This window comes from Dolomitihabitans soli (assembly GCF_022213955.1).
Classification (GTDB): Bacteria; Actinomycetota; Actinomycetes; order Streptosporangiales; family Streptosporangiaceae; genus Streptosporangium_A; species Streptosporangium_A soli.
Genome location: NZ_JAKNTW010000006.1, coordinates 230686 through 344436, shown reverse-complemented (window position 1 = coordinate 344436; position 113751 = coordinate 230686). Strand labels below are relative to the sequence as shown.

General features: G+C 70.2%; 105 protein-coding genes and 1 tRNA gene (2 of these 106 cut by a window edge). 42 read left to right on the top strand and 64 right to left on the bottom strand.

The window, feature by feature from the left end:
* A protein-coding gene (locus tag MBA17_RS14970) for an FAD:protein FMN transferase (RefSeq protein ID WP_238497048.1) crosses the window boundary here: on the top strand, positions 1-569 show its 3' portion. The gene continues 154 nt to the left of window position 1, outside the view; 569 of the gene's 723 nt are visible here — the last part of the coding sequence; its start codon lies beyond the left edge, outside the window; the stop codon is at positions 567-569.
* Here the strand turns inward: MBA17_RS14970 and MBA17_RS14965 are convergent, their stop codons facing one another.
* A complete protein-coding gene (locus tag MBA17_RS14965; protein WP_238497047.1) occupies positions 570-845 on the bottom strand; it encodes a hypothetical protein in 276 nt (91 codons plus the stop codon).
* A gap of 159 nt (positions 846-1004) precedes the next feature.
* On the opposite strand from MBA17_RS14965, the gene MBA17_RS14960 reads away from it, so the two are divergent.
* Both MBA17_RS14960 and MBA17_RS14955 read left to right on the top strand, forming a co-directional pair.
* Positions 1005-1373 (top strand): phage holin family protein, encoded by a 369-nt coding sequence (locus MBA17_RS14960; RefSeq protein ID WP_238497046.1) that lies wholly within the window; start codon positions 1005-1007, stop codon positions 1371-1373.
* A 4-nt stretch (positions 1374-1377) separates the two neighbouring features.
* The gene (locus tag MBA17_RS14955) at positions 1378-2799 is read left to right on the top strand and encodes an aromatic amino acid lyase (RefSeq protein WP_238497045.1); all 1422 of its coding nucleotides are present in this window, start codon (positions 1378-1380) and stop codon (positions 2797-2799) included.
* Between the two features lie 272 nt (positions 2800-3071).
* Here the strand turns inward: MBA17_RS14955 and MBA17_RS14950 are convergent, their stop codons facing one another.
* Positions 3072-4082 (bottom strand): LacI family DNA-binding transcriptional regulator, encoded by a 1011-nt coding sequence (locus tag MBA17_RS14950; RefSeq protein WP_238497044.1) that lies wholly within the window; start codon positions 4080-4082, stop codon positions 3072-3074.
* Positions 4083-4294: 212 nt separating this feature from the next.
* Between MBA17_RS14950 and MBA17_RS14945 the strand changes: the two genes are divergently transcribed.
* From MBA17_RS14945 to MBA17_RS14935, 3 genes are all read left to right on the top strand, one after another.
* Positions 4295-5194 carry an amidohydrolase family protein gene (locus MBA17_RS14945; RefSeq protein WP_238497043.1) on the top strand — a complete coding sequence of 300 codons (900 nt, stop codon included), beginning with the start codon at positions 4295-4297 and terminating at the stop codon, positions 5192-5194.
* 14 nt (positions 5195-5208) lie between these two features.
* On the top strand, positions 5209-5769 hold the full coding sequence (locus tag MBA17_RS14940) for a cysteine dioxygenase (protein ID WP_238497042.1): 561 nt from the start codon (positions 5209-5211) through the stop codon (positions 5767-5769).
* A 188-nt stretch (positions 5770-5957) separates the two neighbouring features.
* Entirely contained in the window at positions 5958-8258 is a 2301-nt protein-coding gene (locus MBA17_RS14935) for an RICIN domain-containing protein (protein WP_238497041.1), read from the top strand.
* Between the two features lie 33 nt (positions 8259-8291).
* On the opposite strand, the gene MBA17_RS14930 is transcribed toward MBA17_RS14935, so the two are convergent.
* From MBA17_RS14930 to MBA17_RS14915, 4 genes are all read right to left on the bottom strand, one after another.
* Positions 8292-9404 (bottom strand): glycerophosphodiester phosphodiesterase, encoded by a 1113-nt coding sequence (locus MBA17_RS14930; protein WP_238497040.1) that lies wholly within the window; start codon positions 9402-9404, stop codon positions 8292-8294.
* Between the two features lie 29 nt (positions 9405-9433).
* On the bottom strand, positions 9434-10201 hold the full coding sequence (locus tag MBA17_RS14925; RefSeq protein ID WP_238497039.1) for a (2Fe-2S)-binding protein: 768 nt from the start codon (positions 10199-10201) through the stop codon (positions 9434-9436).
* Between the two features lie 140 nt (positions 10202-10341).
* Complete coding sequence (locus MBA17_RS14920) at positions 10342-11568, bottom strand: CynX/NimT family MFS transporter (protein WP_238497038.1); 1227 nt, start codon at positions 11566-11568, stop codon at positions 10342-10344.
* A gap of 397 nt (positions 11569-11965) precedes the next feature.
* A complete protein-coding gene (locus MBA17_RS14915; RefSeq protein WP_238497037.1) occupies positions 11966-13429 on the bottom strand; it encodes a benzaldehyde dehydrogenase in 1464 nt (487 codons plus the stop codon).
* 209 nt (positions 13430-13638) lie between these two features.
* On the opposite strand from MBA17_RS14915, the gene MBA17_RS14910 reads away from it, so the two are divergent.
* The 6 genes from MBA17_RS14910 to MBA17_RS14885 all read left to right on the top strand — a co-directional run bounded on the left by MBA17_RS14910 (position 13639) and on the right by MBA17_RS14885 (position 19523).
* Positions 13639-14817 (top strand): thiolase family protein, encoded by a 1179-nt coding sequence (locus tag MBA17_RS14910; RefSeq protein ID WP_238497036.1) that lies wholly within the window; start codon positions 13639-13641, stop codon positions 14815-14817.
* A 249-nt stretch (positions 14818-15066) separates the two neighbouring features.
* The gene (gene pcaB / locus MBA17_RS14905; RefSeq protein ID WP_238497035.1) at positions 15067-16395 is read left to right on the top strand and encodes a 3-carboxy-cis,cis-muconate cycloisomerase; all 1329 of its coding nucleotides are present in this window, start codon (positions 15067-15069) and stop codon (positions 16393-16395) included.
* Between the two features lie 56 nt (positions 16396-16451).
* Positions 16452-17210, top strand: a complete 759-nt coding sequence (gene pcaD / locus MBA17_RS14900) for a 3-oxoadipate enol-lactonase (protein ID WP_238497034.1) — start codon at positions 16452-16454, stop codon at positions 17208-17210.
* Between the two features lie 3 nt (positions 17211-17213).
* Positions 17214-17657, top strand: a complete 444-nt coding sequence (pcaC, locus tag MBA17_RS14895) for a 4-carboxymuconolactone decarboxylase (RefSeq protein ID WP_238497033.1) — start codon at positions 17214-17216, stop codon at positions 17655-17657.
* Positions 17650-18435, top strand: coding sequence for an IclR family transcriptional regulator domain-containing protein (locus MBA17_RS14890; protein ID WP_238497032.1), 786 nt, complete (start codon positions 17650-17652; stop codon positions 18433-18435). Before pcaC ends, MBA17_RS14890 begins: the two co-directional genes overlap by 8 nt.
* Positions 18436-18518: 83 nt before the next feature.
* Complete coding sequence (locus tag MBA17_RS14885; protein WP_238497031.1) at positions 18519-19523, top strand: LacI family DNA-binding transcriptional regulator; 1005 nt, start codon at positions 18519-18521, stop codon at positions 19521-19523.
* 286 nt (positions 19524-19809) lie between these two features.
* Here MBA17_RS14885 and MBA17_RS14880 read toward each other — a convergent pair whose 3' ends face one another.
* On the bottom strand, positions 19810-21396 hold the full coding sequence (locus MBA17_RS14880) for an MFS transporter (protein ID WP_455432766.1): 1587 nt from the start codon (positions 21394-21396) through the stop codon (positions 19810-19812).
* Positions 21397-21453: 57 nt separating this feature from the next.
* Here MBA17_RS14880 and MBA17_RS14875 point away from each other — a divergent pair, with 57 nt between their 5' ends.
* Positions 21454-21849, top strand: coding sequence for a MerR family transcriptional regulator (locus MBA17_RS14875; protein WP_238497030.1), 396 nt, complete (start codon positions 21454-21456; stop codon positions 21847-21849).
* Between the two features lie 195 nt (positions 21850-22044).
* On the opposite strand, the gene MBA17_RS14870 is transcribed toward MBA17_RS14875, so the two are convergent.
* Entirely contained in the window at positions 22045-23337 is a 1293-nt protein-coding gene (locus MBA17_RS14870; RefSeq protein WP_238497029.1) for an MFS transporter, read from the bottom strand.
* A gap of 82 nt (positions 23338-23419) precedes the next feature.
* Between MBA17_RS14870 and MBA17_RS14865 the strand changes: the two genes are divergently transcribed.
* Positions 23420-24403: a winged helix-turn-helix domain-containing protein gene (locus MBA17_RS14865; RefSeq protein WP_238497028.1), complete on the top strand. Its 984-nt coding sequence runs from the start codon at positions 23420-23422 to the stop codon at positions 24401-24403.
* 29 nt (positions 24404-24432) lie between these two features.
* Here MBA17_RS14865 and MBA17_RS14860 read toward each other — a convergent pair whose 3' ends face one another.
* The 3 genes from MBA17_RS14860 to MBA17_RS14850 form a co-directional block, all read right to left on the bottom strand.
* A complete protein-coding gene (locus tag MBA17_RS14860; protein ID WP_238497027.1) occupies positions 24433-25224 on the bottom strand; it encodes a glycerophosphodiester phosphodiesterase in 792 nt (263 codons plus the stop codon).
* A gap of 388 nt (positions 25225-25612) precedes the next feature.
* A complete protein-coding gene (locus MBA17_RS14855; RefSeq protein WP_238497026.1) occupies positions 25613-26491 on the bottom strand; it encodes a glycerophosphodiester phosphodiesterase in 879 nt (292 codons plus the stop codon).
* A 308-nt stretch (positions 26492-26799) separates the two neighbouring features.
* Positions 26800-28263, bottom strand: a complete 1464-nt coding sequence (locus MBA17_RS14850; protein ID WP_238497025.1) for a glycosyl hydrolase — start codon at positions 28261-28263, stop codon at positions 26800-26802.
* 314 nt (positions 28264-28577) lie between these two features.
* On the opposite strand from MBA17_RS14850, the gene MBA17_RS14845 reads away from it, so the two are divergent.
* Complete coding sequence (locus MBA17_RS14845; protein ID WP_238497024.1) at positions 28578-29027, top strand: SRPBCC family protein; 450 nt, start codon at positions 28578-28580, stop codon at positions 29025-29027.
* A 234-nt stretch (positions 29028-29261) separates the two neighbouring features.
* On the opposite strand, the gene MBA17_RS14840 is transcribed toward MBA17_RS14845, so the two are convergent.
* From MBA17_RS14840 to MBA17_RS14830, 3 genes are all read right to left on the bottom strand, one after another.
* Positions 29262-30119: a carbohydrate ABC transporter permease gene (locus MBA17_RS14840; protein WP_238497023.1), complete on the bottom strand. Its 858-nt coding sequence runs from the start codon at positions 30117-30119 to the stop codon at positions 29262-29264.
* Positions 30119-31003, bottom strand: coding sequence for a carbohydrate ABC transporter permease (locus MBA17_RS14835; protein WP_238497022.1), 885 nt, complete (start codon positions 31001-31003; stop codon positions 30119-30121). The genes MBA17_RS14840 and MBA17_RS14835 overlap by 1 nt, the downstream gene beginning before the upstream one ends.
* Positions 31004-31064: 61 nt before the next feature.
* A complete protein-coding gene (locus tag MBA17_RS14830; protein WP_238497021.1) occupies positions 31065-32354 on the bottom strand; it encodes an ABC transporter substrate-binding protein in 1290 nt (429 codons plus the stop codon).
* A 373-nt stretch (positions 32355-32727) separates the two neighbouring features.
* Between MBA17_RS14830 and MBA17_RS14825 the strand changes: the two genes are divergently transcribed.
* Positions 32728-33213 (top strand): hypothetical protein, encoded by a 486-nt coding sequence (locus MBA17_RS14825; RefSeq protein ID WP_238497020.1) that lies wholly within the window; start codon positions 32728-32730, stop codon positions 33211-33213.
* Positions 33213-33641: a hypothetical protein gene (locus tag MBA17_RS14820; RefSeq protein ID WP_238497019.1), complete on the top strand. Its 429-nt coding sequence runs from the start codon at positions 33213-33215 to the stop codon at positions 33639-33641. The genes MBA17_RS14825 and MBA17_RS14820 overlap by 1 nt, the downstream gene beginning before the upstream one ends.
* Before the next feature lie 91 nt (positions 33642-33732).
* Here the strand turns inward: MBA17_RS14820 and MBA17_RS14815 are convergent, their stop codons facing one another.
* Positions 33733-35652: an ATP-binding protein gene (locus MBA17_RS14815; RefSeq protein WP_238497018.1), complete on the bottom strand. Its 1920-nt coding sequence runs from the start codon at positions 35650-35652 to the stop codon at positions 33733-33735.
* 125 nt (positions 35653-35777) lie between these two features.
* Between MBA17_RS14815 and MBA17_RS14810 the strand changes: the two genes are divergently transcribed.
* A complete protein-coding gene (locus MBA17_RS14810) occupies positions 35778-37667 on the top strand; it encodes an ABC transporter ATP-binding protein (RefSeq protein ID WP_238497017.1) in 1890 nt (629 codons plus the stop codon).
* A gap of 302 nt (positions 37668-37969) precedes the next feature.
* Here MBA17_RS14810 and MBA17_RS14805 read toward each other — a convergent pair whose 3' ends face one another.
* Together MBA17_RS14805 and MBA17_RS14800 are read right to left on the bottom strand one after the other, a co-directional pair.
* Positions 37970-39427 (bottom strand): peptidoglycan D,D-transpeptidase FtsI family protein, encoded by a 1458-nt coding sequence (locus MBA17_RS14805; protein ID WP_238497016.1) that lies wholly within the window; start codon positions 39425-39427, stop codon positions 37970-37972.
* An 83-nt stretch (positions 39428-39510) separates the two neighbouring features.
* Entirely contained in the window at positions 39511-39891 is a 381-nt protein-coding gene (locus tag MBA17_RS14800; protein ID WP_238497015.1) for a MerR family transcriptional regulator, read from the bottom strand.
* Positions 39892-40256: 365 nt separating this feature from the next.
* Between MBA17_RS14800 and MBA17_RS14795 the strand changes: the two genes are divergently transcribed.
* Positions 40257-41195 carry an aldo/keto reductase gene (locus MBA17_RS14795; protein WP_238497014.1) on the top strand — a complete coding sequence of 313 codons (939 nt, stop codon included), beginning with the start codon at positions 40257-40259 and terminating at the stop codon, positions 41193-41195.
* Between the two features lie 52 nt (positions 41196-41247).
* Here MBA17_RS14795 and MBA17_RS14790 read toward each other — a convergent pair whose 3' ends face one another.
* Entirely contained in the window at positions 41248-41898 is a 651-nt protein-coding gene (locus MBA17_RS14790) for a TetR/AcrR family transcriptional regulator (protein WP_238497013.1), read from the bottom strand.
* A 370-nt stretch (positions 41899-42268) separates the two neighbouring features.
* Complete coding sequence (locus MBA17_RS14785) at positions 42269-43183, bottom strand: coiled-coil domain-containing protein (protein WP_238497012.1); 915 nt, start codon at positions 43181-43183, stop codon at positions 42269-42271.
* A 391-nt stretch (positions 43184-43574) separates the two neighbouring features.
* Here MBA17_RS14785 and MBA17_RS14780 point away from each other — a divergent pair, with 391 nt between their 5' ends.
* Positions 43575-45011, top strand: a complete 1437-nt coding sequence (locus tag MBA17_RS14780; protein ID WP_238497011.1) for an aldehyde dehydrogenase — start codon at positions 43575-43577, stop codon at positions 45009-45011.
* A gap of 337 nt (positions 45012-45348) precedes the next feature.
* Here the strand turns inward: MBA17_RS14780 and pta are convergent, their stop codons facing one another.
* Together pta and MBA17_RS14770 are read right to left on the bottom strand one after the other, a co-directional pair.
* A complete protein-coding gene (gene pta / locus MBA17_RS14775; protein ID WP_238497010.1) occupies positions 45349-47352 on the bottom strand; it encodes a phosphate acetyltransferase in 2004 nt (667 codons plus the stop codon).
* A gap of 68 nt (positions 47353-47420) precedes the next feature.
* The gene (locus MBA17_RS14770) at positions 47421-48182 is read right to left on the bottom strand and encodes an alpha/beta hydrolase (protein ID WP_238497009.1); all 762 of its coding nucleotides are present in this window, start codon (positions 48180-48182) and stop codon (positions 47421-47423) included.
* Between the two features lie 109 nt (positions 48183-48291).
* On the opposite strand from MBA17_RS14770, the gene typA reads away from it, so the two are divergent.
* Entirely contained in the window at positions 48292-50145 is a 1854-nt protein-coding gene (typA, locus tag MBA17_RS14765; RefSeq protein WP_238497008.1) for a translational GTPase TypA, read from the top strand.
* Positions 50146-50260: 115 nt separating this feature from the next.
* Positions 50261-50887 carry a DUF6879 family protein gene (locus tag MBA17_RS14760; RefSeq protein WP_238497007.1) on the top strand — a complete coding sequence of 209 codons (627 nt, stop codon included), beginning with the start codon at positions 50261-50263 and terminating at the stop codon, positions 50885-50887.
* Positions 50888-51001: 114 nt separating this feature from the next.
* Here MBA17_RS14760 and MBA17_RS14755 read toward each other — a convergent pair whose 3' ends face one another.
* Both MBA17_RS14755 and rfbH read right to left on the bottom strand, forming a co-directional pair.
* Positions 51002-52318 carry a nucleotide disphospho-sugar-binding domain-containing protein gene (locus MBA17_RS14755; RefSeq protein ID WP_238497006.1) on the bottom strand — a complete coding sequence of 439 codons (1317 nt, stop codon included), beginning with the start codon at positions 52316-52318 and terminating at the stop codon, positions 51002-51004.
* 43 nt (positions 52319-52361) lie between these two features.
* A complete protein-coding gene (rfbH, locus tag MBA17_RS14750; RefSeq protein WP_238497005.1) occupies positions 52362-53666 on the bottom strand; it encodes a lipopolysaccharide biosynthesis protein RfbH in 1305 nt (434 codons plus the stop codon).
* Positions 53667-54083: 417 nt separating this feature from the next.
* On the opposite strand from rfbH, the gene MBA17_RS14745 reads away from it, so the two are divergent.
* Both MBA17_RS14745 and MBA17_RS14740 read left to right on the top strand, forming a co-directional pair.
* Entirely contained in the window at positions 54084-55430 is a 1347-nt protein-coding gene (locus MBA17_RS14745) for a nucleotide sugar dehydrogenase (protein WP_238497004.1), read from the top strand.
* 489 nt (positions 55431-55919) lie between these two features.
* Positions 55920-56996, top strand: coding sequence for an NAD-dependent epimerase/dehydratase family protein (locus tag MBA17_RS14740; protein ID WP_238497003.1), 1077 nt, complete (start codon positions 55920-55922; stop codon positions 56994-56996).
* Between the two features lie 61 nt (positions 56997-57057).
* Here MBA17_RS14740 and MBA17_RS14735 read toward each other — a convergent pair whose 3' ends face one another.
* The 8 genes from MBA17_RS14735 to MBA17_RS14700 form a co-directional block, all read right to left on the bottom strand.
* Complete coding sequence (locus MBA17_RS14735) at positions 57058-58305, bottom strand: cytochrome P450 family protein (protein ID WP_238497002.1); 1248 nt, start codon at positions 58303-58305, stop codon at positions 57058-57060.
* 292 nt (positions 58306-58597) lie between these two features.
* Complete coding sequence (locus tag MBA17_RS14730) at positions 58598-60259, bottom strand: MFS transporter (protein WP_238497001.1); 1662 nt, start codon at positions 60257-60259, stop codon at positions 58598-58600.
* A 238-nt stretch (positions 60260-60497) separates the two neighbouring features.
* Positions 60498-61649 carry an acyltransferase family protein gene (locus tag MBA17_RS14725; RefSeq protein WP_274385409.1) on the bottom strand — a complete coding sequence of 384 codons (1152 nt, stop codon included), beginning with the start codon at positions 61647-61649 and terminating at the stop codon, positions 60498-60500.
* Between the two features lie 198 nt (positions 61650-61847).
* A complete protein-coding gene (locus MBA17_RS14720; protein ID WP_238496999.1) occupies positions 61848-63068 on the bottom strand; it encodes a methyltransferase domain-containing protein in 1221 nt (406 codons plus the stop codon).
* Between the two features lie 80 nt (positions 63069-63148).
* Complete coding sequence (locus MBA17_RS14715; protein WP_238496998.1) at positions 63149-63583, bottom strand: class I SAM-dependent methyltransferase; 435 nt, start codon at positions 63581-63583, stop codon at positions 63149-63151.
* A 99-nt stretch (positions 63584-63682) separates the two neighbouring features.
* Complete coding sequence (locus MBA17_RS14710; RefSeq protein ID WP_238496997.1) at positions 63683-64126, bottom strand: SRPBCC family protein; 444 nt, start codon at positions 64124-64126, stop codon at positions 63683-63685.
* A gap of 334 nt (positions 64127-64460) precedes the next feature.
* Positions 64461-65333, bottom strand: a complete 873-nt coding sequence (locus MBA17_RS14705; RefSeq protein WP_238496996.1) for a polysaccharide deacetylase family protein — start codon at positions 65331-65333, stop codon at positions 64461-64463.
* Positions 65334-65367: 34 nt separating this feature from the next.
* Positions 65368-65673, bottom strand: coding sequence for a hypothetical protein (locus tag MBA17_RS14700; protein ID WP_238496995.1), 306 nt, complete (start codon positions 65671-65673; stop codon positions 65368-65370).
* A gap of 114 nt (positions 65674-65787) precedes the next feature.
* Between MBA17_RS14700 and MBA17_RS14695 the strand changes: the two genes are divergently transcribed.
* Positions 65788-66552, top strand: a complete 765-nt coding sequence (locus MBA17_RS14695; protein ID WP_238496994.1) for a MerR family transcriptional regulator — start codon at positions 65788-65790, stop codon at positions 66550-66552.
* On the top strand, positions 66552-67403 hold the full coding sequence (locus tag MBA17_RS14690) for a hypothetical protein (RefSeq protein ID WP_238496993.1): 852 nt from the start codon (positions 66552-66554) through the stop codon (positions 67401-67403). Before MBA17_RS14695 ends, MBA17_RS14690 begins: the two co-directional genes overlap by 1 nt.
* Here MBA17_RS14690 and MBA17_RS14685 read toward each other — a convergent pair.
* A complete protein-coding gene (locus MBA17_RS14685; RefSeq protein ID WP_238496992.1) occupies positions 67400-67975 on the bottom strand; it encodes a helix-turn-helix domain-containing protein in 576 nt (191 codons plus the stop codon). The two genes, MBA17_RS14690 and MBA17_RS14685, sit on opposite strands and share 4 nt — an antisense overlap.
* 84 nt (positions 67976-68059) lie before the next feature.
* On the opposite strand from MBA17_RS14685, the gene MBA17_RS14680 reads away from it, so the two are divergent.
* Positions 68060-68896 carry an EamA family transporter gene (locus MBA17_RS14680; RefSeq protein WP_238496991.1) on the top strand — a complete coding sequence of 279 codons (837 nt, stop codon included), beginning with the start codon at positions 68060-68062 and terminating at the stop codon, positions 68894-68896.
* Between the two features lie 40 nt (positions 68897-68936).
* A complete protein-coding gene (locus MBA17_RS14675; protein WP_238496990.1) occupies positions 68937-69887 on the top strand; it encodes an anti-sigma factor RsbA family regulatory protein in 951 nt (316 codons plus the stop codon).
* Between the two features lie 142 nt (positions 69888-70029).
* On the opposite strand, the gene MBA17_RS14670 is transcribed toward MBA17_RS14675, so the two are convergent.
* Entirely contained in the window at positions 70030-70629 is a 600-nt protein-coding gene (locus tag MBA17_RS14670; protein WP_274385406.1) for a sigma-70 family RNA polymerase sigma factor, read from the bottom strand.
* Between the two features lie 277 nt (positions 70630-70906).
* Between MBA17_RS14670 and cds1 the strand changes: the two genes are divergently transcribed.
* Positions 70907-71980, top strand: a complete 1074-nt coding sequence (gene cds1 / locus MBA17_RS14665) for an L-cysteine desulfhydrase Cds1 (RefSeq protein WP_238496989.1) — start codon at positions 70907-70909, stop codon at positions 71978-71980.
* 605 nt (positions 71981-72585) lie between these two features.
* Positions 72586-74532, top strand: coding sequence for an ABC-F family ATP-binding cassette domain-containing protein (locus MBA17_RS14660; protein ID WP_238496988.1), 1947 nt, complete (start codon positions 72586-72588; stop codon positions 74530-74532).
* A gap of 261 nt (positions 74533-74793) precedes the next feature.
* Here MBA17_RS14660 and MBA17_RS14655 read toward each other — a convergent pair whose 3' ends face one another.
* Positions 74794-75795 carry an ABC transporter substrate-binding protein gene (locus MBA17_RS14655; protein WP_238496987.1) on the bottom strand — a complete coding sequence of 334 codons (1002 nt, stop codon included), beginning with the start codon at positions 75793-75795 and terminating at the stop codon, positions 74794-74796.
* Between the two features lie 102 nt (positions 75796-75897).
* Between MBA17_RS14655 and MBA17_RS14650 the strand changes: the two genes are divergently transcribed.
* Genes MBA17_RS14650 through MBA17_RS14640 form a run of 3 tightly spaced genes read left to right on the top strand, consistent with a single transcriptional unit; the run spans position 75898 to position 78802 of the window.
* Positions 75898-76944, top strand: a complete 1047-nt coding sequence (locus MBA17_RS14650; RefSeq protein WP_238496986.1) for a FecCD family ABC transporter permease — start codon at positions 75898-75900, stop codon at positions 76942-76944.
* On the top strand, positions 76941-78008 hold the full coding sequence (locus MBA17_RS14645) for a FecCD family ABC transporter permease (protein ID WP_238496985.1): 1068 nt from the start codon (positions 76941-76943) through the stop codon (positions 78006-78008). The genes MBA17_RS14650 and MBA17_RS14645 overlap by 4 nt, the downstream gene beginning before the upstream one ends.
* Positions 78005-78802 carry an ABC transporter ATP-binding protein gene (locus MBA17_RS14640; protein WP_238496984.1) on the top strand — a complete coding sequence of 266 codons (798 nt, stop codon included), beginning with the start codon at positions 78005-78007 and terminating at the stop codon, positions 78800-78802. The genes MBA17_RS14645 and MBA17_RS14640 overlap by 4 nt, the downstream gene beginning before the upstream one ends.
* Before the next feature lie 40 nt (positions 78803-78842).
* On the opposite strand, the gene MBA17_RS14635 is transcribed toward MBA17_RS14640, so the two are convergent.
* The 14 genes from MBA17_RS14635 to MBA17_RS14570 form a co-directional block, all read right to left on the bottom strand.
* On the bottom strand, positions 78843-79163 hold the full coding sequence (locus tag MBA17_RS14635; RefSeq protein WP_238496983.1) for an ArsR/SmtB family transcription factor: 321 nt from the start codon (positions 79161-79163) through the stop codon (positions 78843-78845).
* 187 nt (positions 79164-79350) lie between these two features.
* Positions 79351-80304, bottom strand: coding sequence for a serine hydrolase (locus MBA17_RS14630; RefSeq protein ID WP_238496982.1), 954 nt, complete (start codon positions 80302-80304; stop codon positions 79351-79353).
* Between the two features lie 128 nt (positions 80305-80432).
* A complete protein-coding gene (ftsY, locus tag MBA17_RS14625) occupies positions 80433-81605 on the bottom strand; it encodes a signal recognition particle-docking protein FtsY (RefSeq protein ID WP_238496981.1) in 1173 nt (390 codons plus the stop codon).
* Positions 81606-81655: 50 nt separating this feature from the next.
* Entirely contained in the window at positions 81656-85330 is a 3675-nt protein-coding gene (smc, locus tag MBA17_RS14620) for a chromosome segregation protein SMC (RefSeq protein WP_238496980.1), read from the bottom strand.
* Positions 85331-85501: 171 nt separating this feature from the next.
* On the bottom strand, positions 85502-85696 hold the full coding sequence (locus MBA17_RS14615) for a hypothetical protein (RefSeq protein WP_238496979.1): 195 nt from the start codon (positions 85694-85696) through the stop codon (positions 85502-85504).
* 189 nt (positions 85697-85885) lie between these two features.
* Positions 85886-86164 carry an acylphosphatase gene (locus tag MBA17_RS14610; RefSeq protein ID WP_238496978.1) on the bottom strand — a complete coding sequence of 93 codons (279 nt, stop codon included), beginning with the start codon at positions 86162-86164 and terminating at the stop codon, positions 85886-85888.
* Positions 86161-87024: a bifunctional DNA-formamidopyrimidine glycosylase/DNA-(apurinic or apyrimidinic site) lyase gene (mutM, locus tag MBA17_RS14605; protein WP_238496977.1), complete on the bottom strand. Its 864-nt coding sequence runs from the start codon at positions 87022-87024 to the stop codon at positions 86161-86163. Before mutM ends, MBA17_RS14610 begins: the two co-directional genes overlap by 4 nt.
* A gap of 3 nt (positions 87025-87027) precedes the next feature.
* Positions 87028-87765, bottom strand: a complete 738-nt coding sequence (gene rnc, locus MBA17_RS14600) for a ribonuclease III (RefSeq protein ID WP_238496976.1) — start codon at positions 87763-87765, stop codon at positions 87028-87030.
* 232 nt (positions 87766-87997) lie between these two features.
* Complete coding sequence (gene rpmF / locus MBA17_RS14595) at positions 87998-88177, bottom strand: 50S ribosomal protein L32 (protein WP_238496975.1); 180 nt, start codon at positions 88175-88177, stop codon at positions 87998-88000.
* A 1-nt stretch (position 88178) separates the two neighbouring features.
* On the bottom strand, positions 88179-88733 hold the full coding sequence (locus MBA17_RS14590) for a YceD family protein (protein WP_238496974.1): 555 nt from the start codon (positions 88731-88733) through the stop codon (positions 88179-88181).
* A 71-nt stretch (positions 88734-88804) separates the two neighbouring features.
* Positions 88805-89281 (bottom strand): pantetheine-phosphate adenylyltransferase, encoded by a 477-nt coding sequence (coaD, locus tag MBA17_RS14585; RefSeq protein WP_238496973.1) that lies wholly within the window; start codon positions 89279-89281, stop codon positions 88805-88807.
* Positions 89282-89297: 16 nt separating this feature from the next.
* Entirely contained in the window at positions 89298-89864 is a 567-nt protein-coding gene (gene rsmD, locus MBA17_RS14580) for a 16S rRNA (guanine(966)-N(2))-methyltransferase RsmD (protein WP_238496972.1), read from the bottom strand.
* A gap of 329 nt (positions 89865-90193) precedes the next feature.
* Entirely contained in the window at positions 90194-92368 is a 2175-nt protein-coding gene (recG, locus tag MBA17_RS14575; RefSeq protein ID WP_455432765.1) for an ATP-dependent DNA helicase RecG, read from the bottom strand.
* 33 nt (positions 92369-92401) lie between these two features.
* A complete protein-coding gene (locus MBA17_RS14570; protein ID WP_238496970.1) occupies positions 92402-94216 on the bottom strand; it encodes a DAK2 domain-containing protein in 1815 nt (604 codons plus the stop codon).
* 197 nt (positions 94217-94413) lie between these two features.
* Between MBA17_RS14570 and rpmB the strand changes: the two genes are divergently transcribed.
* The 3 genes from rpmB to MBA17_RS14555 all read left to right on the top strand — a co-directional run bounded on the left by rpmB (position 94414) and on the right by MBA17_RS14555 (position 95529).
* Positions 94414-94599 (top strand): 50S ribosomal protein L28, encoded by a 186-nt coding sequence (rpmB, locus tag MBA17_RS14565; protein WP_238496969.1) that lies wholly within the window; start codon positions 94414-94416, stop codon positions 94597-94599.
* Between the two features lie 187 nt (positions 94600-94786).
* Entirely contained in the window at positions 94787-95098 is a 312-nt protein-coding gene (locus MBA17_RS14560; RefSeq protein ID WP_238496968.1) for a ribbon-helix-helix domain-containing protein, read from the top strand.
* Positions 95095-95529: a hypothetical protein gene (locus tag MBA17_RS14555; RefSeq protein ID WP_238496967.1), complete on the top strand. Its 435-nt coding sequence runs from the start codon at positions 95095-95097 to the stop codon at positions 95527-95529. The genes MBA17_RS14560 and MBA17_RS14555 overlap by 4 nt, the downstream gene beginning before the upstream one ends.
* A 250-nt stretch (positions 95530-95779) precedes the next feature.
* Here MBA17_RS14555 and thiD read toward each other — a convergent pair whose 3' ends face one another.
* The 3 genes from thiD to MBA17_RS14540 form a co-directional block, all read right to left on the bottom strand.
* Positions 95780-96595: a bifunctional hydroxymethylpyrimidine kinase/phosphomethylpyrimidine kinase gene (thiD, locus tag MBA17_RS14550; RefSeq protein WP_238496966.1), complete on the bottom strand. Its 816-nt coding sequence runs from the start codon at positions 96593-96595 to the stop codon at positions 95780-95782.
* Between the two features lie 60 nt (positions 96596-96655).
* A complete protein-coding gene (locus MBA17_RS14545; RefSeq protein ID WP_238496965.1) occupies positions 96656-98452 on the bottom strand; it encodes a hypothetical protein in 1797 nt (598 codons plus the stop codon).
* A 97-nt stretch (positions 98453-98549) separates the two neighbouring features.
* The gene (locus MBA17_RS14540; protein ID WP_455432771.1) at positions 98550-99512 is read right to left on the bottom strand and encodes a thiamine-phosphate kinase; all 963 of its coding nucleotides are present in this window, start codon (positions 99510-99512) and stop codon (positions 98550-98552) included.
* Positions 99513-99593: 81 nt separating this feature from the next.
* Here MBA17_RS14540 and MBA17_RS14535 point away from each other — a divergent pair, with 81 nt between their 5' ends.
* Entirely contained in the window at positions 99594-99827 is a 234-nt protein-coding gene (locus MBA17_RS14535) for an Lrp/AsnC family transcriptional regulator (RefSeq protein ID WP_238496964.1), read from the top strand.
* Between the two features lie 12 nt (positions 99828-99839).
* Positions 99840-100265 (top strand): DUF3515 domain-containing protein, encoded by a 426-nt coding sequence (locus MBA17_RS14530; RefSeq protein WP_238496963.1) that lies wholly within the window; start codon positions 99840-99842, stop codon positions 100263-100265.
* A gap of 74 nt (positions 100266-100339) precedes the next feature.
* Here the strand turns inward: MBA17_RS14530 and MBA17_RS14525 are convergent, their stop codons facing one another.
* The 3 genes from MBA17_RS14525 to MBA17_RS14515 form a co-directional block, all read right to left on the bottom strand.
* Positions 100340-101437 carry a D-alanine--D-alanine ligase family protein gene (locus MBA17_RS14525; protein WP_238496962.1) on the bottom strand — a complete coding sequence of 366 codons (1098 nt, stop codon included), beginning with the start codon at positions 101435-101437 and terminating at the stop codon, positions 100340-100342.
* Positions 101438-101687: 250 nt separating this feature from the next.
* Complete coding sequence (locus tag MBA17_RS14520; RefSeq protein WP_238496961.1) at positions 101688-102695, bottom strand: NAD(P)H-dependent glycerol-3-phosphate dehydrogenase; 1008 nt, start codon at positions 102693-102695, stop codon at positions 101688-101690.
* A gap of 20 nt (positions 102696-102715) precedes the next feature.
* Positions 102716-103444 (bottom strand): lysophospholipid acyltransferase family protein, encoded by a 729-nt coding sequence (locus MBA17_RS14515; RefSeq protein ID WP_238496960.1) that lies wholly within the window; start codon positions 103442-103444, stop codon positions 102716-102718.
* A 56-nt stretch (positions 103445-103500) separates the two neighbouring features.
* Here MBA17_RS14515 and cofC point away from each other — a divergent pair, with 56 nt between their 5' ends.
* Together cofC and MBA17_RS14505 are read left to right on the top strand one after the other, a co-directional pair.
* Positions 103501-104169: a 2-phospho-L-lactate guanylyltransferase gene (cofC, locus tag MBA17_RS14510; protein ID WP_238496959.1), complete on the top strand. Its 669-nt coding sequence runs from the start codon at positions 103501-103503 to the stop codon at positions 104167-104169.
* A 122-nt stretch (positions 104170-104291) separates the two neighbouring features.
* Entirely contained in the window at positions 104292-104501 is a 210-nt protein-coding gene (locus tag MBA17_RS14505) for a hypothetical protein (protein ID WP_238496958.1), read from the top strand.
* 43 nt (positions 104502-104544) lie between these two features.
* On the opposite strand, the gene MBA17_RS14500 is transcribed toward MBA17_RS14505, so the two are convergent.
* From MBA17_RS14500 to leuC, 4 genes are all read right to left on the bottom strand, one after another.
* Entirely contained in the window at positions 104545-104844 is a 300-nt protein-coding gene (locus tag MBA17_RS14500; RefSeq protein WP_238496957.1) for an HU family DNA-binding protein, read from the bottom strand.
* A gap of 97 nt (positions 104845-104941) precedes the next feature.
* Positions 104942-105202 (bottom strand): SCO5555 family protein, encoded by a 261-nt coding sequence (locus MBA17_RS14495; RefSeq protein WP_238496956.1) that lies wholly within the window; start codon positions 105200-105202, stop codon positions 104942-104944.
* Positions 105181-105768, bottom strand: a complete 588-nt coding sequence (gene leuD / locus MBA17_RS14490) for a 3-isopropylmalate dehydratase small subunit (RefSeq protein ID WP_238496955.1) — start codon at positions 105766-105768, stop codon at positions 105181-105183. Before leuD ends, MBA17_RS14495 begins: the two co-directional genes overlap by 22 nt.
* 12 nt (positions 105769-105780) lie before the next feature.
* Positions 105781-107166: a 3-isopropylmalate dehydratase large subunit gene (leuC, locus tag MBA17_RS14485; protein ID WP_238496954.1), complete on the bottom strand. Its 1386-nt coding sequence runs from the start codon at positions 107164-107166 to the stop codon at positions 105781-105783.
* 58 nt (positions 107167-107224) lie between these two features.
* On the opposite strand from leuC, the gene MBA17_RS14480 reads away from it, so the two are divergent.
* Together MBA17_RS14480 and MBA17_RS14475 are read left to right on the top strand one after the other, a co-directional pair.
* Positions 107225-107941 (top strand): IclR family transcriptional regulator, encoded by a 717-nt coding sequence (locus tag MBA17_RS14480; RefSeq protein WP_238496953.1) that lies wholly within the window; start codon positions 107225-107227, stop codon positions 107939-107941.
* A 98-nt stretch (positions 107942-108039) separates the two neighbouring features.
* Positions 108040-109764 carry a hypothetical protein gene (locus MBA17_RS14475; RefSeq protein ID WP_238496952.1) on the top strand — a complete coding sequence of 575 codons (1725 nt, stop codon included), beginning with the start codon at positions 108040-108042 and terminating at the stop codon, positions 109762-109764.
* Here the strand turns inward: MBA17_RS14475 and MBA17_RS14470 are convergent.
* From MBA17_RS14470 to MBA17_RS14445, 6 genes are all read right to left on the bottom strand, one after another.
* On the bottom strand, positions 109761-110762 hold the full coding sequence (locus MBA17_RS14470) for a redoxin domain-containing protein (protein WP_238496951.1): 1002 nt from the start codon (positions 110760-110762) through the stop codon (positions 109761-109763). The two genes, MBA17_RS14475 and MBA17_RS14470, sit on opposite strands and share 4 nt — an antisense overlap.
* Before the next feature lie 157 nt (positions 110763-110919).
* A tRNA-Glu gene (locus MBA17_RS14465) sits at positions 110920-110995 on the bottom strand.
* Between the two features lie 131 nt (positions 110996-111126).
* Positions 111127-111756, bottom strand: a complete 630-nt coding sequence (locus tag MBA17_RS14460; RefSeq protein WP_238496950.1) for a response regulator — start codon at positions 111754-111756, stop codon at positions 111127-111129.
* The gene (locus MBA17_RS14455) at positions 111753-112955 is read right to left on the bottom strand and encodes a sensor histidine kinase (RefSeq protein WP_238496949.1); all 1203 of its coding nucleotides are present in this window, start codon (positions 112953-112955) and stop codon (positions 111753-111755) included. Before MBA17_RS14455 ends, MBA17_RS14460 begins: the two co-directional genes overlap by 4 nt.
* Before the next feature lie 4 nt (positions 112956-112959).
* A complete protein-coding gene (locus MBA17_RS14450; protein ID WP_238496948.1) occupies positions 112960-113676 on the bottom strand; it encodes an ABC transporter permease in 717 nt (238 codons plus the stop codon).
* On the bottom strand, positions 113673-113751 hold the 3' end of the coding sequence (locus MBA17_RS14445) for an ABC transporter ATP-binding protein (RefSeq protein WP_238496947.1). It continues 827 nt past the right edge of the window; 79 of the gene's 906 nt are visible here — the last part of the coding sequence; the start codon falls outside the window, past its right edge — the gene reads right to left on this strand; it ends in the stop codon at positions 113673-113675. Before MBA17_RS14445 ends, MBA17_RS14450 begins: the two co-directional genes overlap by 4 nt.

Here is a 113751-nt window from a genome sequence, read left to right as displayed (position 1 = left end):
GCGCGGACGGGTCGCTCAGCCGCCTGGCGCGAGGCGAGATCACGGCTGCCGAGTGCGCCCCCGAGGTGTCGGAGGTGCTGGACCGTCACGCCGGGCTGAGCTTGTCGGCGCACCTGACCGGTGAACCAGACCTGTCCGGCTATGTCATGGGGTGGGCGGTGGAACGGCTGTCGCGTGCGCTGAGCACGGCGGGAGCGGTCGACCATCGGGTCAGCGCGGGCGGCAACGTCCGTGTCCGGGGGTCCGCCAGTCCCGGCGAGCGCTGGCGGATCGGCGTCCGCGATCCGCGGAGCGGGCTGGTGTTCAAGGTGCTGTTCGCGCATGACCTGGCCGTCGCGACCACGGGGGAACTCGGCTCGGTGACGGTGGCCGGGCCGGACCTCGGAGTGGCCGCGGCCCACGCGAGCGCCATTCACGCGATGACGCCCGCGGTGGCCAGGCGGTTCGCCGCACGGCTCGGTGGCGCCGGGCCGTACGACGTGCTGATCGTCGACCGTGAGCGCCGCGCTGTCAGCACGCCCGGCCTGGCCGCCCACGCTTCGGTGACGAGCACGCGGCTGGCCGGCTGATCAAGCGTCCGGATGTTTGGCGAGATAGTCGATGTAGATCGGGCGCAACGCCTCGCCAAGACGTCCTTCACCCGAGGCCATCGCATCGCTGAGCAGCGCGGACACCCTGCTCAGGTCGTTGGCCGTCTCCTCCTCGTGTCCGCTGGCCGTCTCGGCGGCCGGTATGACCTTCAGAAGGTCCCACAGGAACCCCAGGTCACCGTGTCGTACGGCGTAGCGCACGGCGCGGTCGTGCAGTTCCTTGGCCGACAGTGACTCCAGGCTGTTCGTTTCCATCGAATGGCCACCCCCTTTTGGGCCTTTCCCACCAGATTCACGATCATGCACGGGTACCCGAGAGGGGGGTGGCTAACCACGCTTTGCTTGGCCACTACATAGTGTCACTCTGGAGGAGATCTACCTTTCCACCGATCGCACATGGGAGAATGCCCAAGCGTGAAAATCATTATCAAGATCCTCATTGTGGCCGCGGCCCTGTGGGTGGCGACCCAAGTGGTGGCCGGGATCGATGTCACGGGGAAGACGACCACCGAAGACGTGGTCGCCCTTCTCGGTGTGGCACTGATCTTCGGAGTCATCAACGCCGTCCTGAAGCCGATCATCAAGGTCGTCGGGTGCGCGTTCTACGTGCTGACGCTCGGCCTGTTCGCCCTGATCGTCAACGCCGGGCTGATGTTGCTCACGAGCTGGATCGCCGAGCAGCTCAGCGTGCCCTTCCACGTCGACGACTTCTGGTCCGCGCTGTGGGGCGCGCTGATCGTCGGCATCGTGAGCTGGGTCCTCGATTTGATCATCCCCGACTAGTCCTATGTACATCGTTCTCGATGGCACTCGGCTGACCTGCGCGCAGGTCTTCCAGGTCGCATCCGCGGGAGCCCGGGTCGAGGTCGGCACCACCGACCGCGCCCGGGCCGCCTGGCGTGCCGCGGCCTCCCTCACCGGTCCCGTCTACGGCCAGACCACCGGGGTCGGCGCCAACAAGGACCAGGTGGTCGAGGGAGCCGGCCTCGACCTGCTCCGGAGTCATGCCGGCGGCGCGGGGCCGCTGGTCTCGGCGGACCGCGCGCGGGCGACCGTACTGGTCCGGCTCAACCAGATCCTGGCCGGTGGTTCCGGGGTCCATCCCGACGTCGCCCACGCCCTCGCCGACGCGCTCAACGACGGCTTCGTCCCGCCCATCCGCACCTATGGCGCGATCGGCACCGGCGACCTGACCGCTCTCTCCACCCTCGCCCTCTGCCTCATGGGCGAGCTTCCCTGGCGCCGCAGCCCGCCGGACGCCTCCGGAAGCACGTCCCTCGCCGTCGAGAACGGCGAGGAGGGCACCGCGGGGCCGAGGTTCTCCGTGGGGTCTCGCGGGGCGTTGCCGTTCATCAGTTCGGGGGCGGCCACGCTGGCCGACGCGGCGCTCGCGTGTCATCGGCTGGCGCGGCTGCTCGACGCGGCGGTCGCCGTGGTGGCCAGGTCGTTCACCGCCGTGAACGCCTCGACCGAGCCGCTGGCGCCCGTCGTGCACGCGGGACGGCCGCATCCCGGCCAGGCCACCGTCGCGGCCCGGCTGCTGAGGCGACTGGCTACGCTCCCGCAGGCGGCCGAGCGGGAACGCTTGCAGGATCCCTACGGGTACCGGGCCTTCCCGCAGGTGCACGGGGCGGCGATGGACGCGCTCGGGCACGCCGTGCGGACCGTGGAGATCGACGTCAACGCGATGATGGAGAATCCCCTGATCGCCGAGGGCCGGGCGTGGCACAACGGGAACTTCCACTCGGCGCCCGTCGCGCTCGCGCTGGACGCCCTGCGCGCGGCGGTGGCGCAGACGGCGGGGCTCGGCGTCGCGCGGCTGGCCACCCTGATGGAGCCCGCCTACACCGGCCTGGAGCCGTTCCTGGCCGACCGGCCCGGCCGGTCGGGCGCGCTGATCCTGGAGTACATCGCCAGGGACGCGTTCGCCGAACTGCACCTCCTCGCGGCGCCGGTGACCACCGGCTCCGCCGCGCTGTCCCGGGGCGTCGAGGACCACGCCGGCTTCGCCACACAGGCCGCCAGGCGGGCGCTCGACGTGGTGGAACCACTGGAGATCGCGCTGGCGTGCGAGCTGGTGGCGGCCGTCCGGGCAGGCCGGATGCGGGGCATCGACATGGGCCTCCCCCTGGACCCACGCGTGACGGACCGCCCTCTCGACGAGGATCTCGACGAGGCCAGAGCGCTGCTGACCACCCTGGCCGACTGAGCCGTCCGTGTGACGAACCGGCATCGTCCAGCGCACTGAAATCCAGCGAACTGAAATCCAGCGCACCGAGATCCAGCGCACCGAGATCCAGCGCACCGAGATCCGGCGCACCGAAGGGCATGGCCGGCGTGCGAGTTGTCACGGTGCTCGGCCACAGCCGCTGGAGTGCCATGAACCCACGGACCCTCGCCGCCTGCGGCGGGTGGCGCGGGCGGGGCTTGCCGTACGGGATCCAGGTCAGGAGGGGCGGGGCTTGCCGTACGGGGGCCAGGTCAGGTGGGGCGATGCCGGCCGACCGAGCCTCGTTCGCGGAGTTCGGGGGCCTGGACGATGCGGCGGCGGCGGGTGCCGCCGTCGACGGCGGCGACGGTGAGACGGACGGCGGCGCGGACGATGCCGTCGATGTCCCAGTCGACCGTGGTGAGGCCGGGTTTGAGGAGGCCGGACATGGGGTGCGCGTCGTAGCCCATCACCGAGATGTCCTCGGGGATGCGCAGCCCGCGCTCGTCCGCCGCCGCGTAGACGCCGTAGGCGATGGAGTCGGCGAAGCAGAAGACCGCGCTGGGCGGGTTGCCGTCGCCGAGCAGCCCGTGGGCGACGTCGGTCGCGCCGGACAGCGACTGCGGCGCCGTGACCAGCTCCAGGTCGAGGCCGAGGCGTTCGGCCTCGGCGGTCACGTGGACGTCGGCGGGCCGGTCGGGAGTGCTGGACATGGTGGGGGTGAGCACGGCGATGCGGCGGTGGCCGTTGTCCCTGAGGTGTTCGAGGGCCATGGTGGTGCCGCGCCGGTTGTCGAAGACGACCTCGCCCGCCGTACGGGCGCCGGCGAGGGCGTCGCCGATCGCGACGACGGGCAGGGTCGCGCAGAGCTCCACCCAGAACTCGGCGGCGGGATCGACCGGCTGCACGATCAGGCCGTCGACGCGCTGGTCGCGTAGTTGCTGGGCGAGCTTGCGCTCCCTGGCCGGGTCGCCGGCGGCGTCGAGGATCAGGGCGTAGCGGTCGTTGTCCTTCAGCGCCCTGCCGATGCCGACGGCCAGCGCCTGCTGCCAGAGGTCTTCGAGGGAGCCGCAGAGCAGGCCCATCATGCCGGTCCTGCCGCTGGCCAGCGCGCGGGCGATCGGATCGGCCTCGTAACCCAGCTCGGCGGCGGCCTGCCGTACGCGCTCGATGGTCTCCTCTGACACCTGCAGACCGCGCAACGCGTACGACACCGCGGCCGGTGACAGGCCGGTGGCCTTGGCCACCTCACGGATCGTCGCTCGTTTACGCGGCTGCGTCACCTCGCAAGCTTATGACGCCCCCCGCCCGCCCGCGTGACACGCCCGGGATCCACGGCGCGCCACGCGGGGGTCGGCGTTTGACAGGAGGGCAGGTGAAGCGGTTCACTGAAACGTATCAGTGAACCGTTTCACTTGAACGTCTTCCCAAGAGTGAGGGCATTGCCGCTATTATCGGTAGGGAATACCGGTATGACAAGAGCGAGGGGGGAAGAATGAGCGTCGATGTGCACCAGCATCTGTGGACACCCGCGTTCGTCGACGCCCTCCGCAGACGTACGGCGGCGCCGCGTCTCGACGGCTGGACGCTCCACCTCGACGGCGAACCGCCCTACGAGGTCGATCCCCGCGACCACGACCCCGCCCGCCGCGTCACGCCCGGCCTCGACCTCGCCCTGGTGTCACTCTCCAGCCCGCTCGGCGTCGAACACCTCCCCGCCGCCGAGGCGTGGCCGATCATCGACGCCTACCACGACGACGCGCTCGCCCTCCCCGGCCTGTTCCGCGTCTGGGCGGCCACCTCCGTCACCGAGCCCGACCCCGCGCGCCTGGCGAGAGACCTCGACCGGGGGCCGGCCGGGTTGCAACTGCCCGCGACCGCCGTCCAGGATCCCGCGGGGCTCGCCGCCGTCGCGCCGCTCCTCGACGTCCTCACCGACCGCGACCTGCCGCTGTTCGTCCACCCGGGCCCGGCGGCGCACCGGCGCGGCGACCCCTCATGGTGGCCCGCCCTGGTGCCGTACGTGCAGCAGATGCACGCGGCCTGGTACGCCTTCCAGACGTACGGCAGGCCGCGCCACCCCCACCTGCGCGTCTGCTTCGCCCTGCTCGCCGGGCTCGCCCCGCTGCACTCGGAGCGGCTGATCAACCGGGGCGGCGAGGGACGCGGCCAGGTCGACCGGCAGACCTACGTGGAGACCTCCTCCTACGGCCCGCGCGCCATCGACGCCATCGTCCGCGAGCTGGGCGTCGACGTCGTGGTCAACGGCTCCGACCTGCCGTACGCCACGGCTCCCCCGACCGGTCTCGGCGACGCCGCGGACCACGCCATCCACACCACCAATCCGCTACGCCTGCTCGGCCCGCACGTCAGCACGACGGCGGCCACGATCTGAAAGGAGTCGCACCCATGCAGCACGAACGAGGCGGTCAGTCGTGTGCTCTCGAGACGCGGCTCCCCGAGGAGCACTGGTCCGGCATACCCGAGCGCAACCTCGACCGGCGCGAGCTGCGCGCACTCGTCGACGAGCTCGCCGCCGACCCCACCCGCTGGGCCGAGCACGTGGAGTTCCCCGAGGAGGGCGGGCGGCACTACGCCTCGCTGTACCGGGACTCCTACGTGGACATCTGGCTGCTGTGCTGGCGGCCCGAGGACGACACCGGATGGCACGACCACGACATCTCCTCCGGAGCCGTGCACGTGGTGGCCGGCGCGCTCCAGGAGTGCAATCCGCGGATCGGCGGGGAGCACCTTGAGACGGTGGTCACGGCCGGGGACTCCTTCTCCTTCGGACCCGACCACATCCACCGTCTCACCGGGGCCGCACACGGGAGCGTGTCCATCCACGCCTACTCACCGCCGCTGTGGCGACTGGGTCAGTACTCCATCTCCGACAGCGGCGTCATGCGCCGCGTCTCGGTCAGCTACGCCGACGAACTCCGGCCGATGGACACGCCCCAGAACGCCTGACCGCCCACCCGTTCCCTGCTCGCGGTCCCCGAGCAGGGAACGGCTGCCTCTCCCGTGCCGAGGCCGAGCACCAGGTACCGGTTGCCTTCGGTCGGGCCACCGGGGGCGGCGGATGGCGGCGGCGCCGGGGGGATCACTTGCCCGTGCGCGGTGTTAAAGCAGACCGGCCGCGCGGTAGGCACTCGGGCATGACGATGCCTCCACAGAACCAGGTCTTCTACATCACCAGCAGCGCACCGCCGAGTGCTCCGGGCAAGCCGTACGTGCTCGGCGTCCAAGGCGATAACGTGGACAACGGCAGCCCCGTCATCGTGGAGCCTGCGGAGTTCACCGACGCGCAGGGTCAGCTCTGGACCATGGACAGCGATGGTCACATTCTCAGTCAGCTGGGGAAGTGTGCGCTCACCTGGGATTCGCCAACAAATCAACTCGTCGTCGCCGAGCTCGGTGATTCCGGTTATCCGCTCCAGCTCTGGGCTGCGACCCCCGATGGTTTCATCAAAAGCACATCGATGGACGACCTGGTGCTCACACTCGTGATCGACAACGGTCAGCGGGCCGCCGTCCTCGACCCGCAGTTGGGCGGAGTCCCGCAACGCTGGATCCTTCAAGCGCCGGCGTCGCCCCCGGGCAATGCGACGAGACCGAAATGGGCCTTTTTCCAGAGCGGTCTGCAGGACGACACGGAAAACGCCTGCCTGCTCAACGTGCAATGGGACCAGACCACTTCCGGCGCCAACGTCATCGTCTGGCCACTGGGCGATGCCGTCGCGACCAACGAATTGTGGCAGGTCACGCCGGACGGGCGGATCCTGAGCGACCAAGGCAACAATCTCGTCCTCACCATGGGCCCGGTCGCCCCTGGAGGCGGCAACTCCGTCACCGTGGAAACCCAGCAAAATCCTCTGCCGCTGACGCAGGTATGGGATTTCAGCACGCCGAACCAGATCCGCAACGCGTTCTCGGGAGAGTACCTCGTCCCCTCGGGCGCAACCCAAGGCCCGATCACCTTGTCCGACGGAGACTTCGTCCTGGCGGCGGGCGTGCCGGAAGAGGGAACCACGACGAGTTATACGTGGTACACCGCTCCGTCCTCGTCGCTGAAGGAGGTCATGGCGCAGCCGCAAACGCCGTTTCAGGAATTCACGGACGGACAGGCCGACGCGTACAAAGACCTCCTCACCATGCTTCAGATCACGTCGCTGCGTGCCGAGTATTACAACCTCGACACCACCCTGTCCGACTATGGCAGCCAGATCGCGTCCTGGACCGAGGCACCGAACGGCGTCAAGCAGGCGGATTGGGACGCGGTACGCGACCAATTGCTTCTCGAGATCAGGTACGCCAACACCACGCGCAACCTGTTCGAGAACTACCGGGCCTTTCACCTCGCCCTGTTCGTGGACAACGGCGCCCTGCTCAACGAGGCCATCGCCGACGCGGGACTCACCCAGGGTGAGAACGCGCCGAACGTCTCAGGATTCATGCTCTCCTTGTTCGAAGGCCTCGCCTATACCGGGTTGTGCGCCGCGCCGGGCGTGGGCCCGGTCCTGGGGAATCTGATGGAGGCGGGTATCAGCATCGCTCTGGCGGCGGGATCCGGCGCCGGCAGCATCTCGCCCGACCCGTTCCAGGTGGCGGTCTCCGAGCTTTGGGAGCAGCTCAGTGACAACTTCGACGCGCTGCTGATCTCCATGGGGAACATGGAGATCACGATTCTGCAGGACTGGGGGAAACTGCAGAGCGTGTACCAGTTGACGCGTCCGCAGCAGAACGGGTGCGACTCGCTGTACTGGAACCCGAACACGACAGCGCAGCTCGTCAATGCCGCGCGCACGGGTTACATGATCTCCGTGATGCAGATGCTTCTGCCCGTGAAGTATCAGATCTACACGACGCAGGATACCGATTTCTTCCCTGATGACTGCCCCGACTCCGCGAAATGGCAGTCGGGCGGGACGAACTACTGGATCGCGACCAACGACAACGCCGGGGAGTACCCGGCCGAATGGACGATGCAGAAGGACATCTGGGGTAACGGCGTCAGGCAGGCGAACTTCTTCCTGTCCGCCGCCGGCTGGGCATTCGCCAGGTCCGACGACAACGATGGGCTCTCGAAGGACAGCACGTTCACCTTCACCAACCTGACGCCGAACCTGCTTGAGCTGGCCAGCTCAGAAGCCCAGATCGATGTGCAGATTCCCCCCTACCAGAGCTTTGGTGTGGACTTGAATATGGACCAGCACGAGGCGACCACCTTCAACTTCCAGGTGACGGATCTGAACAATCCCCAGGGCGATATCCCGCAATTCACGGTGCAGGTGTCGGCACCCGCCTTCCATGGCACCCAAATATCGATCACCACGCCGAGCGGTGTTTCTGGGTACCAGTTCACACCCGCGATCGGTAACACCAACGTCGCCGGCCTCGGTGGTGGTGGTCCCGAAGGGTTCACGGCGGCCGGGAGTGTCGGGCTCATCCAAGCCTGATCTCGGCCGGCAATCGAGCCCTAGGTCAGCCCTTCAGTCGTCCTGGCCGCGGTCGCCGGGGCGGGACAGGGCGGCGCGGGCCGTGCCGGGGTTGTCGGCGAAGAGGCCGTCCACGCCGAGCGATGCCAGGCGGGTGATCCACGTCGTGACGTCGCCGGTGGCCCGCGGATAGGCGGCGGCGGCCGGGTCGCCGAGACGGTAGTCGGCGGGCAGCTGGGAGTTCTCGTCGCGGATGGTCCAGGTGTGGACGGCCAGACGGGACCGGTGGGCGTCGCGGATCAGGTTCGTGGGCGCGAGGAGGCGTCCGTCGGGGCCGGCCGGGACGATCCGGCGGGTGTCGACGCCGACGCCGTCCGCGTAGCGGGACACCTCGCGGAGCCCGTCCGCGGTCACCATCCCGTCATAGGTCAGGGGATCGCCCGCGGCCACCCGGTCGTACGGCGCGCCGGTGGCGGAGATGAGCTGGATCAGCGGCAGCCGGGTCTTCTCAGCCAGCTCCCGCAGGTTGGCCGTCTCGAAGGACTGGATGAAGATCTTGCCGTCGTAGCCGGTTCTGGCCACCGTGTCGAGCAGCGGCTCCTCAAGGGACAGGCCGATGGAGTCGAAGTAGGTGGGGTGCTTGGTCTCCGGGTAGACGCCCACGCCGTGCCGTTCGGCCAGCCGCAGGACCTCCTCGAAGGTCGGGATGAGGGCCAGCCCGTCGAAGGCGGTGTTGCCGGGGCGCAGGTCGGGGATGCGCTCCTTGGCCCGGAGGGTGCGCAGTTCGCCGTACGTGAAGTCCTCGGTGAACCAGCCGGTCACCTTCAGGCCGTCGATGGTCTTGGTGGCCCTGCGGTCGGCGAACTCCGGGTGCGCGGCGACGTCGGTGGTGCCCGAGATCTCGTTCTCGTGCCTGGCGACCAGGACGCGGTCCTTGGTGGAGACCAGGTCGGGCTCGATGTAGTCGGCGCCGAGCGCGATGGCGGCCTCGTAGGAGAGCACCGTGTGTTCGGGACGCAGCGCGCTGGCGCCCCGGTGGCCGATGACGATCGGGTCGTTTCCGCGCCGGTCGGCGGCGGCGGTTTCAGGTCGGAGGAGCACACCGGCGACCGTACCGCCCACCAGGACGGCCAGGGCACCTGCCATGAGGCTGCGCGTGAAGGTCATGGCGGGACCGTACGGCCCGCAGGTGAAGATCAGGTGCTTTTGCGGCCACGCCCCGACACACAACAGGTTGCGCACGGGTCCGTGTCGGGCAGCGTGATCCACAGGCAGCAGGTGCGGCGGCGGTACTTCTCACCGGAGAAGTCGATCAGTCCGTCGACCGGCCAGCCGACGGAGACGTGCAGCCCCGGCACGTCGGTGGGCGGCAGGATGTCGGCGAAGGCGGTCAGCGGGTGGGTGAGCGCCTCGGCGGTGGACCCCCACAGGTTGCGCTCCCCGACCTTGGTCAGCCGCCCGAGCGCCCTGATCAGCGGGCGCTGCCCGTCGAGCAGCGCCTCCTTGATCACCCCCCCGAGATTCTCGGCCACGATGGTGCCCGGCGTCCCCGCCCACGGGTCGTCGGGCAGCACCGCGGTCTGGATCGAGGTGGCCGCGATGGTCACGCCCGTGTCGGAGACCTTGAAGACCGTGTCCTCGAAGCGCATGACCGGCACCCGCCGGTTCAACGCCCACCCGAGCGCCATGGGCACGGTGTGCCAGTAGCCGTAGCCCTTCCAGAACAGCGCCGCGCCGACGTGCCGGGACGCGCTCCGCGCGGTGGCGGTGTCCTCGACGAGCCCGTCGAGCAGCTCGTACGGCTCGCGCACCAGGTCGGTCGCCGGGGTCCAGCCGGTGACCTCCGGGGTGCGCAGCTCGGGCAGCACACCAAGCACGCCGCCACGCCGGGCCGCCAGCCGTACGAGCAGCTCGCTCAGCTCCGAGAGCACGCCGACGGCGGGCTCCGCAAGAGAAACAGTCATCTGACACCTCGATGCATCAAGGTAAGGCTTACCTAAGATACATCACAGGATCATCTCCTCGTCCACCGGTATCGTGCTTCCCGCGACCACCGCCGACGAGCGCGCCGATCCGGCGGCTCGTCGCCCGCTCAGGCCTTCGTTCAGGCGCGCTCTCTCGCGGGTGCCGCCCGCGCCGACCGACCCGATGGCGGACGGCCCGCGAGGAACCCGAATCCCGTCTGGAGCCCGCAGATGCCCAGCCCGACGGCGAGCGGCACGCCCCAGCCGCCCGACGTCTGCCGGAGCAGGCCGATGAGCAGCGGGCCGAGCGCCGCGAACGCGTAACCGAAGGTCTGCGCGACGGCGGACAGCGCGGTCACCGAGGCCGGATCGGGCGCCCGCAGCGCGATGATCAGCAGCGCGAGCGCGATCGACGCGCCCTGCCCGACGCCCAGCACGATCATCCACAGCCACGGCACGGTCGTCGGCGCCAGCCACACCCCGAGGTAGCCCACGATGGTGAACAGCGCCGCGAGGGTCACGTGCGGCACCTGGGACCTGGCCCGCCCGGCGTGCACGGGAACGCCGAGGGTGGCGATCACCTGGGCGAGGTTGGTCAGGCCGAGCAGATAGCCGGCCTGGTCGGCGGGCAGCCCGGCCTCCAGGAAGATCGTCGGCAACCAGGCGAGCATCACGTAGAAGGTGAGCGACTGCAGGCCCATGAAGATCATGACGTACCAGGTCACGCGTCTGCGCAGCAGTGCACGGTACGGCCTCGGCCCGTTGGCGTACGACCCATGCGGGCGGCGCAGGGCCTGCGGCAGCCAGAGCACCGCCGCGACGACGGCCGGGAGCGCGACGGACGCGGCGACCTCGCGCCAGCCGAACCCGGTGGCCCGCTCCAGCGGGATCATCAGCCCGGAGGCGGTCGCCGCGCCGACGACCAGGCCGGAGACGTAGATGCCGGTGAACAGGCCGATCCGGTCGGGGAAGTGCTGCTTGACCACGCCGGGCATGACCACGTTCAGGATGGCGATGGCCGTGCCCGCGACCGCCGCGCCGAGGTAGAGCCCGGCCAGGCCGTCAAGGCTGCGCAGGACCACTCCGGCGGCCAGGATGAGCAGACCGGCCAGCACCGTGCGGTCCAGGCCGATCCGGTTGGCCAGCAGCGGCGCGAGCGGCGCCAGCAGGCCCAGGCAGACGACCATCACGGTGGTGATCGCACCGCCCGCCGCCGGGGTCAGCCCGAGATCGGCCATGATCTGGTCGAGCAGCGGCGAGACGCCCGCCAGCGCCGGGCGCAGGTTGAGCGAGACGAGCACGAATCCGATGATCAGCAGGACGGATGCGGACCGTCCCCTCACCGGCGCCAGCCGATCGATGTCCACCGAACACTTGTATCAGAGGCCCAGAACACCTCCCCTTGACCCCATCGCCTCCGAGCGGCGGACCGCAAGGCGGGCCGGGTTCCGGAAAAGCGGACCGGCCGTGCTCACGCCGCTGCAGGAGACCGGCCCCGCGCTGGAGGAGGCCGCCCGCGCGGCGGCGCGGGCTCCGCCGGCGGAGGCGTGCTCGCCGGCGGAGTACGTAGCGGATGGTGGCCGGTGACGCCGGCTTGCGTCGCGCGGCGGCGGCGCAGGCTCCGCCGGTCACCGGCGAGGACGTGCTCGCCGGGCTCGCCTGCGTCCCCCTGTGAACCGGTGTCTCCCAAGGGGCATCGGTTCGTCCAGCGGAAGCACCTCGCCACCCGAGCGCATCGGTCACCCGGGGCGGACGGTATGCGGGTCAGAAGGGGTACGGCGCGATGTCTCCCTGCATGGTCACCCACTGGGTCTCGGTGAACGCCGCCAGGTTGGCGCTCGTGCCGCCGAACCGTGAGCCGGTGCCCGAGGCGCGGACCCCGCCGAACGGCGCGACGGCCTCGTCGTCCACGGTCTGGTCGTTGATGTGCACGATCCCGGTGGGGATCCGGTCGGCCAGGTCCAGGCCGCGCATCACGTCGCGGGTGAGGATGCCGAGTGACAGGCCGTACTCGCTGTCGCAGGCCATGTCGACCGCCTGGTCCGGCGAGTCGAACGACAGGACGGGGGCGACCGGGCCGAAGACCTCCTCGGCGTAGGCGGGGACGTCGGCCATCGAGCCGCTGAGCACGGTGGGCCGGTAGAACAACTCCTCGTAGGCGCCGCCCGCGGCCAGCGTCGCGCCCGCCGCCACGCTCGCGGTGACCAGGCCGTGGACCTTGTCCCGCTGACGCGCGTCGATCAGCGGGCCGAGCGCGACCTGTTCGGTCGCCGGGTTCCCGACCGGCATGGCGTCGGCCTTCGCGGCGAGCCGCTCGACGTACTCCGCCGCGATCGAGGCATGGACCAGGTGTCGTCCCGCCGTCATGCAGATCTGGCCCTGGTGGAAGAACGAGCCCCACGCGCCGGCGGAGACCGCCAGGTCCAGGTCCGCGTCGTCCAGCACGATCAGCGCCGAGTTGCCGCCCAGTTCCAGGTGGACGCGCTTGAGGTGGCGGGCCGCGAGTTCGCCGACCTTACGGCCCGCGGCCGTGGAGCCGGTGAAGGAGACGACCCGCACCTGCGAGGCGGCCACGACGGCCGCACCGGCGACGGCGTCGCCGGGCAGCAGGTGCAACAGCCCTTCGGGCAGGCCCGCCTCCTCGAAGACGCGGGCGATGGACACACCGCCGCAGACGGCCGTACGGGGGTCCGGTTTGAAGACGACCGCGTTGCCCAGCGCGAGCGCCGGGGCGACCGACCGGATGCCGAGGATCAGCGGCGCGTTGAAGGGCGCGATCACCCCGACCACCCCGACCGGCCTGCGCCTGGCCAGGCTCATCCGCTTCTTGGCGGTCGGCAGGATCTCCCCCTGCGGCTGGGAGGCGAGCGCGGCGGCCTCGTAGCACTCCTGCGCGGCGACATGCGTCTCGAAGGCCGCCTTGCCGGGGATCGACCCCGACTCCCTGACGAGCCAGCCCTGGATCTCGGCCGCGTGCTCCTCGAACAGCGCCCCGGCCCTGCGCAGTACGGCGGCGCGTTCCTCGAACGAGGTCGCCGCCCATGCCCGTTGCGCGTGCCAGGCCCGTTTGGCGGCCACCTGGACGTCGCGCGGACCGGCGATCCCGGCCCGTCCGATCTCCGCGCCGGTCGCCGGCTCGATGATCGCGGCGTCACCGGCCAGGGAGACGGTCCAGCCGCCATGGCCGTAGATCCTGCCTGCCCACACCGTCGGATCCAGGAAGGTCATCAAGTATCGCTTTCTATGGAGGGAAATCACGAGCGCGGCGCCGGCAACAGGGGGCGAGGAAGTGTTCGCTATGCGTACAGCTATTCTCTGGACGAACGCTCTTGTATCGCGGAAGCTACGCCGGACGTTCCTGGCGTGTCAACGGGCCGCCCGGGAACCCGTCCGGTAACGCGGCCCACCATGAAGGCCCGGATCCATTGGAGGAGACCGTGACCGCAGACGTCTTCGTGCTGGACGCAGTGCGCACCCCCATCGGCCGGCATTCGGGGGCGCTCGCGGGCGTCCGGCCCGACGATCTGGCCGCCCACGTCGTGCGGGCAGTCACCGAGCGGGCCCCTGAGCTGGACCCTGCCGCGATCGACGACGTGTTCTTCGGCGCCGCCAACGCCGCCGGCGAGGACAACAGGAACGTCGCCAGGATGGCCGTGCTGCTCGCCGGGCTGCCCGTCACCGTGCCGGGGACCACCGTCAACCGGCTGTGCGGCTCCGGGCTGGAGGCCGCCGTCGCGGCGTCCCGGGCGATCGCCGTCGGGGACGCCACGCTCGCCGTGGCCGGGGGCGCGGAGTCGATGAGCCGCGCGCCCTGGGTCGTGCCCAAGCCCACGCGGGCGTACACGCGGGGGCCGCAGACCATGCACGACACCGCGCTCGGCTGGCGGATGGTCAACCCCGCGATGCCCGAGCAGTGGACGGTCGCGCTCGGCGAGGGCGCGGAGATCCTCGCCGAGCGGTACGGCATCACCCGCGAGGCCCAGGACGCCTTCGCGCTCGGCAGCCACCGGCGCGCGGCGGACGCCTGGCGGCGCGGCGTCTACGCCGACGAGGTCGTGCCCATCGCCGGGCTGGAGCACGACGAGGGAGTGCGGGCCGACTCCACGATCGAGGCGCTGGCCCGGCTGGCGCCCGTCTTCCGCACCGGCGGCACCGTCACCGCGGGCAACGCGTCCCCGCTGAACGACGGCGCCGCCGCCCTGCTGCTCGGCGACGAGGCCGGCGCGGCGCTGTCCGGCCGTACCCCGCTGGCCAGGATCGTCTCCCGGGCGGCGGCCGGGGTCGAGCCGCAGCTGTTCGGCATCGGGCCGGTCGAGGCCGCGCGCACGGCGCTCAAACGGGCCGGGCTGTCGTGGTCGGACCTGAGCGTGGTGGAGCTCAACGAGGCGTTCGCGGCGCAGTCGCTGGCCTGCCTGGCGGACTGGCCCGAGTTGGACCCGTCGATCGTCAACGCGAACGGCGGGGCCATCGCGATCGGCCATCCCCTCGGCTGCTCGGGCGCGCGCATCCTCGGTTCGCTCGCCTGGGAGCTGCACCGGCGCGGCGGCGGGTACGGCCTGGCCGCCATCTGCATCGGTGTCGGCCAGGGCCTCGCGGTCGTCCTGGAAGGCTGCTGACATGCCCCGGCACACCTCGACGCCGGCCGCCACGGCCGCGCTCGACTCGACGCGCTCACATCACCCGGAACGGACACCGACCCCCACTCTCACGGTCACCCGAGGCACGACAGCCCCGCACAAGACCCCCACCCTCCCCATACGAACACCGGCCCCCAACACCATCACCCGAGGCACGACGCCCCCGCACGAGACCCCCTCCCTCCGCATACGAACACCGGCTCCGACGGCCACGGCGGTGATGCGGTCATGAGCGGGATCTTCGCGGGGACGTTCGGGCGGGGCGGGGTCGCGGCCGAGGTCTCCGGCGCGGGCTGGGTGGCGGCGATGCTGGACGTGGAGGCGGGGCTGGCGGCGGCCCAGGCGGCCGCGGGGCTGATGCCCGGGGACGTGGCGGAGGTGATCGCGTCGGTGTGCCTGCCCGAGCGGTACGACCTGGACGCGTTGGCGGAGCGGGCCGGGCCGGCCGGGAATCCGGTGATCCCGCTGGTGGCGGCGCTCCGCGAGCTCCTCCCACCCCCGATGCGGAAATATGCGCACCTGGGAGCCACCAGCCAGGACATCAACGACACCGCCACCATGCTCATCGCCAAACGAGCCCTCCTCCCCCTCCGCGCCGACCTCGACAACGCCGCCAACGCCTGCGCCGAACTCGCCACACGGCACGCGGCCACCGTCATGGCGGGCCGTACCGTGTTGCAGCACGCCGTGCCCATCACCTTCGGGCTCAAGGCCGCGGGCTGGCTCACCGCGCTCGACCACGGCCGCGCCCGGCTCGCCGGCCTGCGCCTCCCCGTGCAGTACGGCGGCGCGGCGGGCACGGTGTCGGTGCTCGGCGGCCGGGGCCACGAGGTGATCCCCCTGTTCGCGGCCGAACTCGACCTGGCCGAACCCATCATGCCCTGGCACTCCGACCGGACCCCGGTCGCCGAACTGGCCTGCGCCCTCGGCCTGGTGTCCGGCACCCTCGCCAAGATCGCCACCGATGTGAAACTGCTCGCCCAGACGGAGGTCGCCGAGGTGGCCGAGCCGTCGGCGCCCGGCAGGGGCGGTTCGAGCGCGATGCCGCACAAGCGCAACCCCGTCGGCGCGATGTCCACACTCGCCTGCACGCAGCGGGTGCCCGGCCTGGTCGCGTCGGTGCTGACCGGGATGGCGCACGAGCACGAGCGGGCGGCGGGGCCCTGGCAGGCCGAATGGGAGACCGTCGGCGACCTGCTCCGGCTGACCGGCAGCGCGGCGTCCTGGATGTACGAGGTCCTCGACGGGCTGTCGGTGAACGCCGGGCGGATGCGGGAGAACCTCTCGGCCACCGGCGGCCTCCTGATGGCCGAGCACGTCGTGGCGATGCTGGGCGGCGGCCCGGAGAACCGCAGGATCGTCGACGAGGCGTGCGCCCGCGCCCTGGACGAGGGCAGGCCGCTCCGCGAGACGCTGGCCTCCTCCCCGCTCACCGCGCAGCAGATCGAGGACGCCCTCGACCCGGCGGGCTACCTCGGCTCCGCCGGCACCTTCGTCGAGCGCGCCGTGGCGGCACACCGCCGGCGACCGGACCGACCCGCACCGCGACAGCCATAGATTCACGCCATCACACCCGCCGTCATCGTTGAGCCCGCACACCGACAGGAGACAGCTTGATCCCGCACCACGAGATCCTCGGCGACCCCGGCGCGCCCGCGCTGGTGCTCGCCTCCTCGCTCGGCACCACCTCGTCCATGTGGGATCCGCAGGCCGATCTCGCCGACCGCTTCCGGGTGATCAGGTACGACCACCGGGGACACGGCCGGTCCGCCGTGCCCGCCGGGCCGTACACGCTGGCGGACCTCGGCGGGGACGTCCTCGACCTGCTCGACCGCCTCGGGGTGGAGCGGGCGCACTTCGCGGGCCTTTCGCTGGGCGGGATGGTGGGCATGTGGCTGGCCTCCCACGCGGCGGATCGGATCGACAGGCTCGCGCTGCTGTGCACGTCGGCGCGGCTGGGCCCGGCGCAGATGTGGACGGACCGGGCGGACGCCGTACTCCGCGACGGCACCGCGTCGCTCGCGGACGCGGCGGTGACACGCTGGTTCACCCCCGGCTTCCGCGAGCGGCGGCCCGACGTGGCCGGCTCCTACCGGACGATGGTGGCGGAGACCTCCGACGCGGGGTACGCCGCGTGCTGTCTCGCGATCCGCGACATGGACCTCACCGATGATCTGGCCGGGATCTCCGCGCCCACGATCGTCATCGCGGGCGAGGACGACCCCGCGACGCCGGCCGACCCGCACGGGCGGGCGATCGCCGCGGGAGTGTCCGGCGCGCGGCTGGTCATGGTGCCCGGGGCGCACCTGGCCAGCGTGGAACAGCCGGACCTCGTGTCCGGGTTGCTGCTCGATCACCTGACAGGGAGCTGACCTGTGGACCAAAGGGACCGATGGGCCGCCGGTGACGCCACCCGCCGCGCCGTGCTCGGGGACGATCACGTCGATCGCGCCGCCGAGCGCGGCACCCCGTTCACCGCCGACTTCCAGGACTTCATCACCCGGTACGCCTGGGGGGAGATCTGGAACCGGCCCGGCCTGGACCGGCGCACCCGCAGCTGCGTCACCCTCGCCCTGCTCACCGCGCTCGGCCACGAGCACGAACTGGCCATGCACGTGCGCGCGGCGCTGCGCAACGGGCTGACCGCCGAGGAGATCAAGGAGGTGCTGTTGCAGACGGGGGTCTACGCGGGCGTGCCCGCGGCCAACCGCGCCTTCGCCGTGGCGCAGGCCGTACTCGAAGCCATGCCCGAGGCCGTGCCCGAGGCCGTGCCCGAGGCCGTGCCCGAAACTGTTCCCGAAGAGGGCGCGGATGGGTAGCGAGGTGGTCGAACCGGTCGACCGCGGCTCCGAGCACGTGCAGTCGCTGGCCCGCGGGCTGGCGGTGATCAAGGCCTTCAGCGCCACCGCCCCCGAGCTGACCCTGAGCGACGTGGCCAGGGCGACCGGGCTGACCAGGGCGGCGGCCAGGCGGTTCCTGCTGACGCTCGCCGACCTCGGCTACGTCCGCACCGACGGCAGGCTGTTCGCGCTCACGCCACGCGTCCTGGAACTCGGCTACGCCTACCTGTCCAGCCTGACGCTGCCCGAGGTCGCCGAGCCGCACCTGGAACGGCTGGTGGCGGAGACGCACGAGTCGGCCTCGATCGCGGTGCTCGACGACGAGGACGTCGTCTACGTCGCGCGGGTGGCCGCGACCAGGATCATGCGGGTCACCATCAACATCGGCACCCGCTTCCCCGCGTACTGCACGTCGATGGGCCGGGTCCTGCTGGCCGGGCTGACCGTCGGCGAGCTCGCCGCCTACCTGGAGCGGGCCGAGCTGGGCAGGGTCACCGCCCGGACGATCACCTCCCCGGAGGATCTCACCGCCGAGCTGGCCAGGGTGCGCGAGCAGGGCTGGGCGCTGGTCGACCAGGAGCTGGAAGAGGGCCTGCGCTCCATCGCGGCGCCCATCAGGGACCGGTCGGGCAGGGTCGTCGCGGCGGCCAACATCTCCACCCATGCCAGCCGTACGACCGTCGAGGCCGCGCGGCGCGACCTGCTGCCCGCGCTGCTCGCCACGGCCGGGCGGATCGAGTCGGACCTGCGCGCATGATTCGGCCGGCCGCGTGACGGACGATCGGGAGCGCTCCCAAAGACAACGTTGTCAGCGCGGCCGAGATAGGCGATGATCGGGCCGTGACCCGTCCGACCATGAAGGACGTCGCCACCCTGGCCGGTGTGGCGCTCAAGACCGTCTCACGGGTCGTCAACGACGAGCCGGGGGTCAGCGACGCCACCGCCGTCAGGGTCAGGACCGCCATCGAACGGCTCGGCTACCGGCGCAACGAGAGCGCCCGGGTGCTCCGCAGCGGCCGTACGGCCAGCATCGGGCTGGTCATCGAGGACGTCGCCGATCCCTTCTACTCCTCGCTGAACCGCGCGGTCGAGGACGTCGCGACCAAACACGGTTCCCTGGTGCTCAGCGGCTCCTCCGCCGAGGACCCGGTCCGCGAACGCGAACTGGTCCTCACCTTCTGCTCCCGGCGGGTCGACGGGCTGATCGTCGTCCCCGCCGGCTTCGACCACGACTACCTGCTCCCCGAGTTGCAGGCCGGGATCGTCACCGTCTTCGTCGACCGTCCGGCGGAACCGGGCCTCGACGTCGACACCGTCCTGTGCGACAACACCGGCGGCGCCCGCCTCGCCGTGGGCCACCTCCTCGCACACGGCCACCGCCGCATCGCCTTCCTCGGCGACAGCCCGTCGATCTTCACCGCCCGCGAGCGCCTGCACGGCTACCGCCGCGCCCTGACCGCCGCCGGGCTGGCCCCCGACGAGCACCTGATCAGCATGGGACCACCGGACCGGGCCCGCGTGGCCTTCGAGCTCGACCGGATGCGCGCCCTCCCCGACCCGCCGACCGCCCTGCTCACCGGCAACGGCCGCCTCACCGTCGCCACCCTGCGGGCCTTCGCGGGCGCCACGTCACCGCGCCTCGCCCTGGTCGGCTTCGACGACTTCGAACTGTCCGACCTGATCGTCCCCGGCGTCACGGTCATCGCCCAGGAGCCCGCCAGGCTCGGCCGTACCGCCGCCGAACTCCTCTTCCGCCGTCTCTTCGGCCACGACGGCCCACCCGAACACCTCCGCCTGCCCACCCATCTGATCACCCGCGGCTCGGGCGAGATCCCACCCCACTGACGACGGCGCAATATTCGGACGCAAATTCGGACACAAAGCTATTTTTCCGACAATTATCCCTATGCGGCGGCCGCGGGCCAGGTCGCGGTTCTGGCCCATATGTCGAAATGGGGGCCCGAACCTAGGTCACCGGTGTGGACCCGCCGGGATTCGGCCACCCAGATGGAGCCATGGGCCAGTAGGGGGAGTTGGAAGAGGGCCAGGGTCGGCCGAGGGTGGACGGCGATGCCGTAGACGCCGCCGGGGAGGCGGGCGGGGTCCGCCCCGCTCCCGGCCGCGGCCGGTCTCAGGCCTGGCCGAGAACCTCCGCCGTCTCGGCGGGTGCGGGTTCGGCGACCGGTGGCTGTCTGCGGAGGGCCACCAAGGCGAGTACGGCCAGGGCCAGGGTGGCGACAGCGCCGATCCCGGCGACGAGGTTGAGGCTTGCGGTGAACGCTTCCCGGGCGGGGCCGAGTACGGCGTTCGCCTGGGCGGACGAAAGGTGGGCAAGGGCGGTGACCGCGGCCTCGATCGAGTCGCGGGCGGCGGAGGTCGCCTCCGGCGGGAGGCCGGCGGGAAGCGCGGCGGGCACGGCCTGACGGTAGACGGCGGCTCCGACGCTGCCCAGGACGGCCACGCCCAGGGCCAGGCCGAGTTCGGTGCTCGTTTCGGACATGGCCGCAGCGGATCCGGCCTTCTCAGGCGGGGCGGAGCCGACAACGAGGTCGGTGCTCAGCGCCATGATCGGGCCCTGGCCAACGTAGACGACGATGATGCCGGCGATCAGGAGGGGGAGTCCGGCCGCCTGGTCGAGCAGGGCCAGCAGGAGGAAGCCGGCCGCCGACACCGCCAGGGACCCGGCGACCACGACCCGCTCGGGCAGTCGCCGTACCAGGATGGGGGCGGCCAGGGAGGTGAGGATCATGGCGACCGACGAGGGCACCAGCCACAGGCCCGCCGCAAGCGGGGACAGGCCCTCGACTCCCTGGAGGAACCGCGTGACGAACAGGTAGGTGCCGGCGGTAGCGGCCAGGCCCAGGAGCAGGACGAGCAGGGCGCCGGTGAGGGCGCGATTACGGAAGAGCGTCACGTTGAGCACCGGGTCGGCGAGCCCGCGCTGCCGCCGCCAGAACACCACTCCGGCGGACAGGCCGGCCAGAACGATCCCACCGCTCAGGACCGGGTCGCCCCCGTGGGACAGCAGCTTGACGCCGTACACGATCGTCAGCATGGCGACCAGGGAAAGCGCGACGCTGACCAGGTCGGGCCGCCCTGCGGTGGTGTCGCGGTACTCCGGGAGCAGCAGCGGCCCGCCCACCAGCAGCAGCGCCATCACCGGCACGGCGATCAGGAACGCCGCCCCCCATCCGAACGATTCCAGCAGCGCCCCGCCGACCACCGGCCCCAGGGCGACTCCGCCGGACATGCTCGCCGCCCAGATACCGATGGCGGCCCCCCGCTGGCGTGCGTCCCGGAACATGTTGCTGATCAGCGCCAGCGTGGAGGGCATCAGCGTCGACCCCGCAATCCCGAGCAGCGCCCGGGCGGCGATCAGCACCTCCGCGCTGGGGGCGTACGCGGCGGCCACCGATGCCACGCCGAACGCCCCCGCTCCCCACATCAGCAGCCTGCGTCGCCCGATCCGGTCGCCCAGCGTCCCCATCGTCACGAGGAATCCGGCGATCATGAATCCGTAGACGTCGGTGATCCACAACATCTGCTCGCTGCTGGGCTGCAGATCCGCCATGAGATGTGGCACTGCGAGGTAGAGCACCGTGACGTCCATGGCCAACAGCAATGTGGGCAGGGCCAGCATCGCGAGCCCGGCCCACTGGCGCGCCCCAGCGATATCCGGTCGCCGACCTGCGACTTCTCGTTTAAATGGCGATGTCATGCGGCAAAGCTAAACTGTCACATCCATGTGATAGTCAAGCCGTACGCCGGAGGAAACATGCGCATCGGGGAGCTCGAACGCCGCACCGGGGTCAACCGGCGCCTCCTGCGCTACTACGAGGAGCAGGGCCTCCTCCGCCCCGAGCGCAAACCCAGCGGCTACCGGGAGTACGTCGAATCGGACATGGCAACCGTCCGCCACATCCGCAACCTGCTCGCCGCCGGACTCTCCACGACCACCATCGCCGACCTGCTGCCCTGCATGGGCAAGGACGGTGACGCTCTTATCGCCGACTGCCCCGAGCTCCTGCTCGACCTCCACCGCGAACGCGCCCGCATCCAGGCCGCGATCCACGAACTGGAGACCGCCCGCACCACCCTGGACGCGGTCATCGCCACCGCACCCCCCGAGGCCGAGCAGGCCGCCCGCGCCTTGCTCTCCCCAGCGTCCTGACGGATCCGATACGGCAGGCGCACGGGCTGCTGGTGCCGGCCATCACCCACCGCAAGGGCAACCTGTCACGGATCTCCACTCGCTCACCTGGAGCTTCGCTTCACCTGACGTACGCGCCCTCTGCACGTTCGGCATCGACACCGAAGAGTCAGGCGAATGCGTGATCGTCTGGCTGGCTGTGGGATACCACGACACCTACCCCTGATCCAGGTCAACGTGGCGGGGAACCGCGCCGCCCTTCTCTGGTGGCACGGCGACAGGCAGTCGCGGAGGCACGATCGGCGCCTGTCGCGCGGGTCGGTCCGGGGACAGGTGGCGGCGGAGGGCGAGGGCGGCGAGCATCGCGCCCAGACCCGCGACGGCGATGGCCTGGTGCGGGGGGACGAACTCGGCGAGCAGCCCCACCAGGCCGGCGCCGAGGGCCTGGCCGGTCATCAGCCCGGCGGAGGCGAGGCCGAACGCCTGACCGCGATTCCGTTCCGGCACCGCGTCGACGAACCGTCGTTGCAACCCCAGGGTGTAGGCGAGACAACCGGCGGCCAGCGCGGCGAGCACGGCCGTCAGGGCGAGCCCCGGCCGCACCACGAAGGCCAGCAACGGGAGGCCGAGCAGCACGGCCACCGGGAGCGAGAGCCGCTCGCGCATACGCGGCCGGGCGAACCTGCCCATCGCGAACTCGCCCACCGCCATCCCCACCGCCGCCGCGGCCAGCGCGATCCCCGCCGTGCCCGCCGTACCCGTCCCACTGAGATAGGGAACGAACAGCGCCTCGGCGCCGGCGAGGAACATCACGGGCACCCACTGGGAGAGCAGCAGTCCCCGCACCCGGGTGTCGGCGAGCATCTCCCGGTTGACCCGCAGGGTCGTGCCCACCGCGCCCCGGTTCCGGTCGCCGCGCGCCGGACGATCCGGCAGCCCGAACCGGAGCACCAGCGCCGCCACCGCCGACAGGGCCGCCGTGACCGCGAGCGCGCCCTCCGCCCCGACGAGCGCGATGAAGCCGCCGCCGAGGCCGAGGCCGCAGACCTGCGCCGCCGCCGAGGTCACGCCCAGCAGGGACCTGCCCAGCACGAAGGCGTCTCCGGGCAGCAGGTCGGGCAGCAACGCGTTGCGCGCGGCGCCGAAGACGGGGGCGAACAACCCGGTGGCCAGCACCAGCACGAGCATCGCCCAGATCGGCATTCCGGCGAAGGCCAGCGCCAGACACACGACCACCCGCATCAGCTCGCCGACGACCATCAGCGACCGCGCCCTGAGCCGGTCGGCGAACGAGAGCAGGAAGGTCCCGCCCACGATGTACGGCAGCCAGCCCACCATGTACGCCAGGGCCGACAGACCGGGCGATCCGGTGCGCTCGAACACCAGCACCGACAGCGCCAGCATCTTCACCGTGTCACCCGCCACCAGCAACGCGAAGCTGCCGAACAGCACCCGGAACTCGGGAACGGCGAACACGTCCGCGAACCGTGCCCCACGTTCTTCTGCCACGCCTTCTTCTGTCACGAGACGGATGCTCCGGCACAGATCCCACCAGCCGCTAAGCTTTCGGCCATATCCGAAAGGCAAGCGGATGATCAGACTCGCGGTCAGCTCACAGGACATGGTGAGCAGCCGGTTCACCATCTCGCCGCTGATCGAGACCATGCACGCGCTCTGGACCATCTCCGGCAGGCACGAGGCGGGAATCCACCGGCAGTGGGTGGAGCGCCGGCAGGAGACGTACAAGGTGCTCGAACGCGCGCACCCCGGGCTGCGTGCCATCGCGGCCATCTCCGGCAACAGGGGGAACTCCAACGTCGACTTCATCGCGCCGCCGCCGTCGGGGGTGAAGGTGTCGTTCGACGACGAGCTGGCGGTCGTCCGGGCGACCCCCGTCGAGCAGGCGCACGCCGAGGTCGCGAGGGTGCTGGCCATGCTCCCGCGGGCCGACCCGGAGATCCGGGAGCTCCTGCTGGGCCCTGACGTGGTGCGGATCATCGCCGACGCGTTCGCGATCGCCTGGACGGAGATCGTCGCACCGGCGTGGCCGTTCTTCCACGCGGTCCTGGAGCGCGACGTGGTCCAGCGGGCCGGACGACTGGCGACGTACGGCTGGGCGGCGGCGCTGGACGATCTCAGCGCCCAGTGTCGCTGGCGGCAGGGGCACATCGAGCTGCGGATGGGCGACAGCGAGCGAATCTGCCGGCTCGACGGCAAGGGCCTGCTGTTCCTGCCGACCCTGTTCAGCAACCGCATGGGCGCTTACCTTGAGGAATCACCGCGATTCGCCCTCATCTACCCCGCCCGGGGCATCGCCGCCCCGCTGCCCGCGGCGAACGACGGCCTCGCCGTACTGATCGGCCGCACCCGCGCCCGCATCCTGCTCGAACTCGCCGCCCCCGGCACCACCACCCAGCTCGCCGCCCTGCTCGGCATCGCCCTGGGGACCACCGGCGAGCACCTCACCGCGCTGCGCCGCGCCGGCCTCGTCACGGCCACCCGCACCGGCCGCAGCGTCCTCTACCAGCGCACCTCCCTCGGCGACGCCCTCACCGCCGGCGCCTTCCCCGCCTGAGTTCGGGCCCGAGCGCCTTCGGGCCTCGCCTAGACGCGGGTGAGCCCGCGCAGCACGTCGGGCTTGTTGGTGATGATGCCGCCGACCCGGTAAGAGATCAGGCGGCGCATGATCGCCTGGTCGTCCACGGTCCAGGTGAAGAGTCCCATCCGGTGGGCGCGGACGCGCCGTACGTAGTCGGGGGTGATGTCGCGGTGCGGCGCGTTGATCCGGCTGGCGAACTCCGCCACCTCCGGGAGTTCCTCGCTGGTCGGGGTGCCGAGCAGGCCGATCGGAACCTGGGGCAGCGTGTCGTGGAACATCCGCATCGAATCCCAGTCGAACGACTGCACGATGAGCCTGCCGGGTTTCAGCCACGCGGGATGGCGCCGCAACTCGTCGGCGACCCGGGCCTCGATCCCTCCGTAGAGGCGCGGCGTCTTCAGCTCCAGCAGCAGGCCGAGCCCGCTGCCGCTCATCGCGCGCAGCACCTCGCCGAGCGTCGGCACCCGCTCCCCCCGGTACTTCGCGGCGAACCACGAGCCCGCGTCCAGCCTGCGCAGCTCGGCGAAGGTGAGATCGCCGACCCGCCAGGGCGCCCGCTCGGGGAACACCTCCTCGGCGTCGGTGGTGCGGGCCAGGGTGGCGTCGTGCATCACGACCAGCCTGCGGTCCCTGGTCTCCTGGACGTCGAACTCGACCATGTCGGCCTGCTGCCGTCGCGCCAGCTTGAAGGCCGCGACGGTGTTCTCCGGCGCGTACGCGGACGCTCCGCGATGCGCGACGTTGACGACCGTGGACGGCGGGGCGGCGACGGCCTCGGGAACGATCGCCGCCAGCACCGCGAGGACGGTGGCGACGATGAGGCCGAGCCGTCCGCCCGGGCCGCGAAGCGCTCCGGGGCCTCGAACCTGACAGGCAGATCTCGTGCCTAGTTTATAGGCGAATAGCCCGTTGTTGCCTAGTCGGTGAGCATTTATCCTGAACCGGGTTACCGCGTTCCGCCATGCCACGGTGATTATATATACAGGAATTCGACGCCGAACTTAGCGGCAAAATGCCGCGCGTCGGAGACCGATGATATCGGCAGGCTTTTCGTCGATAAAGAAGTAGGTTCGTTTATATATATTCCGATTCTCAGTCGTTTGGTAGGGCTCGTGGCCGGCGGCAGTGGTCCGCCGCCCCAGCGCCAGGAGCCGGCCCCTCGATGGGGCCGGCTCCCGTGGTCGATCAGGCGGCGCGCCGTGAATCCTGGATCACCCGTCGCAGCACGTCGGGCTTGTTGGTGATGACGCCGTCCACCCGGTGGGAGATCAAGCGGCGCATGACCTCCGGGTCGTCGACGGTCCAGGGCAGGATGTCCATGCGGAGATCGTGCACCCGGCGGACGTACTCCGGGGTGACGTCGGCGTGCGGCGGATTGATCTGGCTGGCGAACTTCGCCAGGGCCGGGAGTTCCGCGGTCGCCGGCGTGCCAAGGAGGCCGACCGGGACCTCGGGCATGGCCCGGTGGAACGTACGCATCGAACCCCAGTCGAACGACTGCACGACGAGCCGGCCGGGCCTCAGCCACGACGCGTTACGGCGCAGCTCGTCGACGATGCGACCCTCGACACCGTCGTAGAGGCGCGGTTCCTTGACCTCCAGCAGCAGGCCGAGCCCGCTGCCGTTCATCGCGCGCAGCGCCTCGCCGAGCGTCGGCACCCGCTCGCCCTTGTACTTCGACGCGAACCACGAACCCGCGTCCAGCTTGCGGATCTCCGCGAGCGTGAGGTCGCCGACCCGCCAGGGGCCCCGGTCGGGGAACACCTCCTCGGCGTCGGTGGTGCGGGCCAGGTTCGTGTCGTGCATGAGGACCAGCTCGTGATCCTTGGTCTCCTGGACGTCGATCTCGAACATGTCGGCCTGCTGCCGTCGCGCCAGCTTGAAGGCCGCGACGGTGTTCTCCGGCGCGTACGCGGACGCCCCTCGGTGCGCGACACCGATGATCGTCGACGGCGCTACGGCGGCGGCCACGGGGGCGACCGTCGCCAGAACCGCCAGGGTGGTCACGACGATGAGGCCAAGTCGGCGGAACAGTGCTCTTTCCGGGCTGGGGAAGCGTCGCATGACCCTGAATTTGACAGCCAGATATGGCGCAAAGTTGTTTGCCAAGTGGCCCGCCGATGCCGAGAAGGTGAGCATTAGCCGCAAACGGGATGGTGACCGGCAGTCGCCCCGGCCCCTTCTCGATGACGTCCAGGGTGCCCGAAGGCCGACAAGATCGACCTCTCCGTGGCTCGCGGCGAGGCGTTTGGGGCGACGCGCGTTTCGCCGGTGTTCGCCTCATCAGGATCTGCCCACTCAGCTGCCGCGGTCTCTGATGTCGGTGGCGCCGGTGCCCTCGGTGTCGGGTGGCCCGACACCGAGGACGGTCATCACCGCGGAGTGAGCAGCATGAGGCCGACCGCGTTCTTGGTCAGTCGCACCCGCTGCACCACCTTGGTCACCGGCGTGTCCGTTGTGGTGTCCATTTCGCGGGCGAAGGTGGTGGTGCCGTTGTAGTTGTAGTTGTTGTGCGTGGTGTCGACCAGCCAGCGCTCGATCCTGACCCGCCTGCCGGAGAACAGCTTTGAGGGCAGATCGTCCACCGTGATCGTGGTGTCGTAGACGTCACCACCCGTCTCGGCCTGGTAGTTCCAGTACATGACGGCCACCCGGCTGGAGTCGGCGTGCGCGAGGGCCGCCAGACCGATTCCGTCGGTCTGGGCGGCTCCGGGGCTGATCCGCATGTCGAGCCGCTCACCGTCCAGGCCGGGCTTGAGCATGCCCAGCATCACCACGACGTGGCCGAACGGCAGGCGGACACCGTCCAGGCCCTCGACGAACATGTCCTTCCGCAGGTTCTCGCCGTGGTGGACCACCCATTGGAACGGGCGGTTCATCTTGCCGATGATGTAGTACCTGCTGACCGCGGCGATCCCCGCGGCCTGGACGAGCTGGTCGTGCTTGAGGTCCTCTGCAGGGGTACGGCCGTGGGTTCCGCCATCGGTGTCGCCGCCGTACAAGCCGAACTCGGTCACCCAGGCCGGGGTCGCGGGGTTGAGACCGGCGCCGCTCAGCATGCTCTGCACCCGGCTGCGCTCGCTCTGGGCCTGGATCGGTGCGTCGAGCAGGCCGTAAGACTGGTAGCAGACGAAGTCCAGCCGCTTGCCCTTGTCCTGGTCGGCGGCGTAGAGGGCGAAGAAGGGGTTCATCCACTCAGGACGCGGCCGCGAGATCCCCGGCCCGCCCATGATGATCGGGATGGCGGGCTTCAGTTGCGCGTTCACCGCGTTGACCGCCCGGTAACCGGCCCGGTAGAAGGGGTAGAACTGGCTGGGTGTCATGTTCCCTGACGACGCCTGATTGGCCTCGCCCCATGGCACGACACTGTCGATCTGCGGATAGCGCTTCTTGTGGTCCAGCAGCGTGGTGCGCACGATCTCCTCCCACAGCGCCGGGGTCTTGGCCACGCTGGGCGAGCTGATGATCAAATGCAGTCGGCTGCTGTAGGCGGCGGCCTGGTCCAGGTAGGGGTAGTTCTTGGCCAGGTCATACGTGCCCGTGTCCGGGTTGTAGTAGCGGTCCGGCCTGGCGAAGACCCGCGCCCACTTGATGTGGAAGTCGTTCTTGAGCTGGTCCATCGTCTTGGGGCCGAGCGGGCCGCGCTTGAAGTACCAGTTGGCGTGCGTGTGGCTGATGTACCAGGCGGGGTTGGGGAAGCCGCCCATGCCCAACGAGGCGTTCACGGTTACGCTGCCGGAACTCACCGTACGCGCGACGGCTGGGGTGGCGAGGCCTGCGGCGGCGAGGCCACCGATGCTCGCCAGCAGCGTACGGCGAGGCAGTTTCTTGTCCATGATGGTGATTCCCGGAGTGGTCAGTTCAGGGCGCGGGGGCGATGCACTGGATGTCCTTGAGTGCCCCGGCCTCGGTGAGTCGCTTTGTGGGCCGGAACTTGCGAAGGATGTCCGTCTTCTTTCCAGCTCCGCGCAGGCGAATAGAACATGATCGACGTCGCAACTCTGGTAATCCCCGTGCGCATCATTCGGCCAGGGGATGCCATCCAAGCAAGGGCGATCATCGTGAGGCAACTGAAGCCGCCATCAGAGGCCTGCCGTTATACCGCCGACATACCGCACCCGCAGCCACCGACCGGTTCTAAGATCGCCAGGTGGCCTTCTTCCAGATCGAGCGCGCGTCGCGGCTGCCCGTCGACGAAGCCTGGCGTCGCGTCACGGAGTGGGCACGGCACGGGGACCATGCCCCGCTGACCTCGGTCGTCGTCACCACGCCGCCCCCGACGCGGGCCGGCACGTCGTTCGTGGCCCGCACCGGCGTCGGCCCCATCGCCTTCGACGACCCGATGGAGGTCGTCCGCTGGGACCCGCCTGCCGCCGGCCGCCCGCACGGCTCCTGCCGGGTGGTGAAGCGCGGCACGGTCATCACCGGCTGGGCCGAGATCGAGGTCCACCCGCACACCACCCCGCCGGGAACCGCATCGAAGGTCATCTGGCGGGAGGAACTACGGATGCGCTGGGTTCCCCGCCCCCTCGACGGCCTCACCGCCCCGGCGGCCCGCCTCTTCTTCGGCCGCACCCTCTCGGCCCTGCTCGGCGAATAGGAGACTCAGCGGCATCGCCCAGTCTCCGTTCCGCAGCGTGCACCTCACCGAATCAGCGGCCCACCTGTCTCCCCCAGGCTCACTCCCTCGCCGGTTTCACCGGAGAAGACGGCCGACGGCCGGGTCGATACGGCGGCCGGCCAGGTGCGCTGGAGTGGCGTGGACCGGCGGACGCTCAGTGGCGGCGGCGGGTGGCGCTCAGGTGGCTGTGCCGTACAAAAACAAAAGAGCGGGTCAGCCCTTGAGCGCGCCGGCCATCAGGCCGCGCATGAAGAAACGGCCGAGCAGGATGTAGATGATCATTGTGGGGATGGAGGAGAGGATCGCGGCGGCCATCTGCTGGCTGTAAGGGGTCGCCTGGGCGCCGGCGATGTTGTTGAGCAGGACCGTGGCGGGCCAGCTCTGCGGGCCGGTGAGGAAGACGGCGAACAGGAAGTCGTTCCACATCGAGGTGAACTGCCAGATGATCACGACGGCGAAGGCCGGGGCGGAGACGGGGAGGACGACCGACCAGAAGGTGCGGAGCATGCCGGCGCCGTCGACGCGGGAGGCCTCGATGAGCTCGTCGGGGATCGTGACGTAGTAGTTGCGGAAGATGAGGGTGCAGATCGGGATGCCGTAGACGACGTGCGCCAGGATGAGGCCCGGGATGCCGCCGTAGACGCCGAGGTTCACCATGACCTGGACCAGGGGGATCATGACGCCCTGGTAGGGGATGAACATTCCGAAGAGGAACAGGGTGAACAGCAGGTCGGAGCCCGGGAAGCGCCACTTGGAGAGCACGTAGCCGTTCATCGAGCCGAGGATCGCCGAGATCAGCGAGCCCGGTACGGCGAGCAGGAAGCTGTTGACGAGACCGGGACGCAGCTTCTCCCAGGCGACCCGCCACGCCTCGAACGTCCAGGTGCCCGGCAGGTTCCACGCCTGTCCGGGATCGGCCTCGGTGAGCGGTTTGAAGCTGGTGGCGAGCAGCACGTAGACCGGGATGAGGAAGATCACCAAGAAGAGGATCAGCAGGGTCAGCCGGATGCCGTACGAGATCCGGGCCCGCGCCCTCGACCGGTCCGGCGGAGCCTGGGCGACACTCGTCATCAATGCTTCTCCCGGCGGACGGACCAGATCAGGTAGGGAACCACGAAGACGGCCACCGAGAGCACGATGTAGGAGGCGATGGTGGCGCCCTTCGCGGGATCGTGGGAGTCGAAGACGGCCACCCACATGAACACGGCGGGCACGTCGGTGATGATCTGCTTTCCGGAGACCGCGACGATCAGGTCGAAGACCTTGAGCGAGATGTGGCCGAGGATGATCAGCGCGGAGAGGGTGACCGGCCGGAGGAAGGGCAGCACGACGTAGCGGTAGACCTTCCACTCGGTGCAGCCGTCCACCCGCGCCGCCTCGCGCAGCTCCTCCGGGACCCCGCGGAACCCGGCCAGAAACAACGCCATGACATATCCGGACATCTGCCAAATCGCCGGGATGGCCATCGCGGCCATCCCCCAGTCCTGGTTCCTGAACCACTCCCACTGCAGGAAGTCCAGCCCGATCGAGTCGAACAACCGGTTCAACCCGACCGCGCGCTCGTCCTGCCCGGAGTTCATCAGCCAGCGCCAGACGATGCCGGTCGCGACGAACGAGATCGCCATCGGGAAGAGGTAGATCGCCCGGAACGTCCCCTCGCCCTTGATCCCCTTCTCCATCAGGAAGGCGAGCAGCCAGCCGAGCACCAGTGCCCCGCCGACGAAGACCAGGGTGAAGACGATCGCGTGGTTGACCGAGATATGCCATCTGGGTTGATCCCACAGCTCGACGAAGTTCGTCAGCCCGACGAACTTCCCCTCCGAGATCTCATCGTGCTTGTCGGTCATGGCGAGCTGGAAGTTCCAGCCCAGCATGCCGTACACGAAGACCGCGATCGCCACGATCGACGGCGTCACCAGCAGTAGCCCAGGCAGCCACCTGCGCACGCGTGTCACTTACGTCCCTTTCCGAGCCGTACGGCCCGCGCGGCGCCGGCCGCGCGGGTCGTACGCGATCTCACTGGGCGTTGGCCTTGGCCGCGTCGGCGAGCGCGGCCTGGAGCCCCGCCACGTCCTTGGTGCCCAGGAACAACCCGACGGCCTCGGTGATCGAGGCCAGCCAGGGCTGGTTCACGGTCACGCCGTGCTGGATGGAGCCGGCCAGCTTGTTGCTGCCCCAGTCCTTCAGCGCGTCGGCCAGGTAGTCGGTGTAGAGGGCGGTGTCGGCGTCCTTGCGGGCGGGGATGGAACCCTTCTTGGGATTGAAGGCGTCCTGCCCCTCCTTGCTCGCCGCGACCTTGAGCCAAGCGACGGCCCCGTCACGGTTGGCCGCGCCCTTGGGGAGCGTGAAGCTGTCCGACAGCCACAGGAAGGTGCCCTCGGTGCCCGGTGCGGGCGCCCAGTCGAAGTCCTGCTTCGACACCTTGCCGAGGCCGCCGTCCGGCGGGTTGTGGAAGTAGCCGTAGGCCCAGTCGCCCATGATGTTGAAGGCGGCCTCGCCGTCGGCGACCTGCTTGGCGGCGGGCTGCCAGTCGTCCACCGGGTCACCCGCGTAGGACAGGATCGTCTTGAGCTCGTTGAGCGCCTTGGTCACCGCCGGGCCGCTCCAGTCGGCGCCCGGCTTGAACAGGGCGTTGTAGGCGTCGGTGCCGAGCGAGCCGAGCAGCACGCTCTCCATGAGGTGCGTGACGGTCCACTCCGAGCCGATCGAGAGCGGGATCTTGCCCTTGGCCTTGACCTTCTCCAGCGCGGCGATGAACTCCGGGATCGACTTGGGCGGGCCGGCGACCCCCGCCTCCTTCAGCACCGCCGGGTTGAACCACATGACGTTGGAGCGGTGGATGTTGACCGGGACGGAGTAGATCTGGCCGTCGACCGTGATCTGCTCGATGAGCTGGTCGGGAATGACGCCCTTGAGCTTGAGCTCGTCGTAGAGGAAGTTCACCGGCTCCACGTCGCCGGCCTTGATGTAGCCCTGCAGTTCCGCGCCCGCGTGCCCCTGGAAGGTGTCGGGCGGGGTGTCGGCCTGGAGCTTCGACTGCAGCAGCGCCTTGGCCTTGTCACCCGAGCCGCCCGCGACCGCCGCGTCGAAGAACGTGAGACCGGGGTTCTGCTTCTCGAAGATCTCCCGCATGGCCTTCAGGCCGTCGGCCTCGCCGGGCCCGGTCCACCAGGAGAAGACCTCTACCTGCTTCTTGGCCGCCTCACCACTTGGCTTCGCCTGGTCGCCCGCCTCGCCGCCGCAGGCGGTGAGGGAGAGCAGGCCCGCCATGGTGATCGCGACGGCCGACATCCACCGTCGTCGCATCGAAACACGTCCCTTCAACGTTATGAAGATCCAACCCCCGAGCGTCGCCAAAAGCCATAGTGACAACGTTGTCAGTAGGGCAATCAACCCACTTTGTGCTCCGCCGCGTCAAGACATCGGCCGGTAACGTCTCCGCAACCGAGAAAGCGCTCTCTCGGCGCGCCCCGCCCAGCCGGTGGTCACCTGCGACGGCCGCCGGGAACCGCGCCATGCTCGGCCGGTCGGCCTCGGACCGGCACGACAGCACCACCTGCCACAGGCGTGTGGTGGACCTCCCTTTTGGCAGGAGAACTACCACGATTTCCCGCCTGCGACCCCGAAAAGCGCCGCACGGAGGCCAGGAAATGTCACTCTGTGCATTATCATGATGACTGTGAGTCAACGAATTGGTCTCGGCGTTGGCCGGGTCAGGCGCGTGACAGCACGCCTCGCCCACCGAATCGGGCGGCGCGGGGCCAGCCTCCTCTTCGTCGCACTGGTGTCCACGGTCGTCGCACTGTCCCTGATGAGCCCGCCCCGCGAGGTCCTCGCCACGGCCGGATACCTCGTCCTGGACGCGATCCTGCCGCTCCGCGTCTGGGCTGCCATCTGGTTGCTGACCGCCGTGCTGTGCGTCGGCCAGGCATTCGTCCGTTCCGACCGCATCGCCTTCGCCTGCGCCTCCGCGATGATGGTCGCCTGGTCGCTGATCTACATCGTCGGCGCGTTCACCGGCGTCAACCCGCGCGGCTGGGTGCTCGGCGGCGTCTGGCTGGCCTTCGGCGCCTGGCTGACACTGATCTCGACCTGGGCGGAAGACGTCGCCCGGCCGTCTCACACCATTTCCAGCCCTGACATGGACACCAACCTGGAGGCCTGATGCCCGAATTGGCCACCATCCTCGTGCAGGCGTCCATCGGCGTCGTCCCCCTCGGTGCCGCCTGGTTCGCCTACAAGGCATCCACCGATGCCAACCGCAGGACCGCTGAGACAGCCGAGCGTCAGACCGCGCTGGAGAAATCCAAGGTGGACTCCGAGGCGTTCGAGCGGGCTCGCGACATCTACGACTCGGGCATCGAGCTACTGGAGCGTCAACTCGCCCGTGTGCAGGGTCAGTTCGACCAACTCAACGAGGAGGCCGAGGAGGAGCGTGACACGTTGATGGCGCGGATCCGTCTCATGCAACACCAGATAGAGGATCTGGAGACCACCGTGGCCACGCTACGCCGCCAGCTCATCGAGATCGGCGTCTCGCCGGCCCCGCGCACCCTCCTGGCGGCCCCTCCCCTGCCCGCCACCGAACAGTGACGCCACCCGGCCACTCCCCCGAGCCCGTGATCGCCCGGCTCGTCTCGCACGCTCCGAGCGGGTCAACCCTCGACTCACTGCTGAACGAGCCCTAGGAGATCTCGGCGAGGATCTCCATCAGCTGCGCGGCCCTGCCACGATGGCCGATCCCCCCGCTGAGCCGCAGGCCCTCGCGCACCTTGCTCCGGGCCGTCGCGTAGTCGCCCAGCTCGGCGGCGATCTTCGCCAGCCCCGTCAGGCAGCGGATCCGCTCCCCCCGGTAGTCGAGCTCGCGCAGCAACTCCAGCGCCTGCTCGTAGTGCCCGCGTGCCACCGTGAGATCGCCGCGCGCCTGCGCCACCTGCGCGAGCCCGATCAGGGCGATCGCCATCCCCCAGTCGCCGCCGCCGCGCTGCTGCCTGCGCATCGCCTCATACCAGTGCTCCGCCTCGGCGAGCTGCCCGTGCCACTGGGAGACCAGCCCGCGTACGGCCAGCACGTAGGACTCCAGGCATGGCTCCGCCTCCTCCCTGGCCATCGCGAGCGCCCTGTCGAGCGGGCACTTCCCCAACTCGGGGTTGCCGGCGTCGACGACGACCGACTGGGCGAGCGCCAGGATCTCTCCGATCCGGCTGCCGCCCGCGCGCGAGCGCCGCACCGCCTCCCTCGCGCAGGTGCCGGCCGAGGCGAAGTCGCCCGCCAGGAAGTGCAGTTCGGTGCGCAGCACCATGGCCTCTCCGACGAGCCCGTCGGGCACCCGCCCGGCGTCGGCGAGCATCCGGTCGAGCAACGGCGCGGTGTCGTCGAACCGCCCGCTGCCGATCACCGCCCAGCGCAGGTCGGTGAGGATGCGGAGGCCCTGCTCCACCTCGTCGTTGTCGATGGCCCAGGCGATCGCGGCCAGCACGTTGGGCCGCACCGCGTCGAGCATCGCCATGTGGCGGCAGATCTCGGCCCAGCTCGTGTCCGAGTTCCGGATCAGCTCGCCGCCCTGGCGGGCCAGCTCGCGGACGCAGGCCAGGTGCCGCCGGCGCAGATCGCTCTCCTCGCCGCCTTCGGAGAGCCGCTCCGCCGCGTACCCGCGCAGGGTCTCCAGCATCCGGTAACGCATCTCGCCGTCCCTGACGAGCAGGGACTTGTCGACCAGCATCGCCAGCGTGCGCAGCACCTCGCCGCGCCACACGCCGCCGCCGGAGCAGACCATCTCGGCCATCTCCAGGGTCCACCCGCCGGTGAAGACCGTCAGGCGCTGGAGCAGCAGCCGCTCCTGCGCGCTGAGCATCCGGTAACTCCATTCGACCGTCGCCAGCAGGGTGCGCCTGCCGGTCGAGCGAACCCCGCCGGACGGCAGCCGGAACCTGTCGTCGAGCCGCATCCGGATCTGCTCGACGGTCAGATAACGCGTCATCGCGGCGGCCAGCTCGATGGCCAGCGGCACGCCCTCCAGCTCGGCGCAGAGCATCGCCGCCTGCGCGGTGGCCGCGTCGGTCCACTGGAAATCGGGCCGCGAGGCAGACGCGCGGTCGACGAACAACCTGACCGCCTCGCAGTCGGGATCGTCGTCGGCGGAGAGCGAGAGCGGAGGCACCCGCCAGGTGCACTCACCCGCCACCCGCAGCGGCTCCCTGGTCGTCACCAGCAGCCACACCTCGGGGCAGACGGCGAGGATCCGCGAACACAGCCTGGCGCACTCCTCCGCCTGGTGGTCGCCGCTGTCGAGCACCAGCAGCGACCTGCTGGCGGCCAGCGCGCCGAGCAGCCCCTCACCGGTTCCGGGCACGTCGAGCGTCGCCGCGACGCGCTGGGCGGGCGTGCCCGGGTGCTCGGCCAGCTCCACCAGCCAGACCCCGTCGGGGAACCGGTCGGCCACCTCGCGGGCGACCCGCAGGGCGAGGCGCGTCTTGCCGACGCCGCCCGCGCCGCACAGGGTGAGCATGCGGGCCGCCACCAGCAGCCCCGCGCACTCCTCGATGTCGGACTCACGCCCGACGAAGGCGTCGGGCTCGATCGGGAGGTTGGTCTGAACGGTCATCTGCCCTCGGCGCTCGGCGTTTTCTACCGTCACGGAAAGTGTTGCATCAATCACCACTGCGTCAACAGTTTTCTGTCCTACAACACGATGGCGGTTTGCCCGGGGCCGCGTTCAGACTGAGCGCCATGGCCACCATCACCCCCCCTTCCGACGCCGAGGAGATCGACGGGCTCGGCGAGCTGGCCCTGCCCGACTGGTTCGTCCACATGGACAAGATGGCCGGGGTCGGCTTCCTGACCATCGCCAAGCGGCTGCCGTCCCTGGTGGCGCAGGCCGTACGGATGGCTTGGCAGGCCAGCCCGCGCGACACCCTGGCCACCGTCGTGCTCAGCCTGCTCGGCGGCGTGTTCACCGCCTTCGGGCTGCTCGCCACCACCGGCGTCCTCCAGGCGCTGTTCGCCGAGGGCCCCACCCCCGACCGGGTCAGGGCGGCGCTGCCGAGCCTGATCCTGGTCGGCATCGCGGCCACGATCCGCACGTCGCTGACCGCGGGCGCGGGCTGGGCCCAGTCACGCCTCGACCCGCAGGTGAGCCGCATCGCGGAGGAGCGCCTGTACGGCGTGACCAGCCGCGTCGACCTCGTCGCCTTCGACGACCCGGAGTTCCACGACGCCCTCCAGCGCGCCAGGACCAGAGGCGTCTCCACGGCCGACTCCGTGGTCGGCCTCGCGATCGACGTGCTGACCGGAGCCATCGGCATCCTGGCGGCGGCGGGCGTGCTCGGACTGCTCCATCCGGTGCTGCTGCCGCTGCTCGTGCTGGCCGTACTGCCCGACGCGTGGGCCGCGGTGCGCTCGGCGCGGATGCGCTACACCACGATGTACGCGCTGATCCCGGCCCACCGGCGCAAGTGGATCATCGGCGAACTGCTCGCCGAACGCTCACCGGCGGCCGAGGTGCGCTCCTTCACGATGCGCGACTTCCTGCTGGGGATGTACGACGCGGTGGCCAGGGCCGAGCAGCGGATCCTGATCCGGCTGGCCGGGCGGCAGACCGTGGCGCGGCTGGTCGGCGAGGCGCTCAGCGGCATCGGCACCGCCGCGGTCTATGTGGCGCTCGGCCTGCTGCTGGCCGTCGGCGCGGTCCCGCTGGCCGTCGCGGGCACCGCCGTACTGGCGATCAGGTCGGGCCAGTCGTCGCTGGCCAACCTGCTGTACGCGACGAACCGCCTCTACGAGGAGGGGCTGTACTTCACCGACTTCCTGGCCTTCTGCGAGCAGGCCGACGCCAGGGTGGGCGCGCCGCGGACCGCGGCGGCGCCCGACACGTTCGAGCGGATCTCCGCGGAGCACGTGACCTTCACCTATCCCGGCGCCGACTCCCCCGCCCTGCGTGACGTCTCCGTGCACATCCGCAGCGGCGAGGTGATCGCGCTCGTCGGTGAGAACGGTTCGGGCAAGACGACCCTGGCCAAGATCCTCTCGGGCCTCTACGAGCCGGACGAGGGCACCGTCAGATGGGACGACCTGGATCTCGCCCAGGTCGAGCCGCACGACCTGCGCGGCCGGATCGCCGTCATCGCCCAGGACCACACGCGCTGGCCGCTGACCGCCAAGCACAACATCACGATGGGCACCGACAAGGGCGAGCCCGTCCTGCTCGGCGCGGCCGAGGTCGCCGGGGCCGACGAGGTGATCGCCGAGTTGCCGAACGGCTACCGCACGCTGCTCGACCGGCGGTTCAAGGACGGCAAGGAGCTGTCGGGCGGGCAGTGGCAGCGGATCGCGGTCGCCAGGGGCTTCCATCGCGAGGCCGCCCTGCTGATCTGCGACGAGCCGACCGCCGCGCTCGACGCCCGCGCCGAGCACGCCCTCTTCGAGCAGATCAGGCGGCACGCCGACGGGCGGACCGTGCTGCTCATCACACACCGGCTGGCGAGCGTCCGCTACGCCGACCGGATCTACGTGCTCGACCACGGCCGGGTGACCGAGCAGGGCACCCACGACGACCTCATGGCGGTCGACGGCATCTACGCCGACCTCTACACCCTCCAGGCCGACGCCTACTCCGCCTGACAACACCACCCGCCGGCTCAGCCTCACCACGTTCCACTCCGGTCTCCGGCCGGCCCGCCCCCGCCATGACGACATCGGCCGCCGGCCGGTACAGACCTCGAAAGCGGCGCGGGCGAGCAGACGCGAGAACCTTGTCGAACTCTGGGCGGCTGGACAGGGTGCCGCTGATCGTGTCGATACTGACGCGGTCGCATCTGGCCGGCTCCAGCGGCGCGGCGGTCGTTTCGGCCGACAGGCACCCGGTCACCTGCTCGCACAACGCCCACTCGACCGGGCTCGGCAGCCGCGCCCGTCCCATGCCTTCAGCCGGACAGGACGGCGCGCATCACCGCCCTGGCGATGGGGGCGGCCACGTCCCCGCCGTGGCCGCCCTGCTCCACCAGCACCCCGACGGCCACCAGCGGATGCTCGGCGGGCGCGAAGGCCGTGATGACCGCGTGGGACTCGGCGCCCGATACGTTCTCGGCCGTGCCGGTCTTGGCCGCGACGTGGACGCCGGGGATCGCCGCGGCCCTGCCGGTGCCGCCCAGCTGGGTCACGTTGATCATCATTCCGGTGAGCTGGGCCGCGACCCGGCTCGACATGGTGCGCATATACGGCGACGGGCTGGCCTGCTCCAGCACTGTGCCGTCCGACATGCGTACCTGTTCCACCAGGTAGGGGCGCATGAGCAGGCCGCTGTTGGCGACCGCCGCGGAGATCATCGCGATGCCGAGCGGGGTGGCCCTGGCGTCGAACTGCCCGATGGCCGACATCGCGGTCTGCGCCCGGTCCATCACCTCGGGATAGACGCTGGCCGACACCGGGAGCGGCACCCGGAGATCGTCCACGCCGAACCCGAACCTCTCCGCCTGCTCGCGGAGCAGATCCTGCCCGAGTCTGAGCCCGATCCCGGCGAACGCCGTGTTGCACGAGACCATGAACGCGTACGCCAGTTGCGGGCGGCCGTTGGCGCACCGCACGCCGTTCGCGTTCTTGAGCACCACTCCGGTGCCGGGCAGGCGCAACGTGGTCGGCGCGTCGACCTTGGTCCGTGCCGAGTAACCGCCGGAGCCGATCGCGGCCGCGCTGGTGATCACCTTGAAGGTGGAACCCGGCGGATAGTTCTGGTTCAGCGCCCGGTTCAGCAGGGGCCTGGCCGGATCACGGCGCAACGCGGCGTCCACCCGGTTCAGCTCGGTCACATTGAAGGTCGTGTAGCGGTTGGGGTCGTAGGAGGGGAAGGAGACGAGGGCCAGGATCGCGCCCGACAGCGGGTCGAGGGCGACCACCGCGCCCCTGCGTCCGGTGGCGCGCAACCCGGCGTAGGCCGCCTCCTGCGCCCGCGCGTCGATGGTCAGCTTGAGTGAGGCGGCCTCGATGGTGCCGTTCTCGACGAGCGCACGCACCTTCAGCCGGGGGTCGTCGCCCCCAAGGATCCCGTCCTCCGCCCGTTCCATACCGGTCGGGCCGTACAGGGAGAGGTGGCCGGTGACGGGGGCGTACAACGGGCCGTGGGGATAGCTGCGGTGGTAGTCGAACCGGCCGCGGGCCCGCTCGCTGACGGCGATCACCGTGCCGTCGCGGGTGAGCAGTTCTCCGCGCGGCCGGTCGAACCTGGCGATCTGGGTGCGGAGGTTGCGGGGGTCCTCCCGCAGGGTGTCCGCCTGGAACGCCTGGATCAAGGTCACGTTCGCCAGCAACGCGAACATCATCAGCGCGCACACCAGCGCGACACCGCGCAGCGGGATGTTCATCCGCCTCGCGCGTGATCCGGCCATGGCCCCCTCCCGATCCCGCCTCCGGTCTAACAGTCAGACCGGAAAGAGGGCCCCGGGTCAGGGCATGTGAAGCGGAAAGGGGATCAGGCGGGGATCTCCTGCAGGCGCAGCACCCCGTGGTACCAGGAGATCTTGTTCTTGATGGCCTGCTGCTGCTCCCGCAGGTTGTCGATCTGCGCCTCCACCCGCCGGTCGTGCTCAGCGAGCAGTTCGACCCGTTCGGTGATGGTGTGCTCGCCCGCCCGCGTCATCTCCGCGAATCTGATCATCTCCGCGATCGGCATCCCGGTATCCCGCAGGCACCTCACCATCCCGAGCCACCCCACGTCCGCATCCGTGAAGCGCCGCTGCCCCGCCGCGTTCCGCCCGATCGGCTCCAGCAGCCCGATGCGCTCGTAGTAACGCAACGTGTCGAGGCTGAACCCGGTCCGCTCCACCACTTGTGCCGGTGTGTACACACTCACCTCCCCATTATGCGACCGCCCGCGTCCCTCCACACCAAACATCGCCCGGCCGCATCGGCAGAGCACCGTCAAGACACGAAGACTTCCGACGGTACGGCGGGCACGCGGATGTCTGATCGCATACAGTGCTCACGCCCAACTGTGCGAGTTTTCCACAGGCCATGGAGTGAGGGTTCGACGAAGTTCGCGGATTTCGAGTCGGGTGTCGAGGCCGCCTGCGAGAGGGCGCGCAAGCTCGACCCCGGCGGAGAAGATCATTTGAAGAACCCGTCGTCCGGTGTGTGGCGGCTGGTCGGGCGGCTCAGATAGAACGCCGATCATGCAGGCTTGACCTGGAGTGGGGTCCAGGTTCCAAGGTTGTCGGCATGACACGAATTCCATTGGCGTTGGGGACAATCGCGTTCGGGACGAAAGTCGACGAGGAGGGGTCGTTCGCCATTCTGGATCGGTTCGCGGAGGCGGGCGGCACGATGCTCGACACCGCCAACAACTATCCGTTCTGGGAGGAAGGGTGCAGCGGAGACGAGAGCGAGAACACCATCGGGGCGTGGCTTGAGTCCCGGGGGAACCGGGACCGGATGGTCGTCGGCACGAAGTGCGGGGCGCGGCCGACCGTGCCGGGCGACCGGACGCTCGATTCGGCCGAAGGGCTCTCCGCCGACACGGTGCGGGCGGCCGTCGAGGGGAGTCTGCGGCGGTTGCGCACCGATCACATCGACGTGTACTGGGCGCACATCGAGGACAGGTCCGTTCCGCTGGAGGAGACCGTCGGAGCGTTCGGGGACCTGGTGAAGCAGGGCAAGGTGCGGGAGACCGGCGCCAGCAACATGCCCTCGTGGCGACTGGAACGGGCGCGTGCGCTGTCCGAGGCGTACGGCGGGCAGCCCTTCACGCACGTGCAGCTTCGTCACACCTACCTGCGCCCGCGGCCGGGAGTGAGGCTGCCGGAGTTCGGCCACCGGCTGGCCGGCGACGAGACGCTCGACCATGTGCGTTCGGTGCCCGAGCTGACGCTGTGGGCCTACAACACGCTGATGTTCGGCGCCTACACCCGTCCCGATCGGCCGATCCCGGATGTCTACCAGCATCCGGGCACCACCCGGCGCCTCGCCGTACTCCGTGAGGTGGCGGCGGAGCTCGGGGTCACGGCGAACCAGGTCGTGCTGGCCTGGCTGGTGGGCGGGGACCCGGGGGTGCTGCCGATCGTCGGGGTCAGCTCGATCGCTCAGCTCGACGAGGCGCTCGGGGGCGTGACGCTGACCCTCGACGCGGACGCGCGCGACCGGCTGGACGCGGCCGTGTAGGCGGCTGTGCAGGCGGCTGTGCAGGCGGCTGTGCAGGCGACCGGGAGGACGATCAGGTGAAGTGGTCGGCGAGGTAGCGGCGGACCAGGAGCTTGCATTCGGCGATCAGCTCGGGATCGCCGTCGGGGTGGGCGCGGAAGGCCAGTTTCAGCACCGAGTCGGCCGCTTCCACCGCCACCAGCAGGGCGCGGTCGAGGGTGGGGCCGATGGGCGCGCCGAGCTGTTCGACGACGAGCCCGCGGAGCCGGTCGGCCACGATCACGTTGTTCTCCAGCGCTTCGTCGAGCATCCGCTCGGTGCCCCCGAGCGCGGGCCCGCCCGGCGCGGCCAGCACCTCGCCGAAGTCGACGACGGCGAACCCGGGGGTGCTCCGTTTCATCGCGATGAACTCGTCGACGGCGAGATCCACCACGTCGCTCCAGTGCGACAGCTCCGCCTGGGCCAGCCGGATGGTGATGCGGCCGAGGAACGCCTCCAGGTTGCGCAGTGCGAGCGCCCGCACCAGGCCCTGCTTGTCGGGGAAGAACTGGTAGAACGTACCGATGGGCACCTCGGCCCGGCGGGCGACCTCCTTGGTCGTCAGCGCCTCGTAACCGAGCTCGTCAAGCAGCTGGGCGCACTCGTCCAGCATGCGCTCGACCCGTTCCAGGCTGCGACGCTGGGCTGGTCGGCGGCGCAGTGTTTCTCCGGAGACGTTAGTCATGAGCCCCATCATCCACCGTAATCATCGCCATAGGTAATATCACGCGTCACATTGGCATCATGCGTGACATCCGCCGGGCACGGCGACCGCCTCTCACCTGCCGGGAGTGCGGCGGTCCTGGAACCGGCCCGCCCACCGCCGTACGGCAGGCCGGATCATTGCAGCCCACCGCCTCAGTACGGCAGGCCAGGTGGACGCCGCCCGCCGACCGTGCCGCGGTCCGCGGGGCCCACGCCGCTCCAGCGGCTGCGTCCCCCCGCCGTGACGCCGTACCTTGACGTGGCTCCTCCGGCCCGAGATCGGCGGGCGGACGGGCGGGTGGGTCCGGCCTGCCGTACGGCGGTGGGCTGGTGCCGTGCGGCGGGGGCGGTCAGAAGACGGACACGTGGACGTGGTCCCAGTGGTTGGCGGTATTGCCGCCGCGGTCGGACATGGGACGCCAGCCGGTGCCGGTGCGGACGTCGTAGTAGCGCTGTTTCCAGATGATGTACATGATGCCGACGCTGGCGCCGTTGCTGATGGCCCATTGGGCGAGGGCGTCGCCGCGTTCCATGTCGATCTGGTTGGGCATGGCGCCGCCGGTGCTCATCATGAAGTCGCAGGCCCGGCCGCTGCCGTGGTCGCCGGGGTCGCCGCGGCGCAGGCAGCCGTAGTTGTAGGGCATGGGGAACCGCTGCAGGACGGCGTCGCGGACGGAGACCATCCGGGAGGTCAGGCCGGCGCTGCCGGAGGGGGTCTGGAAGCCGTACTTGGCGAGCAGACCTTCCATCTTGCGGCGCTTGCTCTGCAGGTTCTTGATCTCCCGCTTCATGCTGTCGATCTTCGCCTCGGCGGCCTTCTTGGCCTTCTTGGCGTTGACGACGAGCTCTCTGACGCGTTCGAGCTGGTGTGCTCGCTGGCTGGCGAGGTGGCTCATGGTGGCGGCGGAGCCGAGGAGGGAGGCGCCCCCGGGGCCGTCCATGCCGAAGAGCTGGACCGAGTCGAGGGAGCCGCCCATATAGGTGGTCTGGGCGTATTCCGCGACCTCGCGCTCGGCTTTGGCGAGGGCGCGCTTCAGGCCGGTGGAGCGGTCGGTGGCCTTCTTGGCCTGGACCCGGATCTCCTCCAGGTCCTGGAGCTGGCCCCGGTAGGCCTTGTTGAGCGCGGCGGCCTGCTTGGTGAGCTTGTTCAGCTCGGCTTGGGGAGTGGGTTTGGCGTACTCCGCGGAGGCGCTGGGAAGGCTGGGAACCAGCAGCAGGGTCGCGAGGGTGACCATCGCGGCGGCTCGGCGCCGGCCTGGTTTCACGCGCTTCCTCCCCTCGGGAACGTGTTCCGCACAGACGGACCGAAACTATAGAACGTGATCTTGCGCCCTGCCACCTGAACGATCGAACCCGTGCACCATTAGCGCACTATGTACAGATCCGAGAGGTTTGCCCCTATTTATAGCGGCGGGCGACGCCATCTTCCAGCCCCCGGTCAGGCCGGCGACACCACGGCGAACGTCGCCGACGAGAGGGACCCGGCCATCTCGTCAGGCGAACGACCTACTTGCCGCCAGAACTGCCATAACGCCTTCCTGAGGTACGGCTCGCACACCATGCTGAGTGCGAGCCGCACTCATGCCTTGACCAGGATCCCCAGAACATGATTCGGTTTCAGCGACACCAGTCCCCGCACCGACCCAGGAGGCAGACATGCTGCAGCACGACCGGCTCTTCATCGGGGGCGACTGGGTGGCCCCCGCCAGCACCGGGACGATCGACGTCGTCTCGCCGCACACCGAGGAGATCGTCGGCCGCGTGCCGGACGGCGCCCCCGCCGACATGGACCGCGCGGTCGCCGCCGCCCGGGAGGCGTTCGACAACGGGCCGTGGCCGCGGATGACCATGGCCGAGCGCGCCGCCGTCGTCGCCAGGCTCGCCGAGATCTACGCCGAGCGCCAGGCCGAGATGGCCCAGCTGATCACGACCGAGATGGGCTCGCCGATCAGCTTCTCCACCATGGCGCAGGCGCCGCAGCCGCTCGGCATGCTCCAGTACTTCGCCGAGCTGGGCACGACCTTCGCGGTGGAGGACGAACGGCCCGGCCTGTTCGGCCCGGTGACCGTCCGCCGCGAGCCGGTCGGGGTGGTGGCGGCCGTGGTCCCGTGGAACGTCCCGCAGTTCGTCATCATGACCAAGCTGGCCCCCGCGCTGGTGGCCGGGTGCACGGTGGTGATCAAGCCGGCCCCCGAGACGCCGCTCGACTCCTACCTGCTCGCCGACATGATCGCGCAGGCCGGGATTCCGGCCGGGGTGGTCAACATCGTCGCCGCGGGGCGGGAGGCCGGCGAGCACCTGGTCTCACATCCGGGCGTCGACAAGGTCGCCTTCACCGGCTCCACCGCCGCGGGCCGCCGGATCGCCGCCATCTGCGGCGAGCAGCTCAAGCGGTGCAGCCTGGAACTGGGCGGCAAGTCGGCGGCGATCATCCTCGACGACTGCCACCTGCCCTCGGCCATGGGCTTCCTGTCCATCGCCTCGCTGATGAACAACGGCCAGGCGTGCGTGGCCCAGACGCGCATCCTGGCCTCCCGCAGCCGCTACGACGAGGTCGTCCAGGCCGTCTCCGACATGGTGACCGGCCAGGCGGTGGGCGATCCCGGCGACCCGGGCACCGGCATCGGCCCGCTGGTCGCCAAACGCCAGCAGGACCGGGTCGAGGACTACATCAAGATCGGTATCGACGAGGGCGCGAAGCCGGTCGTGGGCGGTCTGGAGCGGCCCTTCGACCGCGGCTGGTACGTGGCGCCGACCGTCTTCGCCGGGGTGCACAACGACATGCGCATCGCCCGCGAGGAGATCTTCGGCCCGGTCCTCGCGGTGATCCCGTACGACGACGAGGGCGACGCGGTGCGCATCGCCAACGACAGCGACTACGGGCTGTCCGGCACCGTCTGGACCGCCGACACCGAGCGCGGGATGGACATCGCCCGGCAGGTGCGCACCGGCACCTACGGGGTCAACGTGATGAACACCATGGAGCCCTCGGCCCCGTTCGGCGGCTACAAGGCCAGCGGGCTCGGCCGCGAACTCGGCCCCGAGGGGCTCTCGGCCTACCTTGAGTACAAGTCGATCGCCCGGCTGGGCTGAAGGCTGGAACCCGGTGGCGCGCGGACCCGTCGGTCCACGCGCCACCGGATGAGAGACCGGGCCTGCGATCCCAGCGCGCCCCCGCGACGCTGAGCTCAGATCCAGCGCGCCCCCGCGACGCTGGACCTCGGAACTCAGCGCGCCCCCGCGACGCTGAGCTCAGACCCAGCGCGCCCCCGCGACGCTGGGCTGTGCACCCGGCTGGTCCAAGGATGTCCCCAGCCGGTCCACCGCGGTGGGCCGGCAGTCCGAGGACCTCTCCCAGAGGATTCATTCCATCCGCTCTAGGTAGACGCCATATATCCGGTAATGGTTCGGAGAAATTTCAGAATCTTCCTCACACCGGGCCGGTTTGTGCCTGAATTGCCGTAATCGCGACCATTGTCACGATGTCCGCGATCGACGCGTTCCGGTGCAGATCGTTGACGGGCATCCGCAGCCCCTGCAGGACCGGCCCGAGCACCACCCCGCCGGCGGACCGCCGCACCGCCGTACTCGCCGTCTCCGCCGCGTCGAGGTCGGGGAAGATCAGTACGGTCGCCGCGCCCCCGACCCGGGAGTCCGGCGCCTTCTCCGCGGCCACCCTCGGATCCACCGCCGAGTCGAACCGGATCGGCCCGTCGACCACCAGTTCCGGGGCCCGCGATCGGACCAGGTCCGCGGCGCGGCGCACCTTGTCCACATCGCCGCCCGACCCCGCCACCCCCGCCGAGTACGACAGCATCGCGACCCTCGGCTCGATGCCGAACCGCTCCGCCGTACGGGCCGTGGTGATCGCGATGTCGGCGAGCCTGGAGGCGTCGGGATCGTGGTTCACCGCGCAGTCGCCGTAGAGCAGGACCCGGTCGGGCAGGCAGACGAAGCACGCCGCGGACGCCGGGCCCGCCTTGAGGATCTGCAACGCGGGACGCATCGTGGCCGAGGTGGTCTGCGTCACGCCGGAGACCATCCCGTGCACCATGCCGGTGTGCACCATCATCGCGCCGAAGAAGCTGGCGTCGCCGAGCGTGTCCCTGGCACGGCGGTGGGTCATCGCCTTGTGCTCGCGGAGCAGCGCGTACGCCTCGGCGAAGGTCTCCCGCAGCGGAGAGGTGAGCGGGTCGAGCACGCGTACCTCGTCCAGGTTCATCCCCAGGACACGGGCGCGGCGCCGTATCTCGTCCGTCCGGCCGAGCAGCGTCACCTCCGCGACGCCCCGCCGTACGATGATCCCCGCCGCGCGCAGGACCCGGTCGTCCTCCCCCTCGGGAAGCACGATGTGCCTGCGGCGCGTACCGGCCCGGTCGATCAGCAGGTGCTCGAACATCTTCGGGGTGACCCGCCCGGAGGGGCCGAACTCGATGCGGCGGGCCAGCACGGCCGTGTCCACGTGCGCGGCGAAGTGACCGAGCGCGGTCTCGACCTTCTTCGGGTTGTCCGGGGTGATCCCGCCCTCCAGGTTCGCCAGCAGCGCGGCGGCGGCGAAACTGTCGGCGGCGGCGGACAGGATCGGAAGCTCGGGAGCGAGCCGGGCGGTGAGCCCGCGCACGTTGGACGAGGGCTTCTCACCGAGAGTGAGCATCACGCCGGCCGGGCGGGCCACGCCGGCCGCGTCCGAGGCCAGGACGCCGAGCAGCACGTCGGCGCGGTCGCCCGGGGTGATCACGAGGGCGCCGTCGCGCAGGTGGTCGAGGAAGACGGGCAGCGTCGCGCCGCCGAAGACGTAGCCGAGCACGTCGCGCTGCATCCCGTCGTCGTCGCCCTGCACCTGGGTGGCTCGTACGGCTGCCGCGGCCTGCCGTACGGTCGGCGCGGCGAGCAGCGGGTTCTCCGGGACGGCGTAGCACGGCGCGGGCAGGTCGAGGGTGATCGCGGCCACCGGGGCCACCCGGTTGGCGATCAGCGCGAGCACCGAGCAGCCGCGGCCGGTGTACGCCTCGTATCCCTGGCGCAGCGCGGCCGACACCGTCTCCGGCCGCCGGCCCCTGCCGCCCGCCACCAGGACCACCGGCGCGCCCAGCTCGGCCGCGAGCCGGGCGTCGAGATCGTTCTCCGACGAGCCGCCGAGGATCAGCATCGCGTCGCAGCCGCCGGCCGCGGCGCGGAAACCGTCCGCGAGCTTGGGGACCAGCTTCTCCTGGGTGGTCTCCGCCAGTTCCTCGGGCGTGAGCCCGCAGCCGAACCCGCTCAGCCGGTAACGGCCGCGGAGCAGTTCCACGCTCGTGTCGGGCTGTTCCCCGTGCGAGACGGGCCGGTACACGCCGACCCGCTCCACATGATGGGACAGCAGCTCCATCAACCCGAGTTCGACGACGTGCCGGCCGGCTCCGCGCCCCAGCCCCGCCACATAGATGCTCCGCATCGACGTCCCCCCAGCAGTCATCTCCCTCAGGATCTCCCCGACCACTCCGGGTGAACAGCCGTGATCGATCAAGTGTCGGTAAGGCTTGTCCTGATCCACTCGCCGATCCGGCGGATCAGCGCGGGCGTGGCCGCCGTCTCCGCGTGCCCGTATCCCCGTTCCACCCACAGCTCCCTGGGCTCCCGGGCGGCGGCGAAGAGCTGGTGGGCGTGCTCCACGGGGAAGAAGGTGTCGGCGTCGCCGTGCACGATGAGCAGGGGCGTCGGAGCGATCATGGGCGCGGCCTCGTACGGCGCGAGCGGGACCGGGTCCCACGGCGCACGCGCGATCCTGGTCCGCATGACCACCCGGGCGAGGAGCCGGCCGGCCGGCCGCTCGATCGCCCAGTGGATCCGCCGCATCGGCGCGGTGCCCCGGTAGTACCACCGTGCGGGCCCGCTCACCGCCGCCACCGCGTCCACCCCGCCGCGCAGCCCCGCATGACGCAGGGCCACCGCCGCGCCCATCGAGAAGCCGACCACCGCGATCCGGGGATAGCCGATCACCCGGGCGTGCCGTACGGCGGCCTCGAGGTCGAGCACCTCCAGGTCGCCGACGGTCGTGTGGCCGCCCGACCGGCCGTGCCCGCGGAAGTCGAAGGAGACCACGCCGCCGAAGGCGCTCAGCGCGTGCACGATGCGCCGGGTGGAACGCTGGCGCCAGTTGCCGGTGAATCCGTGGGCCACCACGATCCCGAGCCCGTCACCGCCGCGTGAGGGCGTGTGGGCGCCGTCCACCCTGGTGCCGTCGTCGGCACGCAGGGTCACCGGAAAATGTGCAGCGAGAGGCATGAGCACGAGCTTAGAAGCGCACCGTCGGCGGGTTCTTCCCGGATCAACTAAAATGGGAGGGCCGCATTGTCCGCGGCCCGCATCCACGATCACAGAGCGAGACTCCATCATGCCTTTGAACAGCCGCGACGACCTGCGGAACCTCGCGATCATCGCGCACGTCGACCACGGCAAGACCACGCTGGTGGATGCCATGCTCTGGCAGTCCGGCGCGTTCCGCGCCAACCAGGACGTCGATGACCGGGTCATGGACTCCAACGACCTAGAGCGCGAGAAGGGGATCACCATTCTCGCCAAGAACACCGCGGTGCAACACAGCGGCATGACCATCAACATCATCGACACTCCGGGCCACGCCGACTTCGGCGGCGAGGTCGAGCGCGGGCTGTCCATGGTCGACGGCGTCGTGCTGCTCGTCGACGCCTCGGAGGGGCCGCTGCCCCAGACCAGGTTCGTGCTGCGCAAGGCGCTGTCGGCGAAGATGCCGGTCATCCTGTGTATCAACAAGGTCGACCGCCCCGACGCGCGCATCAAGGAGGTCGTGGACGAGGCGTACGAGCTGTTCCTCGACCTCGACGCCACCGAGGAGCAGATCGACTTCCCGATCGTCTACGCCTCGGCCAAGGCGGGCCGGGCCAGCCTCAACCGTCCGGAGGACGGCGGCATGCCCGACGCGGAGGACCTGGAGCCGCTCTTCGACACGATCAAGAGCACCATCCCGGCGCCGGTCTTCGATCCCTCGGCGCCGCTCCAGGCACACGTCACCAACCTCGACGCCTCCAGCTACCTGGGCAGGATCGCGCTCTGCCGGATCCACCAGGGCGAGATCAAGAGGGGACAGCAGGTCTCCTGGTGCCGCACCGACGGCACCATCCAGAAGGTCAAGATCACTGAGCTGATGATGACCGAGGCCCTGGAGCGCAAGCCGGCCGACCAGGCGGGCCCCGGCGACATCATCGCCATCGCCGGCATCCCGGACATCATGATCGGTGAGACGCTCGCCGACCCCGACGACCCGCGCCCGCTGCCGCTGATCACCGTCGACGAGCCCGCGATCTCGATGACCATCGGCACCAACACCTCGCCGCTCGTCGGCAAGGTCAGGGGCTCCAAGGTCACCGCCCGGATGGTCAAGGACCGCCTGGAGAAGGAACTGGTCGGCAACGTCTCGCTGCGGGTGCTGCCCACCGAGCGGCCGGACACCTGGGAGGTGCAGGGCCGCGGCGAGCTGGCGCTGGCCATCCTGGTCGAGCAGATGCGCCGTGAGGGCTTCGAGCTGACCGTCGGCAAGCCGCAGGTGGTCACCCGGATCGTCGACGGCAAGGTGCAGGAGCCGGTGGAGCGCCTCACCGTCGACTGCCCCGAGGAGTACCTCGGCGCCATCACCCAGCTCATGGCGGTCCGCAAGGGGCGCATGGAGCACATGACCAACCACGGCACCGGCTGGATCCGGATGGAGTTCGTGGTCCCGGCACGGGGCCTGATCGGCTTCCGCACCGAGTTCCTCACCGAGACCCGCGGCACCGGCCTCGTCCACCACGTGTTCGAGGCGTACGAGCCGTGGTTCGGCGAACTGCGCACCCGCAACAACGGCTCCCTGGTCGCCGACCGGATGGGCGTCGTCACCCCGTTCGCGATGTTGAACCTCCAGGAGCGCGGCACCCTGTTCGTCGCGCCGACCACCGAGGTCTACGAGGGCATGATCATCGGGGAGAACTCCCGCTCCGACGACATGGACGTCAACATCACCAAGGAGAAGAAGCTCACCAACATGCGCTCCTCCACCAGTGAGGAGACCGAGAAGGTGATCCCCCCGCGTCAGCTGTCCCTTGAGCAGGCGCTGGAGTTCATCCGCGAGGACGAGTGCGTGGAGATCACGCCGGAGACGGTCCGCATCCGCAAGGTGGTCCTCGACGCGGCCGTCCGCGGCCGGAGCGCGGCCCGCGCCAAGCGCGGGGGCTGAATTCCGCAGCGCTCTTACCAGATCTCCTTGCCAGGGCGACCCCCGAGTGTTTGCATGGACAGGACTCGGGGGCGGATGGGGTAACCCATGGCTTCTGTGCCCGAGGAGTTCAGTAGTGACGGATCTCACAGCACGCGGTGCGCGTCTGACCGGCCTGGTTCGAGACACGCCCGGGGTGGTGCTCGCCCGGGAGGCCTACAACGCGGAGCTCGACCCGCGGGTGGCCGCCGGCACCGCGCCGTGCTGGAAGCTGGAGCGGATGCAACACTTCAGCGAACCCGACGTGCCCAGCTGGGCGGCCGCGCGCGCAGGTGACTGGGCGGGCTCGCTGGCGCTCGTCGAGGAGATGCGGCCCGGCCTCGCGGCGATCTCCGGCTCGCTGTCGCGGCTGCGCCGGGTCCGGATCGTGGAATGCCCCGCCAGTCCCTACCTCCAGTGGGAGATGCAGGTCTTCCGGGCGCGCACCCACGCGGGCGAACGCATCCGCGTCCTCGACGCGGGCGCGCTGGCAGGCGTGGAGGCCGAGGGCAGGCTTCCCGAACTGCTCATCGTCGGCCCCGAGGTGATGTACGAGATCCTCTACGACTCCGCCGGCGGCCACACCGGAGGCCGCCGCATCGAGTCGCCGGACGTCATCGAGGCGTGCACCGCCGAACTGGCCGCGTTGTACGACGTCGGCGAGGACTTCCAGTGCTACTACGACAGGGTGATCGCCCCGCTGCCGCCCCCGCCCACGGTCTGACGGTCAGGCGCAGCCGGGGGAACAGGGGGAGCCGCGCGGCCTCGGGGGGTGGGCCGCGCGGCTCCAGGGGATCACCCGGCCCGGGGGGAACCGGATGACCCGAGGGGTGGGTTCTCAGCCCGGTCGGTGTTCGGCGGTGAGCTTCTCCAGGTCGGTGATGATCTCGGAGGGCCCCGGCTTCGCCAGCCACTCGTTGTGCAGGTCGGCGGCGCCCGCCTGGTAGGAGGGCTCGGTCACGACCGCGTGGATCTGCGCCCTGACCTCCTCGACCGACTGGGTCTGGTGGTTCAGGCGGACCCCGGCGCCGCGCGACTCGACGTAGGCCGCCGCGACCCACGACAGGATGTTCCGCTCGGCCATCTTGCTGTTCTCGCCGTCGACGACGATGACCCGCTGGGGCTCGTCGGTGTCGGTGATGATCTGTGGGATGTTCGCCGCCACCGAGGTCCAGAAGGTGCCGCTGGAGCCGTGGTTGATGCTCGCCGCGCACGTCGGCAGGAGCTGCACCAGCGGCACGTAGTCGACCGTGCGCACGTTGGCGGGGATGTTGGTGATGCCTTCGAGCTGGTCGCTGTTGAGAGTGGCGACGACCTCGACGTCCAGGTCGGCGACCGCCTCAAGGATCTTCGGAGTGCGCCACTCCCCCTTGTGGTACGCCCGGGTCGACAGTCCCACCGACAGCGCGATCCTGGGCCGCTCCGGCCGGGCGTACAGCCACTCGGGCTTGACGCCGCCGCCGTTGTAGGGGCTCCAGCGGACGGGCAGCGACGCGATGTCCGTCGACAGGCGCATCTCCGCCGGCATCGGGTCGATGGTCCACTGGCCGACCAGCAACTCGTCGTCCACCTCCACGCCGTACCGCTCGGCGAGCGGGCGGACGGCCCTGACCAGCGGGTTCTCGGGAAGCGCCGGGCCGCCCAGCCGGGCATGCTCCGCGAACTTCTCCACCGCCCACCCGCTGTAGTCGGGGCACATCAGCACCCGCGCGTGCGCGGCCCCGCTGGCACGGGCGGCCACCGCGCCGGCCGGGAACCACGGGTCCCACAGGACCAGGTCGGGCCGCCAGTCCAGGGCGAACTGGACCAGCGCCTCGTTCTGCGCGCTGGGCCGCGGCGGGAGGTGGAACCTGACGCCCATCAGGTAGTACTGGAAGTAGACGTCCCAGGTGTCACGCTCGGCCGGCGAGATCGCCAGGGCCCCGGCGAGGCGCTCCATCTCCTCCAGGTCCGGCGGGAGGTCGTCCCGGACCCAGCCCTGCGTCTCCGGCACACCACAGACCACGGCCGTCAGACCGGCGGCCACGATGTCGTCCGCCGCCCCCGGCGGGCACGCGACGACCACCTCGTGCCCGGCGAGCTGCAGCGCCTGGGCGTACGGCACGGCGGGATAGAGGTGGCACGCCTGAGGCCAGACGCTGAGCATTATTCGCATGGCGGTCTCCCTGTGATTCGGCTCTCCCGTACGGCCGGGGTGGTCACCCGCGCGCCCGCACGAACTCCTTGATGGAGTCGATGACGTAGTCGATCTTCTCGTCGGTCAGTCCTGGGTAGACGCCCACGTGGAACGTCTGGGTGGTGATGATGTCGGTGTTGGTCAGCTCGCCGACGACGCGGTGCTCCTGGTCCATGTAGGCGGGGTGCCGGAGCAGGTTGCCCCCGAACAGGCGGCGGGTGCCGATCTTCCTGTCCTCCAGGAAGTCCACCATCTCCTTGGTGCCGAACGGGGCCTGCGGGTCGACCGTGAGGACGAAGCCGTACCAGCTCGGGTCGCTGCGCGGGGTGGCCTCGGGCAGCAGCAGGTGCGGCACGCCCTCCAGCCCGTCGCGGAGGCGGCGCCAGTTGTGCCGCCGCGCGGCGCAGAAGTCGTCGATCTTGTTGAGCTGGCTGAGGCCGAGCGCGGCCTGCAGCTCGGTGATCTTCAGGTTGTAACCGACATGCGAGTAGATGTACTTGTGGTCGTAGCCGTGCGGGAGCGTGCCCATCTGGTAGTTGAAGCGCTTGAGGCAGGTGTCGCTCTCACCGGGCTCGCACCAGCAGTCTCGGCCCCAGTCGCGCAGCGACTCGACGATCCGGCCGAGCAGCAGGTTCGAGGTGAGGACGCAGCCGCCCTCCCCCATCGTCATGTGGTGCGCCGGGTAGAAGCTGACCGTGGTGAGGTCGCCGAAGGTGCCGACCGGCTCGCCGTCGTAGGTGGACCCGACCGCGTCGCAGCTGTCCTCGATCAGGAAGAGGTCGTTGTCCGTCGCGAGCTGGGCCATCTCGGCGACCTCGAACGGGTTGCCGACGGTGTGCGCGATCATGATCGCCTTGGTCTTGGGGCCGATCGCCGCCGCCACCATGTCCACGGTCGGGTTGTAGGTGCCGAGTTCCACGTCCACGAAGACCGGGACCAGCCCGTTCTGCAGGATCGGGTTCACCGTGGTGGGGAAGGCCGCCGCGACGGTGATGACCTCGTCGCCGGGGCGCAGCCGTACGTCCTCCAGCCGGTGGGAGGTGAGCGCGGACACTGCCAGCAGGTTGGCCGAGGACCCCGAGTTGGCCAGGTACGCCTTGCGCCGCTTGAGCTTGCGCGCGAACAGCGACTCGAACTTGCGAGCCCTTGATCCTCCCGCGACCCGGAGTTCCAGGGCGGCCTCGACCAGCGCCACACGGTCCTCGACGTCGTGCACCGCGCCGGTCGGCCAGATCTCACTGACGCCCGGCACGAACTCCTGGTCGATCTCCATATCCTGGTGATATTTGCGGACCTCGTCCAGGATTAGCGCCTTGTGGTCATTCATCTCCGGCCCCTAACTCATCGGGTCGACGCTGTCTGACGTTCTTCCCCGCGCGGGAGTGGACCCGGCGCGCACCGCCGGCGGCCGCCGACCCGCCGGCTCCGCTCCGACCTCCACCGGGAAACGCCGAGCCGCCGCCGGAACACCTCCGGCGAAATCCGAATGGGGGGAGATCACCTGCTCCGGTCACACCTCCTCAGGATCATGCCTGGCCGTACCCCCCGCATCTCCTGCGTTGCGGCGCTGAAAAGCGCTGCTTGACAGCCTGTCAGTGTCTCGCAATCCAAGAGATGCGGTACGGCGGGCAGGGCGATGTTCTTGTGAGAAGGAACGACCCGGGGCAGCCGATGGCCATCCGAGGAATAGCACCGGGGCCTTGATCGAAGGGGATCGAGTCTTATTCCTCTTGTTAGGAGCGTTATGCGTTTTCTACCTGACCATCGGGACCCGAAAGTGGCGATCATCGGCCTCGGCTATGTCGGCTCCTGCTTCGCCGCGGTCCTCGCCGACCGGGGCTACGACGTCACCGGCGTGGACACCGACGCCCGCCTGATCGACGAGCTGACCGACGGCCACTGCCGATACCAGGAAGACGGGCTGGCGGAGCTGCTCATCGGCGGGATCACCGCCGGGCGGCTCCGGGTGACCACCGACTACGCAGCCATCCGCGCGGCCGACGTGGTGCTGATCGCGGTCGGCACCCCCGTCGAGACCGACGGCTCCCTGATGGACGACCAGCTCCGGGGCGCGTGCCTGAACGTGAGCGCCCATCTGCGGCAGGGTCAGCTGCTGGTGCTGAAGAGCACCGTGCCGCCGGGAACGACCCGCGATGTCGTCCTTCCGCTGCTCCAGCGGAGCGGCCTCGTCTGCGGCGAGGACTTCGGGCTCGCCTTCACCCCCGAGCGGTTCGCCGAGGGCACGGCCCTGCGCGAGGTGCGGTCGCTGCCGATCGTGGTGGGCGGGATGGATCCGGCCAGCAAACGGGACGCGGCCGAGTTCTGGCACCGTGCCCTCGGGGTCGAGGTGGTCCCGCTGGACTCGCCGGAGGCCGCCGAGATCGTCAAACTCGCCGACAACTGGTGGATCGACCTCAACATCGCCCTGGCCAACGAACTGGCCAAGTTCTGCGGCGCGCACAACGTGGACGTGCTGGACGTGATCGCCGCCGCCAACACGGTCCCCAAGGGCAAGGGAATGGTGAACATCCTGCTGCCCAGCGTCGGTGTGGGCGGCTCGTGCCTGGTCAAGGACCCGTGGATGGTCTGGCACTCGGCCCGCGGGCGCGGCGTGGAGATCCACACCGCTCCCGCCGGGCGCAAGGTCAACCTGGGCATGCCGGAGTACACCGCGCAGCTGATCATCGACGAGCTGCTGCGGCTCGGCAAGGACCCCGCGACGTCCACCGTCGCCGTGCTGGGCGCCGCGTTCAAGAACAACACCGGCGACCTGCGCGCCACCCCGGTCGAGGGCGTCGTCACCGCCCTGGCCAAGGCCGGCGCCACGGTTCGCGTCTACGACCCGCTGGTCGATCCCCTGCAGGCCGAGGCGCTGCTCGGTGTCGCTCCCGTGCCGAGTCTGCTGGCGGCCGTCCAGGACGCGGACTGCGTCGCCATCATGGCCTTCCACCGCGAGTTCCAGGACCTCGACTACGCCGAGCTGCCCGTCGCGGCGCCGTGCGTGGTCCTGGACGGGCGGGCGTACTACCCGAAGGAGAAGATCGCCTCCCTCCGCGACCTCGGTTACGCCTACCGGGGCATCGGCCGCTGACCGCCTCCCCCCACCGACCATGATCCCCGCCTGGTGGCCGAGTCGCCGGGGAGCGCGGGGCAACGGAGCCCGCCCCGGCAGATCCGCCCGGGGCGGGCTCGCCGCACTCCGGGCGGTCATCGGGCCGGGCTCGCCGTACGCAGGTCGATCACCGGACCGGGCTCGCCGTACGCAGGTCGGTCACCGGACCGGGCTCGCCATACGCGGGGCGATCACCGGGACGGGCTCGCCATACGCAAGGCGGTCACCGGGCAGGGCTCGCCGTACGCGGTGGCGGTCACCATTCCGCCGGGACGGTCGCCGTACTCCGGGGCGGGCACGATTCGTATTTCACTCGCCACTCGTCTTTCCGCGGCCTCGTCCGCGACCGCTGTCAGCATCCGGCCGTCGGCGGGCAACTAACTGCCTTTATCCCACCGGCCCCCAGGGGTCCGATTCTGGATAATGGTAATTGAAAGGAATCAACGGCCTATGAAAAGGGATGATGAAATGTCTAACTCGCTCCGGCCGCCGGTCGGCCCGGCGGATACCGCGAGGTCCTCCCGTGTCGTCGTGACCGGCGGTTCCGGTTTCATCGGCAGTCATCTGGTTGAGCGGCTGATAGCGGGCGGCGACGAGGTGACCGTCTTCGACAGCGGGCCTTTCCCCGAGAGCCAGCAGCTCGCCCGGCAGCACGCCAGGTTGGTGCAGGGTGACGTGCGTGACCAGGACAGGCTGGCCAGGGCGATCACCCCAGGTGTGGACGTGGTTTACCATCTGGCGGCGGTGGTCGGGGTGGACCAGTATCTCGCCCGGCCGCTGGACGTCATCGACATCAACTTCCAGGGCACCCGCAACGTCCTTGAGCAGGCGGCGCGGGCCGGCGCCAGGGTCGTCGTGGCGAGCACCAGCGAGGTGTTCGGCAAGAACCCGGCCGTGCCGTGGACCGAGGAGGCCGACCGGGTGCTGGGCTCCACCTCCGCCGACCGCTGGACCTACTCCTCGGCCAAGGCGCTGACCGAGCACCTGACCCTCGCGTTCGGCCGCCAGCACGGTCTGGAGTCGACGATCGTGCGCTACTTCAACGCGTACGGCGCGCGGCAGCGGCCGGCCTTCGTGATCAGCCGGAGCGTCCACCGCGCGCTCAACGGCCTCCCGATCGTGATGTACGACAGGGGCCGGCACACCAGGTGCTTCACCCACGTGGACGACGCCATCGAGGGCACGGTGCTCGCCGCCGGCCACCCGGCTGCCGTCGGAGAGGTGTTCAACCTGGGCAACATGACCGAGACCAGTGTCCGTGAGGCCGGCGAACTGGTCGCCAGGCTGACCGGCGCCGAGTCGCAGACCGTCGGGGTGGACACCCACGAGATCCTCGGCTCCGCCTACGAGGACGTGCCCCGGCGGGTCCCCGACAGCTCCAAGGCGCGCCGGATGCTGGGCTGGAAGGCCGGCATCTCGCTGGAGGAGGGACTCATCAGGACGATCGCGTGGGCCCGCGCGAACCCCTGGTGGCTCGCCCTGCCCGACACCGGCGCGATCGCCGCGGCCGTCCCCGCGGAGGAGTTCGCGCTCAGCGCGGCCTAGTCCCGTCGCACGGTGATGCCGGGGGCGGCTGCTCCCGCCCCCGGCATTCTGGACACGCGTCTCAGCGCGCTCCGGCGCCCGCGGGGACCGGGGCGGTCAGCCGTACCGGCAGGGCCCGGTGGCCGTTCATGATGAACGTCGGCAGCGGCTGGAGGTCGTCCTTGGCGACGGCGAGGCTCAGGTCGGGGAACCGCTCGAACAGCGTCGAGAGGCCGATGGTGGCCACCGCCCTGGCGATGCCGGCACCGAGGCAGTAGTGCGGGCCGTACCCGAAGGAGAGGTGCTCCTTGTCGGACCGGGTCAGGTCGAACTGACCGGCGTCGGCGCCGTGCAGCGCCGGGTCGCGGCCCACGGAGGTGTAGTTGACGAGGATGGGGTCGCCCTTGGGGATGGTGACGCCGTCGAGGTGGATGTCCTCCACGGCGTAGCGGAGCGGCAGGTGCGCCAGCGGCGACTCCACGCGCAGCACCTCGTCGATCACGTCGTCCCAGGTGGCCTCGCCGGACTTGACGAGGTCGAGCTGCTCGGGGTGGGTGAGCAGGGCGGTGATGGCGTTGTCGAAGAAGTTGATCGTGGTCTCGGAGCCCGCGCCGAGGATGGCGAAGATCGTGTCGGTCAGCTCGACCTCGGAGAGCCGCGAGCCGTCCTCGTCGCGCGCGGCGACCAGGTCGCTGGTGATGTCCTCGCCGGGCTGGCGGCGCTTCTCGGCGATGAGCTGGTCCATGGCGCCCCGCCAGCCGAGCAGGATCGACTGGGCCTGCTCCGGCGAGACGGTGGTGTCCACCATCATGTCGATGACCTTCGCGGTCTCGACCCGGGCCTCCTCGGACATGCCGATCAGGTCGGCGACCAGCATGGCGGGCAGCGGGTAGGCGAACCGCTCGCGCAGGTCGACGACCTCACCGGGCGGGGTGGCCGCCAGCGCTCCGACGAGCATCTCGGTCAGCTCGGCGATGCGCGGCTTGATCGCCTCGGTACGGCGGGGCGTGAACGCCTTCCCGACCAGCCTGCGCAGCCGTACGTGGTTGTTTCCGTAGGCCGTGACCATGTTGTCCATGGCGATCCAGCTGATCATCTCCCAGTCGGGCGGGATCTCGCCGTTGATGAAGGCCGGCCAGTGGTTGCGGGCGCTCTTGGTGACGTTGGGGTCGGTCAGCAGCTTCCTGATCGTTGCGTGGCTGTTGATGGACCACACGACGACACCACCGGGGAGCTCCACCTGAGTCGCGGGGCCCTGCGCACGCAGGTGGTCCGTTTCGGCATGAATGTCTCGGCCGGTGGTGTCGAGAACGGGGCAGCGTCTTTCCACGAGTGTCTCCAGGTTTCGCCGGTACAGCTGGACGAATACGGCATCAGCGAATTCATTCGCGAATACTGTGCCGCTGCCTTCAAGATTAGAGACCCGGGTTGAGCTAAAAAATATTCGTAAATGCTAACAAGGGGCCAAGCATTTCAGAAGAAAGGCATTAAGCGAATGAAAGATCCTTAAACGGGAAAACGGAAAGGCCGCCACACCTGTTCGCACAGGGTGGCGGCCTTTCGCGCCGCGTGATCCGCCGGCCGACTCCCTCGCCGGGCGGCTCCGAACCGAGCCCCTCAGCTCAGCCGGCGGCCTTCACGGCATCTGAGGTGTCGGTGGCCGAGGGCTCACCGGCACCGGTCTCGGAACGGTCGCCCTCGTCCGCGGGCGTCTCCTGGCTCTCCGCGGCCGCGGCCGCGGCGGCCGCCTCCGCCTCGCCGCTGGGCGGCTCGTGCCGCAGCGCGATCGCCGCGAGCACGGCCAGGGCCAGGGCGAGCACCGCGCTGGTGGCGGTGGCGACGTTCACGCCGACGGTGAACGAGTCGCGGGCCACCTCCAGCACCTGGGCGCCGAGCGCGCCGCCCGCCTGTGCCGCCGCGTTGAGCCCGCCCGCGATGCTCTCGCTGGCGGTCGCGGCCACCTCGGCCGGAACCCCCGCCGGGATGGCGCCGGCGATCTGGCCGGCGTACACGGCGGTGCCGACGCTGCCCAGCGCCGCGACGCCGAGCGCGATGCCCAGTTCGCCACCGGTCTCCGAGATCGCCGAAGCGCCGCCCATCTTCTCCGGCGGGACCGAGCCGAGCACCAGGCCGGAGCCCAGGGAGCCCATCGGGCCAACGCCCACGGCGCCGATGACGAGGCCCATCACGATGAAGCCCATGCCGGTCGCGGAGTTCATCTGGCTCAGCAGCAGATAGCCGATCGACATGATCACCAGTCCGCCGGCGATGACGAAGCCGGGACGGACCTTGCGCGCGATGGCCGGGGCCATCATCACGCTCAGGATGGTCATGAAGACCTGGGGCAGCATCCAGAGCCCGGTCTCCAGCGGGCTGAGCCCCTTGACCGTCTGCAGGAACATGCTGATCAGGAAGGTGCTGCCGCCGACGACGCCGCCCAGGAGCATGAGTGTCAGCGCGGCGCGGAACGTGCGGTGACCGAACAGCCGCAGGTCGAGCAGCGGCGTCTCCAGCGAGCGCTGCCTGCGCACGAAGATCACGCCGAACACCACGCCCACCACGATGGCCACCGCGTACAGCGGCTGCCAGCCGTTCTTCGCCAGCTCCTTGAGACCGTAGATGAACGGCAGGATCGTGGCCAGGGACAGCGCGACGCTGACCAGGTCGAGCCGGCCGCCGCTCTCGTCGCGGTACTCCGGCAGCAGGGCGGGCCCGACCGCCAGGAGCAGCACCATGACGGGTACGGCGAGCAGGAAGACCGATCCCCACCAGAAGCTCTGCAGCATCGCCCCGCCGACCACCGGGCCGAGCGCGACGCCGCCCATGAAGCACGACATCCAGACCGCGATGGCCGTCCCCATCTGGCGGGGGTCCTTGAACATGGTGCCCAGCAGCGCCATGGTCGACGGCATCAGCGTGGCTCCGGCGACACCGAGCAGCGCGCGGGAGGCGATCAGCATCTCGGCGCTGGTGGAGTAGGCGGCAACCACGGAGGCGGCGGCGAAGCAGGCGGCGCCGATCAGGAGGAGCTTGCGACGGCCGATCAGGTCACCCAGGCCGCCCATCGTGACCAGGAACCCGGCGATGAGGAAGCCGTAGATGTCGGTGATCCAGAGCTGCTGGGTGGCCGTGGCCCCGAGCTCGGTGCTCAGGTGCGGGAGAGCCAGGTAGAGAACGCTCATGTCGAGCGACAGGAGCAGCGTGGGAAGGGCCAGAATGGCCAGTCCCCACCACTCCTTCGGACCGGCCCTCACACCGGACCCGGCTTCGGTGTTCGTTTCCATCGAGGATCCTTCCGTCGGTGTTTGCTCCCGGTCACCGGACGTTGTCAGACCGGCGGAGTCTTTGCCGGATCGGCGCTCACGGGCGGGATCGTCCCGTTTATTACGCGTGCATCGACCAGTGTGCCTCGATGGTTCCCGCTCGGCTTACGCGAAACTGCTCTCTTTTGCGATTCGATACAGCGTTGTACCCACCCCGGTACGACCCCGCGCGCCTGCGGAGCCGTACCGGGGTGGGGGGTCACTCGGTGGCCGTCCCCGCGGGGATCGGCGCCGGGCGGGCGGGCGGTTCCTCGACCGGAGGCTTGTTGCGCCGCGGGCTCCATCTGCGCATCGTGGGCATCTCCACGAAGGTGTACAGCGCCCAGCCGGCGAGCACGTTGACGAGGACGAGCCCGACCAGGAGCACGATGCCGCCGACGAGGCCGTACTCGGCGTCGCCCAGCACGGTCGGGCGCAGCCAGTAGATCACCAGCGACTGGGTCAGGAAGAAGGCGAACGACACCTTGCCCAGCCACTCCATCGTCCTGCCGCCCATCACCGTCTTCCTTCCGCGCAGGTTGGCCGACGCGAAGGTGCCGATCACCAGGAAGAACGGGACGGCCGTGACGAGCGCGATGTTGTACGGCTGAGGCACCCAGAGGGTCGCGGCAAAGGAGATGAGCACCAGGATCAGCACCGGGGTGACCCCGATTCGCGGCCACCGTCCGGCGATCACGATCCGGGCCAGGATCATGCCGACGACGAACTCGACCAGCCTGGCCGGGGGGAACATGTAGGAGAACCAGAACTGGGTGAGCGAGAGCTGCTGGCCGGGGAAGAGGTCGGCGGTGGAGACCAGCGTGACGGTGATGACGCAGACGGCGAAGATGCCGGCGACCGCGACGCCCGCCCACAGCCACAGGCGGCTCTCGGAGATCTTCCTGATCGGCAGGATCAGCAGCGGGAACAGCACGTAGAAGAGCATCTCCACGCCGAGCGACCAGGCCGGCATGTTGGCCCCGCCCCACAGGGCGTTGTCGTTCACGAACGGGTTGACCAGGAAGAGGTTCGGCAGCCCCCAGAGTCGCGTGTAGGCGCCGGCGAACAGGAGCATCGCGAGCGCCCACGTGACGACGTGGTTGGGCATGATCTTCACGACCCGGCGGCGATAGTAGTCGCCGAGCTTGTCACCGGGGCGGGTGGACCAGGTGATGACGAAACCGCTGAGCATGAAGAAGAACGAGAGGCCGAGCGCACCGATGGGGTTGAAGAACCAGATCAGGCCCATGGTCACGCCTTCGTCGCTGAAAGGCGTCGCCGGGTTCTGGTTGCCCATGGTCACCGGGAAGACCGCATGGCCTAGGAAAACCATGAGGGCGGCGATAAAACGTAATCCCGTCAAGGCGGGCATATCAGGGCGACGCTCACCGAGAGCACCGCTATGGCTGGTTGACTCCGTCACAGACACAGTGGGTCTTCCTTTCCCTCTCGGACAGCCCTGGCCAGTGGGGATACACGGCGCCCGGGGCGATCGCGGGATGACACACCATGATTCGCACCCACCGGGCACGACCGCATCTCTCCACGTGCTGAAAATCGCCGAGCGTGATCAGATGACGTGCACGTCGGGCACGTAGAGAATCCAGCGCCCGCCGCGCTCGGAGAAGGCGCGTTCCTTCGCGATGATCTCCTCGGCGTGGTTCCACGCGAAAAGCAGCGCGTAGTCGGGATAGTCGGCGGCGAAAACCTCGGGCGGCACCACCGGAATATGCGACCCCGCGATCAGTCGGCCCTGTTTCGACGGGGTCGAATCGCTCACGAACGGGACGATGTCCGGGCCGATTCCGCAGTAGTTGGTCACCGTGGTGGTTTTCGCGGGCGCGCCGTACCCGGCGATTCGCTTGCCCTGGGCGTGCAGGCTCCCCAGCAGGGCCGAGAGGTCGTCGCGGATGCGCTCCGCACGGCCGGCGAACGCCTCCAGCGTGGAGTGCTCGGCGAGCCGCTGGGCGGCCTCCGCCGCCAGCAGTTCGCCGACCCCCGGCGTGACCTCGCGGGCGCCGGGCTGCGACAGGGTGTAGCGCATCGAGCCGCCGTGTATGGCGACGAGCTGGGCGTCGACGAGTTCGAGTCCGTACATCTCGGCGGCGGCCTGGATCGCCCGGACCGAGAACACGAACGAGTGCTCGTCGTAGAGGAGGTCGAAGGCGGTCTGCTCGACGACGCTGCCCAGGTAGGGCTCCTCGAACACGAAGATCCCGCGGGGGCCGAGCAGGTGCTTGACGCCCTTCAGGACGGACGCCAGATGGGCGATGTGCGCGATCACGTTGGCGCCGAAGATGACGTCCGCCGGCCCGTGCTCCGCCCTGATCGGCCGGGCGGAGTGCTCGTCGAAGAACACCGAATGCACCCGGACGCCCTTGGCCATGGACAACTCGGCCACGTGCCGGGACGGCTCGATGCCCAGATGCCGAACCCCGGCCTGGGCGATCTTCGCGAGCATGACCCCGTCGTTGCTGCCGATCTCGGCGATGAACGGGTCGGGGCCGGTGAGCTCGGTGTCGAGAAAGCCCTGGGCGATGCCCTCGAAATGTCCGCGGTGCACCGACGAGCCCGACGCGTAATAGGGATAGGAGTCGTGATAACGGACTTCCTGTGGAATGTCTGCCATCAGTTGCACCATCGTGCACGAGTCGCACATTCCCACGACGAGTGGGTAGAAGAATTCGTCGGCGGTTTCGCCCGGCTTCGGAAAGGCGTTACCGCGCGGGTGTGATCCCAGGTCGATCGTTCCTTTGACCGACCCGCTGCAAATTCGACAGGTAGCATACATGACCTGACATTAACACCGCTATCCGCCCTGATACTTATCGGTGATTGCGCAGCGTTTCCGGCCGAGAATACGCGGAGTGTTTACCAGCCGGATTTAATGGCGTCAGCGACGCGCGTGCGATCCTCCTCCGACAGCCACCAGCCGACCGGGATGTTGACCACCCGGTCGGCCACGGCGTCCACCCCTGGCAGCGCCGCCCGCGCGGACGCCACGCAGCCGCGCGCGTCGTTGCGCCCGCGCCCGCATCGAGTCGGACAACTCGATCCCCTCGACATGGTCGAAGAGGTCCGCAGCGCACTGAGGTGCTCTCCGGTGCCGCAGGCGACGTCGAGCAGGGACGCCGCGTGCGGGGCGTGCTCACGGATCAGCGCGGCGACGACGACGGCCTCCGCCGCGTAGTCCTCGCCCCGCCGTGTGCGGAGGAGGTCGTAGATCTCGCTGACGTCCTCCCCGTAGACGTCGGCCTCCCGCGTGACAGTGTCCGCAGTCTCCCCGGCGATGGTGCCAGTGGTCACCACGTCTCCCAACGGGACAGGGCGGCGAACGTCCACGGGCACGCGGCGGAAGCGGACAGGGAGATCCTGGCCCGCTCCCGCCGCGTCACGCGTCGTCGACTACTTGGCCTTCTTGAGGTACTCCTCCAGGGCGTCGAAGAAGAATCCCCAGCCTTCCGTGGCGCGGGGAACCTCGTCGGCGGGCAGGTTGCCCTCCTGGACGAAGGTGAGCTTGGTGCCGCCTTCGGCGTCTGCGAAGGAGACGGTCACCACCTCGGGGCCCTCGCCCTGGCCCTCGGCGGCCTCACGGCCGCTGAGGTCGAGAAGGGTGTAGACGAGCCGCTCGTTCGGCTCGATCTCCCGGTAGACGCCGGCGAACGGAACCTGGGTCTGCTCGTCGACGACGATGGTCGCGCGCCACTCGCCACCCGGGCGCACGTCCATCGAGATGGTGTCGAGGGGCGCCCCCCACCAGTGGGTGAAGTGCTTCGGCTCGGTCCACGCGGCGTACACCAGGTCGCGCGGGGCGTCGAGGACGCGGCTGATCTCGATCTTGGCCGTCATCGTGTCGTCCTTTCATGGCTTGGAGAAATATGGCCGGCGGTGATGCCGACCTGCTGAGTTCCGGCCGCGTGCCGACACGTTCCACGGCCTCGTCCGGCCGGCCCTCCGCTGCTGTCCCAATTAGATCCGCCACAAATGTGAAGATCCGGACGGACAGAGCTTATAGGCCCAGCGAGGCACCTGTACCCAAATTATTCCGTCCTACTGGCTCGTGTCTTATTCAAGAATGCTCTCTTGTCCCACGAGCCCCACACTGGACGCGGACCGCGCGGAGAAAGTCCGGTTTTAGACGTATCGTCACTTGCAGGAGGTATGTGGTAAGAATAAATGGCGGTCACTTGTTCCGCCACCGATTGTTGTACTCTTTCCCGGGCCTGGGCGTGTGCGCGCCGAAGAGCTCCGAGACGGTCACGAACGTGTAGCCCTTCGCGTGCAGCCTGTGCAGAATCTCGGGGACGGCGTCGACCGTCGTCGCGTGGATGTCGTGCATCAGCACGATGGACCCCGGTCTGATCCTGACCGCGCGCCGGGCCACGACCTCCGCGTTCCGGTCGCGCCAGTCGAAGGTGTCCACGTCCCAGAGGATCTGCGCGAGCCGGAGCCGCCGCGTCTGCCGCGCCACCACCCGGTCGGTCGAGCCGTACGGCGGGCGCATGAGCCGCATCCGCACCCCCGTCGCCCGGCGTACGACGCGCTGGGTCCTGACCAGCTCCATCCTGACCTTGTGCGGACTCAGGGTGGTGAGATCCGCGTGGTCCCAGGTGTGGTTGCCGATCTCGTGCCCCTCGCCGACCATCCGGCGCAGCTCGAACCGGCCGCTCTGGGCGACCCGCTGACCGACGACGAAGAACGTCCCCTTGGCCCGCTTCCTGGCGAGGATGTTGAGCAGCCTTCCGGTGTGGTCTCCCGGGCCGTCGTCGAAGGTCAGCGCCACGCACCTGATATGACGGCAGTCGACCCTGCGTGGCATGAACCTGTGGAACCACGATCGCCAGCCCGGTTGCGTGGCGCCCAGCTGTTCCGCCAGCGTCAGCGGATCGACCGGCACGGGACCGCCCCCCGGCGCGGGCGCGCTCGCCACCGGCGCGGGCGCGTTCGCCGACACGCCCGTCCGCGGCGTCGGCTCTCCCGCCGGGGGCTCGGTCAGGTAACCGCATCCCGGCACGGCGAGCAGCGACGCCAGGCACAACCCCCGCAACCCCCGCAACCGCACGCGATACCCCCGAAGGCACAGCGGAGGGTCACGGATGCCCCTGGGCCGACTCCCCCCGCAGAGTCCTGGCCAGGTCTTCCCACCATGCTGGGACATCGGCCTGCAACTCGGCATACCGACGCGCCACACGATGCGAACATCCGACCGGATCACTACCAAGATGTCGCCGCTTCACGGGTCCTTCCTTCCACCGGTAGAAGCCGTCCCGATACGAGACGACCAGGCCGATCCAGACCGAGAGCGTCGCGTCGTCGCCCACCTCGTACGCCTCTGTCACGCCCAGGCCGGTCAACTCGGTCCGGAGCCTGCCGATCGCCGCCGCGGCCTCACTCACCCGCCACCCCCTGCGCATACACGTAAGGGATGTACCCTCTTCCCCCGGTCGCCCAAGCCCGCGATCATCACCCGGCTTGACCTTGCCGTAGCGTCAACGTTTCTAATGGGCGGCATGCGAATCGGCGAGCTCGCCGCGCTGGTCGGGGTGTCCACCCGGACCGTGCGCCACTACCACCACCTCGGCCTCCTGCCTGAGCCGGTACGGCTGGCCAACGGCTACCGGGAGTACCGGCTGCGTGACGCGGTCGCCCTCGCCCGTATCCGGCGGCTGACCGAGCTGGGCCTTTCGCTGGACGAGATCCGCGACATCCTGGCCGACGACCAGGGCCGGGAGTTGCGCGAGGTGCTGGAGGAACTGGACGCCGACCTGGCCAGGCAGCAGGAGGCGATCGCCGTCAGACGCGCCCGGCTGGCCACCTTGCTGGCCGAGGCGGACCTGCGCCCCGACTCGATGGTGTCCCCCGACATGGCGGCCGTGCTGCGCGACCTCCCGAAGGCGGGCTCACGGATCGCCGAGATCGACCGCGAAATGCTGGTGCTGGTGAGCAACCTGGGCGAACCGGCCGACCAGGCCCAGATCCTCGATCTGATGCGCCCGCTCACCGAGCCCGGCATGCTCGCCCAGGGACACGCCCTCTACGAACGCCTCGACGCGCTCGCCGACGCGGACGTCCACGATCCCCTCGTCGGCCCGCTCGCCGCCGACCTCGCCGCCCACATCCCCGACGAGATGGCGGCGTTGATGATCGCGAACCTGAACACGCCGGGAGCGGCGGGCGCGAACTGGCTGGAGATGCTGACCGACGAGATGTCCCCCGCCCAGATCGAGGTCTTCCGGTCGGCGACGCTCATTTTGCAGGAACAGGAAAGGGCCTGATGCTCAAGATCGCGCGCGCCGCGCTGTTCGCCGTCCTCCCCGCGGAACTGGTCCTCGTGGTCCTGCTCCTCTCCGGGGTGTCGCTGCCGCTCCCGGTGATCGTGGGGGCCGAACTGGTGGTGGTCGCGGTGTTCGCGCTGGAGGTCGTGACCGCGTACCGGCTGTTCAGGGCGGAACGCCGGAACGGCCTGGGCCGGCGGGCCGCGGCCGGGGCGGCCGTCGACCGGCTGGTGCCCGCCCCGGTGCGACGGATGCTGGGATTCGAGACCAAGGGGATGGTCAGCCTGGCCCTGTGGGTCACGCGCCGCAGAAACGGTGTCCCGCCCGGCGCCACGGCCGTACCGTACGCGAGAGAACAGACCCCGTTTCTGCTGATGATGGTGCTCATGATGGTCGTGGAGACGGTGGGGCTGGAGCTGTTGCTGCAGGCCATCGACGCGCCGACCGGGCTGCGGGTGGTGGTGCTGGTGCTCGACGCCTACGGCGTCGTGTTCGGGGTGGCGGTCATCGCGGCCGGCGTGACCCGGCCGCACGTCGTCACCCCCGACGAGCTGCGCATCCGCCTGGGCGCGTTCTTCGACCTGCGGATCCCCCGCCGACTGATCTCCACCGTACGGCTGTCGCGCAACTACAACGAGCCCGGCCAGGTCACTCTGGCAGACGGACGGCTCGGCGTGGCGGTGTCCTCGCAGACCAACGTGATCATCGAGCTGACCGAACCGGTCACGTTCGTCCGCCCGCTCGGCCGCGTCGGCGAAGCAACCACGATCCGCTTCTTCGCCGACGCCCCGGACGCCGCCCTGCGGGCACTGCGCCCCGCCCAGCGGGAACCCGTTCAGGAACAGGTCTAACGGTCGGGGAGTTCCGCCGGCTCGGTCACGACCATGATGAACCTGAGCTCCGAGTCGCCCTCGTTCGCGTAGCGGTGCGGGCGGTCGGCGCTGAACAGCACGGCCTCGTCGGTGCCGATCTGATAACTCTGCCCGTAGACGGTGAGGGTGAGGTCGCCGGTGATGACGGTGAGCATCTCGCGGGTGCCGGACGGGTGCGCGTCGCCGTCGTGGTGCTCGCCCGGCGCGAGCCGCCAGTCCCACAGCTCCAGGATCGCCGGGGCGTCGGTGCCGACCAGCAGCCTGGCCGAGCCCTCGCCGTGCTGGAAGGTGACCACGCCGGACGCGCTCACCACCCGGACCACGGGGGTGTCGGAGACCTCCACCAGACGGGCCACGGTCACTCCGAGCGCGTCGGCGATCCTGGCCAGCGTCGTGACGCTCGGGTTGGTCCTGGCCTGCTCGACCTGGACGAGCATGCCCCGGCTGACGCCTGACCGGGCGGCCAGCTCGTCGAGGGTCATCCCCCGGTAGGCGCGCTGGGCCCGCAGGTTGTTGGCGATCGCGGCGTTGAGTGTGGCTGGCTCCGGCATGAGTTCAGTCTAGTGATAAGGATTTGCACTCTATTGCACCATCCTGGTGTACTAACAGTGCAATCCATTGAACTGGAGAGACTCGTGACAGTGGTGGTCCTGGCGACGCTGTGCGCCTTCGTCTACGGCGCGGCCGACTTCTGCGGCGGGCTGGCCACCCGGCGGTCACGAGTGCTCGCCGTCGTGGCCCTGTCCCAGATCGCCGGTCTGGTGTTCGTGGCCGTGCTGCTTCCGGTCCTGCCGGGCGTCCCCTCCGCCGCCGCGCTGTGGTGGGGGATGGCGGCCGGGCTGGCGGGAGCGGCGGGCCTGGTGCTCTTCTACTCGGCGCTGGCCGCCGGCGAGATGTCGGTGGTGGCCCCGGTCACCGCGACCACCTCCGCCGCCCTCCCGGTGATGTTCGGACTGCTCGCCGGGGAACGGCCCGAGATCATGGCGCTGGCCGGCGTGGCGCTCGCCCTCGGCTCTGTCCTGCTGGTCAGCCGCGACCCGGCCGCCGGCTCGGCGAAGCGGCCGATCAAGCCTCTGCTCGCGGCGCTCCTGTCGGGAGCCGGTTTCGGCGGGTTCTTCATCCTGCTGAAGCAGGCGCCGGAGGAGGCGGGCATGTGGCCGCTGCTCGGCGCGCGGGTGGCCTCGATCACCATCGTGGTGCTGCTGGCGGTGAGCAGCCGGCGGAGCCTGCGGCCGGGCGTGGGCGCGCTGCGGATCATCCTGGTGGCCGGCGTGCTCGACATGGCGGCCAACGTGCTCTACCTGCTCGCCGCCCAGCGCGGGCTGCTCAGCCTGGTCGCGGTCCTGGTCTCGCTCTACCCGGCGACCACCCTCCTGCTGGCCAGATATGTCCTCGGCGAGCGGCTGCATCCCCTGCAGATCGCGGGTGTCCTCTCCGCGCTGGCCGCCGTCGGACTCATCGCCGCAGCCTGACGGTTTGTCAGCAGGGCGACCACTTGTTACGTTCATGCCCGTGCAGCCCGAGCGGGCAGATGCGAACTCCGGGCCGTTCGCGCACATCGCTGCGCCGTACGGCTCCGATGAGGGTTTCCTCCAGACGGTCCTGCCGGCGATCGAGGAGGCCCTCAAGGCCGGCCATGACATCCTCGTGGTCACCGGCCAGCACCGGCTCGACCTGATCACCGGGGTGCTCGGCGACGACGCGAACCGGGTCGACAAACGCCTGAGCTCGACCTGGTACACCCATCCGGCCCGGACCCTGACCGCCTACCACGAGTACGCGGAGCCATGGGCCAAGCGGCAGACGTTGCTGATCGGCGAGCCCGTGTGGAACGGCCGCGGCGAGCGCGACACCCGCGAGTGGATCCGTTACGAGTCGGCGATCAACGTGGCGTTCGCCGGCGCGCCGATCACCCTGCTGTGCCTCTACAACCAGGAGACCACCCCCGACCACGTGCTCGACGAGGCGTCACGCACCCATCCGCTGTGTCTCGACGTCGGGGGTGTACGGCCCAGCCCCGCCTACGTGCCGCCGGTCCGGTTCGCGCTGAAGGGCGACGACCGGCCCTTCGGGGCCGCCCCGGACTCCTCGTGGCGGACGGGGTTCACCGCGAGTGACCTGACCCGGGTGCGGCAACTCGTCGAGGACCACGCGATCCGGGCGGGGCTCGACCGCGACACGACGGGTTCCCTGGTGCTGAGCGTCTCGGAGATCGCGGCCAACGCGGTGGAGCACGGCTCGGGCCACGGCACGGTCACCGTCTGGACCGCCGGCGGCGAACTCATCTGCGAGGTGGCCGACCCCGCCGGGCGGCTCGACCAGCCGCACCCCGGCTATCTGCCCCCCAAGCCCGCGTCCGCGCGGGGCTACGGGTTGTGGATCAGCCGCCAGCTGTGCGACCTGGTGGAGACGCGCGCCGCGGACGGGGGCCTGCGGGTCAGGCTGCACATGTATCTGCCGTGACGGCGCGCCGCACCTGACCTGCTGGTGGAAACGCGCGCCGCGGACGGAGGCCTGCGGGTCAGGCTGCACATGTATCTGCCGTGACGGCGCGCCATACCTGACCTGCTGGTGGAAACGCGCGCCGCGGACGGGGGCCTGCGGGTCAGGCGGCCTGGAACTGTCCTCCGGGCAGGCGGACCGCCCCTACCTCGTGGGCGTAGTCCTTGAGCATGTCGCGGAGCTGCCGACGGCCACGGTGCAACCGGGACATGACAGTCCCGATCGGCGTGCCCATCCGCTCAGCGATCTCCTTGTAGGCGAACCCCTCGACGTCGGCCAGGTAGACGGCCTCGCGGAAGTCGCCGGGCAGGGACCGCAACGCGTTCATCACGACGCTGTCGGGCAGGTGCTCCAGCGCCTCGGTCTCCGCGGACTTCAGCCCGGTGGACATGTGCGACTCGGCGGCGGCGAGCTGCCAGTCCTCGATGTCCTCGGCGGCCGACAACTTCGGCGACCGCTGTTTCTTGCGGTAGTCGTTGATGAAGTTGTTCGTCAGGATGCGGTGCAGCCACGCCTTGAGGTTGGTGCCCTCACGGAACTGGTGGTACGAGGTGTACGCCTTGGCCACCGTCTCCTGGACGAGGTCCTCGGCGTCGGCCGAATTGCGGGTTAGACGCATCGCCGATGCGTAGAGCTGCGCCGTCACCGGCACAACATCGCTCTCGAACCACGCCTGTCTCTGCTCCTCGGTCATCGAGATCATCTCAATCCCCCCTCGCGTTCTTCCCCCCGATACCCCGTCCAGCCACACACATGACAAACCTTTGATCCATAGGGTGGCGTACACATCATCACATCGGCCCCATAAGGACCCTGTTAAGAGGTTTCACCTGGTCAGGGGATTCGTGACTCGCCGTGCCTGTGGCGGTCGTCGTCACGCCTTTGGTCGGACAAGTCTCATTATCGTAACACTCTTTACTCGATTGGCCGAAAACTGTGGCTAGCATCACATATGCCCAGGTAGAGCTACCGTAGACCCCATGGAGCAAGTGGATCGGCACGACGTCAGAGCCCGCCACTGGGTGGCTGAAGCCATCCGTCAGGTGGAGGCCGATGCTCATCGCAGCTGTGACACCCACCTTCACGTCTTCCCGCTGCCCGCCCACTGGGGTGTAAACCTCTACCTCAAAGACGAGTCGGTGCACCCAACCGGTTCACTGAAACACCGACTCGCTCGATCTCTCTTCCTGTACGGCCTGGCCAACGGCTGGATCGGCCCGAACACCACCATCGTCGAGGCGTCCAGCGGCTCCACCGCCGTCAGCGAGGCCTACTTCGCCCGCCTCATCGGCCTGCCGTTCATCGCCGTGATGCCCGAGTCGACCTCGCCGGAGAAGATCTCCCTGATCGAGTTCTACGGCGGCAAGTGTCACCTGGTCACCGACCCCCGCACGATCTACGCCGAATCCATCCGCCTCGCCACCGAGTCCGGCGGCCACTTCATGGACCAGTTCACCTACGCCGAACGGGCCACGGACTGGCGCGGCAACAACAACATCGCCGAGAGCATCTTCCACCAGCTGGCCATGGAACCCCACCCCGAGCCCACCTGGATCGTCGTCGGCGCCGGAACCGGCGGCACCTCCTCCACCATCGGCCGCTACATCCGCTACCGCCGCTACGCCACCCGCCTGGCCGTGGTCGACCCCGAAGGCTCCGCCTTCTACCCCTCCTGGGTGACCGGCGACGCCTCGGTGACCGCCCCCGGCTCACGCATCGAAGGCATCGGCCGCCCCCGGGTGGAACCCTCCTTCCTGCCCTCGGTGATCGACCGCATGATCCAGGTGCCGGACGCCCTGTCCATCGCCGCGATGCGCTGGGTGCGGGAGGTGACCGGGCGCGACGTCGGCGGATCCACCGGGACCAACGTGGCCGCCGCGGTCCAACTCCTCGCCGAGATGCGCGCCGCCGGCGAGGAGGGCAGTGTGGTCACCCTCATCTGCGACGGCGGGGAACGGTATCGCGGGACCTACGACAACGACGCCTGGCTACGCGACCAGCGCCTCGACATCCACCCCCACCTCGCGAACCTCCGCGCCTTCCTCGCCTCCTGAAAAGCACGGCAGACCTCTCACACCCGCAGAAGTACGGCAGGCCAAGCCGGCGCCCCCCGCCGCAGGTGGCTGCGGTCCGTGAACCCACGCCACTCCAGCGCCCATGGCCGAGCGCCGCAACGACCCGCCCGCCGACCATCCCCTTCGGTCCAACCCCACCCCGCGCCTTCCCCACATCCTGAGAAGCACGGCAGGCCTCTCGCACCCGCAGAAGTACGGCAAGCCAAGCCGGCGCCCCCCACCGCAGGTGGCTGCGGTCCGTGAACCCACGCCACTCCAGCGCCCATGGCCGAGCGCCGCAACGACCCGCCCGCCGACCATCCCCTTCGGTTCAACCCCCCGTATGAACAGATCGTTGGCCCGACCAGCGCATGTTTGTTCAATCAAACGAGACGAGCCGTATCGTCTTGCCAAGCGGCCCGCCGTGCCGTACCGTCGGAGGCATGGGTTTCCTGTTTCTGTGATCGATTTTCGCTGATCGCCGTGTGCGTGACCGCGTAGAGCCTGGCTCCGCCGTCCGCGCCGCACCGCGCGTCGCCGTCCGCCGTCCAAGTGGGCCGTCGATGTGCGCGGACCACCTGCAACCCCCGGAACGGGAGAGACCCATGCGTGCCCCACAACCAACCCAGATCGCGCTCAGCGAGGTCACCAAACGTTATGACGAGCGTGTCGTGCTCGACCGGATCTCGTTCACCGTCAAACCCGGCGAACGGATCGGCGTCATCGGCGACAACGGCTCGGGCAAGTCCACCTTGCTCAAGATCATCGCTGGACGGGAGGACGCGGACGCCGGGGAGGTGACCGTGGTGGCGCCCGGCGGCGTCGGGTACCTGGCCCAGACGCTGGACCTGCCGCCTCGGGCCACGGTCGGCGACGCCGTCGATCTCGCGCTGGCCGAACTGCGCGACCTGGAGGCCCGGATGAGGCGGGCCGAGGCCGACCTGACCGAGGAGACGTTCGACGCGTACAGCGACCTGATCGCCCGCTTCGAGGCGCGCGGCGGCTACCAGGCCGACGCCCGGGTGGACATCGCGTTGCACGGGCTCGGCCTGCCCGGTCTCGACCGGCGGCGACCGCTCGGCACCCTGTCCGGCGGCGAACGTTCCCGGCTGGCCCTGGCGGCCACCCTCGCCTCCGCCCCCGAACTGCTGCTGCTCGACGAGCCGACCAACGACCTGGACGACCAGGCCGTGAGCTGGCTGGAGCAGCACCTGCGCGGCCACCGGGGCACGGTGATCGCCATCACCCACGACCGCGTGTTCCTCGAACGCATCACCGCGACGATCCTGGAGACCGAGGCCGGAGCCGTCACCAGATACGGCGACGGCTACGACGGCTACCTCGCCGCCAAGGCCGCCGCCCGCCGCCGGCGGCTCCAGGAGTACGAGGACTGGCGCACCGAACTGGCCCGCAACCACTCCCTCGTGGAGTCCAACGCCGTACGGCTGGCCGCCATCCCGAGGAAGTCGTCGCTGGCCATCTTCGGCTCTGCCGCCTTCCGGGCCCGCTCACGGGGGCACGGCGCGATGGGCCGGATCCGCAACGCGAAGAGCCGCCTGGCGGAACTGACCGGTAACCCGGTGGCACCCCCGCCCACCCCCCTGCGCTTCACCGCGACCATCACCTCGGCCACCGGAAACCCGGCGAACCTCACCACCGATGACCCCGCACCGACCACCCCCACCCCCTTCACGACCGCGGACACCACCGCCACCCCACACACAGACACCGCCACCTCAACGACCCCAGCGACCCCCACCGCCACCCCACACACAGACACCGCCACCTCAACGACCCCAGCGACCCCCACCGCCACCCCACACACAGACACCGCCGCCCCAAGGACCCCGGCGACCCCCGCCTCCGGAGACCACGCGCGAGCCGTCTCCACCATCGGGAACGCCGCGAAGATCGCCTCTGTCGCCATCGGGGACCGCGTGCCCAGGACCGCCGCAGGACCGGCGGCACCGCTGGCCGAGCTGGCCGGTGTGCGGGTCGGGGACCGTCTCGACGTGCCCGGCCTGCGCATCCGTCCCGGGGAACGGTTGCTGGTCACCGGGCCCAACGGCGCGGGCAAGAGCACGCTCATCCGCGTCCTGGCCGGTGAGCTGCGGCCGGACGCCGGTCAGGTACGCCTGGCAGGCCGGGTCGGGCACCTGCGGCAGGAGGAGACGCCCTGGCGTCCCGGCCTGACCGTGCTGGACGCGTTCGCCGCGGGACGACCGGGAGACGCCGCCGAGCACGCCGGGACGCTGCTCTCCCTCGGCTTGTTCCGCCGCGCCGACCTGCGGCTGCGGATCGGCGAACTGTCCTACGGCCAGCGGCGCAGAATCGAGCTGGCCCGCCTGGTGACCGAGCCGGTGGATCTCGTGCTGCTCGACGAGCCCACCAACCACCTGTCCCCCGCACTCGTCGAAGAACTGGAGGCCGCCCTGACGACCTACCAGGGCGCCCTGGTGGTCGTCACCCACGACCGCCGGATGCGCTCCCGTTTCACCGGCTCGCACCTGACACTCCACGAGGGGCGGGTGACCGAACTCCAGGCCGCCTGACCCCGCCCTACTTCTTGGAGACCATGAACTCGTGGCCGTCCGGATCGGTCGCCTTGATGTAGGTGCGTCCTCTCCGCCTCGACGGCCAACGTTCCGACACACGAGCCCGTTCAAGCGTGAAACCAGCGGACACGGCCCACGGGCGGGGTGACGGCGCTCAGCCACGCGCGCTGGAGTGCCACCGGCCCACGGACCCCTGGCCGCCTACGGCGGGCGGGGCCGAGGGGGCTTGCCGTACTTCTTCGAACGACCGCCGCCCGGTCAGCCGGTCTTGATCGGGTCCACTTCGAAGGTGGTCGCGAGGTCGTCGAGGATGGCGTGGGCGCCGAGCAGGCCGACCGCGCTCATCCAGGTGAGGTCGTTCACCTCGTGCTTCTCGCCCTTGAGCTTGCCCCAGAGCGGGTTGCCCTCGAACTTCTTCTTGGTGTCCGGCACCGAGGGGTCGGGATACGTGGCGACGAAGATGTGGTCGGCGTCCAGTTGCGAGATGTTCTCCTGGCTGATGTTGACCGCGATCTCCTCGTCGCTGCTGGGCTGCGCCTCGGGCCGGGTGAACCCGACGTCCTTGAGCACCAGCCCGGAGTAGGAGTTCTCCACGTAGAGCCGGACCGTGGGCTCGCCGGCGAACCGGGCGACGGACACGGTCGGCAGTTCGCCGTCCTGCTTGGCCTTGATCGATTCACCGATCTTCGCGGCCCGGTCCTGATACGCCTTGATCTTGGTGTCGGCGAGGTCCTCCTTGCCGAGCGCCTGGCCGACGAGCCGGAGGTTCTCCTTCCAGATCGCGCCGGTGGTCTCGCTGAAGATGGTGGGGGCGATCTGGGAGAGCTTGTCGTAGAGGGCCTCGTGCCGGACCTTCGCCGAGACGATCAGGTCGGGCTTGAGGGCCAGGACCTGCTCCAGGCTGGGGGCCTCCAGCGTGCCGACGGGCTTGGCGTCCTTGCCGTGCTGCTGGAGGGACGCGCCGAGATAGTCGGGCAGCTTCTCGTCGATGGCGCGATACGTCGTGTAACCGACGACGTCGGTCTCCAGGGTGAGCACGGCGTCCACGAAGCTCTGGTCGAGGGCGACGACGCGCTTGGGCTGGGCGGGGATGGTGGTCTCGCCCATCACGTGCTTCACCGTTCGCGGGAACGCCGCGCCGGTCGCCGGGGAGGCGGTGTCAGCCGGGGTCGCCGTCTCCGAGGCCCCGCCGCACGCGGCGAGTCCTGCGGCCAGTACGGCTCCCGCCACCCCCACGGCCAGTGCGCGCAACGCTCTCATCAGTGATCCTCTCAAAGCAAAGGTAAGGCTAAGCTCATTTAGATTAGCGATACCTAACCTGGCATACTTCACTCGGGTTCTCGACGAACGAGGGGAGATCGGGTGAGCACCACCGCCTCAGTCACGGCGCCACCCGAGCGACTCCACGCGATCAGGCACCACCGGTTGCTGATCCTGGCCGGGCTGTTCGTCGCCCTCGCCGTCGCCATGCTGCTCAGTGTCACGATCGGCGCCAAGTCGGTGCCCCTCACGGACACCTGGCACGCGCTCACCGGGCCCACCGGCACCGAGAACGACATCGTCATCCTCTCGCTGCGCATCCCGAGGACCGCGATCGGCCTGCTGGCCGGGATCGCGCTCGGGGTGTCCGGCGCCCTCATGCAGGGCCACACCCGCAATCCGCTCGCCGACCCGGGCCTGCTCGGCGTCACCCAGGGCGCCGCCTTCGCCATGGTGCTCAGCATCATCGTGTTCGGCGTCTCCAGCCTGTACGTCTACATCTGGTTCGGCCTGGCGGGGGCGCTGGTCGCGAGCGTGGGCGTGTTCGCCCTCGGCATGGTGGGCGGCCGGGGCGGGCCCACCCCGGTCACCCTGGCCCTGGCCGGCGCCGCCGTCAGCGCCTTCCTCTACGCGCTGACCTCGGCGATCGTCCTCCTCGACGAGCAGGCCATGGACGTGTTCCGCTTCTGGCAGGCGGGCTCGATCGCGGTCAGGGGCTCGGCGGTGATCTGGCAGGTCCTGCCGTTCATCGCCGCCGGGCTGCTGCTCGCGCTGATCAACGCGCCCGGCCTGAACGCTCTCTCGCTGGGCGAGGACGTCGCCCGCGCGCTCGGCCAGAACATCGCGCTCACCCGCACCATCGGCGTCACCGCGATCACCCTGCTCACCGGCGCCTCGGTCGCGGCCTGCGGGGCCGTCGCCTTCATCGGCCTGGTGGTCCCCCATCTGGCCCGCCCGCTGTCCGGCCCCGACCACCGCTGGCTGCTGCCGTACTCAGGGTTGCTGGGAGCGGCCCTGCTGCTCTTCGGCGACGTGATCGGCCGGATCGTGGCCCGGCCCGGCGAGCTGGAGGTCGGTGTGGTGCTCGCGCTCATCGGCGCGCCGTTCTTCGTGGCCCTGGTCCGCCGCAGGAAGCCGGTCCGGCTGTGACGCTCACCAGGACCCACGACCGCCCGCTCCGGATCGGCGCCGCCTCCTGGCGGCTGCGTCCCCGCGGTCTCCTGGTCGCACTGCTCGGCCTGGCGGCCCTGGTCCTGCTGATGGCGCTGAACATGCGGATCGGCGACATCGCGATGGGCCTGGGCGACGTCCTGGCGGCGATCGTCGGCGACGGTCCCGACCACTTCGTCGTCATGGAGCTGCGGCTGCCGCGCGCGCTGACCGGGGCCCTGGTCGGCACCGCGCTCGGCCTGGCCGGCGCCATCACCCAGGCCATCGCGCGCAACCCGCTGGCCAGCCCCGACATCCTCGGCGTCACCACCGGCGCGAGCGTGACCGTGGTCGCGCTCATGGTCGCGACCGGCAGCATGTACGGCGGCGCGAGCGGGGCCCTGGCCGGCCTCGGCATCCCGGCGACGGCCCTGGTGGGCGGGCTGCTCGGCGCCCTGATCGTCTACGTCCTCTCCTGGCGCGGCGGGCTCGACGGCTACCGGCTCGTGCTCGTCGGGATCGGCGTGTCCGCGGTGTTCACCAACGTGAAGTACTGGCTGCTGACCGTCGGCGACGTCAACGACAGCACCCGGGCGATGACCTGGATCAGCGGCTCCCTCCACGGGCGCGGCTGGGAACACGTCACGCCGGTGGCGCTGGCGCTGGCCGTACTGGTACCGGCGGCCCTGTTCGGCACCCGTTCGCTCGGCGCGCTGCGGTTCGGTGACGAGACGGTCACCGGGCTCGGCGTCCGGATGAACCTGTCGAGGGGTCTGATGATCCTCGCGGCGGTGCTGCTGGCCGCGGTCGCCACCGCCTCGGCGGGGCCCATCGCGTTCGTCGCCCTGGCCGCGCCGCAGATCGCCCTACGGCTCGCCGGGGTGGCCCAGCCGCCGCTGGTCGTGTCCGCGATCGTCGGCGGCGTCCTCACCACCGCCGCCGACCTCCTCGCCAGGACCCTCTTCGCCCCCATCGAACTGCCGGTGGGCGTCGTCACCGCCGTCCTCGGCGCGCCGTACCTCATCTATCTGCTCATCCGCGCACGCAGGGAGACACGGACTTGAGACTGCAGGCTGCCGGCGTGAAGCTCGGCTATGGCGACCGGATCATCATCGACGGGCTCGACCTCGGGATCGAAGCCGGCACGGTGACCACGATCATCGGCCCGAACGGGTGCGGCAAGTCCACGCTACTGCGCGCACTCGGCCGGTTGCTGAAGCCCACCGGCGGCGAGGTGCTGCTGGACGGCAAGCGGATCGACCGGATGCCGACCCGAGAGGTCGCCAAGGTGCTCGGCGTGCTCCCCCAGGCGCCGACCGCCCCGGAAGGGCTCACCGTGGCCGACCTGGTGGCCAGGGGAAGGCACCCGCACCAGACGTGGTACCGGCAGTGGTCCGCGGGCGACGAGACGGCGGTCGCCGAGGCGTTGTCCATGACGGGCCTGCTCGACCTGGCCGACCGCCCTCTCGACGAACTGTCGGGCGGGCAGCGGCAGCGCGCGTGGATCTCCATGGCCCTGGCCCAGGGCACCGACCTGCTGCTGCTCGACGAACCGACGACCTTCCTCGACCTCGCCCACCAGGTCGAGGTGCTGGAACTGATCCGCAGCCTGCACCTCGACGCGCAGCGCACCATCGTCATGGTGCTGCACGACCTCAACCTCGCCGCCCGCTACGCCGACCGCCTGGTCGCCATGCGCGACGGCCGGGTGGTGGCCGCCGGCGAACCGCACGAGGTGCTCACCGAGGACCTGCTCAGAGAGATCTTCGACCTCGACGCCAAGGTCATCCAGGACCCGGTCGCCGCCACCCCCCTCGTCGTCCCCATCGGCACCCACCACCGCCTCCCCGCCCTCTGAAGCAACGGCTCGGGCATATGTCCGGGTTCGGCAGTTCGCCTCAGCCAGGAAGATCGCGGGGATTCGCCGGAGCACTGGAGCGCTCGACCACGTCTGTCGCGGCGGCGGCCAGGGCCAGCACGGGGAAGATCGCGTGTGGCGGCACCCGGTAGACCCCCCGCTCGGGCTGCTCGACCAGCCCGGCCGAGGCCAGTGTCTTGAGGTGGTGGTACAGCTGGCCGGGGGAGGCGAGGGCCAGTTCGGCCTGCAGGTCGGCGACCGGCTTGGGCCCGATGACCAGCAACTGCAGGATCTCGAAGCGCGCCGGATGCCCGGCGGCGGTCAGCACCGCTGCCAACGGCCCGGTCGGCTGCTGAAGCAACCAGTGAGGGCTGCGGGTTACCTTCCATTGCCACTCGTAGCCGCCGAGTCTGGCCTCGCCACCGTAAGTGACCAGGCCGGTGTCGTCGTCGACCGCCGGCGACTCGGGGGGGGTGAGCGCCGCCTCGAGGGCGGAGACCCGCGCCTCGAGGTCCTGGAGCCGGTCGTCGGCACTGGTCAGGATTGCCTCACTTCACTGCTGAGCGGACTCTCGCGAAGAAGGCGGAATCGGTCGCCATCCGCACGACGAACTGCTGATGAGCATAGCTGCGCAACCCGGAGTACCAGGTCGCCTCAGGCAGCCGCCGCAGTGCGAGGACGGTCTCGCGCGGCTTCTCACCTGGCCGGACGGTGTACATGGCCTCGCTGATGACGCCGGGCAACGCGCCGCCCTTGGTGCCGATGAGGAGCGTGTCGGGGTCGGCGCCGGGCTGGCGCATCGGCCACTCCAGGTGCTTGCTCGCCGTCTTGTCCTTCCGGAGTCCCGCGAGCACTCCGCGCAGTACGCCGGGTTCGACGCGGGACACGGTTGCGGACCAGGTGGCCTGCTGGGCGAAGCCGGGGAGCGTGAGCTGCACCTGCTTACCGGCCTTGACGTAGTTCTTCATACAGACGTCGGCGGACAGCGTGCAGCCGCCGAAGGCGCGGAGCATCTCGCCGTTGAAGGTACCGACGCGAGTCTGCGCGATCTTGCGCAGCACGCCGGGGCCGAGGCGGTCGCGCAGCAGTTCGGGGGCGGCGTTGTCACTCTCCTGGATCATGGCGGAGACGACCTGGTCGAGCGTGACGCTCGCACCGGGCTTGAGCCGTTTGAGCGCCGCTTCGTGGGCGCCACCATCGGTGCCGGGCAGGTGGTAGGCGTTCCACCGGGCCACGGAGACGCGTTCGCCCGGCTTGACCTTTCCCTTGCGGACGGCGTCGGCGTAGGCCGCGAGATGAATGATCTTGACCGCCGACGCCACGGGCGCGAGGCGATCGGCGTTGTGGCTGATGCCCTTGGTCACCAGCGCGACGTCGTCAGGGTGGGCCTGGATGTAGGCGAGTACGGCCTCAGCGTCCTTGAGGTCGGCTGGGGCGGCGACGGCACCGGCCATCGGGGCCGCCAGCGCTGTGGTCAGAAGCATGCCGAGGATGGATTGCATGCCTCAACTAAACCATAAATCCGAAATTTCGGAAAACTAAGTTTTTAAGCCCACGATCGGCAGACCGTACGGCTTGCCCGAGCGCGGGCCCGCACGGCCACTGGTGAGCACGTGCGGACTGCGCCTCGCTACTCGCCGAGAAGGGCGTCGACGAAGACCTCCGGGTCGAACGGGGCGAGGTCGTCGGGGCCCTCGCCGAGGCCGACGAGCTTCACCGGGACCCCCAGCTCACGCTGGACGGAGATGACGATGCCGCCCTTCGCGGTGCCGTCGAGCTTGGTCAGCGCGATGCCGGTGACGTTGACGACCTCGGCGAACACCTGGGCCTGGCGCATGCCGTTCTGCCCGGTGGTGGCGTCGAGGACGAGCAGGACCTCGTCGACGGTGGCCTTCTTCTCGATGACCCGCTTGACCTTGCCGAGCTCGTCCATCAGGCCGGTCTTGGTGTGCAGGCGGCCGGCGGTGTCGACGATGACCGTGTCGGCCTTGACCTCGATGCCCTTGGCCGTGGCGTCGAAGGCCACCGAGGCGGGGTCGCCCGCCTCGGGGCCGCGCACCACGTCGGCGCCCACCCGCTCGCCCCACGTCTGGAGCTGGTCGGCCGCGGCGGCACGGAAGGTGTCGGCCGCGCCGAGCACCACCTTCTTGCCGTCGCCGATGAGCGCGCGGGCGAGCTTGCCCGTGGTGGTGGTCTTGCCGGTGCCGTTGACGCCCACGACGAGCACGACCGCCGGACGCTCGCCGTGCGGGGAGGTGTGCAGGGTGCGGTCGAGATCGGCGCCGACCTGGGTGAGCAGTTCCTCACGGAGCATGGCCCGCACGTCGGCGGGGGTGCGGGTGCCCAGCACCTTGACCCGGGTGCGCAGGTCGTCGACCATCGCGCGGGTCGGCGCGACGCCGACGTCCGCGGTGATCAGGATCTCTTCGATCTCGTCCCACACGTCGTCGTCGAGCCGGTCGCGGGAGAGCAGTTCGAGCAGGCCCTTCCCCAGCGCGTTCTGTGAGCGGGCGAGACGGGCGCGCAACCGCACCATCCGCCCGGCCGAGGGCGGCGGGACCTCGATCTCCGGCTTGAGCACCGGCGGCGGGGCGATCACGGAAGGCGGCGGCACGGTGGTCGTCGCGGTGTCGCCCTCCTCCGCGGCGGGCGCCTTCCTCTCCTCCTCCGGGAGTGGGCGCACCTCCGGCGGCTCGACCGGGGGGGCGGCCTTGCCACCCGGCTTGAACAACAGAAAGAGGCCGCCCGCCGCAACCAGGGCGACGACGACCACGATCACGATGATGCCGAGGTAACCATCCACAAGATGTCAGTTTTCCAGACAGGTGGGAATGCTCCGACCCCGGCGCTCCGTCAGGCGGGTTCGCGTTCGCGAAGACGCTGACTGATGACCTGGGTCACACCGTCGCCGCGCATGGACACGCCGTACAACGCGTCAGCGATCTCCATGGTGCGTTTCTGGTGGGTGATGACGATGAGCTGGGAGCTCTGCCGCAGCTCCTCGAAGAGGCGGAGCAGCCGCTGCGTGTTGGTGTCGTCGAGGGCCGCCTCGACCTCGTCCATCACGTAGAACGGCGAAGGCCGGGCCTTGAAGATGGAGATCAGGAAGGCCACCGCGGTCAGCGAGCGCTCCCCGCCCGACAGCAGCGAGAGCCGCTTGACCTTCTTGCCCGGCGGCCGGGCCTCCACCTCCACCCCGGTGGTCAGCATGTCGGAGGGGTCGGTGAGCAGCAGGCGTCCCTCGCCACCGGGGAAGACCCGGTCGAAGATGGTCTCGAACTCGCGGGCCACGTCTTCGTAGGCGGCGGTGAAGACCTGCTCGACCCGGTCGTCGACCTCCTGGACCACGGTCAGCAGGTCACGCCTGGTCTTCTTGAGATCTTCGAGCTGGGAGGTGAGGAAGGCGTGCCGTTCCTCCAGCGCCGCGAACTCCTCAAGCGCCAGCGGGTTGACCTTGCCGAGCTGCGACATCTGCCGCTCGGCCGCCCTGGCCCGCTTCTGCTGCTCCTCCCTGACGTACGGCACGGGCTCGGGATCGGCCGGCACCGGTACGGCGGGGCCGTACTCGGTGACCAGGGCCTCGCCCTCCACGCCGTATTCCTCCAGGGCGCGCGCCTCCATCTGCTCCAGCCGCAGGCGCTGCTCGGTCCTGGCCACCTCGCTGCCGTGCACCCGGTTGACCAGCTTGTCCAGCTCGCCGGACAGCTCCCTGACCCGTAGCCGGGTCGCCTTCAGCTCGGTGTCGATCTCTCCCCTGGCCCGCTCGGCCTCGTCACGCTCGCCGGCGGCCATCGTGATCGACGACTCCAGTGCCCGCAGCGCCCGCTCCGTGCCCCTGACCACGGCCTGCGCCACGACGGCCTGCCGCCGCTGCCGCTCCCGCCTGGCCGCGGCGTCGGCGCGCTCCGCACGCTCGCGCTGGGCCGCGCGGAGCAGCCCGTCGGCGCGGCCGGCGATGCCCCTGACCCGCTCCTCGGCGGTGCGCACGGCGAGCCGGGTCTCCATCTCGGCCTGCCTGGCCACCTCGCACGTCGCGGCCAGCTCATCACGGATCTCGGTGGTCGGCTCGGCCTCGAACTCGCTGCCCGCCTCCGCCTCCGCCAGCCGTTCCTCCAGCTCGGCCAGCCCGGCCGCGTCGTGCTCGCGGGCCGCCTCGGCGGCGCGCACGCTCGCGGCCAGCCGGGCGCTCTCCTCGCGGGCCGCCTCCGCGGCGGCGGCGAGCTGGGCCAGCCGCTGCGCGGCGGCGGCGGCCTGCCTGTCGGAGTCACGCTGCCTGGCTCGGGCCTGGTCGAGCACCGCCTGCGCCGCGTTGACGCCGCTCTGGGCGGTGCTGACGCCGCTCTGCGCCTCGCCGACGCCCGCCTGCGCGGCCTCGACCGCGGCCTGAGCCGCCCGTTCGGCGTCGATCGCCTCGTCGAGCCCTTCGGCGGCCGTCTCGGCGGTGACGCGGGCGCGTTCCAGATCGGCGACCGCCTCGTCGAGCACGGCCCGGACCTGCAACGGGGAACCGCCGCCGCCCGAACCACCCCGCACCACGTGCTCGCCGACCAGGTCGCCGTCGCGGGTGACGGCCCGCAGCCCGGGGTGCGCCCGGACGAGTTCGCGCGCCGCCGGAAGATCATCGACCAGCACGACGTCGCCGAGCAGCCGCTGCAGCGCCCCGCTCAGATGGCCGGGCGCCGACACCAGGTCGACGGCCCATTCGCCGGCTTGCGGCCGGGCGGCGCCGTTCGCCGCGCCGCCCGCGACCACCAGGGTGGACTGCCCGCCGTCGCCGTCGCGCAGGAACGCGACAGCGGCCACGGCCTCCGCCAGCGACTCCACGGCCACCGCCTCGGCCGCCTGGCCGAGCGCCGCCGCGATCGCCGTCTCCGCGCCCTGCCGTACGGTCAGGAATGTGGCGAGTGGGCCGAGCACGCCCGCGAGGTCGGCGGAGAGGAGCGCCGCCGCGCCGTCCGCGCCCTGCGCGAGGCCGAGCTGGAGCGCCTCGCGGCGGGCTTCGAGCCCGGCGACCGCGCGCTGGGCCTGCTGGTCCGCGGTGCGGGCCGTACCGACGGCGGCCTTGGCCGCGGCGAGCGCGGACCGCGGGCCCTCGACCGCCCCTTTGGCCTGCTCCACGGCGGATTCAGCGGTCTCCACCGCGTCCCTGGCGGCCTCGACGCCGGCCAGGGCGAACTCCAGCTCCTCGGCCAGGGCGGGGTCGGCGGCGGGCTCGGCGTGCTGCTGGGCGTCGTGGTCGGCCCGCGCGCGCAGAGCCCGCTGATCCGCCTCGGCGACGGCGCCGGTGAGCCGGCCGATCTCCGCCTCGGCGGCGCTCGCCCGGCTGCGGACCGCGCCCACCTGCCCGCGCAGCCTGGCCAGTCCTTCACGTCTGTCGGCCGCCGCACGCGCCTCAGCGGCCAGCCGGCGCTCCTCCGCGGCCAGTGCCGCCTCGGTGGCCGCGCGCTCCGTCACGGCGCGCTCCAGCGCGTCCTGCGCGGTCTCCAGCTCCGCCGCCAGCTCGCTCTCCTGCTCGCCGATCTCGGCGGCCTCGCGCTCATAGTCTTCGGGATCGCGGCCGCGGCGGTCCACGGACGCGGCGTCGGCGGCGTGCCGGTGGCGCTCCGCCGCCAGCCCCGCCAGGCCCTGGAGACGGTCACGGAGGGAGGAGAGCCCGAAGAAGGTCTCCTGGGCCGCCCTGAGCCGCGGCTGGGCGTCGTTCTCCGCCGCCTCCAGCTCGCCCTCCCGGTGCTGGCCCTGCGACAGCTCGGACTCCACCTGGCTACGGCGGGCCTGGACGGCGGCCTCGTCGGCGGCCTCCCGCTCCAGGTTCTCGCGCAGTGTGATCATGTCGTCGGCGAGCAGGCGGAGCCGGGCGTCACGCAGGTCGGCCTGGATCACGGCGGCCTTCCTGGCGATCTCGGCCTGCCGTCCCAGCGGCTTGAGCTGGCGGCGCAGCTCGCCGGCCAGGTCCTGGACGCGGGTCAGGTTGGCCTGCATCGCGTCCAGCTTGCGCAGCGCCTTCTCCTTGCGCTTGCGGTGCTTGAGGACCCCGGCGGCCTCCTCGATGAAGGCCCTGCGCTCCTCCGGGCCCGCGTGCAGCACCGCGTCGAGCTGGCCCTGGCCGACGATGACGTGCATCTCGCGTCCGATGCCCGAGTCGGAGAGCAACTCCTGGATGTCGAGGAGGCGGCAGGTGTCGCCGTTGATGGCGTACTCGCTCTGGCCGGACCTGAACATCAGGCGGCTGATGGTGACCTCGGTGTAGTCGATCGGGAGGGCGCCGTCGGTGTTGTCGATGGTCAGCGTGACCTCGGCGCGGCCGAGCGGGGCCCGCGAGGAGGTGCCGGCGAAGATGACGTCTTCCATCTTGCCGCCGCGCAGCGACTTGGCGCTGTGCTCGCCCATCACCCAGGCGAGCGCGTCGACCACGTTGGACTTGCCCGAGCCGTTGGGGCCCACCACGCAGGTGATGCCCGGCTCGAAGCGGAGGGCGGTCGCGGAGGCGAACGACTTGAAGCCGCGCAGGGTGAGGGTTTTCAGATACACGGATCCGTCCGCCCCCTCCCGTGAGTGCCGCCCTCGCGGAAGACTACCGGTCCCGGCCGACGGACGCCCGCACCCTGGGAACACTCCGGAACACGGCAGTATGGGGAGAAATGACGAGGGACGCCTTTGTGGGGCGTCCCTGGGCAGGAATTGTATTGGTGCTCCGAACCTCTAGGTGAGGGCCGGCTCGCGATCCTGCAGGCGAGCGAACATCTCCTCTCGGGTCTGCGCCGAGAGGGCGTCGTTCTGTGCCTGAAGCCGGATGAGCTCTGCCTCCAAATCCCGGATGCGCTGCTGGAGGCGACGCATTTCCGAGACCATCCGAGGATCAGGACCGCCGACGTGGCCTAGTAGAGCCTTCGCCATGGTAAAGGGTCCTCCACGCTGAGTGACCAGACTGGTTCGCGCACTTCATGCCGCGGGAGGGGTGCGCGTGGTTCTTATCAAGAGTCGCACCAGTGGTGAGAGCGGTCAAGTTGAACGCTCCGTGTCGATGCACCAGTGGGCACTCCCGACATCTAAATATACCTTATTTGACTGGTTTAAGGGAAGTGCCTAGCGCTCCTCAAATCCCACCAATCCACCCCGAGCCTCGCTCCATCGTTCCCCGACCCCCTCGACGAGGCCCGGCGTGTCGCGGCTCTTGAGCAGCCCAAGGAGCATGTCGCAGGCGCTCCGCGGCCCCTCCGCCACCACCTCGACCCGCCCGTCATCGGTGTTCCTGGCCCATCCGACCAGCCCGAACTCCAGCGCCCGCGCCCTGGTCCACCAGCGGAACCCGACCCCCTGGACCCGCCCGCGCACCCAGGCCGTGAGACGGACCTGATCCGTCACGACCGGCTCCGCGGCCGGGGTTGACAACGGGGGCAACTATATGAAGAACGATTTATAAACGACTCTCTGATGACCGAAGTGCCACATTTCGGGCACGGCCGGTCACGCCGGCCGTACACGGAGAGTGCCCGGTCGAAGTAGCCGCTCTCACCGTTGACGTTGACGTACAGGCTGTCGAAGGACGTGCCGCCCTGCTCCAGCGCCTCGCTCATGACCTCGCGGACGGCCTTGACCAACTCGTCGATCTTCGGCCGGGTGAGCCGTCCGGTCGGCCTGGACCCGTGCAGTCCCGCCCGCCACAGCGCCTCGTCGGCGTAGATGTTGCCCACACCGCTGATCAGCGACTGGTCGAGCAGCGCCCGTTTGATCTCGGTCCGCTTCGCCCGCAGCCGCCGCGCGAAATCGTCCTGGTCGAAGGCCTCTTCCAGCGGATCGGGCGCGATGTGCGTGATCGGCGACGGCACCGTACGGCCCTGCCGCACGAGGTCGGTGACCAGCAGGTGACCGAACGTGCGCTGGTCGACGAACCGCAGGTCGCAGCCTTCGTCGGCGAAGGACAGCCGGACCCGCAGATGCTTCTCCAGCGGCGAGTCCCGCTTGACCACCAGAAGCTGCCCGCTCATGCCCAGATGGGCGAGCAGCGCGTCATGGCCGTCGGCCAGCGGAAGCCACAGATACTTGCCCCTGCGCTCGGCGGGACCGATCATCCGCCCCGCCAGCCGGGCGGAGAACTCCTCGGCGCCCGGCAGGTGACGGCGGATGGCACGGGGGTGCAACACCTCGGCCGACGCGATCGTACGGCCGGCGACCCAGCGTTCCAGGCCGCGCCGTACGACCTCGACCTCGGGGAGTTCGGGCATCGGCTAACCGGCCGACTGGCTCTGCGGCTCGCGCAGGCCCCTGATCCTGGTCCACGCGGCCTCGGCGGCCTGCTGCTCGGCTTCCTTCTTGCTGCGGCCGGAGCCCGAGCCGAAGTCCTCGCCGCCCACTCGCACCACGGCGATGAAGGACTTGGCGTGATCGGGGCCGCTCTCCTCGACGTGGTACTCGGGCACACCGAGCGTCTCCGCGGCGGTCAGCTCCTGCAGCGAGGTCTTCCAGTCGAGGCCCGCGCCGAGAGACGCGGAACGGGTGATCAGCGGGTCGAAGAGCACGTGCACGACCCTGAACGCCTCGTCCAGGCCCTTGTCGACGTAGACCGTGCCGATCAGCGCCTCCAGGGTGTCGGCGAGGATCGAGGACTTGTCACGTCCGCCGGTGCCCTCCTCGCCTCTGCCCAGGCGCATGAAGCGACCCAGGTCCAGCCCGCGTGCGACGTCGGCCAGGGCGCGCATGTTGACCACCGCGGCCCGCAGCTTGGCCAGTTGGCCCTCGGGCAGGTCGGGATGGTTTCGGTAGAGCGTGTCGGTGACGACCAGACCCAGCACCGAGTCGCCCAGGAACTCCAGGCGCTCGTTGGTGGGCAGTCCGCCGTTCTCGTACGCGTAGGAGCGGTGGGTCAGCGCCCTCTCCAGCAGCGCGGCCTCCAGCCGCACCGACAGGACCCTCTCCAGCTCGTCTCTGGCGACCTCGACGGCCACCGGCTTGGCACCTGCGCCCATGTCTCCTCCTCGGGCGATCCAACCGTTAAACCGCGCGACGTCTGCGCCGCGACGGATCGCGATGGCGTAGGGGGAGATGCCCGAAAACGTGGTGGGCGCCGGGAGGGGTCACACGACCCCGGCGTCCACCACGACCGCGGGCGCTATGCCACCGCTCGCGCCGCTGACGGCGAGGCCGACCGGAGGGCCCGTAACTGGCACCCGGCCGGCGTCCCGTCAGCTCATGGCGCGATCAGGCCGACGGCTCGATGACCTGACGGCGGTTGTACGTGCCGCAGTTCGAGCACGCCACGTGCGGACGCTTCGGCTGCCGGCACTGCGGGCAGCTCACGAGCGCGACCGCAGCGGCCTTCCACTGTGCGCGGCGGGAGCGAGTGTTGCTCCGCGACTTTTTCCGCTTTGGGACGGCCACGTCAGCCCTCCTGATCGTCGTTGATGTGTGGTTCCAGACCTTGCAACACAGCCCAGCGGGCGTCGATCTTCTCGTGCCGATGGTCAGGACCGGCCTCGGCCAGCCTGACCCCGCATTCCGTGCACAGCCCCGGGCAGTCTTCCCGACAGACGGGGCTGAGCGGCAGTGCGAGCACCGCCGCGTCACGGAACACCGGCTCGAGATCGAGCAGGTCACCGACGAGGAGCGAATCGTCCTCGGCGGCGTCTTCCGCGGAGTAGAAGAACAGCTCCTGGAACTCCACCTCGATTTCCGAGGTCAGAGGCTCCAGGCACCGGGCGCACTCCCCGCTGAGCGGGGCCCGCGCCGTACCCGTGACGAGCACGCCTTCCATCACCGCTTCGAGCCGCATGTCCAGCTCGACCTCGGCGTCCTTGGGGACGCCGATCATGTCGACACCGAGATTCTCCGTTGCCGGGAGAGTCGGAGTCATCCGTCGCATCGACCCCGGACGGCGGCCCAGATCATGGGTCGAAATCACCCAGGGCGCTCGGGGGTCGAGGCTGTGCAGAGTCATCCTGCTCTCATTAGGCATGGCGAATCACCGCCGTCGTGCAAGGGCCGGTTACAAAGAATACCAGCCGGTTGTCAGCCTCTGAGCCGCTCGACGAGCAGCTCGTGTACGAGGTCGGGAACCAGGCCGGAGACATCCCCACCGTATCGTGCGATCTCCTTGATCCGGCTCGACGACAGGAAGGAGTACTCCGGATTGGTCGACATGAACAGCGTCTCCACACTGGACATCCGATAGTTGAGCTGGGCCATCTGCAACTCGTAGTCGAAGTCGCTGACCGCCCGGAGACCCTTGACGATCGCGGGGATCTCCTGCTGCCTGCAGTAGTCGACGAGCAGGCCGTGGAACTTGTCCACCCGCACGTTCCCGTACTCCTTGGTCACGGCCTGGAGCGTCTCGATGCGCTCCTCCACCGTGAACAGGCTCTTCTTCTCCATGTTGATCAGAACGGCGACGACGACCTCGTCGTACAACCGCGATGATCGGCCGATGATGTCCAGGTGACCATTGGTGACAGGGTCGAAGGACCCCGGGCAGACGACACGGCGCAAGGCGACACCCCCAAATTTACGGGTTCCCGGCGGCGCGACCGTACCAAACGGTCGCTTCTCCGTAACGACGCACCCTCTCCTTTTCGTACCCCGAGGGCCATTCCAGATCCTGCCCACGCGTCTCGCGCTCTACCGCCACCAGCGCGTCAGCCGCCAGCCACCCGTGGTCCCGCAGCAGGTCAAGCACCGCGAGCACCCCCGTGTCCGCGTACGGCGGGTCCGCGAACACGAAGTCGTACGACCCCGCCTGCGGACCACGGGCGAGCACCCGCTCGACCCGGTCGGCCGCCAATTCGGCCCCGTCGAGCCCGAGCGCCTCGATGTTGGCCCTGATCGTCCTGGCCGCCCGCGCGTCCGACTCCACCAGCAGCGCGTGCTCCGCGCCCCTCGACAGCGCCTCCAGCCCCACGGCCCCGGACCCGGCGTAGAGATCCAGCACCCGCGCGCCGTCCAGCGACCCCAGCAGCGACCCCACCGACGAGAAGATCCCCTCGCGCGCCCGGTCACTGGTGGGCCGCGTCCCCCTCCCGGCCGGCACCGCGAGCCGCCGTCCCCCCGCACTCCCTGCGATCACCCGAGTCATGTCCCCAACCTAACCGCGCGCCCACGCTCTGCCACGCCGAACCAGGACGTAAGCCGAACCAGGACATGAGACGCCACACGACCGGGCACGCTCCGTCAAGAGTGACCAAGGACCGGCGACGAATGCGTAAGGGTCGTTTTCAAGGGGCCTCCTGATGCGCATGATGAACCTGCGGCCTTCAAGTGACCCAGGGGAAGGCCGACCGGCGTGATCGTGAGCCCTTCCGCACGCCGGTGCCCTCGGCACCTGACCCGGGGGTGGGCCCAGCCGGGGACGGCATTCGGGGGGAGGCCGTCCCCGCCGCTGGGCCCTGGGTCACTCTTCGGGGATCAGGTCTTCTCCAGATAGTCGGCCCGCTCGTCTTCGAGCATCTTCCCGATCTCCGCGCGCAGCCCCGGGTGACCGAGCAGCTCCGGATCGCCGTCGAGCAACTCCGCCGCCTCCTCGCGCGCGGTGACGATCACGTCCTCGTCGCGGAGCAGCTGCAGCATCCGCAGCGACGACCGCTTCCCCGACTGGGCCACGCCGAGCACGTCGCCCTCGCGCCGCTGTTCGAGATCGACCCGGGACAGCTCGAACCCGTCGAGCGTGGCGGCCACCGCCTCCAGCCGATCCCGCGCGGGCGTGCCGGCCGGAAAGTCGCTGACCAGCAGGCAGAGGCCGGGCAGTCCGCCACGGCCGACCCGGCCGCGCAACTGGTGGAGCTGGGAGACGCCGAACCGGTCGGCATCCATGATCACCATCACCGAGGCGTTGGCCACGTCGACGCCCACCTCGATGACCGTCGTCGCCACCAGCACGTCGATCTCCCCCTTGGTGAAGGCGCGCATCACCGCGTCCTTCTCCTCGGGGGCGAGCCGCCCGTGCAGCGTCTCCACCCGCAGCCCGTGCAGCGGCCCGTCGGCCAGCATCGGCGCCACCTCGGCCACCGCCAGCGGCGGCCGGCGCTCCTCCCCCGAGGCGGACTCGATGTCGCCCTCGTCGCCCTCCTGGTCGCCGATCCGGGGACACACGATGTAGGCCTGCCGGCCGAGCCCGATCTCCTCGCGCACCCGCTCCCAGGTGCGCTCCAGGTAGTGCGGCTTCTCCGCCGCCGGCACCACGTGCGTGGTGATCGGCGCGCGGCCCGAGGGAAGCTGCGTCAGGGTCGAGACCTCCAGGTCGCCGAACACGGTCATGGCGACCGTCCGCGGGATCGGGGTGGCCGTCATCACCAGCACGTGCGGACGCCCGCCACCGGCCTTCTCACGCAGCGCGTCACGCTGCTCCACGCCGAACCTGTGCTGCTCGTCGACCACGACCAGGCCGAGGTCGGCGAACTGGACCCGCTCCTGGAGCACCGCGTGGGTGCCGACCACGATGCCCGCCGCCCCCGAGGCCGCGTCGAGCAGGGCCGACCGCCTGGCCGCCGCGCCCATCGACCCGGTCAGCAGGGCCACCCCCGTGCCGCCGAACATGCCGCCGGCCGCGAGATCGCCCAGCATCGCGGTGATCGAACGATGGTGCTGCTGTGCGAGCACCTCGGTCGGCGCCAGCAGTACGGCCTGCCCGCCCGCGTCGACGACCTGGAGCATCGCCCGCAGCGCGACCACGGTCTTGCCCGCGCCGACCTCGCCCTGCAGCAGCCGGTGCATCGGATGGGCGGTCGCCAGGTCGGCGGCCACCTCCTCGCCCACCTCGCGCTGGCCCTCCGTCAACTCGAACGGCAACCGCCCGTCGAAGTCGCCCAGCAGCCCGTCGGCGCGGCGCGGCCGGGGCTGGGCCGGCCAGGCGGACGCGGCCAGCCGCCGCTGCAGCAGCACCGCCTGGAGCAGCAGCGCCTCGTCGAACTTCAGCCGCTTGCGCGCCCGGTTGACGTCGCCGAAGTCGCGCGGCCGGTGGATCGCGACCAGCGCCTCGCCCAGGCCGGGCAGCTTGTGCCTGGCCCGCAGCTCCGCCGGGAGCGGATCGCCGAGGTCGCCGAGGGTGTCGAGGATGAGGCCGACCGCCCTGCGGATCACCCACGACGTCAGGTCCTTGCCCGCCGGGTAGATCGGGACGGGTGCGGTGGCGAACTCCTCGGCGCTCGCCTCGCCCTCGTCGAACAGCTCGAAGTCGGGATGGGCCAGCTGCCAGCGCGGCTTGTCGCTCCTGCCGAACCTGCCGACCTTGCCGGCGAACATGCCCCGCCGTCCCGGCTTGAGCCGCGACTCGACCGCGTGCGACGCCTTGCCGAAGAACGACAGGTAGATGCGGTCGCGGCGGCCGTCGACGACCTCGACCTCCAGCCAGGTGCCCCCCTTGTTGCGCATGGGCTTGCGCATGGTCCTGGCCACCTCGCCCACCACGGTGACGTGCTCGTCGACCTCCAGGGAGTCGAGGTCGGTCAGCTCGCCGCGCTCGGCGTAGCGCCGTGGATAGTGCCGCAGCAGGTCTCCGACGGTGGACACGTCGAGCACACTGCCAAGGAGCTTGGCGGTCTTGGGATCGAGGGCCTTGGCCAGCGGCTCGTCGAAACTCGTCACGTCATCCATTTCTACCGTGGGCGGCCGACATAATCACTCCACGCCTATCAGCAACGGGTAGCCTCCCTGCCCGCCTTCGATGACGACCACGTCAAGATCTGGCCGCGCCGTGGTGAGATGTCCCCGTAAGGCATGCACGAGCGCGTCCTGCCCACCGGATCCTGACACGAGGGTCACCAGTTCGCTGCTCGCCGCGACCATCCGGTCCGCGACCTCGATCGCCGTCCCCGCCAGAGCCGTGCCGATCAGCGCCACATCACCGTCGACCACCCCGAGCACGTCACCCGGACGGCACAGGCCCGCACTCGTCATGGCCTCGCGGTCGGCGACCCACACGTGCCCGTGCCGGGTGTGACCCGCCGCGTCGGTCATCGCCACCACATCGTCGTCAAAACGTCTCAGCGGGTCGTGTACGGCCAGCGCGGCCAGTCCCTGCACCGACGCCTTGGTCGGCAGGACGCTCACCACCAGCCCGTGCTCCCGCGCCACCTCGGCCGCCGCGACCGCCACCTCCCTGACCGCCGCGTCGTTGGGCAGCACGACCACCTCCTCGCCCGCCTCCCTGATCGCGGCGATCACCTCGGCCAGCGACACGCTCGCCCCCGGCTCCCGCCGTACGACGACCGCTCCCGCCTGCTCGAACAGCCCCGCCAGCCCGCCGCCGGCCGCCACGGCCACCACCCCGCGCGCCGTACCCGCCCGGTGCGTGCGCTCACGCGCCACCAGATAGGTGACCTTGATCCGGTACGGCCTGCCCACCCGGAGGGCCGCCTCGATCGCGGCCCCCGCGTCGTCCACGTGGACGTGCACGTTCCAGAGCCCGTCACCGCCGACCACGACCAGCGAGTCCCCCAGCCCGTCGAGGTCCTCCCTGAGCCGGGCCACCGCCGCATCCCCGGCGTCCAGCAGATACATGACCTCGTACCCGAACCCCTCACCCCCGCCCGAGTCGCTCACCCCAGCGTGATCCGGGGCGCGCACCCCAGCACCATCCGGACCGCTCCCCCCTTCACGACCTGAGCCACGCACCCCGACGTGACCCGAGCCACGCGCCCCAGCACCATCCGGACCGCTCACCCCCTCACGACCCGGGGCGCGCACCCCAGCACCATCCGGACTGCCCACCCCCTCACGACCCGGGGCGCTCACTGCGGCACGATCCGGGCCGATCACCCCGGTGTGAGCGGGGTCGCCGAGTTGCTCGGTCGCGGTGGGGGCGGGGATGTCGAAGTGGCCGGTGTAGGAGTCGGTGACGACGGCGGCCAGGCTCTCCAGGATGATCGCCAGCCCGGCCCCGCCCGCGTCCACGACCCCGTTGCGGGCCAGCACGCCGAGTTGGCCGGGCGTGCGGCGAACCGCCCTGCCCGCCTCCCGCGCCGCCGTACGCGCCACCCCCGCCAGATCGGCCGTCAGATCGCGCACGGCGGCGGCCACGGCCGTCAGCACGCTCAGCACCGTGCCCTCCACGGGACGCGCCACCGCCTGCCTCGCCAGGTCCGCCGCGTTCACCAGCGCCCGCCGCAGATCGTCGCCGCCGCCCTCCGCGTCCCGCAGCACCTCGGCGAGCCCGCGTAGCGCCTGGCTGACGATCACGCCCGAGTTGCCCCGGGCACCGACCAGCGCGCCGTACGCCAGGGTCTGCCAGGTGATCTCGTTTCCGGCGTCGTCGGGCAGCGCCTCGATCGCCTCGGCCGCCGACAGCATCGTGAGATGGAGATTGGTCCCGGTATCGCCGTCCGGGACGGGGAACACGTTGAGCGCGTCGATCTCGGCCCTGGCCCTGCCGAGCGCCTCGGCGGACAACCGCGACCACCGTCGTACGGCGGGCGGGTCGAGTACCTGCAGCATGTGGAGTGCCCTCCGTCGCCGATGCGCTACGGTTGTGCGGAGGAGATTACCCCTCGTTCGTCCGATCAGGCAGCTCACGTTGCCATGTACCGGTGGACATCGGATATCCTCGTGTGGCTGGCCGGTTGTCCCGGCATGCTCGAAGATCGCCCTCAGGGGTTGCGGTTCGGGCTTATCGACTGATCTAAGGAGATACCGTGGCTTCCGTCTGCGACGTCTGCGGCAAGGGGCCGACGTTCGGCAATAACATCTCGCATTCGCACCGCCGCACCCGCCGCCGCTGGAACCCGAATATCCAGCCGGTCCGCGCCAAGGTCGGTGGCACCTCGAAGCGGCTGAACGTGTGCACCTCATGCATCAAGGCGGGCAAAGTCACCCGCTGACACCTGTCTTTCACGCAGCCCGGTTCTCCTCGGAGAGCCGGGCTGTCGCCTTTCCACCTGTTCGCACCGGGATCACATCCCTCGAACAAGCGGGTCAGAAGTACACGGCCTGGCCGTCCATCGGTCACCGCCCGTCGTTCTCTCGAACTGATTAGCACTACAGAACGTAATGCAGTAGCCTCACTCCGTGAGCATCACTCTCAATCCCCCCGGTTATACTCACAGTATGACCAAGAAGATCGGCGTCAGCGTGCCTGATGATCTCTTCAGGCTCATGCAGGAAGAGGTCGAATCAGGCCGTGCCGCTTCGATCTCAGGACTGATCTCCGACGCCGTCGGCAACCACATCCAGCGAATCCAGCTGGCCGCACTCGTCACCGAGTTGGTCGAGGAGTTCGGTGAGCCGGGACCAGAAGCCAAGGCTTGGGCCGACGAAGTGCTGGCCAAGGCGCGAAGGCTGCGCCTGCGCAGCATGGGCGTCGAGGAGCCCGGCGAATGAAGCGACCCTCGACTCCCGAGACGATCATCTTGGACTCCGGCGCCCTCATCCAGCTTGAGCGCGGCCACGCGGGCATGATCAGCGTCATGAAGCTCGTGCAGACGGGCAAGGCGAGAGCGGTCATCCCGCGGACCGTGCTCGCCGAGATCTGGCGTGGCGGTCCGCGCCAGGCCCGCCTCGCCACCCTGCTCAAACTAGCCAAGACTCCTCGCCGAGGGCTGATCTCGATCGACGAGCTGACCGACGAGCGGGCCCAGCAGATCGGGCGTCTGATCAGCGTTTGCGGACATGACGACATCGTCGACGTCAACGTCGCCCTGTGCGCTCGCATAAGCGCGGACGACACGGTCGACGCTGTGGTGATCACGGCCGACCGTGACCACATCCTCAAGGTGGAGCCCCGCCTGAAAGACGCTATCCAGGACATCTGACCCGCTGACCTGGTGCCTGCACGCCGAGCCGCAGCATCACCCACAGCCGCACAAGGTGAGCAGACCCAGGAGTGGTCAGCGCGTGTTCTCCGGCCACCTCGTTCGACCCAGACGCATACTTCACACCACTCGGTTCCAGGCCATCGGAAGGCGGCGCGGGCCGGGCGCGGGTGCAGCCGAGCAGATCACCTCGGTGAGACCGACTCAGCACAGCGTCCCGCGTTCTCAACGCAGTGCCGACGGGCTGGCATCAGCGTCCGGAGCTGCGGTGGGTGCGCCATTGCCAGGCGTGGTCGACCGGGCCGATGCCGGCGCCCAGGGGGAAGCCGTGGGCGAGGGCTCCGGTGACGTAGTGCTTGGCCTTGGCCACGGCGCTGGGCACGTCTTCGCCGTGTGCCATGTAGGAGGCGATCGCCGAGGCCAGGGTGCAGCCGGTGCCGTGGGTGTGGCGGTTGTCGTGGCGTTCGGCGGTGAAACGGAACTCCTGGGTGCCGTCGGTGAGCAGGTCGACCGGTTCGCCTGGGAGATGGCCGCCCTTGATCAGCGCCCACGTCGGCCCGAGGGCGAGGATGGCCTCCGCGGCACGCGGCAGGTCCCGCTCGTCGTCGACCTTGATGCCGGTGAGCTGGGCCACCTCCCACAGGTTGGGCGTGACCACGGTGGCGGTCGGGAGCAGGAGTGACTTCACCGTCTCCACGGCGTCGGGAGCGAGCAGGGGGTCACCGTGCTTGGAGACTCCCACCGGGTCGACGATCACCGGCATCGAGACCCCGGACAGCACGTCGGCCACCGTCTCGACCAGCACCGCCGACGCCAGCATGCCCGTCTTGATCGCCTGGGCGCCGATGTCGCCCAGCACCGAGTCGAGCTGGGCGCGCACCGCCTCGGGCGGCAGCTCCCAGTAGCCCTGGACGCCGAGCGAGTTCTGCGCCGTAACGGCGGCGATCACGCTCATGCCATGCGTGCCCAGGGCCAGCATCGTCTTCAGGTCTGCCTGGATGCCCGCACCGCCGGCCGAGTCGGACCCGGCAACGGTCAGCACAAGCGGAGGCGTAGAAACCGTCATGTCTCCATCCAACCAGTCGCCGTCACCGGGTTCTCACCCAGCGACGGCCGGCCCGGTGGTCTAGGTCAGTTCGCAGGTGCCTCCGGAGACTTCGCAGGTGTCGGGGGCTTCGGGGTTACCGAGAGCGGTGAAGGTGATCGTCAGCTGGTCGCCGGCGGGCATGTCCCCGGCGTATCGCAGCACGAGGGTTCCGCCCTGCTGCTCCCAGTCGGCCCCTTCGACGTCTCTCACCACGCCGCCCACCGGGACGCTCAGCGTGAGGCCGGGCAGCGCCGCCGCGGAGGCGTTCACCACGGAGATCTCGGCCTCGTAGCGGGTGAGCCGGTTGGTGAGCACGTCGAATCCCACCCGGATGTCCAGGTCAACGAGTCCCTGCTGTTCGAAGCCGGGGTCGTCCGGCTCCGGTTGCGGTCCGGAGGTGGGAGGAGGCGTGGTCGTCGGAGGGGCGGTGGTGGGACCGGGGGTGGGCGCGTCCAGCCGCTTCTTCTCCTCCTCCTCGTCCTCCTTCTCCTCGATCCTGACGTCCGGTGGCGGGGTCGGCTGGTCGTCGATCCCCGCGTCCTGCTCCTTCTCGGTGGGAGAGGCGGAGGGAGTGCGCTTGGGCACGACACGGCGGGTCGGAGGGGACGACGCAGGACTGGTGGGCGCCCGCGTGGCGCCGGTGGCCTTAGGGGTCCTGGGCTTCTCGGGGCTCTCCGTCTCCGTGGCCTCGGGGTCGGCGGGGGCGGTCGTGGCGGGGTCGGGGGCCACCGGGTTGGGGGCCACCACGGCGCAGTCCTCGCTCGGCGGGCAGGCCGCCGACACTCCCGTCGGACGCGTCATGATCTGTACCCCGGCCACGGTCCCGCCGAGCAGCGCCACCGCGGCGGCCATCGAGAGGATCATCGTCCGCTTGCTCTTCTTGGGCGCGTCCTCGTTCCACCCTGAGTCGAGGAAGTCGTTCTTCTTCTTACGCCTTCCCCCGCGTGAAGGCTTGGGCGGTTCGAACTCGCCCGGTTGCGTGCCGGCCTGTTCGAAGCCGGCCTGTTGGAACGTGGAGGTCTCCGCGGCGCCGGAGTAGACGAGGCGGTCCTGCGGGTGCAGGGTCCCCTCGGTCGCCCATTGCCCCGTCCTCTCCCCCGGTCCACCGGCCTCAGGCAGGCCATCGGCCGCAGCCGAGGGTTCGTACGCCCCGCGGCCGGCGCCCCGGCCCGGCAGTTCGGGATTCCACGGGAGATCGTCCGCGTCCTGGGGTGCGGGCTCGGCGGCCCACTGACCGGTCGCCTCCGGATCGGCGAACGGCCGTCCCGGGTCGGAGGTGCGGCGACCGGCCGTCTCCCCGAGTTCGGACGACTGCTGCGGCCAGTCGGAGGTCCACTGACCGGTCGGCTCACCTGTCTCGGCGGCCGATCGCGGTGTGCCCTGAACCCAGGCGTTTCCCAGCTCGGGGGCCGACGACGGCCAGTCCTGGCTCCACTGACCTGTCGCCTGGCCGGGCTCGGCGGGCTGCTGTGACCAGTCGGGCGTCCACTGGCCTGTCGCCTCACCGGACTCGACCGGCTGCTGTGACCAGTCGGGAGCCCACTGACCCGTCGCCTCACCGGACTCCACCGGCGAGAGCGGCCGGTCGGGGACGGCTTCGCCGTGCTCCGGGTGCCGGTCCTGGCGGTCCGGGGTCCACGGGGACGACGGATCGTTCAGGTCGTCGTCGGGCAGGTGCCATTCGGCCGTCCATTCGGCGGCGTCGTCATCAGCGGGAAGCCGTCGCGGGGTGGCGTCGGACGTGTCGGGCTGCAGGGGCTCCGCAGTACGGCGCGGCTGTCGTTTGCCGCGTTTGCGGGGTTGCTCCTGTCCTTCGTTGTCATGGCGACCCATCACGGCCCTTCCTGTCGGGAACCATGGCCGCCCATCTTCATAACATCTCAAACACTTCTATGTCACAAATTTCACGATTGTCACAGAGTTACCTTTGTCACTATCGGAAGTGATCCCACCCGCCCCGCCGTACGGCCCGGCCCTGCACCGTAACAGCGGCAACACCGCCGTCACCTGGGAGAACCTCACCCACCACCCGCCATTCGGGGGGGAGTGCACCCCCCTGCGGGAAGGTGGCGACGAGTGCATGATCGTCACCCCCTGTAAGCATCCAGTCGAGCGGATCGGCCCCCAGGAACCCGGCAGCCGCCCTCAGCGAATCCTCGGGAACCAGCGCCCGGGGGTCCAGTGAGATCGCCACCCCGCTCGCCTTCGCGACATGCGCGAGATCCTGCACGAGCCCGTCGCTGACGTCGAGCATCGCCGTCGCCCCCAGCTCGGCCGCGCGCACCCCTTCCGGGTACGGCGGGCACGGCCGCTGGTGCGCCCCGACGAGTTCCCCGGCGAACGAGGAGCCGGAGAGGTCCCGGCCCGACTGGAGAAGCGCGAGGCCGGCGGCGGCGTGCCCGAGCCGCCCGGTGAGGGCGACGACGTGGCCGGGGCGGGCGCCCGAACGGGTCACCGGGGGACGTCCGGCGAGATCTCCGAGAGCGGTCACGCCGAGCACGATCTGTTCCGAGCGCGCGATGTCGCCGCCGACGACGCTGGCCCCCACCAGCGCGCACTCGTCCCGGAAGCCGTCGGTGAGCGCGTCGAGCCACGCTGTGGCGAGGTCGACGGGCAGGCCGAGGCCCACCACCAGGCCGGTGGGACCGGCCCCCATGGCGACAATGTCGGAAAGATTCTGAGCTGCCGCTTTTCGACCGATGTCGTACCCACTGGACCAATCGCGGCGGAAATGCCTACCCTCTAGTAACAGATCGGTCGTCACGACGACTCGTCCGTCGGGCGCGCTGACCAGTGCGGCGTCGTCACCGGGGCCAAGTAGCACCGCCGCGCTCTGCGGCAAACGCCCGGCAATCCGTGCAACAACTCCGAATTCTCCGAGATCTCCGACTGTGATGGTGCACCTCCTGTCGCAACACAGGGTACGGTGGCCCTTCGGCGCTGATCCAATTCAGCTCAGCCCGCCCGGGAGGACGTGATGGTGCAGGCCTACATCCTTATCCAGACCGAGGTCGGCAAGGCCGCGAGCGTGGCGCTGGAGATCGCCGGGATCTCCGGTGTCACCCAGGCCGAAGACGTGACGGGGCCCTACGACGTCATCGTCAGGGCCGAGGCGAGAAACGTCGACGAACTGGGCAAGCTCGTCGTGGCCCAGATTCAGGCGGTCGAAGGGATCACGCGTACTCTTACGTGTCCCATCGTCCACATCTGACCTGGATCACCGTTGAGAGCTGTCATCGCATCGCTCGCCGTACTCTCGCTCGCGGCGTGCGGCGGCGCCGTGCGGGTGGAGCCGCCCAAGCCCGACGGGCCGGCGGCCGCCGCCTGCCAGGAGCTGAACGGCCTGCTGCCGCAGACCCTCGACGGCGTCGGCCGGACGGAGTCCGACCCGAAGTCGCCCTACGTGGTCGTCTGGGGGGAGGCCGAGATCGCGCTGCGCTGCGGCGTGCCACGACCGGCCAGGATGGCGGCGACCGACCGGCTCTCGGAGATCGACGGCGTGGGATGGTTCCCCGACCCGAAGGCCGACACCCTCTACACGGCGGTGACCGGCGTGGGCTACGTCGAGGTGACCGTGTCGCGCAAGCACCGGGCCGGTGACGTGCTCGTCGACCTCTCCGCTCCGATCAAGAAAGCCCTCCCGGCCTGACGCTCACCCCGAAGCCGAACCGGCCGGGTCGCACCCACACGCGCGACCCCCGCTGCTGCGCCCTGGGCTCGCACCTAGCGGAGACCCGTCTGGCGGTTCAGGGCGAGCTGGATCAGATGGTCCACCAGCCCCGAGTACGGCAGGCCGGAGGCGGCCAAGAGCTGAGGGGCGACGGACAGCGAGGTGAAGCCGGGCATCGTGTTGATCTCGTTGAGCACGATCTCGCCCTGCGGCGTGTAGAAGAAGTCGACCCGGGAGAGCCCCTCGCAGCTCAGCGCTTCGAAGGCGCGCACCGCCATGGCCCGCAGTTCCTCGGTGACGTGCGGCGGGATGTCGGCGGGCACGGCGAGCGACATCTGGCCCTCGTGGTACTTGGCGGAGAAGTCGAAGAACTCGTGATCCTCGCCCGCCAGCACCTCGCCCGGCAGGCTCGCCGTGGCGGGCTCGTCGCCGAACGACTCCAGGACCGCGCACTCGATCTCCCGGCCCGCGATGGCGGCCTCGACGAGCACCTTGGGGTCGTGCTCCCTGGCGAAGTCGACGGCCCGCTCCAGCTCCTCCAGGTCGTTCGCCTTGGAGATGCCCTGGCTGGAACCCGCCCGGGACGGCTTGACGAAGACCGGCCAGCCGAGCGCCTCGACCTCCTTCACGACCCGGTCACGGTCGAGCCGCCAGTCGCGGTCGCGGATCACCACGTAGGGGCCGACGGGCAGGCCGGAGGCGGCCAGCACCATCTTCATGTACGCCTTGTCCATGCCCACCGCGCTGGCCAGCACGCCGGATCCGACATAGCGGACGCCGGCCATCTCCAGCAGCCCCTGGATGGTGCCGTCCTCGCCGAAGGGGCCGTGCAGCACGGGGAAGACCACGTCGACCTTGCCCAGCTCCACCGGGATGGCACCGGGCGCGAGCGCCACCAGCTCGGCGCCGCCGGAGGGCAGGGCGAGCGCGGTGCCCGACTCGTCGACCGTGGCCTCGATGGCGAACCGCTGGTCGCTCGTGGCGAGGACCCAGCGGCCGTCCGGGGCGATTCCCACGGGGACGACGTCGTACTTGGTCCGGTCGATCGCCTCCAGCACGCTGCCCGCCCCGAGAAGGGACACGGCGTGCTCGGAGTTGCGGCCGCCGAAGACGATGGCGACCCGCGGCCGGATCTCACGGTGTTCGTTCATGATGCCCGAATCTATCGCGTCTGGGTGGTCGATCCTGCGCTCAGACACGTGTCCGGTCGACGGGCGGAGGGTGCCGAGCGCCCTGGTCAGGTCCTCGGCGGCCGCCGAACCGATGGCGAAGCCGACGTCGCCCGCTGCGCTCGCCGGGCGCCTCGGCGTACCCGGCGGAGCACTCGAAGGGACGGGCGGTGGCGCGCCAGACGCTTGTGCGAGGCGGGGCGGAGCGGGGTGTTCCGCGACGTGCAACCGGTCACACGCCGTACCGTTCCGCTTTGGGAGTCCGCGACATCAGCAGCACCGCGGCCTCGCCGGGCGTCATTCCGTCGTGCACGACCCCCACCACGACCTCGGTGATCGGCATCTCCACGTCGTGCTTTCTGGCCAGTTCGAGGACGGACTCGCATGATTTGACGCCCTCGGCGGTCTGCTTGGTGGCGGCGATGACCTCGGCCAGGGTCATGCCACGGCCCAGGTTCTCGCCGAAGGTGCGATTCCTCGACAGCGGTGACGTACAGGTCGCTACAAGGTCGCCCATTCCGGCCAACCCGGCGAACGTATGCGGATCGCCGCCCAGCGCCGCGCCGAGGCGGGAGATCTCCGCCAGCCCTCTCGTCATCAGCGTCGCCCGCGCGTTGTCACCGAACCCCATGCCGACCGCCACGCCGACGGCCAGCGCGATCACGTTCTTGACCGCGCCGCCGAGCTCGGCGCCCACCACGTCGGGATTGGTGTACGGGCGGAACCACGGCACGTGGCACGCCTCCTGCAACCGCCCGGCGACCGACTCGTCCGTACAGGCCACCACGGCCGCGGCGGGCTGACGGTCGGCGATCTCCCTGGCCAGGTTCGGGCCCGAGACCACCGCGACCCGTCCGTCCGGCACTCCGGCGACCTCGCTGATCACCTCGCTCATCCGTTTGGTGGTGCCCAGCTCGATGCCCTTCATCAGGCTCACCAGCACCGCGTCACGGGGGATGTGCGGCGCCCACCCGGCGAGGTTGCCGCGCAGCGACTGCGACGGCACGGCCAGCACCACGAAGTCGGCTCCGTCGAGTGCCTCCGCGGCATCCGTCGTCGCCCGCAGCGCGGCGGGCAGCACGATTCCCGGCAGGTAGTCGGGGTTCTCGTGCCGCAGGTCGATGGACTCGACGATCTCGGCCCGGCGACCCCACAGTGTCGTCTGGGTCCCGGCTTCGGCGAGGAGCATGGCGAACGTGGTGCCCCACGAGCCGGTTCCGAAAACGACGGCTTTGGTCATCCCTTCACCGTACGCGGTCGTCAGTTCCCAGGAGGCCGCGCGGACGGCGCCTTCTCCCCACGGAGTTCGGCGAGCTGGGCCGTGATCGCCGCCATGATGTCGGCCGTCGCCTCGCGCAGCACCTCCCCTTCCAGCGGCATGCCGTCGTACTTCGACAGGTCGACCGGCGGCCCCACCTGCACCCGGAACGTCTTGCGCGGGAACAGCCTGGGCTTCTTCGCGCCGTACGGCAGCAGTTCCTGGGATCCCCAGTGGGCCACCGGGATCACCCGCACGCCGCTGCGCAGGGCCAGCCGCGCGGCGCCCGTCTTGCCCGCCATCGGCCACAGGTCGGGGTCGCGGGTGCAGGTGCCCTCGGGGTAGAAGAGCACCGCCGCGCCGTCACGCAGCCGCTGCTCCGACGCCTCCAGTGACTGGGACGCCTCGCTGCTGGCCCGGTGGACGGGGATCGCGCACAGCGACCGGACCGCGTGGCCGAGGATCGGCACCTTGAAAATCGTCGCCTTGGCGAGGACTACCGGCCAGCGCCCGTTGTTGTAGAGGTAGTGCGACAGCAGGACCGGGTCGGTCCAGGAGAGGTGGTTGGCGACGATGATCACACCGCCGGTCCGCGGGATCCGGTCCCCTCTGCGCCAGTCCTTCTTGACGAGGAGCCAGGAGAGCGGCTTGACGATCACCACGACCAAGGTCTCCCAGAAGCGCGACGGTCGAATGGAGCGGCTCATGTACTCCTCCAGGAGATCCGGCATGCCCCATAAGTCTCCCGGTTGGCCGCACGGGATGTCGAGACGAGATGCTTGAGGGCATGCGCGTCAAGGAAACCACCGGCTGGTCCATCGTCGTGCCGGTGAAAACGCTGGTCGCGGCGAAGACCAGGCTGGCCGCCGCGGCGGGCCCGCACCGCTCACGGCTGGCCGTCGCGGTGGCCTGCGACACCGTCTCCGCGGCTCTGGCCTGCCCGCTCGTCGCCAGGGTGATCGTGGTGACGGCCGATCCCGCCGCCGCGGGCCCGCTCGCCGCGCTCGGCGCCGACGTGGTCACCGACCCCGACCGGGGCCTCAACACCGCCCTGCGGGCGGGCGCCGCGCATGCCGTACGGCTGGCGCCCGGCGACCCGGTCGCCGCGCTCCAGGCCGACCTGCCGGCCCTGCGCCCGGCCGAGCTGGCCACGGTGCTGACCGCCGCCGCCGAGTTCGACCAGTCGTTCCTCCCCGACGCCGCCGACGTGGGCACGACGTTCTACGGCGTACGGCCGGGCCTGCCGTTCACTCCCGGGTTCGGCGGCGAGTCCCGGGCGAGGCACTTGTCCGGCGGGGCCAAGGAGTTGTGCCCGCAGGGCGTCGACTCGGTGCGCCGCGACGTCGACACCCCCGACGACCTGCGTATCGCCATCGCCCTCGGCCTCGGCCCGCACACCTCCGCCGTGGTGGCCGACCTCACCCTCCCAGCCCCTCCAACCGAGCGGTCAGCGTGACCTGGGTCCCGGCTGGGTGATGGCATTCGCCCAGCCAAAGCGCGAAAAGTCGGTATCCGCCGGGTGACGCGCGGCCCGCACAGGATCGCCCTCCGGCGGGCAAACGGTTTACGCTGGGTCGCGTGCAGGCGACCGTGCGGAGCTTCGATCCGGCGACCCGTTCAGGGTCGGTGTTCCTCGACGACGGCACCCAGGTGCCCTTCGGCGCCGCGGCGTTCGACGCGGGGCCGTTGCGGCTGCTCCGCTCGGGCCAGCGGGTCAACATCGCGGTGAGCGGCGGCGAGATCACGGCGATCACGCTGTCGACCTTCCCGCTCCCCGGGCAAGCGTAGGCGCCCGCGCCCTTTCCGGGCGGCGGGCGCCTACGCCGGCCGGTTACTTCTTCTTGGCCGCCTTCTTGCCCCCGACGTTGACCAGCTCCTTGAAGTCCGCACCGGGACGGAACTTCGGAGCCCAACTCTCGGCCACCTTGATCGGGTCACCGGTCGACGGGTTCCTGGCCGTACGGGCGGGCTTGTGCACCATCTCGAAAGCGCCGAAGCCGGTGATGGATACCTTGTCCCCGCCCGCGACCGCCTTCTGGATGGCCTCAAGCACGGCGTTCACGGCTTCGGTGGCGGTCTTCTTGTCACCGACTCGCTCCGCGATGGCGTCGACGAGTTCCCGCTTGTTCATTTGGTCGCTCCCCCTGTAACGGCATGGGGTTCCAGCACACCAGGCAACGGTTAGAAACCCCTTACCTGCTTGAAATTAGGGGAGAGAGCGCCCGGACTCAATCACCTGGCGCGATGTTTCGCCCACTTGGCGTGTCGGATTCCAGGTCGGAGAGGTCGTCGAGGAAGGTCGAGAGGCGCCCGGAGGCGTGCTGGAGGTCGCGCTTGGAGACGTCGCAGATGGCCAGCAGCCGCCGGGAGAGGCGGTGCCGTTCCTCGATGGGCAGGAGCAGCGCGCGGACGCGGCGGTGCGCGTCACGCAACCGCCGCGCCAGCTCATCCTGGTTCGCGTGCTCTGTCAGATGGTCGTCGGCAGCCATGGCTGCCGACCATTCTCGTACGAGGCGATGTCGTCGGCCGCACGCAGGGTCAGCCCGATGTCGTCGAGCCCTTCGGTCAGCCGCCAGCGGGTGTAGTCGTCGATCTCGAATCCGGCGGCCTCATCCGCCCAGCGAACCTCGCGTCCCTCCAGGTCAACGGTGATCTGCAGGGTCGGGTCCGCCTCCACGGCCGACTGGACGGCCTCCACGGTCTCGGCCGGGAGGACCACCGGGAGCAGGCCCATCTTGGTGGAGTTGTTACGGAAGATGTCGCCGAAGCGAGCCGCGATCACCACGCGGAAGCCGTACTGCTGGAGCGCCCACACGGCGTGCTCGCGAGAGGAGCCGGTGCCGAAGTCGGGGCCCGCGAGCAGGATCGAGGCGCCCTCGTAGGAGGGGTCGTTGAGCACGAAGGTCGGGTCCTCGCGCCAGGCGGAGAACAGGCCCTTCTCGAAACCGGTGCGGCTGACCTGCTTGAGCCAGACGGCCGGGATGATCTGGTCGGTGTCGACGTTGCTGCGGCGCAGTGGCACCGCGCGTCCCGTGTGGGTGGTGAAGGCGTCCATGGTCGGTTCCTCTTAGAGATCGGCTGGGGCGGTCAGGCGGCCGGTGACGGCGGTGGCGGCGGCCACGGCCGGCGACACCAGGTGCGTGCGCCCGCCCTTGCCCTGCCTGCCCTCGAAGTTGCGGTTGGAGGTGGAGGCGCTGCGCTCGCCGGGGGCGAGGATGTCGGGGTTCATGCCCAGGCACATCGAGCACCCCGCCTCGCGCCACTCGGCGCCCGCCGCCTTGAAGACCTCGTCGAGGCCCTCTTCCTCGGCCGCCTTCTTGACCTGCATGGAGCCGGGGACGATCAGCGTGCGGGTGACGACCGTACGGCCGCGCAGGATGTCGGCGGCGGCCCGCAGGTCCTCGATCCTGCCGTTGGTGCAGGAGCCGACGAAGACGGTGTCGACCGCGACCTCGCGCAGCGGCGTGCCGGCGGTGAGGTCCATGTACTGCAGGGCGCGCTCGGCCGCCGAGCGGGCGGTCGGGTCGGCGAACTCCTCCGGGCTGGGCACGACGGAGCCGAGCGGCACGCCCTGACCCGGGTTGGTGCCCCAGGTGACGAACGGCGTCAGCGTGCCGGCGTCGATCTCGACGACCGTGTCGAAGACGGCGTCGTCGTCGGTCCGCAGGGTCTTCCAGTAGGCGACCGCCTGGTCCCAGTCGTCGCCTGACGGCGCGTGCGCGCGGCCCTTGAGGTAGGCGAACGTGGTCTCGTCGGGAGCGATCATGCCCGCCCTGGCGCCGGCCTCGATCGACATGTTGCAGACCGTCATCCGGCCTTCCATCGACAGCTTGCGCACGGCCTCGCCGCGGTACTCCACGATGTGGCCCTGACCGCCGCCGGTGCCGATCTTGGCGATGATCGCCAGGATCAGGTCCTTGGCCGTCACGCCCGCCGGCAGCTCGCCGGTGACCTCGATGGCCATGGTCTTCGGCCGGTACGCGGGCAGCGTCTGGGTCGCCAGCACATGCTCGACCTCGGAGGTGCCGATGCCGAACGCCAGACCGCCGAACGCGCCGTGCGTGGAGGTGTGGGAGTCTCCGCACACGATGGTCATGCCCGGCTGGGTCAGGCCGAACTGCGGCCCGATGATGTGCACCACGCCCTGACCCGCGTCGCCCATCGGGTGCAGCCGCACGCCGAACTGGGCGCAGTTCTTGCGCAGCGTCTCGACCTGGATGCGCGAGACCGGGTCGGTGATCGGCCCCAGCACGGTCGGGACGTTGTGGTCCTCGGTGGCGATGGTGAGGTCGGGCCGGCGCACCGGACGCTCCGCCATGCGCAGGCCATCGAACGCCTGCGGGCTGGTCACCTCGTGGATGAGGTGCAGGTCGATGTAGAGCAGGTCGGGTTCACCCTCCGCACGCCGTACGACGTGTTGCTCCCAGACCTTCTCGGCCAGTGTGCGACCCATTCCGTCGCCTCCCTACTCAGACTTGCCTTCTCATATCGCGAGACGGCAGTATCGGCTTATGGACAACTCTAGCGGAGTCGGCGTACTGGACAAGGCCGTTCTCGTGCTCAACGCCCTTGAGGCGGGTCCGGCGTCCCTGGCGCAGCTGGTGCAGGCGACCGGGCTGGCCCGGCCGACGGCCCACCGGCTGGCCGTGGCGCTTGAGCACCACAGGATCGTCACCCGCGACACACAGGGGCGATTCGTGCTGGGCCCCCGGCTTTCCGAGTTGTCCACGGCCGCGGGTGAGGACCGGCTCCTCGCCGTCGCCGCCCCGGTGTTGACCCACCTTCGCGACCTCACCGGTGAGAGTGCCCAACTTTACCGGCGCCAGGGTGATGAGCGGGTGTGCGTGGCGGCGGCCGAGCGGGCCAGCGGCCTGCGTGACACGGTTCCCGTCGGCACGGCGCTGCCGATGACGGCGGGCTCCGCCGCCCAGGTGCTGCTGGCCTGGGAGGAGCCCGACCGGTTGCACCGCGGGTTGCGCGGCGCCAAGTTCACCGCCGCGACCCTGGCCAGCGTGCGCAGGCGCGGCTGGGCGCACAGTGTGGGCGAGCGGGAACAAGGGGTCGCCAGCGTCTCCGCCGCCATCCGCGGAGCGGGCGGCAAGGTGATCGCCGCCGTCTCCGTCTCCGGCCCGATAGAGCGCCTCACCCGCACTCCCGGGCGCATGCACGCGGCGCCGGTGGTGGCCGCCGCCGAGCGCATGACCGAGGCGATGCGCCGCGCCAACTGACCCACCGGCGGCCGCGAAACGCGAAACCCCGTGTCCGCCACGGGATTCACCGGCCATATCAGGAGGCGAGCACCCTTCACGCCTACTAGCCTGGGCGCGTGACAGATCGCATCGAGGCAGCTGCCGCTGAGCTGCGTCCCCTGCTCCAAGAGTTCATCCTGTGGGCGCCTGAGCACGCGCCCGACAGCGATCCCGACCTGGTCGGCCCCGCCGCCCTGTGGCATCGCTTGACCGCTTCCAACGACGTCGGCAGGTGGAAGCGCGCCGATCTGCGCACCGTCCTGCTCGACCGCATGCCCGAGGTCGTGGAGGACCCCGACGATGCGGCCGACGGCATGGTCCCCGCGATCCGGGCCTACCTCACCTTTCTGTCCGAGACCGAACGCCTGGTCACGGGCTCCGACCCGCTCGCCGACCTGCTCGACGAACTCGACGGGCTGGAAGACGAGTTCGTCGAGGCGATGGAGGACGTCATCGCCGACGAAGACGAGGAGGAGGAGGACGAAGGACTGGGCGACTTCGAGGCGTTCGCCGACGAGCTGGCCGCCCTTCCCACGATCAGGCTCAGGCCCGACTCCGAGCTGGCCGCCGCCGCGCGTGCCGTCCCGCTCGTCGCCACCGCCCGTGACCTGTCGGTCTGGGTGGGCGGCGAGCGCACGGTGGGCGAGGAGAGCCTGCTGAGCGACGAGGAGATCAGACAGGCGCTGGCCGCGACCGGGCTGCCGGAGCCGCCGGCCGCCGAGCCGTCGCTCTCCCAGGCCGTGCCCGCGCTGTGGAACATCTGGAATCTCGCGGTCGACCTGGAGTTCCTCACCCCGGTGGGCGACGACACCGTCAGCGTCGACGACGACACCGCCGCGTGGCCGTTCGACGACGACGAGGACGTCCTCGACGCCTGGATGCTGGGGCTGCACTCGATCGACTACGGCGACCCCGAGCTCGACGACGACGAGTTCACCCTGGCGCTGAGCGGGCTCACCCGGGCGCTGCTCGTCCGGCTGCTCGTGGCGGGCGGCTCCCGCTCGCTGCCCGGTCTGCGGACCGAGCTGGAGGAGGCCGTGGCCGAGTTCGACGACCTGGGCGCCGATGCCTGGGCGGCGGCCACCGAGCAGCACGGCGACCCGCTGACGCCCACGATCGACTGGCTGGCCGGCTACGGCATGCTGGCCGTCGAGGGCGACGACGTGCGCCTGACCCCGCTCGGCGTCGAGGGCGTGGTCCACCTGGTGGACGACGCCGACATCGAGGTCGACGCGCGGCCGGCCATCGACGCGATGACCGCGCTCGACCTGCTCTCCTTCAGCGCCGAGCTGCCCGAGGACGAGGCAGACGCCGAGTTCGCCGCCTGGATGGAGCTGCGGGAGCCGGAGCGCGCGGCCAGGGAGCTTCTCCAGGCCGCCGCGGAGGACGAGGCCGACGCGTTGGTCAGGGTGCAGGCGGCCAGCATGGTCGGCTCACTCGGCGAGGCCGCGGTGGGGGCCTGGCAGGAGGCGCTCAAGGAGCCGTCCCTGCGGCCCTACGCCGCGACCCACCTGACGCAGCTCGACGTCGACGGGGCGCCCGAGCCCACCCAGGCCGACACCCACTGGCTGGTGCTCGACATGTGGACCATCTCCGCCGGTCTCGGCCGCCAGGAGTTCGTCAGCAGCCTGCACGACATCGGCCCCGCGGGCGACCTGTGCGGACTGCTGGAGGTCATCTGGAGGGTGCCGCACCCCCATCTGGAGGAGCTGCTCGAATCCATCGGCCAGGCGCACCCCGACCGCCAGGTCGGCAAGGCCGCCAAGCGCGCGTTGTTCAAGGCGAGGTCGTCGGCCGACTAACCCGCGGCGTGGTCGCCGCCCGTCTGCCAGTCAGGCAGCGGGCGGTAGATCGCCACGCCGTCGCGCTCCAGTTCCTCGCGCAGCTTGAAGTACTCGTCGCCGAACGGGTCCGCCCCGGTCAGGGGCATCAGGCCGCGTCTGATCGACACGTCGTGCGGCGCCAGTCCGGCCGCCGTCGCGAGGTGCCTCTCCGCCGCCGCCGTACGGCCCCGCCGCAGCAGCCACACGGCCAGCCTGGCGTGCAGGCGGGCCGTACGCTCGGCGTCGGTGGGCAGGCGCAGGTGGTCCCGTACGGCCTGCGCGGTGAGGCCGGTGTCGCCCTCCAGCACCCAGCGGCGCAGCGCCCGGGTGGCCGCCTCGGCGGAGAGGCCGTTCATGGACCTGAAGGTGTCGGTGGCGGTCATGGTGTCCTGCGGGCGGGCGATCCGGCCCTCCTCGTCGATCCAGACCACGGTCGGCACGTTGATGACGTTGTAGAGCTCGGCGACCGTGCCCTCGGCGTCGACCAGTGCGGGGTGCGCGACGTCCTTGGTCCACGGGGCCGCGTCCAGCGGCTCGCGGTCGAGCGAGACGCTCACGATCGTGAACCCGTGACCCGCGAGCTCACGGTGCAGCCCGTCCCAGGCGGCCAGGTCGTAACGGCACCCGCACCAGGAGGCCCAGAAGACCAGGGCGATCTTGGTGCCCCGGTGCTCCGACAGCGTGAAGCCGTCGAGGGTGAAGTCGGGGGCCTCGTCGATCGCCAGCTCGGCGGGCTCGCCGATCGCCACGACGCCCTCTTCGGAGTCGACGACCACCTGCCTGCCGAGCAGTCCGGCGAACTTGACCAGGTCCACCCCGTCCGCGTCTTCGGCCTGGGCCGCGCGGAAGGACGGGATGCACGCCTCGGCCCGGCACCAGCCGTGCGGCTTGCGCTGCCAGCCGAGGATGGGAACGCCGTGCGGCACGGTGAGGCTCTCGATCGGGTCCTCACGGCCGGCTGCCAGCAGTGTGATCATTTCAGCCCTTCTCCATTGGATAGCTACACGATCTAATATTAGATAGTGCCGCTCTCCAGTCAAGTCGGGCCGTGCTCAGGGATGGTGGCGTGCGGGCCAAGCCGGGCGGGAGCCGGAAAAGAAGAAAGCCCCTCCATTGCTGGAGGGGCTTCTACGATGGTAGTCCCGACCGGATTCGAACCGGCGTTACCGCCTTGAGAGGGCGGCGTCCTAGGCCACTAGACGACGGGACCGTGTCTCACGGTCTGAGAGAGCGACTTCACCCTCCCGGCGGTGCCGGTTTCTCCCCGGCAACGGCTGTAACTCTACCGCACCCGGAGGACTCGGCAAAACGTCTTCCGGCCCCAGAACCGCATCGCGGCAATTAGTCGAGCAGCCCCCGGCGGTAGGCCTCGGCCACGGCGGAGGCCCGGTCTCTGGCGTCGAGCTTGGCGTAGACGTGGATCAGGTGGGTCTTGATGCTGGCCTCGCTGATGAACAGCCGGGCGGCGGCCTCCCGGTTGGTGGCGCCGTCGGCGACCAGGCGGAGGACCTGGAGCTCACGAGGGCTGAGCGCGCCTCTCACGGGCTCTCGCACCCGTCCCATCAACACTCCCGCCACCGAGGGCGCGAGGACCGTCTCGCCACGATGGGAGGCGCGTACGGCGCGCAGCAGCTCCTCGGTGGGCGCGTCCTTCAGCAGGTAGCCGGTGGCTCCGGCCTCGATGGCGGGCAGCACGTCGCTGTCGGTGTCGAAGGTGGTCAGCACGAGCACCCTGGCGGACGGCAGGACCTCGCGGAGCCGCCTGATGGCCCACACGCCGTCGCTCCCCGGCATCCGGAGGTCCATCAGCACGACGTCGACGGCCAGCTCGGCCGCCAGCCGTACGCCCTCGGCGCCGTCGCCCGCCTCGCCCGCCACCTCGATGTCCGGCACGGCGCCGAAGGCGGCGCGCAGGCCGTCGCGGACGATCGGGTGGTCGTCCACGATCAGCAGGCGGATGGGAACGCTCATGTCGCCTCCTCGGCGGGGATCGCGGGGACGGAGACGGCGACCGCCGTCCCCTGGTCGATGGTGCTCTCGATGGAGAGAGTGCCGGCCACGCCGCGCACCCGCTGGCGCATCGTGTCCAGCCCGTAGCCCTTGTTCTCCCCACCGGGCTCGAAGCCGGCGCCGTCGTCGCGGATGTCGAGCAGGACCACGTCGTCGAGATAGGAGAGCGTCACACCCACCCGGCGGGCCCTGGCGTGCTTGGCGATGTTCGACAGAGCCTCCTGCACGACCCGGAACAGGACGACCTCCACCCCGGCCGCCAGCCGCCGCGGCGAGCCCGTGACCTCGAAACCGGGCCGGACCCCCGCCTGCTCCCCCCAGCCGGCGGCCATCTCGGCGAGCGCGTCGGGCAGGCGGGCGTCTTCGAGCGGTTCCGGGTGCAGCGCCCGGACGGAACGCCTGGCCTCGGTGAGACTCCGCGCGGCGAGCGCGGCGACGTTGTCCATGTGCCCGCGCCACCGCTCGGGATCGTGCCGGGCGTCGTCGGCGGCGCGGAGCTGGGTGATCAACGCGACGAGGTCCTGGGCGATGGTGTCGTGGATCTCCCTGGCCAGCCGCTGCCGCTCGTCCAGCACACCCGCCTCCCTGGCCTGGGTCACGAGCTGCGCGTGCAGACCGGCGTTCTCCGCGAGCGCGGCCTTCAGCCGCTCGTTGGTCTTCCTCCGCCGGTCGCTCTCCGCCCCTACCTGCCAGCCGACGAACAGCAGCGGCACGGCGATCCCCAGCAGGGCGGTGAGCAGGTCGATCTGCCGGACGGAACCGGGCCGGCTCTGCGCGGCGACCGTGACGATCGCGGTCGCGGCGACGGCGCTCATGATCCCCCTGACCGGGAACAGCGCCCCGGCCAGGGGATAGCCGATGGAGATGAACAGGGTGAAGGCGATGCTCGTGCTCACCAGCGCGCCGCCGACGGCCAGGAGCCCCGCGTAGTGGACGACGACCAGGATCCGGTGGCTCGCGCTGCGCGGATAGAGCCAGTACAGCCACGGCACCCACAGAGCGGCGAGCGCCACCAGCGCGACGGCGGCGGAGTCGAGCTGCCCGAGGTGGAACGCGACGCCCGTGGAGACCCCCAGCAGCCCGTACGCCAGGGCCGGGTAGATCCACCGGCCCCGGCTCCCGCCCGGATCCGCCGCCCTGTCGGGTGCCAGCCACGTCATCCCATCACTCCCACCGGAACATCTTCGCCGACGCCAGCGCGAACACCACCGCGACCACGGCCATCACGAGCAGGTGCAGCGGCTCCGGCCAGCCCCCCGCCCAGCTCGCCCGCAGCGCCTGCATGAACGCCCCGAGCGGGGTGTAGTCACCGACGGTGAGCATGAACTCGGGCAGGGTCTCCGCAGGCATGAAGACCCCGCCGAAGACCATGCTGACGAAGAACACCGCGATCCCGATACCCGTGGCCACCCGGCTGGTCGGCGCGAGCGCGGCGACCAGTAACCCGACGGCGAAGATCGACAGGATCCCGAGCACGCAGGTGACCAGGAAGGCCAGGGGCCGGCCCGGCAGGTCGAAGCCGAACGCGAGCGCGGCCACGGCCACCACCAGGGCCACGGCGACCACCGCGAGCAGCGCGCCGACCGCGAACTGGGCGCCCAGCAGCCGCGCCGGATGGATGGGGGTGGTGGCCATGCGACGGAGTATGCCCTTCTCGCGGTACCCCGCCACCGTGGTGGGCAGCAGGTTCATCCCGAGCTGGGCGAGGCCGAGCGCGATGGCCGCCGAGGGGAAATAGGTCTCGATCGGGTCGCTACCCCCACCGGGGTTCATGATCGCCCCGAACAGGACGACCATGCCCACCGGCAGCACCAGCACGACCAGCGTCGACGCGGGGTCGCGCAGGAACAGCCTGAGCTCGTGGTGGGTGAGGCGGGTCATGTGGTCCTCCTGCCGGTCAGCGCCACGAAGGCGTCGTCGAGGGTGCCCTGCTCGATCCGCAGGTCGGCGGCGATG

What these genes read in the sequence shown, in the direction of transcription:
- MBA17_RS14965 (WP_238497047.1), bottom strand. Translation starts at nt 845, where the DNA reads ATGGAAACGAACAGCCTGGAGTCACTGTCGGCCAAGGAACTGCACGAC.
- MBA17_RS14955 (WP_238497045.1), top strand. Translation starts at nt 1,378, where the DNA reads ATGTACATCGTTCTCGATGGCACTCGGCTGACCTGCGCGCAGGTCTTC.
- MBA17_RS14945 (WP_238497043.1), top strand. Translation starts at nt 4,295, where the DNA reads ATGAGCGTCGATGTGCACCAGCATCTGTGGACACCCGCGTTCGTCGAC.
- MBA17_RS14940 (WP_238497042.1), top strand. Translation starts at nt 5,209, where the DNA reads ATGCAGCACGAACGAGGCGGTCAGTCGTGTGCTCTCGAGACGCGGCTC.
- MBA17_RS14935 (WP_238497041.1), top strand. Translation starts at nt 5,958, where the DNA reads ATGACGATGCCTCCACAGAACCAGGTCTTCTACATCACCAGCAGCGCA.
- MBA17_RS14930 (WP_238497040.1), bottom strand. Translation starts at nt 9,404, where the DNA reads ATGACCTTCACGCGCAGCCTCATGGCAGGTGCCCTGGCCGTCCTGGTG.
- MBA17_RS14925 (WP_238497039.1), bottom strand. Translation starts at nt 10,201, where the DNA reads ATGACTGTTTCTCTTGCGGAGCCCGCCGTCGGCGTGCTCTCGGAGCTG.
- MBA17_RS14915 (WP_238497037.1), bottom strand. Translation starts at nt 13,429, where the DNA reads ATGACCTTCCTGGATCCGACGGTGTGGGCAGGCAGGATCTACGGCCAT.
- pcaB (WP_238497035.1), top strand. Translation starts at nt 15,067, where the DNA reads ATGAGCGGGATCTTCGCGGGGACGTTCGGGCGGGGCGGGGTCGCGGCC.
- MBA17_RS14890 (WP_238497032.1), top strand. Translation starts at nt 17,650, where the DNA reads ATGGGTAGCGAGGTGGTCGAACCGGTCGACCGCGGCTCCGAGCACGTG.
- MBA17_RS14880 (WP_455432766.1), bottom strand. Translation starts at nt 21,396, where the DNA reads ATGACATCGCCATTTAAACGAGAAGTCGCAGGTCGGCGACCGGATATC.
- MBA17_RS14875 (WP_238497030.1), top strand. Translation starts at nt 21,454, where the DNA reads ATGCGCATCGGGGAGCTCGAACGCCGCACCGGGGTCAACCGGCGCCTC.
- MBA17_RS14865 (WP_238497028.1), top strand. Translation starts at nt 23,420, where the DNA reads ATGATCAGACTCGCGGTCAGCTCACAGGACATGGTGAGCAGCCGGTTC.
- MBA17_RS14855 (WP_238497026.1), bottom strand. Translation starts at nt 26,491, where the DNA reads ATGCGACGCTTCCCCAGCCCGGAAAGAGCACTGTTCCGCCGACTTGGC.
- MBA17_RS14850 (WP_238497025.1), bottom strand. Translation starts at nt 28,263, where the DNA reads ATGGACAAGAAACTGCCTCGCCGTACGCTGCTGGCGAGCATCGGTGGC.
- MBA17_RS14840 (WP_238497023.1), bottom strand. Translation starts at nt 30,119, where the DNA reads ATGACGAGTGTCGCCCAGGCTCCGCCGGACCGGTCGAGGGCGCGGGCC.
- MBA17_RS14830 (WP_238497021.1), bottom strand. Translation starts at nt 32,354, where the DNA reads ATGCGACGACGGTGGATGTCGGCCGTCGCGATCACCATGGCGGGCCTG.
- MBA17_RS14820 (WP_238497019.1), top strand. Translation starts at nt 33,213, where the DNA reads ATGCCCGAATTGGCCACCATCCTCGTGCAGGCGTCCATCGGCGTCGTC.
- MBA17_RS14815 (WP_238497018.1), bottom strand. Translation starts at nt 35,652, where the DNA reads ATGACCGTTCAGACCAACCTCCCGATCGAGCCCGACGCCTTCGTCGGG.
- MBA17_RS14810 (WP_238497017.1), top strand. Translation starts at nt 35,778, where the DNA reads ATGGCCACCATCACCCCCCCTTCCGACGCCGAGGAGATCGACGGGCTC.
- MBA17_RS14805 (WP_238497016.1), bottom strand. Translation starts at nt 39,427, where the DNA reads ATGGCCGGATCACGCGCGAGGCGGATGAACATCCCGCTGCGCGGTGTC.
- MBA17_RS14795 (WP_238497014.1), top strand. Translation starts at nt 40,257, where the DNA reads ATGACACGAATTCCATTGGCGTTGGGGACAATCGCGTTCGGGACGAAA.
- MBA17_RS14790 (WP_238497013.1), bottom strand. Translation starts at nt 41,898, where the DNA reads ATGACTAACGTCTCCGGAGAAACACTGCGCCGCCGACCAGCCCAGCGT.
- MBA17_RS14780 (WP_238497011.1), top strand. Translation starts at nt 43,575, where the DNA reads ATGCTGCAGCACGACCGGCTCTTCATCGGGGGCGACTGGGTGGCCCCC.
- pta (WP_238497010.1), bottom strand. Translation starts at nt 47,352, where the DNA reads ATGCGGAGCATCTATGTGGCGGGGCTGGGGCGCGGAGCCGGCCGGCAC.
- MBA17_RS14770 (WP_238497009.1), bottom strand. Translation starts at nt 48,182, where the DNA reads ATGCCTCTCGCTGCACATTTTCCGGTGACCCTGCGTGCCGACGACGGC.
- typA (WP_238497008.1), top strand. Translation starts at nt 48,292, where the DNA reads ATGCCTTTGAACAGCCGCGACGACCTGCGGAACCTCGCGATCATCGCG.
- MBA17_RS14755 (WP_238497006.1), bottom strand. Translation starts at nt 52,318, where the DNA reads ATGCGAATAATGCTCAGCGTCTGGCCTCAGGCGTGCCACCTCTATCCC.
- rfbH (WP_238497005.1), bottom strand. Translation starts at nt 53,666, where the DNA reads ATGAATGACCACAAGGCGCTAATCCTGGACGAGGTCCGCAAATATCAC.
- MBA17_RS14745 (WP_238497004.1), top strand. Translation starts at nt 54,084, where the DNA reads ATGCGTTTTCTACCTGACCATCGGGACCCGAAAGTGGCGATCATCGGC.
- MBA17_RS14740 (WP_238497003.1), top strand. Translation starts at nt 55,920, where the DNA reads ATGTCTAACTCGCTCCGGCCGCCGGTCGGCCCGGCGGATACCGCGAGG.
- MBA17_RS14730 (WP_238497001.1), bottom strand. Translation starts at nt 60,259, where the DNA reads ATGGAAACGAACACCGAAGCCGGGTCCGGTGTGAGGGCCGGTCCGAAG.
- MBA17_RS14725 (WP_274385409.1), bottom strand. Translation starts at nt 61,649, where the DNA reads ATGCCCGCCTTGACGGGATTACGTTTTATCGCCGCCCTCATGGTTTTC.
- MBA17_RS14720 (WP_238496999.1), bottom strand. Translation starts at nt 63,068, where the DNA reads ATGTATGCTACCTGTCGAATTTGCAGCGGGTCGGTCAAAGGAACGATC.
- MBA17_RS14710 (WP_238496997.1), bottom strand. Translation starts at nt 64,126, where the DNA reads ATGACGGCCAAGATCGAGATCAGCCGCGTCCTCGACGCCCCGCGCGAC.
- MBA17_RS14695 (WP_238496994.1), top strand. Translation starts at nt 65,788, where the DNA reads ATGCGAATCGGCGAGCTCGCCGCGCTGGTCGGGGTGTCCACCCGGACC.
- MBA17_RS14690 (WP_238496993.1), top strand. Translation starts at nt 66,552, where the DNA reads ATGCTCAAGATCGCGCGCGCCGCGCTGTTCGCCGTCCTCCCCGCGGAA.
- MBA17_RS14685 (WP_238496992.1), bottom strand. Translation starts at nt 67,975, where the DNA reads ATGCCGGAGCCAGCCACACTCAACGCCGCGATCGCCAACAACCTGCGG.
- MBA17_RS14670 (WP_274385406.1), bottom strand. Translation starts at nt 70,629, where the DNA reads ATGATCTCGATGACCGAGGAGCAGAGACAGGCGTGGTTCGAGAGCGAT.
- cds1 (WP_238496989.1), top strand. Translation starts at nt 70,907, where the DNA reads ATGGAGCAAGTGGATCGGCACGACGTCAGAGCCCGCCACTGGGTGGCT.
- MBA17_RS14660 (WP_238496988.1), top strand. Translation starts at nt 72,586, where the DNA reads ATGCGTGCCCCACAACCAACCCAGATCGCGCTCAGCGAGGTCACCAAA.
- MBA17_RS14655 (WP_238496987.1), bottom strand. Translation starts at nt 75,795, where the DNA reads ATGAGAGCGTTGCGCGCACTGGCCGTGGGGGTGGCGGGAGCCGTACTG.
- MBA17_RS14630 (WP_238496982.1), bottom strand. Translation starts at nt 80,304, where the DNA reads ATGCAATCCATCCTCGGCATGCTTCTGACCACAGCGCTGGCGGCCCCG.
- MBA17_RS14615 (WP_238496979.1), bottom strand. Translation starts at nt 85,696, where the DNA reads ATGGCGAAGGCTCTACTAGGCCACGTCGGCGGTCCTGATCCTCGGATG.
- mutM (WP_238496977.1), bottom strand. Translation starts at nt 87,024, where the DNA reads ATGCCCGAACTCCCCGAGGTCGAGGTCGTACGGCGCGGCCTGGAACGC.
- rnc (WP_238496976.1), bottom strand. Translation starts at nt 87,765, where the DNA reads ATGGGCGCAGGTGCCAAGCCGGTGGCCGTCGAGGTCGCCAGAGACGAG.
- MBA17_RS14590 (WP_238496974.1), bottom strand. Translation starts at nt 88,733, where the DNA reads ATGACTCTGCACAGCCTCGACCCCCGAGCGCCCTGGGTGATTTCGACC.
- rsmD (WP_238496972.1), bottom strand. Translation starts at nt 89,864, where the DNA reads ATGACTCGGGTGATCGCAGGGAGTGCGGGGGGACGGCGGCTCGCGGTG.
- MBA17_RS14570 (WP_238496970.1), bottom strand. Translation starts at nt 94,216, where the DNA reads ATGCTGCAGGTACTCGACCCGCCCGCCGTACGACGGTGGTCGCGGTTG.
- MBA17_RS14555 (WP_238496967.1), top strand. Translation starts at nt 95,095, where the DNA reads ATGAAGCGACCCTCGACTCCCGAGACGATCATCTTGGACTCCGGCGCC.
- thiD (WP_238496966.1), bottom strand. Translation starts at nt 96,595, where the DNA reads ATGACGGTTTCTACGCCTCCGCTTGTGCTGACCGTTGCCGGGTCCGAC.
- MBA17_RS14535 (WP_238496964.1), top strand. Translation starts at nt 99,594, where the DNA reads ATGGTGCAGGCCTACATCCTTATCCAGACCGAGGTCGGCAAGGCCGCG.
- MBA17_RS14525 (WP_238496962.1), bottom strand. Translation starts at nt 101,437, where the DNA reads ATGAACGAACACCGTGAGATCCGGCCGCGGGTCGCCATCGTCTTCGGC.
- MBA17_RS14520 (WP_238496961.1), bottom strand. Translation starts at nt 102,695, where the DNA reads ATGACCAAAGCCGTCGTTTTCGGAACCGGCTCGTGGGGCACCACGTTC.
- MBA17_RS14515 (WP_238496960.1), bottom strand. Translation starts at nt 103,444, where the DNA reads ATGCCGGATCTCCTGGAGGAGTACATGAGCCGCTCCATTCGACCGTCG.
- cofC (WP_238496959.1), top strand. Translation starts at nt 103,501, where the DNA reads ATGCGCGTCAAGGAAACCACCGGCTGGTCCATCGTCGTGCCGGTGAAA.
- MBA17_RS14500 (WP_238496957.1), bottom strand. Translation starts at nt 104,844, where the DNA reads ATGAACAAGCGGGAACTCGTCGACGCCATCGCGGAGCGAGTCGGTGAC.
- MBA17_RS14495 (WP_238496956.1), bottom strand. Translation starts at nt 105,202, where the DNA reads ATGGCTGCCGACGACCATCTGACAGAGCACGCGAACCAGGATGAGCTG.
- leuD (WP_238496955.1), bottom strand. Translation starts at nt 105,768, where the DNA reads ATGGACGCCTTCACCACCCACACGGGACGCGCGGTGCCACTGCGCCGC.
- leuC (WP_238496954.1), bottom strand. Translation starts at nt 107,166, where the DNA reads ATGGGTCGCACACTGGCCGAGAAGGTCTGGGAGCAACACGTCGTACGG.
- MBA17_RS14480 (WP_238496953.1), top strand. Translation starts at nt 107,225, where the DNA reads ATGGACAACTCTAGCGGAGTCGGCGTACTGGACAAGGCCGTTCTCGTG.
- MBA17_RS14470 (WP_238496951.1), bottom strand. Translation starts at nt 110,762, where the DNA reads ATGATCACACTGCTGGCAGCCGGCCGTGAGGACCCGATCGAGAGCCTC.
- MBA17_RS14460 (WP_238496950.1), bottom strand. Translation starts at nt 111,756, where the DNA reads ATGAGCGTTCCCATCCGCCTGCTGATCGTGGACGACCACCCGATCGTC.
- MBA17_RS14455 (WP_238496949.1), bottom strand. Translation starts at nt 112,955, where the DNA reads ATGACGTGGCTGGCACCCGACAGGGCGGCGGATCCGGGCGGGAGCCGG.
- MBA17_RS14450 (WP_238496948.1), bottom strand. Translation starts at nt 113,676, where the DNA reads ATGACCCGCCTCACCCACCACGAGCTCAGGCTGTTCCTGCGCGACCCC.